The organism is Bacillus sp. DC4300-2b2, assembly GCF_049895685.1.
Lineage (GTDB): Bacteria > Bacillota > Bacilli > Bacillales > Bacillaceae > Bacillus > Bacillus safensis.
This window is the reverse complement of record NZ_JAFCSW010000005.1, coordinates 1-115,343: the sequence shown is the minus strand read 5'-3', so window position 1 is coordinate 115,343 and position 115,343 is coordinate 1. Positions and strand designations below refer to the sequence as shown.

Annotated in this window: 117 protein-coding genes, 2 pseudogenes and 2 other annotated features (1 of these 121 running past the window's edge); of the genes and pseudogenes, 80 read left to right on the top strand and 39 right to left on the bottom strand. The window is 41.9% G+C overall.

The window, feature by feature from the left end; translation table 11 throughout:
* The 8 genes from ACP69X_RS16130 to ACP69X_RS16095 all read left to right on the top strand — a co-directional run.
* Positions 1–955 carry the 3' portion of a WD40 repeat domain-containing protein gene (locus tag ACP69X_RS16130; protein WP_041087198.1) on the top strand. The gene continues 803 nt to the left of window position 1, outside the view, so 955 of the gene's 1,758 nt are visible here — the last part of the coding sequence; its start codon lies beyond the left edge, outside the window; the stop codon is at positions 953–955.
* A gap of 283 nt (positions 956–1,238) precedes the next feature.
* Entirely contained in the window at positions 1,239–2,321 is a 1,083-nt protein-coding gene (gene ribD / locus ACP69X_RS16125) for a bifunctional diaminohydroxyphosphoribosylaminopyrimidine deaminase/5-amino-6-(5-phosphoribosylamino)uracil reductase RibD (RefSeq protein WP_041087200.1), read from the top strand.
* Between the two features lie 110 nt (positions 2,322–2,431).
* Positions 2,432–5,416, top strand: a complete 2,985-nt coding sequence (locus tag ACP69X_RS16120) for an exosporium glycoprotein BclB-related protein (RefSeq protein ID WP_426052860.1) — start codon at positions 2,432–2,434, stop codon at positions 5,414–5,416.
* Between the two features lie 141 nt (positions 5,417–5,557).
* Positions 5,558–7,153 carry an ATP-binding protein gene (locus tag ACP69X_RS16115; RefSeq protein ID WP_426052859.1) on the top strand — a complete coding sequence of 532 codons (1,596 nt, stop codon included), beginning with the start codon at positions 5,558–5,560 and terminating at the stop codon, positions 7,151–7,153.
* Between the two features lie 3 nt (positions 7,154–7,156).
* On the top strand, positions 7,157–7,852 hold the full coding sequence (locus ACP69X_RS16110) for a response regulator (RefSeq protein ID WP_411243217.1): 696 nt from the start codon (positions 7,157–7,159) through the stop codon (positions 7,850–7,852).
* Between the two features lie 3 nt (positions 7,853–7,855).
* Positions 7,856–8,833 (top strand): tripartite tricarboxylate transporter substrate-binding protein, encoded by a 978-nt coding sequence (locus tag ACP69X_RS16105; protein WP_305960707.1) that lies wholly within the window; start codon positions 7,856–7,858, stop codon positions 8,831–8,833.
* A gap of 190 nt (positions 8,834–9,023) precedes the next feature.
* On the top strand, positions 9,024–10,322 hold the full coding sequence (locus ACP69X_RS16100; protein WP_041087208.1) for a citrate:proton symporter: 1,299 nt from the start codon (positions 9,024–9,026) through the stop codon (positions 10,320–10,322).
* 176 nt (positions 10,323–10,498) lie between these two features.
* Positions 10,499–12,130, top strand: coding sequence for a M14 family metallopeptidase (locus ACP69X_RS16095; protein WP_426052858.1), 1,632 nt, complete (start codon positions 10,499–10,501; stop codon positions 12,128–12,130).
* 53 nt (positions 12,131–12,183) lie between these two features.
* Here the strand turns inward: ACP69X_RS16095 and ACP69X_RS16090 are convergent, their stop codons facing one another.
* A complete protein-coding gene (locus ACP69X_RS16090) occupies positions 12,184–12,669 on the bottom strand; it encodes a phenolic acid decarboxylase (RefSeq protein WP_426052857.1) in 486 nt (161 codons plus the stop codon).
* Between the two features lie 112 nt (positions 12,670–12,781).
* Between ACP69X_RS16090 and ACP69X_RS16085 the strand changes: the two genes are divergently transcribed.
* Positions 12,782–13,339 (top strand): PadR family transcriptional regulator, encoded by a 558-nt coding sequence (locus tag ACP69X_RS16085; protein WP_073978600.1) that lies wholly within the window; start codon positions 12,782–12,784, stop codon positions 13,337–13,339.
* 104 nt (positions 13,340–13,443) lie between these two features.
* The gene (locus ACP69X_RS16080; RefSeq protein ID WP_426052856.1) at positions 13,444–14,559 is read left to right on the top strand and encodes a nitric oxide synthase oxygenase; all 1,116 of its coding nucleotides are present in this window, start codon (positions 13,444–13,446) and stop codon (positions 14,557–14,559) included.
* A 7-nt stretch (positions 14,560–14,566) separates the two neighbouring features.
* Here ACP69X_RS16080 and ACP69X_RS16075 read toward each other — a convergent pair whose 3' ends face one another.
* A complete protein-coding gene (locus ACP69X_RS16075) occupies positions 14,567–14,839 on the bottom strand; it encodes an acylphosphatase (protein ID WP_041087217.1) in 273 nt (90 codons plus the stop codon).
* Between the two features lie 122 nt (positions 14,840–14,961).
* Between ACP69X_RS16075 and ACP69X_RS16070 the strand changes: the two genes are divergently transcribed.
* The gene (locus ACP69X_RS16070) at positions 14,962–15,612 is read left to right on the top strand and encodes an MOSC domain-containing protein (RefSeq protein ID WP_075611024.1); all 651 of its coding nucleotides are present in this window, start codon (positions 14,962–14,964) and stop codon (positions 15,610–15,612) included.
* 42 nt (positions 15,613–15,654) lie between these two features.
* On the opposite strand, the gene ACP69X_RS16065 is transcribed toward ACP69X_RS16070, so the two are convergent.
* The 3 genes from ACP69X_RS16065 to map all read right to left on the bottom strand — a co-directional run bounded on the left by ACP69X_RS16065 (position 15,655) and on the right by map (position 16,960).
* Positions 15,655–15,792, bottom strand: coding sequence for a YflJ family protein (locus ACP69X_RS16065; protein ID WP_064497716.1), 138 nt, complete (start codon positions 15,790–15,792; stop codon positions 15,655–15,657).
* A gap of 134 nt (positions 15,793–15,926) precedes the next feature.
* Positions 15,927–16,088 (bottom strand): hypothetical protein, encoded by a 162-nt coding sequence (locus tag ACP69X_RS16060; RefSeq protein ID WP_087978305.1) that lies wholly within the window; start codon positions 16,086–16,088, stop codon positions 15,927–15,929.
* 122 nt (positions 16,089–16,210) lie between these two features.
* The gene (gene map / locus ACP69X_RS16055; protein WP_024424611.1) at positions 16,211–16,960 is read right to left on the bottom strand and encodes a type I methionyl aminopeptidase; all 750 of its coding nucleotides are present in this window, start codon (positions 16,958–16,960) and stop codon (positions 16,211–16,213) included.
* 187 nt (positions 16,961–17,147) lie between these two features.
* Between map and nagE the strand changes: the two genes are divergently transcribed.
* On the top strand, positions 17,148–18,515 hold the full coding sequence (gene nagE / locus ACP69X_RS16050) for an N-acetylglucosamine-specific PTS transporter subunit IIBC (protein WP_426052855.1): 1,368 nt from the start codon (positions 17,148–17,150) through the stop codon (positions 18,513–18,515).
* An 18-nt stretch (positions 18,516–18,533) separates the two neighbouring features.
* On the opposite strand, the gene ACP69X_RS16045 is transcribed toward nagE, so the two are convergent.
* The gene (locus ACP69X_RS16045; RefSeq protein ID WP_041087224.1) at positions 18,534–19,292 is read right to left on the bottom strand and encodes a DUF817 domain-containing protein; all 759 of its coding nucleotides are present in this window, start codon (positions 19,290–19,292) and stop codon (positions 18,534–18,536) included.
* A gap of 195 nt (positions 19,293–19,487) precedes the next feature.
* Between ACP69X_RS16045 and ACP69X_RS16040 the strand changes: the two genes are divergently transcribed.
* Entirely contained in the window at positions 19,488–19,991 is a 504-nt protein-coding gene (locus ACP69X_RS16040) for a DoxX family protein (protein ID WP_041087226.1), read from the top strand.
* A 43-nt stretch (positions 19,992–20,034) separates the two neighbouring features.
* On the opposite strand, the gene ACP69X_RS16035 is transcribed toward ACP69X_RS16040, so the two are convergent.
* Positions 20,035–20,622: a YjgB family protein gene (locus ACP69X_RS16035; RefSeq protein ID WP_041087228.1), complete on the bottom strand. Its 588-nt coding sequence runs from the start codon at positions 20,620–20,622 to the stop codon at positions 20,035–20,037.
* 92 nt (positions 20,623–20,714) lie between these two features.
* Entirely contained in the window at positions 20,715–22,700 is a 1,986-nt protein-coding gene (locus tag ACP69X_RS16030) for an LTA synthase family protein (protein WP_041087229.1), read from the bottom strand.
* A 579-nt stretch (positions 22,701–23,279) separates the two neighbouring features.
* Between ACP69X_RS16030 and ACP69X_RS16025 the strand changes: the two genes are divergently transcribed.
* The 7 genes from ACP69X_RS16025 to ACP69X_RS15995 all read left to right on the top strand — a co-directional run bounded on the left by ACP69X_RS16025 (position 23,280) and on the right by ACP69X_RS15995 (position 31,816).
* A complete protein-coding gene (locus tag ACP69X_RS16025) occupies positions 23,280–24,938 on the top strand; it encodes a pyridoxal phosphate-dependent decarboxylase family protein (protein ID WP_338527711.1) in 1,659 nt (552 codons plus the stop codon).
* 31 nt (positions 24,939–24,969) lie between these two features.
* Complete coding sequence (locus tag ACP69X_RS16020; RefSeq protein ID WP_041087233.1) at positions 24,970–26,694, top strand: methyl-accepting chemotaxis protein; 1,725 nt, start codon at positions 24,970–24,972, stop codon at positions 26,692–26,694.
* Positions 26,695–26,853: 159 nt separating this feature from the next.
* Positions 26,854–27,240 carry a DUF1992 domain-containing protein gene (locus ACP69X_RS16015; RefSeq protein ID WP_024425857.1) on the top strand — a complete coding sequence of 129 codons (387 nt, stop codon included), beginning with the start codon at positions 26,854–26,856 and terminating at the stop codon, positions 27,238–27,240.
* A gap of 168 nt (positions 27,241–27,408) precedes the next feature.
* On the top strand, positions 27,409–28,845 hold the full coding sequence (treP, locus tag ACP69X_RS16010; protein WP_426052854.1) for a PTS system trehalose-specific EIIBC component: 1,437 nt from the start codon (positions 27,409–27,411) through the stop codon (positions 28,843–28,845).
* Between the two features lie 15 nt (positions 28,846–28,860).
* Positions 28,861–30,561 (top strand): alpha,alpha-phosphotrehalase, encoded by a 1,701-nt coding sequence (treC, locus tag ACP69X_RS16005; protein ID WP_426052853.1) that lies wholly within the window; start codon positions 28,861–28,863, stop codon positions 30,559–30,561.
* A 19-nt stretch (positions 30,562–30,580) separates the two neighbouring features.
* The gene (treR, locus tag ACP69X_RS16000; RefSeq protein WP_041087239.1) at positions 30,581–31,309 is read left to right on the top strand and encodes a trehalose operon repressor; all 729 of its coding nucleotides are present in this window, start codon (positions 30,581–30,583) and stop codon (positions 31,307–31,309) included.
* A gap of 72 nt (positions 31,310–31,381) precedes the next feature.
* A complete protein-coding gene (locus tag ACP69X_RS15995) occupies positions 31,382–31,816 on the top strand; it encodes a hypothetical protein (RefSeq protein WP_041087241.1) in 435 nt (144 codons plus the stop codon).
* 39 nt (positions 31,817–31,855) lie between these two features.
* Here ACP69X_RS15995 and ACP69X_RS15990 read toward each other — a convergent pair whose 3' ends face one another.
* Positions 31,856–36,142 carry a multifunctional 2',3'-cyclic-nucleotide 2'-phosphodiesterase/3'-nucleotidase/5'-nucleotidase gene (locus tag ACP69X_RS15990; protein WP_426052852.1) on the bottom strand — a complete coding sequence of 1,429 codons (4,287 nt, stop codon included), beginning with the start codon at positions 36,140–36,142 and terminating at the stop codon, positions 31,856–31,858.
* 253 nt (positions 36,143–36,395) lie between these two features.
* On the opposite strand from ACP69X_RS15990, the gene ACP69X_RS15985 reads away from it, so the two are divergent.
* Complete coding sequence (locus ACP69X_RS15985; protein WP_024425275.1) at positions 36,396–36,914, top strand: type 1 glutamine amidotransferase domain-containing protein; 519 nt, start codon at positions 36,396–36,398, stop codon at positions 36,912–36,914.
* A 107-nt stretch (positions 36,915–37,021) separates the two neighbouring features.
* Here ACP69X_RS15985 and ACP69X_RS15980 read toward each other — a convergent pair whose 3' ends face one another.
* The gene (locus tag ACP69X_RS15980) at positions 37,022–37,237 is read right to left on the bottom strand and encodes a DUF1128 domain-containing protein (protein ID WP_003214000.1); all 216 of its coding nucleotides are present in this window, start codon (positions 37,235–37,237) and stop codon (positions 37,022–37,024) included.
* Between the two features lie 77 nt (positions 37,238–37,314).
* The gene (locus ACP69X_RS15975) at positions 37,315–38,670 is read right to left on the bottom strand and encodes an alanine/glycine:cation symporter family protein (protein ID WP_073978585.1); all 1,356 of its coding nucleotides are present in this window, start codon (positions 38,668–38,670) and stop codon (positions 37,315–37,317) included.
* A gap of 174 nt (positions 38,671–38,844) precedes the next feature.
* Between ACP69X_RS15975 and ACP69X_RS15970 the strand changes: the two genes are divergently transcribed.
* The 3 genes from ACP69X_RS15970 to ACP69X_RS15960 are packed head-to-tail and all read left to right on the top strand — an operon-like array spanning position 38,845 to position 40,505.
* A complete protein-coding gene (locus tag ACP69X_RS15970) occupies positions 38,845–39,315 on the top strand; it encodes a low molecular weight protein-tyrosine-phosphatase (RefSeq protein WP_426052851.1) in 471 nt (156 codons plus the stop codon).
* Positions 39,316–39,335: 20 nt separating this feature from the next.
* Positions 39,336–39,659: a YtxH domain-containing protein gene (locus ACP69X_RS15965; protein ID WP_073978579.1), complete on the top strand. Its 324-nt coding sequence runs from the start codon at positions 39,336–39,338 to the stop codon at positions 39,657–39,659.
* Between the two features lie 27 nt (positions 39,660–39,686).
* Positions 39,687–40,505, top strand: coding sequence for a YihY/virulence factor BrkB family protein (locus ACP69X_RS15960; protein WP_039177150.1), 819 nt, complete (start codon positions 39,687–39,689; stop codon positions 40,503–40,505).
* Positions 40,506–40,710: 205 nt separating this feature from the next.
* Here the strand turns inward: ACP69X_RS15960 and ACP69X_RS15955 are convergent, their stop codons facing one another.
* On the bottom strand, positions 40,711–41,217 hold the full coding sequence (locus ACP69X_RS15955; RefSeq protein WP_426052850.1) for a GNAT family N-acetyltransferase: 507 nt from the start codon (positions 41,215–41,217) through the stop codon (positions 40,711–40,713).
* A 16-nt stretch (positions 41,218–41,233) separates the two neighbouring features.
* Positions 41,234–42,397 (bottom strand): MFS transporter, encoded by a 1,164-nt coding sequence (locus ACP69X_RS15950; protein ID WP_073978574.1) that lies wholly within the window; start codon positions 42,395–42,397, stop codon positions 41,234–41,236.
* 75 nt (positions 42,398–42,472) lie between these two features.
* Here ACP69X_RS15950 and ACP69X_RS15945 point away from each other — a divergent pair, with 75 nt between their 5' ends.
* From ACP69X_RS15945 to ACP69X_RS15935, 3 genes are all read left to right on the top strand, one after another.
* Positions 42,473–42,850 (top strand): OsmC family protein, encoded by a 378-nt coding sequence (locus tag ACP69X_RS15945; RefSeq protein ID WP_426052849.1) that lies wholly within the window; start codon positions 42,473–42,475, stop codon positions 42,848–42,850.
* Positions 42,851–42,914: 64 nt separating this feature from the next.
* Complete coding sequence (gene cax / locus ACP69X_RS15940) at positions 42,915–43,982, top strand: calcium/proton exchanger (RefSeq protein ID WP_041087257.1); 1,068 nt, start codon at positions 42,915–42,917, stop codon at positions 43,980–43,982.
* Positions 43,983–44,049: 67 nt separating this feature from the next.
* A complete protein-coding gene (locus tag ACP69X_RS15935) occupies positions 44,050–44,832 on the top strand; it encodes a YfkD famly protein (protein ID WP_073978571.1) in 783 nt (260 codons plus the stop codon).
* 355 nt (positions 44,833–45,187) lie between these two features.
* Here the strand turns inward: ACP69X_RS15935 and ACP69X_RS15930 are convergent, their stop codons facing one another.
* From ACP69X_RS15930 to yfkAB, 4 genes are all read right to left on the bottom strand, one after another.
* Positions 45,188–45,907, bottom strand: coding sequence for a YebC/PmpR family DNA-binding transcriptional regulator (locus tag ACP69X_RS15930; RefSeq protein ID WP_003218036.1), 720 nt, complete (start codon positions 45,905–45,907; stop codon positions 45,188–45,190).
* Between the two features lie 131 nt (positions 45,908–46,038).
* Positions 46,039–46,440, bottom strand: a complete 402-nt coding sequence (locus tag ACP69X_RS15925) for a nuclear transport factor 2 family protein (RefSeq protein WP_426052848.1) — start codon at positions 46,438–46,440, stop codon at positions 46,039–46,041.
* 99 nt (positions 46,441–46,539) lie between these two features.
* Positions 46,540–47,376, bottom strand: a complete 837-nt coding sequence (locus tag ACP69X_RS15920; RefSeq protein WP_039177163.1) for a mechanosensitive ion channel family protein — start codon at positions 47,374–47,376, stop codon at positions 46,540–46,542.
* A 7-nt stretch (positions 47,377–47,383) separates the two neighbouring features.
* Positions 47,384–48,505 (bottom strand): radical SAM/CxCxxxxC motif protein YfkAB, encoded by a 1,122-nt coding sequence (gene yfkAB / locus ACP69X_RS15915; RefSeq protein ID WP_073978566.1) that lies wholly within the window; start codon positions 48,503–48,505, stop codon positions 47,384–47,386.
* A 146-nt stretch (positions 48,506–48,651) separates the two neighbouring features.
* Here yfkAB and ACP69X_RS15910 point away from each other — a divergent pair, with 146 nt between their 5' ends.
* Both ACP69X_RS15910 and pdaA read left to right on the top strand, forming a co-directional pair.
* Positions 48,652–48,843, top strand: coding sequence for an SE1561 family protein (locus ACP69X_RS15910; RefSeq protein ID WP_012009274.1), 192 nt, complete (start codon positions 48,652–48,654; stop codon positions 48,841–48,843).
* 100 nt (positions 48,844–48,943) lie between these two features.
* Positions 48,944–49,735 (top strand): delta-lactam-biosynthetic de-N-acetylase, encoded by a 792-nt coding sequence (gene pdaA, locus ACP69X_RS15905; protein WP_073978563.1) that lies wholly within the window; start codon positions 48,944–48,946, stop codon positions 49,733–49,735.
* A 34-nt stretch (positions 49,736–49,769) separates the two neighbouring features.
* On the opposite strand, the gene ACP69X_RS15900 is transcribed toward pdaA, so the two are convergent.
* From ACP69X_RS15900 to ACP69X_RS15890, 3 genes are all read right to left on the bottom strand, one after another.
* Complete coding sequence (locus tag ACP69X_RS15900; RefSeq protein WP_305960716.1) at positions 49,770–50,264, bottom strand: DUF2716 domain-containing protein; 495 nt, start codon at positions 50,262–50,264, stop codon at positions 49,770–49,772.
* A 33-nt stretch (positions 50,265–50,297) separates the two neighbouring features.
* Entirely contained in the window at positions 50,298–51,257 is a 960-nt protein-coding gene (gene corA / locus ACP69X_RS15895) for a magnesium/cobalt transporter CorA (RefSeq protein WP_041087269.1), read from the bottom strand.
* A 132-nt stretch (positions 51,258–51,389) separates the two neighbouring features.
* A complete protein-coding gene (locus ACP69X_RS15890) occupies positions 51,390–51,905 on the bottom strand; it encodes a hypothetical protein (RefSeq protein WP_039177173.1) in 516 nt (171 codons plus the stop codon).
* Between the two features lie 434 nt (positions 51,906–52,339).
* Between ACP69X_RS15890 and ACP69X_RS15885 the strand changes: the two genes are divergently transcribed.
* From ACP69X_RS15885 to ACP69X_RS15825, 13 genes are all read left to right on the top strand, one after another.
* Entirely contained in the window at positions 52,340–53,209 is an 870-nt protein-coding gene (locus ACP69X_RS15885) for a DNA-3-methyladenine glycosylase family protein (protein ID WP_305960717.1), read from the top strand.
* Positions 53,210–53,311: 102 nt separating this feature from the next.
* Positions 53,312–54,697: a 23S rRNA (uracil(1939)-C(5))-methyltransferase RlmD gene (rlmD, locus tag ACP69X_RS15880; RefSeq protein ID WP_197202907.1), complete on the top strand. Its 1,386-nt coding sequence runs from the start codon at positions 53,312–53,314 to the stop codon at positions 54,695–54,697.
* A gap of 441 nt (positions 54,698–55,138) precedes the next feature.
* Positions 55,139–55,900: a methyltransferase domain-containing protein gene (locus ACP69X_RS15875; protein WP_426052847.1), complete on the top strand. Its 762-nt coding sequence runs from the start codon at positions 55,139–55,141 to the stop codon at positions 55,898–55,900.
* A 147-nt stretch (positions 55,901–56,047) separates the two neighbouring features.
* Positions 56,048–56,458: a DUF6508 domain-containing protein gene (locus tag ACP69X_RS15870; RefSeq protein WP_426052846.1), complete on the top strand. Its 411-nt coding sequence runs from the start codon at positions 56,048–56,050 to the stop codon at positions 56,456–56,458.
* Between the two features lie 32 nt (positions 56,459–56,490).
* Positions 56,491–57,003 carry a hypothetical protein gene (locus ACP69X_RS15865; protein ID WP_426052845.1) on the top strand — a complete coding sequence of 171 codons (513 nt, stop codon included), beginning with the start codon at positions 56,491–56,493 and terminating at the stop codon, positions 57,001–57,003.
* 282 nt (positions 57,004–57,285) lie between these two features.
* Positions 57,286–58,107, top strand: coding sequence for a MerR family transcriptional regulator (locus ACP69X_RS15860; RefSeq protein WP_411243204.1), 822 nt, complete (start codon positions 57,286–57,288; stop codon positions 58,105–58,107).
* A gap of 26 nt (positions 58,108–58,133) precedes the next feature.
* Positions 58,134–59,321 carry an MFS transporter gene (locus ACP69X_RS15855; protein WP_426052844.1) on the top strand — a complete coding sequence of 396 codons (1,188 nt, stop codon included), beginning with the start codon at positions 58,134–58,136 and terminating at the stop codon, positions 59,319–59,321.
* A gap of 186 nt (positions 59,322–59,507) precedes the next feature.
* Positions 59,508–60,338, top strand: coding sequence for a DNA alkylation repair protein (locus ACP69X_RS15850; protein WP_426052843.1), 831 nt, complete (start codon positions 59,508–59,510; stop codon positions 60,336–60,338).
* A 274-nt stretch (positions 60,339–60,612) separates the two neighbouring features.
* Positions 60,613–61,797: a DUF1835 domain-containing protein gene (locus ACP69X_RS15845; protein WP_041087291.1), complete on the top strand. Its 1,185-nt coding sequence runs from the start codon at positions 60,613–60,615 to the stop codon at positions 61,795–61,797.
* 74 nt (positions 61,798–61,871) lie between these two features.
* Positions 61,872–62,095: a binding site (T-box leader), on the top strand.
* 37 nt (positions 62,096–62,132) lie between these two features.
* Positions 62,133–62,357, top strand: a binding site (T-box leader).
* Between the two features lie 53 nt (positions 62,358–62,410).
* The gene (thrS, locus tag ACP69X_RS15840; RefSeq protein ID WP_426052842.1) at positions 62,411–64,333 is read left to right on the top strand and encodes a threonine--tRNA ligase; all 1,923 of its coding nucleotides are present in this window, start codon (positions 62,411–62,413) and stop codon (positions 64,331–64,333) included.
* Positions 64,334–64,494: 161 nt separating this feature from the next.
* Complete coding sequence (locus tag ACP69X_RS15835) at positions 64,495–65,064, top strand: hypothetical protein (RefSeq protein WP_269104067.1); 570 nt, start codon at positions 64,495–64,497, stop codon at positions 65,062–65,064.
* A 23-nt stretch (positions 65,065–65,087) separates the two neighbouring features.
* Positions 65,088–66,371, top strand: a complete 1,284-nt coding sequence (locus ACP69X_RS15830; protein WP_426052841.1) for a hypothetical protein — start codon at positions 65,088–65,090, stop codon at positions 66,369–66,371.
* Between the two features lie 342 nt (positions 66,372–66,713).
* Positions 66,714–66,995 (top strand): hypothetical protein, encoded by a 282-nt coding sequence (locus ACP69X_RS15825; RefSeq protein ID WP_041087297.1) that lies wholly within the window; start codon positions 66,714–66,716, stop codon positions 66,993–66,995.
* Positions 66,996–67,080: 85 nt separating this feature from the next.
* On the opposite strand, the gene ACP69X_RS15820 is transcribed toward ACP69X_RS15825, so the two are convergent.
* The 3 genes from ACP69X_RS15820 to ACP69X_RS15810 all read right to left on the bottom strand — a co-directional run bounded on the left by ACP69X_RS15820 (position 67,081) and on the right by ACP69X_RS15810 (position 68,400).
* On the bottom strand, positions 67,081–67,395 hold the full coding sequence (locus tag ACP69X_RS15820) for a DMT family transporter (protein ID WP_073978546.1): 315 nt from the start codon (positions 67,393–67,395) through the stop codon (positions 67,081–67,083).
* 1 nt (position 67,396) lies between these two features.
* Positions 67,397–67,741, bottom strand: a complete 345-nt coding sequence (locus tag ACP69X_RS15815) for a DMT family transporter (protein ID WP_024425239.1) — start codon at positions 67,739–67,741, stop codon at positions 67,397–67,399.
* A gap of 80 nt (positions 67,742–67,821) precedes the next feature.
* Positions 67,822–68,400, bottom strand: coding sequence for a TetR family transcriptional regulator (locus ACP69X_RS15810; RefSeq protein WP_039183028.1), 579 nt, complete (start codon positions 68,398–68,400; stop codon positions 67,822–67,824).
* A gap of 176 nt (positions 68,401–68,576) precedes the next feature.
* Between ACP69X_RS15810 and ACP69X_RS15805 the strand changes: the two genes are divergently transcribed.
* The 7 genes from ACP69X_RS15805 to ACP69X_RS15775 all read left to right on the top strand — a co-directional run bounded on the left by ACP69X_RS15805 (position 68,577) and on the right by ACP69X_RS15775 (position 76,007).
* Positions 68,577–69,122: a VanZ family protein gene (locus ACP69X_RS15805; protein ID WP_073978543.1), complete on the top strand. Its 546-nt coding sequence runs from the start codon at positions 68,577–68,579 to the stop codon at positions 69,120–69,122.
* A complete protein-coding gene (locus ACP69X_RS15800; protein ID WP_039177212.1) occupies positions 69,123–69,587 on the top strand; it encodes a DUF6884 domain-containing protein in 465 nt (154 codons plus the stop codon).
* A 158-nt stretch (positions 69,588–69,745) separates the two neighbouring features.
* A complete protein-coding gene (locus ACP69X_RS15795) occupies positions 69,746–70,375 on the top strand; it encodes a rhamnogalacturonan acetylesterase (RefSeq protein WP_041087393.1) in 630 nt (209 codons plus the stop codon).
* 152 nt (positions 70,376–70,527) lie between these two features.
* On the top strand, positions 70,528–71,568 hold the full coding sequence (locus ACP69X_RS15790; RefSeq protein ID WP_024425818.1) for an NAD(P)/FAD-dependent oxidoreductase: 1,041 nt from the start codon (positions 70,528–70,530) through the stop codon (positions 71,566–71,568).
* Positions 71,569–71,637: 69 nt separating this feature from the next.
* Positions 71,638–73,242, top strand: coding sequence for a helix-turn-helix domain-containing protein (locus tag ACP69X_RS15785; RefSeq protein WP_426052840.1), 1,605 nt, complete (start codon positions 71,638–71,640; stop codon positions 73,240–73,242).
* A gap of 110 nt (positions 73,243–73,352) precedes the next feature.
* Positions 73,353–74,279 (top strand): ABC transporter substrate-binding protein, encoded by a 927-nt coding sequence (locus ACP69X_RS15780; protein WP_426052839.1) that lies wholly within the window; start codon positions 73,353–73,355, stop codon positions 74,277–74,279.
* Positions 74,280–74,291: 12 nt separating this feature from the next.
* Positions 74,292–76,007, top strand: coding sequence for an ABC transporter ATP-binding protein (locus ACP69X_RS15775; protein ID WP_426052838.1), 1,716 nt, complete (start codon positions 74,292–74,294; stop codon positions 76,005–76,007).
* 69 nt (positions 76,008–76,076) lie between these two features.
* Here ACP69X_RS15775 and ACP69X_RS15770 read toward each other — a convergent pair.
* Positions 76,077–76,172 (bottom strand): annotated as a pseudogene (locus tag ACP69X_RS15770) (YnfA family protein); the annotation flags it as partial.
* 347 nt (positions 76,173–76,519) lie between these two features.
* On the opposite strand from ACP69X_RS15770, the gene ACP69X_RS15765 reads away from it, so the two are divergent.
* The 6 genes from ACP69X_RS15765 (at position 76,520) to ACP69X_RS15740 (ending at position 80,371) form a co-directional block, all read left to right on the top strand.
* Entirely contained in the window at positions 76,520–77,086 is a 567-nt protein-coding gene (locus ACP69X_RS15765; protein WP_041087311.1) for an RNA polymerase sigma factor, read from the top strand.
* A complete protein-coding gene (locus tag ACP69X_RS15760) occupies positions 77,083–77,829 on the top strand; it encodes an anti-sigma factor (RefSeq protein WP_073978538.1) in 747 nt (248 codons plus the stop codon). Before ACP69X_RS15765 ends, ACP69X_RS15760 begins: the two co-directional genes overlap by 4 nt.
* Before the next feature lie 98 nt (positions 77,830–77,927).
* Positions 77,928–78,431, top strand: a complete 504-nt coding sequence (locus ACP69X_RS15755) for a hypothetical protein (protein ID WP_073978535.1) — start codon at positions 77,928–77,930, stop codon at positions 78,429–78,431.
* A gap of 90 nt (positions 78,432–78,521) precedes the next feature.
* Positions 78,522–79,547: a zinc-binding alcohol dehydrogenase family protein gene (locus tag ACP69X_RS15750; RefSeq protein WP_073978532.1), complete on the top strand. Its 1,026-nt coding sequence runs from the start codon at positions 78,522–78,524 to the stop codon at positions 79,545–79,547.
* Positions 79,544–80,071, top strand: a complete 528-nt coding sequence (locus tag ACP69X_RS15745) for a YfiT family bacillithiol transferase (RefSeq protein ID WP_041087317.1) — start codon at positions 79,544–79,546, stop codon at positions 80,069–80,071. The genes ACP69X_RS15750 and ACP69X_RS15745 overlap by 4 nt, the downstream gene beginning before the upstream one ends.
* A 12-nt stretch (positions 80,072–80,083) precedes the next feature.
* A complete protein-coding gene (locus tag ACP69X_RS15740) occupies positions 80,084–80,371 on the top strand; it encodes a hypothetical protein (RefSeq protein ID WP_041087319.1) in 288 nt (95 codons plus the stop codon).
* 22 nt (positions 80,372–80,393) lie between these two features.
* Here the strand turns inward: ACP69X_RS15740 and ACP69X_RS15735 are convergent, their stop codons facing one another.
* Positions 80,394–80,873: a MarR family transcriptional regulator gene (locus tag ACP69X_RS15735; protein ID WP_024425228.1), complete on the bottom strand. Its 480-nt coding sequence runs from the start codon at positions 80,871–80,873 to the stop codon at positions 80,394–80,396.
* 169 nt (positions 80,874–81,042) lie between these two features.
* Between ACP69X_RS15735 and mprF the strand changes: the two genes are divergently transcribed.
* From mprF to ACP69X_RS15720, 3 genes are all read left to right on the top strand, one after another.
* Positions 81,043–83,613: a bifunctional lysylphosphatidylglycerol flippase/synthetase MprF gene (gene mprF / locus ACP69X_RS15730; RefSeq protein ID WP_041087321.1), complete on the top strand. Its 2,571-nt coding sequence runs from the start codon at positions 81,043–81,045 to the stop codon at positions 83,611–83,613.
* A 92-nt stretch (positions 83,614–83,705) separates the two neighbouring features.
* Entirely contained in the window at positions 83,706–84,254 is a 549-nt protein-coding gene (locus ACP69X_RS15725; protein WP_039177253.1) for a thioredoxin family protein, read from the top strand.
* Between the two features lie 332 nt (positions 84,255–84,586).
* Complete coding sequence (locus ACP69X_RS15720) at positions 84,587–85,054, top strand: thiol-disulfide oxidoreductase DCC family protein (protein ID WP_041087324.1); 468 nt, start codon at positions 84,587–84,589, stop codon at positions 85,052–85,054.
* A gap of 36 nt (positions 85,055–85,090) precedes the next feature.
* Here the strand turns inward: ACP69X_RS15720 and ACP69X_RS15715 are convergent, their stop codons facing one another.
* Positions 85,091–86,347, bottom strand: coding sequence for a helix-turn-helix domain-containing protein (locus ACP69X_RS15715; RefSeq protein ID WP_426052837.1), 1,257 nt, complete (start codon positions 86,345–86,347; stop codon positions 85,091–85,093).
* A 274-nt stretch (positions 86,348–86,621) separates the two neighbouring features.
* Between ACP69X_RS15715 and ACP69X_RS15710 the strand changes: the two genes are divergently transcribed.
* Positions 86,622–87,209, top strand: coding sequence for a nitroreductase family protein (locus tag ACP69X_RS15710; RefSeq protein ID WP_058837447.1), 588 nt, complete (start codon positions 86,622–86,624; stop codon positions 87,207–87,209).
* A 38-nt stretch (positions 87,210–87,247) separates the two neighbouring features.
* On the opposite strand, the gene ACP69X_RS15705 is transcribed toward ACP69X_RS15710, so the two are convergent.
* From ACP69X_RS15705 to ACP69X_RS15695, 3 genes are all read right to left on the bottom strand, one after another.
* A complete protein-coding gene (locus tag ACP69X_RS15705) occupies positions 87,248–87,403 on the bottom strand; it encodes a YfhD family protein (RefSeq protein WP_041087330.1) in 156 nt (51 codons plus the stop codon).
* A 61-nt stretch (positions 87,404–87,464) separates the two neighbouring features.
* Complete coding sequence (locus ACP69X_RS15700) at positions 87,465–87,575, bottom strand: YfhE family protein (RefSeq protein WP_017358836.1); 111 nt, start codon at positions 87,573–87,575, stop codon at positions 87,465–87,467.
* A 52-nt stretch (positions 87,576–87,627) separates the two neighbouring features.
* Entirely contained in the window at positions 87,628–88,524 is an 897-nt protein-coding gene (locus ACP69X_RS15695; protein WP_426052836.1) for a TIGR01777 family oxidoreductase, read from the bottom strand.
* A gap of 94 nt (positions 88,525–88,618) precedes the next feature.
* Between ACP69X_RS15695 and recX the strand changes: the two genes are divergently transcribed.
* Together recX and ACP69X_RS15685 are read left to right on the top strand one after the other, a co-directional pair.
* A complete protein-coding gene (gene recX / locus ACP69X_RS15690; RefSeq protein WP_024425808.1) occupies positions 88,619–89,410 on the top strand; it encodes a recombination regulator RecX in 792 nt (263 codons plus the stop codon).
* A gap of 3 nt (positions 89,411–89,413) precedes the next feature.
* Positions 89,414–89,728, top strand: coding sequence for a YfhH family protein (locus ACP69X_RS15685; protein WP_041087336.1), 315 nt, complete (start codon positions 89,414–89,416; stop codon positions 89,726–89,728).
* A gap of 23 nt (positions 89,729–89,751) precedes the next feature.
* On the opposite strand, the gene ACP69X_RS15680 is transcribed toward ACP69X_RS15685, so the two are convergent.
* Together ACP69X_RS15680 and ACP69X_RS15675 are read right to left on the bottom strand one after the other, a co-directional pair.
* Positions 89,752–89,925 carry a YpzG family protein gene (locus tag ACP69X_RS15680; protein ID WP_008360604.1) on the bottom strand — a complete coding sequence of 58 codons (174 nt, stop codon included), beginning with the start codon at positions 89,923–89,925 and terminating at the stop codon, positions 89,752–89,754.
* 25 nt (positions 89,926–89,950) lie between these two features.
* Positions 89,951–90,100, bottom strand: coding sequence for a small, acid-soluble spore protein K (locus ACP69X_RS15675; protein WP_003217849.1), 150 nt, complete (start codon positions 90,098–90,100; stop codon positions 89,951–89,953).
* Between the two features lie 116 nt (positions 90,101–90,216).
* Between ACP69X_RS15675 and ACP69X_RS15670 the strand changes: the two genes are divergently transcribed.
* The 3 genes from ACP69X_RS15670 to ACP69X_RS15660 all read left to right on the top strand — a co-directional run bounded on the left by ACP69X_RS15670 (position 90,217) and on the right by ACP69X_RS15660 (position 94,454).
* Entirely contained in the window at positions 90,217–90,489 is a 273-nt protein-coding gene (locus ACP69X_RS15670) for a YfhJ family protein (protein ID WP_024425219.1), read from the top strand.
* A gap of 299 nt (positions 90,490–90,788) precedes the next feature.
* Positions 90,789–91,772 carry a glycosyltransferase family 2 protein gene (locus tag ACP69X_RS15665; RefSeq protein WP_041087338.1) on the top strand — a complete coding sequence of 328 codons (984 nt, stop codon included), beginning with the start codon at positions 90,789–90,791 and terminating at the stop codon, positions 91,770–91,772.
* An 87-nt stretch (positions 91,773–91,859) separates the two neighbouring features.
* On the top strand, positions 91,860–94,454 hold the full coding sequence (locus ACP69X_RS15660) for a YfhO family protein (RefSeq protein ID WP_426052835.1): 2,595 nt from the start codon (positions 91,860–91,862) through the stop codon (positions 94,452–94,454).
* A 55-nt stretch (positions 94,455–94,509) separates the two neighbouring features.
* Here the strand turns inward: ACP69X_RS15660 and ACP69X_RS15655 are convergent, their stop codons facing one another.
* The 3 genes from ACP69X_RS15655 to ACP69X_RS15645 form a co-directional block, all read right to left on the bottom strand.
* On the bottom strand, positions 94,510–94,929 hold the full coding sequence (locus ACP69X_RS15655) for a regulatory YrvL family protein (protein WP_305960730.1): 420 nt from the start codon (positions 94,927–94,929) through the stop codon (positions 94,510–94,512).
* Positions 94,930–94,998: 69 nt separating this feature from the next.
* The gene (locus ACP69X_RS15650) at positions 94,999–96,162 is read right to left on the bottom strand and encodes an oxalate decarboxylase family bicupin (protein WP_426052834.1); all 1,164 of its coding nucleotides are present in this window, start codon (positions 96,160–96,162) and stop codon (positions 94,999–95,001) included.
* 94 nt (positions 96,163–96,256) lie between these two features.
* Positions 96,257–96,421, bottom strand: a complete 165-nt coding sequence (locus ACP69X_RS15645) for a YvrJ family protein (RefSeq protein ID WP_073204399.1) — start codon at positions 96,419–96,421, stop codon at positions 96,257–96,259.
* Positions 96,422–96,587: 166 nt separating this feature from the next.
* Here ACP69X_RS15645 and ACP69X_RS15640 point away from each other — a divergent pair, with 166 nt between their 5' ends.
* Positions 96,588–97,190: a sigma-70 family RNA polymerase sigma factor gene (locus ACP69X_RS15640; protein WP_149125850.1), complete on the top strand. Its 603-nt coding sequence runs from the start codon at positions 96,588–96,590 to the stop codon at positions 97,188–97,190.
* Positions 97,138–97,359 (top strand): sigma-O factor regulator RsoA, encoded by a 222-nt coding sequence (rsoA, locus tag ACP69X_RS15635; RefSeq protein WP_029707333.1) that lies wholly within the window; start codon positions 97,138–97,140, stop codon positions 97,357–97,359. Before ACP69X_RS15640 ends, rsoA begins: the two co-directional genes overlap by 53 nt.
* Positions 97,360–97,384: 25 nt before the next feature.
* On the opposite strand, the gene ACP69X_RS15630 is transcribed toward rsoA, so the two are convergent.
* Complete coding sequence (locus tag ACP69X_RS15630) at positions 97,385–98,365, bottom strand: metal-dependent hydrolase (RefSeq protein ID WP_034623275.1); 981 nt, start codon at positions 98,363–98,365, stop codon at positions 97,385–97,387.
* A gap of 191 nt (positions 98,366–98,556) precedes the next feature.
* On the opposite strand from ACP69X_RS15630, the gene mutY reads away from it, so the two are divergent.
* Positions 98,557–99,657 carry an A/G-specific adenine glycosylase gene (gene mutY, locus ACP69X_RS15625; protein ID WP_041087351.1) on the top strand — a complete coding sequence of 367 codons (1,101 nt, stop codon included), beginning with the start codon at positions 98,557–98,559 and terminating at the stop codon, positions 99,655–99,657.
* Here the strand turns inward: mutY and ACP69X_RS15620 are convergent.
* Complete coding sequence (locus ACP69X_RS15620; protein ID WP_003217808.1) at positions 99,644–99,868, bottom strand: hypothetical protein; 225 nt, start codon at positions 99,866–99,868, stop codon at positions 99,644–99,646. The genes mutY and ACP69X_RS15620 overlap by 14 nt on opposite strands.
* A gap of 81 nt (positions 99,869–99,949) precedes the next feature.
* Between ACP69X_RS15620 and fabL the strand changes: the two genes are divergently transcribed.
* The 10 genes and pseudogenes from fabL to ACP69X_RS15570 all read left to right on the top strand — a co-directional run bounded on the left by fabL (position 99,950) and on the right by ACP69X_RS15570 (position 109,496).
* A complete protein-coding gene (gene fabL, locus ACP69X_RS15615; protein WP_024425211.1) occupies positions 99,950–100,702 on the top strand; it encodes an enoyl-[acyl-carrier-protein] reductase FabL in 753 nt (250 codons plus the stop codon).
* A 75-nt stretch (positions 100,703–100,777) separates the two neighbouring features.
* Positions 100,778–100,927, top strand: a pseudogene (locus ACP69X_RS15610) (gamma-type small acid-soluble spore protein); the annotation flags it as partial.
* 174 nt (positions 100,928–101,101) lie between these two features.
* Entirely contained in the window at positions 101,102–101,362 is a 261-nt protein-coding gene (locus ACP69X_RS15605; RefSeq protein ID WP_041087355.1) for a YgaB family protein, read from the top strand.
* Between the two features lie 147 nt (positions 101,363–101,509).
* Positions 101,510–102,040, top strand: coding sequence for a nucleoside tri-diphosphate phosphatase (gene ntdP, locus ACP69X_RS15600; protein WP_024425209.1), 531 nt, complete (start codon positions 101,510–101,512; stop codon positions 102,038–102,040).
* A 95-nt stretch (positions 102,041–102,135) separates the two neighbouring features.
* Positions 102,136–103,878: an ABC transporter ATP-binding protein gene (locus tag ACP69X_RS15595; RefSeq protein ID WP_338527684.1), complete on the top strand. Its 1,743-nt coding sequence runs from the start codon at positions 102,136–102,138 to the stop codon at positions 103,876–103,878.
* 111 nt (positions 103,879–103,989) lie between these two features.
* Positions 103,990–105,012, top strand: a complete 1,023-nt coding sequence (locus ACP69X_RS15590) for an ABC transporter ATP-binding protein (protein ID WP_305960733.1) — start codon at positions 103,990–103,992, stop codon at positions 105,010–105,012.
* Positions 104,981–105,958 (top strand): ABC transporter ATP-binding protein, encoded by a 978-nt coding sequence (locus tag ACP69X_RS15585; protein WP_080772273.1) that lies wholly within the window; start codon positions 104,981–104,983, stop codon positions 105,956–105,958. The genes ACP69X_RS15590 and ACP69X_RS15585 overlap by 32 nt, the downstream gene beginning before the upstream one ends.
* Positions 105,933–107,519: an ABC transporter substrate-binding protein gene (locus ACP69X_RS15580; protein ID WP_426052833.1), complete on the top strand. Its 1,587-nt coding sequence runs from the start codon at positions 105,933–105,935 to the stop codon at positions 107,517–107,519. The genes ACP69X_RS15585 and ACP69X_RS15580 overlap by 26 nt, the downstream gene beginning before the upstream one ends.
* A gap of 61 nt (positions 107,520–107,580) precedes the next feature.
* Positions 107,581–108,582: an ABC transporter permease gene (locus ACP69X_RS15575; RefSeq protein ID WP_073978608.1), complete on the top strand. Its 1,002-nt coding sequence runs from the start codon at positions 107,581–107,583 to the stop codon at positions 108,580–108,582.
* A gap of 17 nt (positions 108,583–108,599) precedes the next feature.
* Positions 108,600–109,496, top strand: a complete 897-nt coding sequence (locus ACP69X_RS15570; RefSeq protein ID WP_048240058.1) for an ABC transporter permease — start codon at positions 108,600–108,602, stop codon at positions 109,494–109,496.
* Positions 109,497–109,723: 227 nt separating this feature from the next.
* On the opposite strand, the gene ACP69X_RS15565 is transcribed toward ACP69X_RS15570, so the two are convergent.
* Together ACP69X_RS15565 and ACP69X_RS15560 are read right to left on the bottom strand one after the other, a co-directional pair.
* Positions 109,724–110,797, bottom strand: a complete 1,074-nt coding sequence (locus tag ACP69X_RS15565) for an FUSC family protein (RefSeq protein WP_024425203.1) — start codon at positions 110,795–110,797, stop codon at positions 109,724–109,726.
* A gap of 247 nt (positions 110,798–111,044) precedes the next feature.
* Positions 111,045–112,340, bottom strand: coding sequence for a glutamate-1-semialdehyde 2,1-aminomutase (locus tag ACP69X_RS15560; RefSeq protein WP_426052832.1), 1,296 nt, complete (start codon positions 112,338–112,340; stop codon positions 111,045–111,047).
* A 129-nt stretch (positions 112,341–112,469) separates the two neighbouring features.
* On the opposite strand from ACP69X_RS15560, the gene bcp reads away from it, so the two are divergent.
* Positions 112,470–112,937 (top strand): thioredoxin-dependent thiol peroxidase, encoded by a 468-nt coding sequence (gene bcp / locus ACP69X_RS15555; RefSeq protein ID WP_423359691.1) that lies wholly within the window; start codon positions 112,470–112,472, stop codon positions 112,935–112,937.
* Between the two features lie 157 nt (positions 112,938–113,094).
* The gene (gene perR, locus ACP69X_RS15550) at positions 113,095–113,532 is read left to right on the top strand and encodes a peroxide-responsive transcriptional repressor PerR (protein WP_012009347.1); all 438 of its coding nucleotides are present in this window, start codon (positions 113,095–113,097) and stop codon (positions 113,530–113,532) included.
* Positions 113,533–113,568: 36 nt separating this feature from the next.
* On the opposite strand, the gene ACP69X_RS15545 is transcribed toward perR, so the two are convergent.
* Complete coding sequence (locus ACP69X_RS15545; RefSeq protein WP_047203845.1) at positions 113,569–113,916, bottom strand: YgzB family protein; 348 nt, start codon at positions 113,914–113,916, stop codon at positions 113,569–113,571.
* Positions 113,917–114,105: 189 nt separating this feature from the next.
* Here ACP69X_RS15545 and ACP69X_RS15540 point away from each other — a divergent pair, with 189 nt between their 5' ends.
* Entirely contained in the window at positions 114,106–114,984 is an 879-nt protein-coding gene (locus ACP69X_RS15540; RefSeq protein WP_024425790.1) for a nucleotidyltransferase-like protein, read from the top strand.
* Positions 114,985–115,343 lie beyond the last annotated feature (359 nt).

Below are 115,343 nucleotides of genomic sequence, written 5' to 3'. Positions count from 1 at the left end.
ACTAGGAGCCAGCTTTGGAAAAACATATTGTGAATGGTCGATCGAAAAGGGCGAAGTCGTATCAGATGAGATTGAAATGGCAACGCCATCTATCAATGATATTGCGCTGACTGATGCGGGTGATATTATTACCGCATCTGATGATGGAAAATTCAGAAAAAACGGGATTGAAATTGCCAAATCGACGGGCGTTTTAACAAATGGAGTAGCTGTTGCACGGGATGGAAGCTATTATGCGTGGGGAGACCATGCAAGTCAGGTGCATATTGTTCATGAGTCATTACAGCAAATGGTTTCGTTTGATCTCAACACAGGTCCGGTCAACAGCGTGTATTTCCACGAGGAGGATCGTCAATTTTATATTGGAACTTACGGCGGTTATGTACATGTCATTTCGACAGAACACTTAAAGGAAATCGGTCGTTCCAAAGCACACGATTGTGCGGTCAAAGCATTAAAGGTAGAAGGAGATCTTATCATCACAGCAGCAGTTGAAGGAACCATCTGTCTTCTAGATAAAAAGAGTTTGTCCTTAAAAGCGGAATACATCGGTGCGACAGAGCTGTTAAATGATGTCTTTATTGATAGTAAACGAGACCGTATCGCCATTGTCAGCCGTGACAAGAATGTGAGATTGTTTGATTTGCATACAGGAAGAATTTTAGACCAGCATAACGAACACCAATATTCGATTAAATCGGTCACAGTTACAGACTCAGGCAATATTGTAAGCGGTGATTATTGGGGCTATATCGTTGTGTGGAATCCAGAGCTGGATGTAAACACCGGCCCAATTAGAATTGCCCAAAATGGGATTAGTGCCATCAGACAATTAGGCAATGATGTATATGCAAGCTCATATGACGGCGGGATTTATCACGTTCGAGAAGATGGGACGCATACCGAAGTACTACGCTTATTCGAACAATTTCCGAAAGAAGTAATCTCTCATTAAGAAAAAGAATGTAAGCGGGGGATTCTCATGATAAGTGTTTGCAAGGAACATATGAAAAAAGGTCTGTCTGTACTCAATTGTCCGCATGTGCTCCTCATTAATAAATATGAATGTCGCAAATGCTGTTTTTGTAAACAACGAGCATCTTATAAACTTTTTTATTCCTTGCCTTACTATGATCGATCTGAAAAGAAACGGATGGAAAAAATATAGCACATGAGAATAGAACTCCTTCATTCCCTGAAGGAGTTCTTTCCCTTGAAAGAGAGGAAAGGAGACTTACATGAAAGACGATGTTTTTTATATGAAGCTAGCGATTGCCAACGCAAAGGCCATGAAAGGACAAACCTCACCAAATCCGCTTGTCGGGGCAGTGGTAGTCAAAAAAGGTGAGATTGTTGGAATTGGTGCTCACATGAAGGCGGGCGAACCGCATGCTGAAATTCATGCGCTGCAAATGGCAGGTGATAAGGCGAAGGGAGCTCATATGTATGTGACGCTCGAACCTTGTTCGCATCATGGGAAAACAGGGCCTTGCTCAGAGGCCATAATAAAGAGCGGGGTGAAACGTGTGGTCATTGCCACTGGGGACCCAAATCCGCTTGTAGCAGGTAAAGGGGTCACGATGTTGAAACAAGCAGGGATAGAAGTAGAAGAAGGGATATGTAAACGGGAAGCGGACAGCTTAAATCTTCCTTTTTTTCATTCCATACAATCAGATCTTCCTTATGTCATATTAAAAACAGCCATTTCATTAGACGGGAAAATTGCAACAGCTCACCAAGAAAGCAAATGGATTACGGGAACAGAAGCAAGAAAAGAAGTGCAGCAATTACGTCAAGAAGCAGATGCTGTGATAACAGGCGTCGAAACCATTATTCAAGATGATGCAGGTCTTATTGTGAAAGATTCAATCGTGACACAGCCCATTCGGGTCATTTTAGATTCCACATTAAGGATCCCGCTTCATGCGAAATGTTTAAATGATCATATGGCAGAAACCATTATTTGTACCTCAAACAAGTACGATCAAAAAAAATACCATCAACTGGTGCAAAAAGGACATCAAGTATTTGTCACAAGCGGAGAAAGTCGGACAGACCTTCATGCGGTGTTACGTATGTTGAAAAAGCGTTCTGTGATGTCGGTACTTGTGGAGGCGGGAGGAAGTGTGAGTGCATCCTTTTTGGAAGCATCACTCGTGAACGAAGTCATTATTTATATGGCACCATTATTAATTGGAGGGAAAGGTGCACCCACTTTCTTTGAAGGAGAAGGTACGAAAACATTAAAAGAAGCCATCCGGCCGGTAGATATGGATTATAGTATGGTAGGAAAAGATTTGAAAATGACGATGAGACTTTAATGAAAGAAAGACCTTGTACATGAAGTGCAAGGTCTTTTGATTAATAAAAAAATAAAAGTGTACATACACCTTTCTAAGTCATGATGAATACGATGGATGGGGGTGATTCTATGAGAAGATGTAGACAATGTGGAAAGACATATCCAACTCATTCGACAGACCACTACCAAAAAGGAAGCTGGTATGATGCGTATAAGGATGATGGCTGGGAATGTGATAGTTGTAAGAAAGGAAGATCAGGGAAGCCAGGAAAACCAGTGAAAAATCCTTGCTGCGGAAAAGATCCTTGTGTTTGTGTGATTCCAGGTCCGCCAGGCGGGAGAGGAAGAAGAGGCCCAGCAGGTCCAGCGGGTGCAGTGGGTCCAGCGGGTCCGGCAGGTCCGGCAGGTCCAGCAGGTCCAATCGGTCCAACAGGCGTAGGTTTAACAGGCATCCTGGCATTTGATCCAGCAGTAGCATCAGCCTACCCAGTAGGGCAAGTGGTGACATACGATGGCAGTACGTATGTGGTCAATTCAGCACCGCCATTAGGGACGCCTGATACATCACCGGACTATACGCTTTTAGCTGCTGCAGGAGCAACAGGTACAGGACCAACAGGTGTTACGGGAGATCCAGGTCCGACTGGGGCAACCGGCGCTACCGGTGTAGGTCTAACTGGAGTTGTTCCGTTTGATGCGGCAGCGGCACCAGGGTATCCAGTAGGTCAAGTGGTGACATATGAAGGCGAGACGTATCTTGTAAACACAGCATCGCCAACGGGTACACCCGATACTTCCCCAGATTATACGCTTTTAGCTGCTGCAGGAGCGACAGGAGTTACGGGCGCCACCGGCACAGGAGCAACTGGTGCAACAGGTGAAACGGGAGCGACCGGCGTCACAGGAGCAACGGGGGAAATTGGTCCAACCGGCGCCACCGGCACAGGAGCAACCGGTGCAACAGGTGAAACGGGAGCGACCGGTGTCACAGGAGCAACGGGGGAAATTGGTCCAACCGGCGCCACCGGCACAGGAGCCACCGGTGCAACAGGTGAAACGGGAGCGACTGGCGTCACAGGAGCAACGGGGGAAATTGGTCCAACCGGCGCCACTGGCACAGGAGCAACCGGTGAAACAGGAGCAACCGGCGTCACAGGACCAACAGGTGCAACTGGGGTAACTGGTGAAACAGGGGCAACAGGAGTGACCGGAGCGACTGGAGTCGGTTTATCCGGAGTCGCAGCGTTTGATCCAGCAGTAGCGCCAACTTATCCAGTAGGTCAAGTGGTGACATATGAAGGAGGAACCTACCTTGTTAACACGGCGCCACCAACAGGCACACCAGATACGTCACCAGATTATACGTTATTGGCCGCTGCAGGAGCGACTGGCGTTACAGGAGCAACCGGTACAGGAGTCACGGGTTCCACCGGCGCAACAGGAGTGACAGGACCAACGGGAGAGGTTGGTCCAACCGGAGTCACTGGCGTCACAGGAGCAACAGGAGAAATTGGTCCAACCGGTGCCACTGGTGTAACGGGAGCGACGGGGGAAATTGGTCCAACGGGAGCTACTGGTACGGGAGCCACCGGTGAAACAGGTGCAACAGGGGTCACAGGAGCGACAGGAGAAACTGGTGCAACCGGCGTCACAGGACCAACAGGTGCAACTGGGGTAACTGGTGAAACCGGGGCAACAGGAGTGACTGGAGTCGGTTTATCCGGAGTCGCAGCGTTTGATCCAGCAGTAGCGCCAACCTATCCAGTAGGTCAAGTGGTGACATATGAAGGCGGAACATATCTGGTCAATACAGCACCGCCAACAGGCACACCGGATACTTCTCCAGACTATACGCTATTAGCAGCCGCAGGTGTGACAGGAGCCACCGGAGCCACTGGAGTAACGGGTGAAACCGGAGCAACCGGCGTCACGGGAGTAACTGGAGCAACCGGGGTAACAGGAGATACGGGGGCAACCGGAGTAACCGGAGCTACCGGAGCCACCGGAGCCACTGGGGTAACAGGTGATACAGGAGTAACCGGTTCTACCGGAGCCACTGGGGTAACGGGTGATACAGGAGCAACCGGAGCTACCGGAGCAACTGGAGATACGGGAGCAACAGGAGTAACCGGTGTAGGCTTAACTGGCATTCTGACATTTGACCCGGCAACAGCGCCAACTTATCCAGTAGGTCAAGTGGTGACATTTGAAGGTGGAACCTATGTTGTGAATACAGCACCACCAACAGGTACACCAGATACGTCACCAGATTATACCTTATTGGCATCCGCAGGTGTGACCGGAGTCACTGGAGTCACCGGAGCTACTGGGGTAACAGGTGATACAGGAGCAACGGGAGTCACCGGAGCCACCGGCGCAACCGGAGATACAGGGGCTACTGGAGTCACCGGAGCAACTGGTGCAACCGGAGCCACTGGTGTAACGGGTGATACAGGAGCAACAGGAGCAACAGGAGCAACAGGAGTAACCGGAGCAACAGGTGCAACTGGGGTAACAGGAGCCACCGGAGCAACAGGTGCAACTGGGGTAACAGGAGCCACCGGAGCTACCGGAGCTACAGGTCCAACAGGTGTGACAGGATCGAGTGCGATCATTCCGTTTGCTTCAGGTACACCTGCCGTCCTGACAACAATTGCAGGCGGACTTGTTGGAACATCCAGTTTGATCGGATTTGGTAACTCAGCGACAGGTGTCAGTATTTTAGGCGGAGTGATTGATTTAACAGGCGCTGCAGGTACATTACTCAACATGGCGTTTTCTGTTCCAAGAGCCGGAACAATCACGTCATTTGCTGGCTATTTTAGTACGACAGCAGCTCTTTCATTGGTCGGCACGAGTATTACGGTCACAGCTAGTCTATTTGCTTCACCGACACCAAATAACAGTTTCACCCAAGTAGCGAGTGTCACTTTAGCTCCAGCTTTAACCGGTGTTTTAACGCTGGGTGCTATAGCAAATGGTATTGCGACTGGTCTAAATGTACCAGTCACACCGGAAACACGATTGCTTGTTGTATTCTCCGCATCAGCTACAGGTCTATCCTTAGTGAATACCGTAGCAGGCTATGCGAGTGCTGGTTTATCGATCACGTAATAGGCATACAGGGATGACTCGATTCGGAGTCGTCCTTTTTTGTTTGAAAGAATTTTCTCTTAACTTAGGAAGAAAAAATGATATCATTTTCTTAGAGTCTATTCGGGTGAATCTACTGAATTAGGGGTTGTGGCGGTGAGGATGGGCAAAAGGAAAGTTACTTTACAAACGAAAATTTTGGGGTTAATTATCGGGCTTTTGCTTGTTGTCATTGCGTTATTAACCATTTGTTTTGGTTTTCTGCAGACATCAGAAAGGCAGGGACAAGCTGAACAGCTGGCGGTGCAGACCGCTAGAACAATATCATATATGCCGCCCATTAAAGCATCGGTGGCCGTATCAGCGTCCCAAAATGAAGAACAGGCAGTGCTTGAGCAAATGAAGGAGCAAGTAAGAGCACATGCCATCTTCATTACCAACCGAAAAGGAAAGGTTCTTATTCATACGAATCATGAGGACGTAGGAAAAACCATCAGTGTATCGGAAGGAAGAAGTACCCTCTTATTTGGAGGAACCTCCATATCCACTGATGACTCTAATGGTGAAACCGTTGTCAGAGGCAGTGCGCCCATTATGAAAGAAACAGAAGGTCATGAAGAAATTATTGGGACAGTCACCGTCGAATTTTTAAAAAAGGAAATCGATCAAGCGACAGCTCATCAGCTATTGAAGCTTAGCTATATTGCCCTTCTTGTGCTCTTGCCTGGAATATTCGGTGCGATTTTTTTAACAAAGAGTATTCGCAAAGATACATTAGGGCTTGAGCCGCATGAAATTGCTTCGCTGTATCGAGAAAGAGAAGCGATGCTTTTCGCTATAAAAGAAGGGATCATTGCGTTTGACCAGAAAGGCGCGATTACGATGATGAATACATCAGCTGAACATATGCTGCGCGTCTCAATAGAACTGCCCCTTCATATTGATCAAGTCTTGCCAAATGCCAAACTTCTTCTCTATTTAAAGGCAGAGACGATTGAACCTAACATCGAAACCGTCGTCAATGATAAAACCTATGTTTTAAATGTGAAAAAAGTAATGCAGGACAATCGAGTATTCGGAGGGATTGTGAGCTTCAGGGAGAAAACCGAACTGACGAAGCTGCTGGATACATTAACAGAGGTCAGCCAATATTCAGAAGACCTAAGGGCACAGACGCACGAATTCTCAAATAAGCTGTATGCCATCTTAGGCCTGCTTGAGCTGAATCAAGTCGATGAAGCCATCGACTTAATTAAAGAAGAATATCATCTGCAAAACCGACAGCACGATTTACTCATGAAGCAGATTCGGTCTCCTAAAATACAAGCCATCTTACTTGGCAAGCTAGGGAAAGCATCTGAGAAGAAAGTCCAATTTCACATTGATGAAAATAGCTCACTAGAGCCGCTCCCAGCTCATTTAAGTCTATCTCACTTTATCACCATCATTGGCAATCTCGTAGACAATGCTTTTGAAGCTGTATTAAATAAGGAGAAGCGCGAGGTAGACCTATTCATTACAGATATTGGGTTTGATATTATCATAGAAGTGTCAGATTCAGGTGATGGAGTGAATGAAGAGGAACTGTCACAGATTTTCACAAGAGGCCATTCGTCAAAGGGAGAAGGACGAGGCTACGGGCTTGCGAATGTGAAAGAAGTATTAGACGAGCTTGGGGGCTGGATTGAAGTTGCGAACCAAAAAGAAGGCGGTGCCATCTTCACTGTATACATACCGAAAGGCACAAAGGGGGAATAGATGGTGATTAAGGTACTCATTGCGGAGGATGATTTTCGAATCGCTGCCATTCATGAATCTTATATACAAAAGATAGAAGGATTTAGGGTCGCCGGAAAGGCAAAGAGTGCAAAGGATATGTGGGAGGCGCTCCAAAGGGAGCAAGTTGATCTCATCTTACTTGATGTCTATATGCCTGATGAGCTCGGCACCAACCTGCTGCCGCTTTTAAGAGAACGCTGTCCTGAAGTAGATGTGATCATTATCACGGCTGCAACGGAAACGACGCTTTTAAGAGATGCACTTCATTACGGAGTGGTTCATTATTTAATCAAACCGGTGACCGCACAAAAGTTTGCACAAGTTTTAACCGAATATAAAGAAAAGAAAGACATCATCAATTCAAAGGATGAAGTCAATCAAACGATGATCGATCTGTTTTTTGGGCAGATGCAGGAAGAGCCAAAACAAAGGGATGACAGAGGTCTCCCTACAGGCATCAATTCACTGACCTTGGATAAAGTGAAAACATTGATGGCATCAGAAAATAGCGGAATTACAGCAGAAGAACTCGGGGAAAAGATGGGCGCATCACGTACAACTGCGAGACGGTACGTAGAGTATCTCGTGACAACAGGGGAATGCCGGGCAGAGCTTGCATACGGAATCATTGGTAGACCTGAACGGAAATATTATCCTGCCAAACAAGCGGAGTCATAAAAGATGAAAAAAGCAATATTTTTTGTTATCGTGCTCTGCCTTTGTATGACGCTCACCTTTAATGAAAAAAAGGCTGGAGATTCTTTCCTGAAGCAAAGCTCCTTATATATTGTGGTGTCGGGTGTACCAGAGGGGGGATTTGACCAAACGGCTCAGGTGATGAAATCAGTGCTTGAACAAGAGAAGCTGGTGAAACGGCCTGTGAACATTCTTTATCAAAGAGGCGGAACAGTGGATAAAGGATGGACATACATGATGGAGCGAGAAGCCAACTATATCAGTTTAAATTCAAGCTTATTGTTAAGCCGTAATTTGCTTGGCAGCAGTAACGTGACGATGAATGATGTAACACCGCTGGCAATCCTTGCAGAAGAGTGGCAGGTCGTCGCAGTCCCAGTGGATTCTCCTTTTTCAAATGGGAAGGAGCTGTTACACGCACTCAAGAAAAAAACAGATTCCTTAAAAATTGGGTTTGCGCCTGACTTTGGAAATGATGATCAAATCTCATTCGCCCGGGCAGCAGAAATGGCAGGGATTGATCCATATCGCATTCAATTTCTGAAATTTGACAGTGCAGATGATTTATTTCAGGCGCTTATCGATCATGAGGTAGATGCAGCAACGACTACTATTACAGAGGTTCGTCATGATTATGAAAAAAAGAGGCTGAAGCTTGTAGCGACAACAACCAGCCAGCGCTTAGATGGATTTGAAGATGTGCCGACATGGAAAGAACAGGGCATACCGCTCATCTTTTCCCATTGGCGCGGTGTGATGGGCCCAAAACAAATGAGTCAGCATGACATTCGTGAATGGGATCAGCTTCTTCAAAAAATGACGAAAACGAAGTCCTGGAAAAAGCGATTAAAGCAAAAGGGCTGGACAAGTCGTTATATGAACAGCAAAGAGGCAAAGATCTTTATGGAAGATCAATTAAGGCAATATGAGCAATTGATACAAGGAGAACAAGCGGTCGAATAAGACCGCTTGTTTTCATGTAATCAAAAAAACTATGTTTGAACAAAATGAACAAAAAGCATTTATCGACCTAAAAAGAATTAAAATTCATAATATTTACTTCAATTCCCACCTCAGATATGATGACAAAAAGGGTTGGAAATGGGATACCAACACATTAATGAAAGCGTATACAACATAAGGGGTGAACAATATGTTAGCAATCTTAGGATTTCTTATGATGATTGTATTTATGGTTTTGATTATGACGAAACGTATGTCTGTTTTAACGGCATTGGTGTTAACACCGATTGCATTTGCTCTTATCGCAGGTTTTCATTTTACTGAAATTTCAGACATGATTGTCAAAGGCGTGCAGCAAGTCGCACCGACAGCGGTCATGATCATGTTTGCGATTTTGTACTTTGGCATTATGATTGATGCGGGTTTATTTGACCCAATGGTGGCGAAAATTTTAAAAATCGTTAAAGGCGATCCATTAAAAATCGTGGTCGGAACAGCTGTCCTGACGATGCTTGTTGCACTTGATGGTGACGGAACAACGACATATATGATTACAACAACAGCGATGCTTCCACTATTTACACTGCTTGGCATCCGACCAATTATTTTAGCCGGAATTGCCGGAGTTGGCATGGGAATTATGAATACAATTCCGTGGGGAGGAGCCACACCTAGAGCGGCGAGTGCACTTGGGGTCGATCCTTCACTTTTATTTGGCCCGATGATTCCTGTCATTGGTGCAGGGGTTCTCAGTATGATTATTGTTGCTTATTTTCTTGGAAAAGCCGAAAGAAAACGTCTTGGTGTCATTGAACTTGACCAGCCGATTCATGCAAATGAAATGGCAGCGGCACTGCAAGATGACATCAAACGACCGAAGCTTTGGTGGTTTAACCTGGCGCTGACTTTGTTATTGGTTCTGCTGCTTGTATCAGGTAAAGTCAGTTTAACTGTTCTATTTGTTCTTGCTTTCTGTGTGGCGATTATTGTGAACTATCCGAACTTGGAGCAGCAGCGTGAGCGAATTGCGGCTCACTCCACAAACGTTTTAGCCATTGCTTCGATGATTTTTGCGGCAGGTGTTTTTACAGGTATTCTAACTGGAACGAAAATGGTTGATGAAATGGCGATTTCGATTGTATCTGCAATTCCAGAGCAGCTTGGCGGCTTTATTCCAGTCATTGTCGCATTAACAAGCGGGATCTTTACTTTCTTTATGCCGAATGATGCATACTTTTATGGCGTACTGCCGATCCTATCAGAAACAGCGGCAGCTTACGGTGTCGATAAAATTGAGATTGCCAGAGCCTCTATTATTGGTCAGCCGATTCATATGTTAAGTCCACTTGTTCCATCGACTCATTTACTTGTTGGACTTGTTGGCGTATCACTGGATCAGCATCAGAAATTTGGGATGAAATGGGCTGTGCTGGCAGTCGTCGCTATGACTGTCATGGCAGTTCTCATTGGGGCTATTTCCATCTGGTAAATAAAAAGTGTCTGCTGTGAGCAGGCACTTTTTTTAGGTCATATTGCTGGGGAGGCTCCATTCATTTGCCCTAGACAAAGAGATGCCTGTTCCTCCAAAAGATTTATTTTTGAAAAATAATGACACTTTTTCTGTTTTTTTCTTTATAATGCAAATCAACGAAGGGAGAGGATAGCATGTCCAAACGAAAAGGCACGATTCTTTTTGCTGCTGTATGCCTCATGGCAGGCAGTTTGTCGATGGTGAGCCCAGCTTCAGCTCAGGCAGAAACCCCTTATTATGGAAAGAGTTATGAACAGCCGGCTTCAGTGAAAAAGCTATACCCTGAGCCTGACGAAACGTTTGATACCCCTGCCTTTCAGAAAGAAGGAGAAGCATTTACGACACAAGAAGAGCTTCAAGCTTTCTTAAAAGACATTGTCCGCAAAAGCCCTAACGCCACGCAGAAACAGATTGGAACATCCATTGAAGGCAGGTCCATCCCGGCCCTGTACTTTACAAAGGATCACTCGATTACTCCACTTTCAAAAAAGCCAACAATCTGGCTCCAAGCACAAATACACGGAAATGAACCAGCCTCTGGTGAATCTGCTCTCGTCATTGCAAAACGATTAGCAGGTGAAGAAGGAGAGCGTATACTCAATCATGTCAATATCATCATTGTCCCAAGAATCAATCCTGATGGTTCTTATGCGTTTGACCGCAGACTGGCAAACGGATTAGATGGAAACCGTGATCATATGACATTAGAATCCCCAGAACTGACAGCCCTGCATCAAGAATTTAATCGGTATGCGCCAGAAGTGGTCATTGATGCCCATGAATACGATGTGGGTCAAAAGCAGTTTGAAGATATCGGTTCATCAGGCGCTCTCAAATATCATGATTTGCTTATTTTATCAGGGAAGAATCTAAACATTCCTGAAAGCATCCGGCTGACATCAAATGAGTTATATGTTAACGGAGTTCGTGAAACGCTGACGAATAAAGGGTTTTCTAACGATTTGTATTATACAAACACAAGAGGAAAGGATGGCAAGATTGACATTTATGAAGGTGGAACGGATGCGCGAATTGGCCGTAATGCTCTTGCACTTTCGCCAGCCCTGTCATTTCTTGTAGAAAGCAGAGGGATTGGGATTGGGAGAGAGGATTTTGTCCGCCGCGTCGCTGCGCAAGTAGCCACCCATGAAAAAATCATTGAGACCACGGTGAAACATGCCAAGCAGGTGAAGCAGCAAATGGTGACGGAGCGGCTGAAGCTTGTGAAAAAAGGGCTTCATCCAAAAGATGATGATCAGGTGGTCATTCAAGATGATTTCAAAGCACCTGTTGATGACACGCTGGAAATGGTTGATATTGAGAAAGGACAGACCACCAATGTTCCTGTACGTTTTCATAGTGCGAGCGATGCTGTTCCTGTCTTAACAAGAGAACGGCCGACAGCTTACCTCATTCTTCCGGGGCATGAGGGAGTAGAAAGGAAACTCAGAACATTAGGGTTAAAAAGTGTCACATTGCCGGTTGGCATGAAGGTGCCGGTACAAGCCTACAAGGTGACAAAACGAGAGAAAAAGAGCAAAACAGATATTCAGCTTGAAACAAAACTCGTTGACAAGAAACGTCAGCTGCCAAAAGGAACAAAGGTATTTGTCACGGCACAGCCGCAAACCAATTTGCTGTCACTTGTCCTTGAACCAGAATCAAAGGACAGCTATATGTCATCAGGGTTTATTGCTTCAAAAACAGGTGATGAACTGCCAGTCTATCGTTTCGTGCTTCCTCAAAAGACGTTAGGCATTCAATAAAAAGGGGCTAAGATTTTATCAAATGTAAAAGCGGCACTAGGCGTGCCGCTTTTTTATTTTCGTCCAGCTCTTATTTCATCTGTCATGTCTTCATATGGTGCTTCTGCGATAATGGTTTCGTCATTCACACCTGCATGATGGATATACGTAATGTCCGCAAATTCTGGGACAACATATTTCGGATAGGTTTCGTATTTTTCACGCGATTCTTTCATGAGATCGATGTAATCATTTTGATAGCAGACGGTGATGTCTGGACGTTCATGCACCCATTTTGGGAAGAAGATGACGCCATGCATGCGTTTTTCTTCAGGCATAAAGTTCAGAGAGACGTCTGTCCCAGTTGGTTCTGTCCAAGAGACTTTGTATACGCCTTTTGTTAGCTTCACAATATTTACTTCTTGATCACGGACCCAGCGTCCTCCAACCATTCCGCTATGAATGCGGTAATCAATGGTGTGATCGTTTTTAATGTAAATCTCATATTCCCAGCCATTTTCATACGTATAAATCATATGAAGTCCAACGAATTGATCCATGTTTATTCCTTCTTTCATTAAAATGATGTTTTTTCAAACATGTTGTGATTTACATGTTTATTTTAAAGTCTATGGTATACTATTGTCAAAGAATAAGCGTTGGAGGCACATCATGAGAGTACTAAAATATGCCATTCTTGGCTTGCTGGATCAGCGTGAGCTGACGGGATACGATATCACGAAACATTTTAAGGACTCCCTTGGACAGTTTTGGAGTGCGAAGCACAGTCAGATTTACCCTGAGCTGAAGCGGCTCACAGAGGAAGGGTTTATTGAATTTGATATTCACATACAAGGAAAAAAGCTGGAGAAGAAGGTCTATCAAATCACAGCGGCAGGAAAAGAAGAATTGCGTCAGTGGTTAAGAACAAAAGATCCGATTCCGGAAACAACAAAGGATGAATTCATGCTCAAAACATTTTTCATCTCCTCCATGGACAAAAAAGAAGCGGCTGATCTGTTTGCCTATCAACTTTTAGAGCGCACCAAGAAAGTAGATATGCTGGAACAAAAGCTGCACGCTTTGACAGAGGAAGACCCTTCTGCTGAATCACTGCATTCAGCGCAATTTGGTCATTACTTAGTGCTGACAAGGGCAATCGAAAGAGAAAAAGGCTATGTCCGCTGGCTCCAAAAGACCCTTAAACGTATTGATTCATCTATGCTCTAAGGACAATGGTCGGATGATTTGATAAAAAATGGTTTGAAACGAGTGAATTTATCAATAGAAACCGCTACAATGGATATATTCGTATTAAAGTGAGGCGAGTATGTTTGAGTAATCAAGAAGCGTTGTGGAATGAAGCAGAAGCTTTTATTTCTGTATGCTATGAAGAATTAAACAAGTCAAATGAAGAGAAAGCAGCACGTCTGCGTGAAATAAAAAAAGAAATTGAGTCTGAAGGTAGTTATACGCATACACTAGAGGAATTAGCTCACGGGGCGAAAATGGCATGGCGCAACAGTAACCGCTGCATTGGCCGTTTGTTTTGGTCGACCCTGCAAGTGCATGACTGCCGGCATGTAAAGACAGAGGATGAGGTGAAAGAGGCGCTCTTTCATCATATTGAGTATGCGACAAATGGCGGGAAAATCAAACCGTCCATCACGATCTTTCCTCCAGAGAGTAACAACCAGAAGGAAGTCGTCATTTATAATCATCAGCTCGTTCGTTATGCAGGCTATGAGACGGAATATGGCATCATCGGCGACGAGGCATCCCTTGAATTAACAAAATTATGTGAAGCCCATGGCTGGAAAGGGGAGGGCACACATTTTGATATTCTGCCTCTCATGTTTCAGTTAAAAGGTCAGCCGCCTGTTCTGTATGAGCTTCCGAAAGAAATCGTCCAAGAGGTAGAGATCACCCATCCTGAATATGATGGATTCCGTGATTTGGGACTAAAATGGTATGCGGTTCCGATTATTGCTGATATGAAATTAGAGATTGGCGGTATTCATTACAACGCTGCACCGTTCAACGGCTGGTATATGGGCACAGAAATTGGCGCACGCAACCTAGCGGATGAAAACCGCTATAATATGCTGAAAAAAGTTGCTTCTCTCTTAGGACTGGACACAACCAAGAATTCGTCCCTTTGGAAGGATAAAGCCATTGTCGAATTGAATGTGGCGGTTCTCCATTCTTATCGCGAAGCAGGGGTGACCATTGTTGATCACCATACAGCAGCACATCAATTCAAGCAGTTTGAAAAGCAAGAAGAAAAGGCTGACCGCAAGCTGACAGGGGACTGGACATGGCTGATTCCGCCAGTATCACCAGCTGCTACCCACATATTCCACAAGCATTACGACAATACCATTGTAAAACCAAACTATTTTTATCAGGACAAGCCCTATCACGGACAGAAAAAGCCTAGCGAGAGCTAGGCTTTTTTTATGACCGTATTCGAAAATCTTGATAATGAGCAAGCTCCGTGAGCGGCTCCATGTGCATGTCGGTGACTTTTGAAAAAGGACTTCCTTTCCGAACAGTTTCTAAGAAATCAATCACTTTCTGCTGCTCACCCTCTACCTTTAACTCGACATGACCTTCATCTGTGTTGCGTACCCAGCCTTTCATTCCACGATTGACGGCTTCTCCCTGAACAAAATAACGAAAACCGACTCCTTGCACACGTCCTTTTACAATGGCGTGATAATGAACCATGGTCATCTCTCCTTTTTTCACATCGTACCATAGCCTGCATCTGCTCTTCACGCCTCGACTATGATTTGTTTGTCAAACGATGTAAAATAAAAGCCAGTAGACAACCAAAGGAGATGGCCATCGTGGGACAGAAGAGATATGACATAGAAGGAATCCAGGTGGGACAACCTATCATCACCTATGCGAACGGAAAAGAAATCAAAACAGCCATCAACAAAAAGCGCATTCATGAGTCTGTGTATTTAAGTCAGATCAATTTTGAGGGAGATGGCCAAGGTGATTTGGTTCATCATGGGGGATATGATAAAGCTGTCTGCGTCTTTCCGTATGATCATTATGCTTACTTTGAGCAATTTTTAGGGGTTCCTTTACAGGAAGCTGCCTTTGGCGAGAATGTAACAGTACGCAAGCTAGTCGAGACGAATGTGCATATTGGCGATGTGTTTCAACTTGGAGATGCATTTGTTGAGGTGAGCCAGCCAAGACAGCCTTGTGTGAAATTATCTGTTAAGCATGGCAACATGAAAATTGTAAAGGAAGTGCAGAAAACAGGGTATACAGGCTTTTATTTACGTGTACTGAAAGAAGGCATGGTGCCGCCTGATGCATCGCTTGAACTCGTAGAAAAAGCGTCCCATCAAATTACGGTTCATGAGGTCAATGAAGTCAAATATCGTCAAACAAGTCCAGAGAGACTAAAAGCCGTTCTTGAAGTAGAAGCTTTAGCAGATGTGGTAAGGAAGTCTTTAGAAAAACGAATTCAGCACATTTAAAAAAAGCCGTACATCAGCTTAAGATGTACGGCTTTTCAGCGCTTATGAGCTGCGTTTCTTTTGCTCAAGAAGATTTGCAAGGAAATATGTTTTTAAGCTTTGAAGCTTTCTTCCTTCATGCTTAGTCACACCAAGCTTCTTTAATTCTTCGACATACCAGCCTTTGCTACCATAATGCATGATAGAAAACTCCTTTCAATTGAAACTGCCTGCATTGTAACATCTCAAAAAAGGACGTGAAAAGCGTGCAGGTGTCATGAAATGAAAACTGATTCTATCTGCCTATGATCCATGTATATGCTGGAAATATTGATTTATGAATTTGGCGGGTTGAGGGTAACGAGGATCATGCCGACCGTCATAATCATGATGACAACACCAAGATAGGTCATCATGGATTGTTTTTTCTTAATCCCTACAACCGTTAAGATAATACTTTCGATGAAAAAGATAACACCTATGATGATGAACCACATATCAAATAAGACCCCTTTCGCATATCTTTGCCTATTTTACCACAGGCATTTTTGTTTAGTCGTGACAGATTCGTGAAACGGGCATGAAAAAATCCCCTCCAATGAAGGAGGGGATAGCTGGCTTACAGCTTTGTTAAAATAATCGGTTCGTCTTTAGTGATCACAATCGTATGTTCAATCTGTGCGACTAGACTTTTATCTGGTGTTTTAAATGTCCAGCCATCATCAGCCTGATAAATCGATTCAGCATTTGTTGAAATGAAAGGTTCAAAGGCAATGACTGTGCCATTTTTAAACAAAGCATTATCGAATGGATCATAGTAGTTCAAGATATGGTTAGGTGCTTCATGCAGATTCTTCCCAATGCCGTGTCCTGTCAGGTTTTTAATAACGGTAAATCCTTGTTCTTTCGCTGTATTGTAGACTGCACGGCCAATTTGGTTTTGTCTTTTACCGGCTTTTGCATGCTTTAATCCTTCTAGGAACGCATCCTCCGCACACTTACATAATGCTTCAAGACGAGCATCACCTGTACCTAAAACAAATGAAATGCCTGTATCGGAATAATAGCCGTCAAGCTCTGCTGAGATATCAATGTTTACGAGGTCACCCTCTTGTAAAATGGTTTTTTCACTAGGGATACCGTGTGCCACTTCATCGTTCACGCTGATACAAGTGGTACCCGGGAAGTCGTATTCCTTTTCAGGTGCAGAATTGGCCCCGTGCTCTTCTAATATTTTTTTCCCAATCAAATCTAATTCTTTTGTAGACATGCCTGGTTTCGCTTGGCTTTTCATTTCTTCTCTTGCCAAAGCAACAATTCGGCCGACTTTTTTTAAGGCTTCTAACTCATGATCATGTTTGACAATCACTGTTCATTCCCGCTTTCTATATCTTCATTCTATTCAATAGCTTACCACATTTTACGCTAAAAGAGTAAAGAGCGGAATTCAAATGAATGTGGACAAATTGGTATAGATAACTAGACGTGCATATGATATATTTTTTATGAACATCATGAATGATTTGGTCATGATGATGACAAAGGGGGGAAATCAGATGGTGTTTCAGTTTTTTCAAAAGCTAGGAAAATCATTTATGCTTCCAATCGCTGTGCTTCCAGCAGCAGGGATTATTTTGGCCATTGGCCGGGAGGATGTATTCAATATCCCGTTTATTCATGCGGCAGGGAATGCAATTTTTGCGAACTTGGCTTTAATTTTTGCAATGGGTGTAGCGATTGGTATTTCAAAGGATGGGAACGGGGCAGCGGCATTATCAGGTGCAATCTCTTATTTTATTTTGTCAGCCGGTACCACGTCGATCAACTCAACCAACAATATGGGGGTATTGGGCGGTATTTTGTGCGGGCTTTTGGCAGGTTATGTTTACAATAAATTTAAGGATACGAAGCTGCCGGAATACTTAGGTTTCTTTAGCGGAAGGCGGCTTGTGCCTATTATGACCGCACTTTTCACCATTCTATTAGCAGCCGTTTTCGGATATGTATGGCCGCCGATTCAAAGTGTGATCAATGATTTAGGGGAATGGATTTTAAGTCTTGGTGCAACAGGGGCAGGGCTGTTTGGTTTCTTTAACCGATTGCTCATTCCATTAGGACTTCACCATGTTTTGAATAACTTATTTTGGTTTCAATTCGGGGAATTCAGCGGGGCAACAGGGGATTTAGCGCGATTCTTTAAAGGAGATCCAAGCGCGGGTGTCTTTATGACAGGATTCTTCCCAGTGATGATGTTTGGTCTGCCAGCGGCATGTCTAGCCATGGTTGTGACTGCAAAACCTGAGAAGCGAAAAGCAACAGCTGGTCTGATGATTGGAATGGCGCTTACATCATTTATTACAGGGATCACTGAACCAATTGAATTTTCTTTCATGTTTTTATCTCCACTTTTATATGGTGTCCATGCTATTTTAACAGGGCTTTCGCTTTTTATTGTGAACACTCTTGGGATTCATAGCGGCTTTGCCTTTTCAGCAGGTGCGATTGATTACGTCTTAAGTTTCGGTATTGCGCAAAAACCGATCTTGCTTCTTGTAGTAGGAATCATTTATGGCGTCGTGTACTTTGTCGTTTTCTATTTCCTCATTAAACTATTAAAGCTGAAAACACCAGGCAGGGAAGATGATGACATGGAGGATATCGCAGCGGATGATGCGGTGACAACAGGAGGAGCAAGTATGCTTGTAGAGGGACTAGGCGGCAAAGCCAACATCACCACCATTGATCATTGTGCCACACGTCTTCGCTTAACAGTAGAGGATACAAATTTATTAAATGAAGGTAAATTGAAAAAAGCAGGTGCCAAAGGGGTGCTGACTTCTGGAAAAACATCCGTACAAATAATCATTGGAACGAATGTAGAATTTGTCGCAGATGATCTCCGCAAGGAAGTCGATCGAGATTAAAAAAAGCGTTCAGCCAGCTCAAACGGGCTGAACGTTTTTTTGTTTGCGCTGTTCGATCACTAGCACAATACTGATCACAACGAGTAAGAACCATGAACTAATTTTCCCTAGATGAACAATGGACCAAGCATGCTGCTGATTTGGATATTGCCATGCGCCTAAAAAGGTGGTGACATTTTCGGCAATCCAAATGAAAAAGCCAATCAGAAGAAATGAAACAACAAGCGGCATTCGAAAGGAAGACGGGCCAACCTGAAACGAAACCGACGTTTTCCGAAACACAACAACAAGCAGACATGTCAGCCACCATCTGACATCATAGAGCCAGTGATGCGTAAAAAAATTGAGATAAATGCACAAACTGATTCCTATTGAAAGAAATGGATGAGGCCAGTCGGTCACTTTTACATGAAGTCGTGAAAATGCCTGATAAATATAACTAGCCACACTTGCATACATAAAGCCGCTATAAAGTGGAACCCCGAATATTTTTGTATAAGCTTCTTCTGGGTAGGACCAAGAGCCCATATGTACTTTATACACTTCCAAACAGATTCCTATGAGATGAAATAGACAAATGACCTTTAGCTCCGTCCAAGTCTCCAGCCGCAGCGTGAGCATCAGGATCTGAGCTGCGAGGCAAAGCATTAGAATGAAATCATACCGGTGAAGAAAAGGAATAGACACCGTCTTTGATAGGGCAAGCGCCGCAAAGATCATGACGGGAAATAGACATGAGATGGCCTGTAAATAAGCAAAATGAAATAGTGTTTTCATCCAAAATTAAACCCCTTTTTACTGTTTGAAATGACTTAGACGGTTTTCGTAAGGGAAAAGTTTACCTCAAATAGATATTCATGAACAATTTGTGAATATATATGTGAAAAAGATCACAAATAAGATATAGCATAGTATAATAAGATCATAAAGAAAATGTGAAATATTTCACATAATTTAAAAGGAGGCATCATCATGTTTACAAAATTCTTACAAACGAATGTATGGGCAGCCGTTATCCTTTTGGCAGCAAGACTTTATATCGGATGGACTTGGCTGACATCTGGTATTGGAAAACTAACAGGTGGATTTGATGCATCAGGCTATTTGCAATTTGCGATATCTGAACCTGTCGTCAAAGATGGTCATCTTGTGTATCCATTCTATGTATGGTTTTTAGAAAATGTCGCTTTGCCAAATGCCGGGCTATTCAGTGCCATGGTTATGTGGGGAGAAATCTTAGTAGGCCTAGGATTAATCGTTGGATTGTTTACAACAACGGCAGCCTTTTTTGGAAGCGTGATGAATGTCTCTTTCTTATTAGCTGGAACCGTCTCTGTGAATCCGCTTCTTCTTCTGATCGCGGTCTTCATCATGGCAGCGAAAGGAAATGCCGGAAAAGTTGGTCTTGATTATGTAGCAGGTCCAGTCCTCAAACGAAAACTGAAAAGAAAGCCGCAATTAGAAGTGGCATCATAATAAAGAAAAGCATCCAGAGCATGTGCTCAGGATGCTTTTTTATTTAAGAATTGGCTTTTATCAAGTTGATATGCAGCACGGTGAGTTCATGCTGGCTAATATCAGGATCATGTCCAACGATAAATTCGAGCTCATAATCACCGGTTCGATACACATATTTTTTCTCTTTTGTTTGCGGGATGGTGCTCACTGAATCCGCTGATCCGAGCTGTTTCTTTAGTAGTGCAGGGGTCATTCCGCCAATATTCGTTTCTTTTTCTACATTCGTTCCGAAATAACGGATTTCATCAATCTTGCCTTTTGCATCATAGTGAAAAGCAAATCCAGGATTCCCCATTTCAGCGTGATAGAGATCAAAGCTGCTTTGACCTGTTTCTGGATATGGATTTCCGAGCTTATGATGAACGTCTTTTTTGGTTTGAACGCCTATTTTGAGCCCTTTTGCATAGTAAGGCATCTGCCCTTTATGTGCCAGCTCATAAATGCTGTTAAGCGTGGCTTTTGGACCTTGATGAACGGATTGCTCTGCTGCCGGTTTGGTCATGGCGTGTGCTGAGACCGCAGGGCTGAAACCGAATAAAGCGGACGAAGCAAGCGAGGCAGTCACGACAAAAGCTGCTGTTTTCTTCATGATAAATCCCTCCTTCTTCTCCTATACCCGGTGCAATCATGATCAAACGTGAAAAGAACCAGCTGATCAAGGATCGGCTGGTTCTTAAAAAGTTATTTTGAGGAAGAGCTGGATTCATCTTTGGCGGAAGAGGAATCCTTTTCATCCTGTACTTTTTTTGTATAGTCATAATCGCTGCGGTCAATCGGTGTAAAGCCTTTAGGCTTGTAGAAACGGAGTAAATCTTCGGTGACAATCTTATCAGATGTCTCCAGCATCTTTTTCACCGTTTCATTTTCTTGTGATGCCTTGTCAGTTGGCTCGATTTTCTCGCCTGTTTTGTTGCTGTAATAGTTATTGCCTACTTTCGTGTAGTCCTTAGACACGAAGTCACCGTTTCTAAATGGCACAAGCTCTTTAAAGTTCTTCGATAAGATATCAGAACCAGACATTAAATAGTTCTTCGTATCATCGCCAAGCAGGTGCAGAAGGGTTGGTGCGACGTCGACTTCACCAGAGTATTTATGAATCTGACCGCCTTTTACGCCAGGTACATGGATAAAGAGCGGCACACGCATGAGCTGTGCATTTTCATAATCTCCAATTTTTTGTCCAGTCACTTTTTCCATCGCTTCATTATGGTTTTCAGAAATGCCGTAATGATCTCCGTACATAATGACGACTGTGTTGTCATAGAGACCTGACTTTTTCAAATCGTTGAAGAACTGTTCAATCGCTTCATCTAAATAATGAGCCGATTGGAAGTAGTTATCGACGACAGAGTCACCGAAGTCACCAGGTTCGAAATCAGTGTCACCTTCGTCCATTCCAAATGGGAAATGGTTCGATAAGGTAATGAATTTCGAATAAAACGGCTGCTTCAGGTTTTTAAGCATTGGCATCGATTCTTTGAAGAACGGTTTGTCTTTCAGTCCGTAGTTCTTCGTATCCTGCTCGTTCATATCGTAGTATTCAGAATCGTAAAATCTGTCATACCCAAAGGATTTAAACATTTCATTACGGTTCCAGAAGGTTTTCGTATTGCCATGGAATTCGGCTGACGTATATTGATCCTTCTTCAAAATACCAGGAAGTGCTTGATACGTGTTTTGCGCTTTGTTAATAAAAACAGAGCCCTGTGATAATGGGAATAATCCAGTATCCATCATAAATTCAGCATCAGACGTTTTTCCCTGTCCTGTTTGATGGAAGAAGTTATCAAAGTAAAACGTTTTGTTGTCGTGTGCCAATGAGTTAAGGAACGGCGTTACTTCTTTTCCATTCACTTTATAATCAATGACAAAGTTTTGCAGAGATTCAAGAGAAATTGTAATGACGTTCATGCCTTTCGCTTTCCCGTAATAAGCCGGGTTAGGATCAGCGCTGTTCGCTTTTAAATAATTCTCTACATCTGTCACGTCATTTGAATTTGCGAGAGCACGCTGGCTGTTTGATTTCACATTTTGAATGGCATCAAACACAGTAAAGTTATAAGCACCTAAATATTTAACTAAATAATTGCGGTCGAACGATCTTGATAAAAGCTCTGGACGATCGATCTCTGCAGCAACTAAGTTCAAAACAAAGATCACAACAGAGGACACAAGGACGAGTCTAAACGATTTTGGCTTTTGAACAGGTACAGTCGTGGCTGTACTTGTTTGCTGCTGCCTTTTCATGCGGACTGCAAGTACGATCAAAATGATTGTATCAATAAAGTAAAACACATCAGTCCAACGCATGAGTGAAAATGCACTATCACCTAATTGTCCGCCATTCGTTCCTGCCTGCATCACTGTAGGCAGCGTGATAAAGTCATTGAAGAATCGATAGTACACGATGTTTGCGTATAGTAAAAAAGACATGAAAAAGTGAATCACAATGATAGCGGCAGGCTGCCATTTTTTCTTGAACAATAAAGCAAAGCCAAGAAAGAACAAGCTGGAGCTAATAGGATTCACGAAAAGCAAAATATGCTGAAGCACATTTGATATACCGAGTTTAAATTCGATTAAATACGCTGAATACGTTTTGAGCCAAAGTAAGATGGCTGCAATCAGAAAGAAGCCGAGACCTCTTTTTTGAATAAATGTTTTCATATAAACACTCCTTTTCTCCGATACACGGAAGAGGCGGAACGAAAGAAAACGAACCATTAGAATATACCATGAAATGCACAAATAGAAAAGTCATAACCGGAGAAGAGCCTTTTCAAGCCTGTCCGAGCAATAAAAGGTGAGAAAATGAAAATATTCGCCCGTCGAAAAACTTTTTAAGAAAATCGACCTATTATTGACAGAAAATTCAGTAATTTTCCAGTTGTTATATCAATAAAACAGGTAAAAAGGCGTAAGCCTAAAGGATTAATTTAATCTCTACAATGGTTATTTAGAGAGTATTTCCATTGTTTATTAATGTTTATGCAGGTTAAGCAAAAAAAATGAGCAATGGAATGGAATAATATGATGGATAAAAATTCCTCTTGTAAGATATATCGATATATTTTTGTATTTCGCGAACATAATGGTTTTGATGTGTTTTTTAAGGGTTTCATTTATTTTAATAAGTGAACAAATTATCTAAATATACTTAAGTGAACATATCGAGACTATAAACTTCTGAATTGGGGTCGATATAGACAGTGACAGGAAATCTTCCATTGAAAGGATTGATAGTATATGACTGTACGAGCAGAGAACCTCGTTCAGAACTGGTTTCCGAGTGAGGACGGAAATGCAGGAGAGCGTAAAGAACTCGTCAAATTGATGGAGCAGATCATTTCAGGGGTCGATGACCTGAAGGATCCCAACCGTGCACACCTTAAAGGTGATAAGAATCGTGGGGAGGACTTTTACAAAAAGCTCACTGAAACAAGTCAAATTCCGATGAACGGCCAGCAAGCGGAACTTGTGAATGAAGAATTACTGAAGCTTCTACATAACCATCCATACCACACCAAGTATTTCTTCACGAACATTTTGCCAATGGCAAGTACACCAGGAATTTTAGGCATGCTGACAGCTATGCTGGTAAACGGAAACAACCTATGGGATGTTTATGGACCAGCAGGTGCGGAAGCTGAGGTCAGAGTGGTCTCAATGATGTCTAAGCTCATCGGATATGATCCAAATGTGAGCGGGGGATACACAACATGGGGAGGTCAAGGAGCGATTTTTTCAGGACTTCGTTTAGCGATCGCAAAAGCAGCGCCGGAGTCACTGCGAAAAGGAGTTCCGCAAAATCTTTATGCGTTTTGTTCTGATGCTGCACATTACAGCTTATTTAAGTCAATGGAAGCAACAGGACTTGGCACAAACAACTTAATCAGAATTAAGACAAATAAAGATCATTCAATGGATATGGAAGATTTGCGTTGTCAAATGGAACGTGTTGCACAGGGTGGCGGGATTCCCGTTTATATTGTGGCAACAACCGGAACAACAGATGCCATTGCAATTGATGATGTAAAAGGGGTACGTGAAACAGCAGAAGCGATTGCTGAAAAGTATGATCTGAAGGTGCCGCATATTCATGCAGATTCGGCGCTGGGTGGATTCTTTGCTTTCTTTAATGAGTATGATGTATCAGAAAACCCGCTGCAATTCTCAGACGGTGTTCTTCGTATGCTAAAAGAAATCAAAGCGAAATTCCAGCATCTTTCTCTTGCAGACTCGATGTGCTTTGATTTTCAAAAGCTCGGCCAAACACCTTACACATCCAGTTTATTCTTAGTGAAAAACGCTGCTGACCTAAAGCGTTTGGATCTGGAAGAACAAGAGACTCCATATGTTGGCCATAGAGGATACGGGGAATACCATACGGGTTATACACTAGAGTGCTCAAGAATGGGAAGCTCAATCAGCATGCTGAGTGTGCTGTTAACGTTTGGGATTGAAGGCTACCAGCGTTTGCTCGGTCAATTCTTAGAAGTAAACCTTGCCTTCAGAGAAGCACTTAGTAGGGAAATTCCGCAAGCAGAAGTCGTCAATGATGACAATGTTGGAATGGCTACATTATTTAGAATTTACCTAGGCGGCTCACCGCGTTTTCAAGAAGAGATTTCTGGCGTGGCGACTTCAATGGAAATTGAGCGGAACAATGAATTGAACAAAATGCTGTTTGAAAAACTTGGAGAGAAAAGAGACGAGATGTTCTTTGGCGATACAACGAAGTTTTTACTTGTAAACTCAAAAGAAGGTCAAGATTTCTATCTAAGTGTTAGTAAGTTTTTTGTCATCTCACCTTATACGTTACCAGAGCATATCCCTCATATCGTATCCTATTTAAAAGATGTGATTGTATCTGTTTGTGGACAATTTGAAAATGTACATGCTTAAATTAAATCTGAGAGTGGAGATGTAGGAAAAAATGGCGAAACAAAGGAAATTTGGAGGATACACGATATCCTCTAAAATCATGTCAGTCGTTACCGTAACATTACTCGCAACCGTTGCATTATTCGTTCTAACATTTTATCTAGTCAGCCAGGATTTATCATCCCAGTTATTAAAGCAATTTGATTATCGATTAACAACAGATATTGATACCGCCAAAAAAGAAATCGATAACATCGATGGAAACGTGCTCAGCATTAGCGGGAAGGATGATCCCATTTATGTCGATATCAAGAAGAAATTCACAGAGCTTCAAAAAGATCATACGCTTGAGAACTTATACGTGTTATCTAATAAAGGTGGTAAAGAAAGAATTATCGTATTAACTGGAGAAGACAATGATTTTGACCAGGATTATGCATTTTCAGATGAGATGAAGCAAGCTCTTTCTGAAGATAAAATGGTCAAAAGTGATATTTACCATGATTCATATGGAACACATAAATCAGTCTTTTTGCCAATCAAAGATTCAGGCGGTGAGCTGACAGGGATTTTAGGGATAGATTTAGATGCGTCAATTGTTCCAGCCACAACGAAGAAGCTGACAATCTACATTACGGTTGCATCTGCTATTGTGCTCATCGGTGGATTGCTCTTCTCCTTTATCATGGGAAGAAGAATTGCGAAACCAGCACGTTCATTGATGGAATCAGCGAACCGAATTGCTGACGGTGATTTAACTGGAATGGTAGAAGTTGAGAGTAAAGACGAGATCGGCCAGCTTGCCGCATCCTTCCAAAAGATGCAGGGACGGATCAAAGAGCTCATTTCGAAAATCTCGCACTCATCTAGTGAAGTATCAAAAATGTCTTCACAGCTTCGCACGGTGACGAACGAATCAAGTCAAAGTGCGCAGCAAGTGTCAGAAGCCATGACGAATATGAGTGAAGGAATCAATGATTCTGTCGCAAATATTACGGATTGTACGACATCTGTTGCAGAGATCGATACTCAAATCGAAGGCGTCACAAAAGAAGTCGATGAAATGAAATCTGTTTCATCTGACGTACAGGAGCAGTCAGAATCTGGTCAAAAACTTGTGAACCATGTGCTTGAGCATCTGAATTTGTTACATGACAAGATGACCAACTCAAAGCAGGCAGCAGAAGAATTACAATCCCATTCAACGGAGATTGAAAGTGTGATCTCGATTATTACGGACATTTCAGCACAAACGAATCTTCTTGCACTGAATGCTTCCATTGAAGCGGCACGTGTTGGGGAAGAAGGAAAAGGGTTTGCTGTTGTGGCAGATGAGGTACGTAAATTAGCAGAGCAATCAGCAGATGCAGCTAAAACTGTTTCAGACCTCGTTATCGGTACACAGGAAAACAGCCAGCGTGTTCTTGAAAGCGTAGAGGAAAGTAGTAAAGCAGTGGAAGAGGGACGTGAGCAAATGGAAGGCACGTCACAGAACTTCGCTGTGATTTACGACGGTGTATCTCAGTTTTCAAGAAGAACGAACAATTTGCTTGCTTCTATTAAGCAAGTTGAGCGAGCATATCAAACGATTTCTACATCGATTGAGCAAATTTCTGTTGTATCGGAAGAACATGCAGCCAGCTCACAAGAAGTGGCCGCAGCAACAGAACAGCAAAGTGCTGGTATGCAGCAAATTTCAAGTGCAATTGAACAGCTCTCTGACATGTCAGAGGACTTAGCACAAATGGTCTCAACTTTCAAAATCGACAAGAAATAACGAGAAAGGGCTAAAATATTTTAGCCCTTTTTCTCTTTTCAGCGAAAAAGGGACGAGCACCGAATGCGAGGGTTTGTCTAGACGCTGAAGCTGGTTCTTGTGAGAGAGTCAGCTTTTTTGCTATGCTTAATCCATACTTGCGGCGAAAGGAGATACGCCATGGATTTTGCGCAGAGATTATCAGAAGAACGGATCAAAAAAGCGATGGATAATGGGGCTTTTGAAGGATTATCTGGCTTTGGGAAGCCTCTGCCAAAAGATGACGCTGCTCATGTACCAGAAGAACTTAGAATGGGCTACCGCATCATGAAAAATGCCGGATTTGCTGGAGAAGAAACAGCGCTGAAAAAAGAACTTATGACTGTCAAAGAATTACTTCAATCGAGTATAGATGGAGAGGAAAGAAAGAAACTGTCTCTCATATGTGAAGAAAAACAAAAACGTCTGGATGAACTTACATCTAAGCGTCAAACTTTTGCCCGCCCAGCCTCCTCCTTTTACAAAAACAAGGTCTACGAGAAATTAACAGAGCATAAAAAAAGATGATGACACGCTGCCTCTCCCTGAACACATTGAGGGGGCTTTTTTTATGTAAGCGCTACATTTTATAGTTGACTACATGTATATACAAATATAAAATATGAAGTGAACATGTATATACAAGTTTTTTGGTTCTTTTTTCTTATATAAAAAAACGATCTCGGAGGGGATAGTATGGCTGATTATCAGGCAGCAGCAGATCAGATTGTGAAAGCCATCGGCGGCAAAGAAAATATTGATCAAGCGACACATTGTGTAACAAGGCTGCGCTTTGTGCTGAAAGATGAAGGCAAGGTGGATGAAAAAGCACTTGAACAAATTGATGAAGTGAAGGGATCTTTCTCAGCGAACGGTCAATACCAAGTTGTTATCGGTCAAGGGGTCGTCAATCGAGTATATGCCGAAATGGTCAAAAGGACGGGAATTGGGGAAGCCACAAAAGAGGACGTCAAGCGTGCCTCTGATCAAAAATTGAATCCATTGCAGCGTGCTGTGAAAACGCTTGCGGATATCTTTATACCGATTCTTCCTGCTATCGTCACAGCCGGTTTATTAATGGGGATTAATAATATTTTAACAGCTCCTGATATTTTCTTCGATCAAAAATCGATTGTGGATGTTTACCCGGCATGGGCTGATTTAGCGAATATGATCAACTTAATTGCTGGCACTGCCTTCACGTTCCTGCCAGCATTAATTGGCTGGTCAGCTGTGAAGCGGTTTGGGGGGAATCCGCTTTTAGGGATGGTCCTCGGTCTGATGCTCGTACATCCAGACTTGTTAAACGCATGGGGCTATGGAGCGGCTGAGAAGACAGGTGACATTCCTGTTTGGAACTTGTTTGGCCTTGAAGTGCAGAAGGTAGGCTATCAAGGACAGGTTCTTCCGATACTCGTTGCCTCCTATTTACTTGCAAAGCTCGAATTATTTATCACAAAACGGACACCTGAAAGTATTCAGCTGTTAGTTGTTGCACCGATTACGTTATTAGTCATTGGATTTTTATCATTTATCGTCATTGGACCTGTTACATTTGCAATCGGTAACGTTTTAACATCTGGACTTGTAGCGGTATTCCAGCAATTCGCAGCACTTGGCGGTCTATTATATGGCGGACTATATGCAGCATTAGTCATTACAGGAATGCACCATACGTTCCTTGCTGTTGATATTCAATTGATTAACTCAAAGCTGCACGGCACGTTCCTCTGGCCAATGCTTGCGCTGTCCAATATCGCACAAGGATCAGCTGCACTGGCAATGATGTTTGTCTTAAAAGATGAAAAGCAAAAAGGACTTTCGCTGACATCAAGTATTTCTGCTTATTTAGGAATTACTGAACCGGCCATGTTTGGGGTCAATCTGCGTTATCGATTCCCATTTATTTTTGCACTAATCAGCTCAGGATTAGCCGGTATGTTTATCGCATCTCAAGGGGTGCTGGCAAGCTCAGTTGGTGTTGGCGGCATTCCAGGAATCTTCTCCATTTTCCCGAAATATTGGGGTGCATTTGCAATCGGAATGGTCATTGTACTCATCCTCCCATTCATCGGCACTCTTTTATATGCAAAACTAAAAAAGAAGAAGGATTTTTCAGACGAACTTAACTAGTGGTGGTGAAGGAAAATGAATCAACAAACAAATGAACCGTGGTGGAAAAAAGCGGTGGTCTATCAAATTTATCCGAAAAGCTTTTTAGATACAACCGGCTCTGGGACAGGTGATATCAATGGCGTGACGAAAAAGCTTGATTATATCAAAGAGCTTGGGGCGGATTGTATTTGGCTCACGCCAATGTATGAGTCCCCGCAGCATGACAACGGCTATGATATTAGTGATTATACAAAAATCCATGACATGTACGGCACAATGACAGATTTTGAACGCATGCTGAAGGAAGCGTATGAGAGAGGAATACGAGTCATTATGGATCTAGCCGTTAACCATACATCCATTTTCCATGAGTGGTTTCAAGCCTCGCGTGAGTCAAAGGATAACCCTTATCGAGATTATTATATTTGGAAGGAGCCAAAAGCGGATGGATCTCCGCCGAATGATTGGCAGTCGAAATTTGGCGGTCCAGCCTGGGAACTGGACGAAGTAACAGGAGATTATTATCTTCATTTATATGATGTCACTCAGGCGGATCTCAATTGGGAGAAGGATGAGGTGCGCAGGAAAGTATATGACATCATGCACTTTTGGTTTGAAAAAGGAATTGATGGGTTCAGGCTGGATGTCATTAACAATATCTCAAAGGATCAGCGTTTCTTAGATGATGCCGGCCAATCTGTGCAAGGGGACGGCCGCATGTACTATACGGATGGTCCGAGAATTCATGAATTTTTGCATGAAATGAACCAGGAGGTTTTTTCGAAATACGATAGCATGACAGTGGGAGAAATGTCTTCAACGAATATCGCGGACTGCATTCGGTATACAAGACCTGATCGGCAGGAGCTGGATATGACGTTTAACTTCCATCATTTAAAGGTGGATTATCCAAACGGTGAAAAGTGGGCGATCGCACCATTTGATTTTCAAGAATTGAAGTCGATTCTGTCTGAATGGCAGACGAAAATGCATGAGGGCGGCGGCTGGAATGCGCTGTTCTGGTGCAATCATGATCAGCCGCGTATTGTCTCAAGGTATGGTGATGATGACACGTATCATCAGCAATCAGCGAAGATGCTGGCGACCACGATTCATCTCATGCAGGGGACTCCTTATATTTATCAAGGTGAGGAAATTGGCATGAAGAATCCTCGCTTTGAGGACATTTCGTCATACCGTGATATCGAATCACTCAATATGTACGAAGTCATGCTTGAAAAGGGGAAATCAAAGGAAGAAGCACTCGCCATTTTACAGGTCAAGTCAAGAGATAATGCGAGGACACCAATGCAGTGGACCTCAGAGAAGAATGCAGGTTTCTCAACAGGAACGCCTTGGATTGAGCCAGCCAATAACGACATTTCGGTCGAGGCTTCATTAAAAGACCAGACGTCCATTTTCTATCATTACCAAGCCCTTTGCAGACTGCGTAAAGAACTTGACGTGATCACATATGGCAGCTTCTCCTTACTCCTAGCTGAAGATCCAAAGATTTTTGCTTATGTTAGAGAAAGCAAGGATGAGAAGCTCCTCGTGATCAACCACTTTTATGCAGGGGAGGCGGACTTTACGCTTCCTGATGATCTTGTGCAGGCTGCTGATGAGATGGAGTGTCAAGTGCTGTTATCCAATTATGAGGATGTGCCGGCACATATCAAGGGATTTACGTTGCGCCCATATGAGTCAATCGTTTATCATTTAACCAAACGCTAGAAAATGGGGCGGAGGGAAAATGAAAGAGAATAAGTTTCGAGTGATTTATGATCAGCTAGCAAGACGAATTGAACAAGGTGAATGGCAGGATAAAGGCATCCTCCCATCAGAGCATGAGCTTTCGATTATGTACGACACGTCCCGGGAGACGGTGAGAAAGGCATTAAATATTCTTGTGCAAAATGGCTATATCCAAAAAATCCGCGGGAAAGGCTCTGTATTGCTGAATCGGGAGAAAATGCAGTTCCCTGTATCAGGTCTTGTCAGCTTTAAAGAGCTTTCCAAAACGCTTGGCCGAAAGACAGTCACAACGGTTCATGAATTTGGTTTAATCAAACCGGATCAGTATATTCAGTCTCAGCTAAAAATTGACGAACAGACGGACGTCTGGAAAGTCATTCGCTCTCGTAATATTAGCGGGGAAGAAGTGATTTTAGACAAGGACTACTTTTTGCAAAAGCATGTCGAAGTATTGTCTAAAGACATATGCGAAGGATCAATCTACGAGTATATTGAAGGAGAACTCGGTGTATCAATCAGCTATGCTCAAAAGGAATTTGTGGTAGAGCCATGTACAGAAGAGGATGCGAAGTACCTTGATTTGAAGGGATTTGACCATGTCGTCGTGGTAAAGAATTATGTGTTCTTAGAGGATACGAGTCTATTTCAATACACAGAAAGCCGTCACCGATTAGACCGCTTCAGATTCGTCGACTTTGCTAGAAGAGAAAAAATGGACAGAGCATAGGCTCTGTCCTTTTCAGGTTTTGGAGAAACGGGGATATACACAACGACAAAATTTTGATTTATAGGAGGAAAAATGATTAGACTGAATCGACCACTAAAATTACGGGATTTAGAAATTTTTAGCGTGATGAAAGATCATCGAATATTATGTTACGTCATCATTGAAGATACTCGAAAACCGTTTACGGAAGAAGATAGAAAACTAGATCCATTATGTTATATGGATGAAGAAGATATACAAGCGATTTTGAATGTGTTTCATATTTCAATTATTAATGATGAAAAGTTAAGTGAAGAGGATTTAACTCTTGTCCAATCGTATTTTGCTGAATTTGTAAATAATACGAATTTAACGAATTTTATTACGAGAGATTATGTTCAAGAGGATTTATATGCCATCGATGATGAAGATGACATCACGTTCTTCAATAGAATGCTGCGTCATATAGGATCAGATGATGTGAAACAATTTGATAAACGCAATTGGATTTATTTATCCCAAGATTGAGGTGAAAAAAGGACAGAGCATAGGCTCTGTCCTTTTCTTTTAGGATGATACATTTTTTCTTGTACGCTTACGCTGGTAGTAATAGAGGATACCGCCTGAGGCAAGCATGAGTACGCCAATCAATACAGCTGTATACATCATCGTTGCTGTATTCGGCAGTGTGCCGCCTGGGAGTCCGGTTCCATCTTGGTTTGGATCTGTACCTCCGCCTGGAGCTGAACTTCCGCCGTCTCCGCCAGTTTGATCTGGCGTTGTTCCAGCTGCCCCGCTTTGGTTGAGTACGGTGTATTCGCTGAAGTGCTCAGTTTGACCTGATACAACTCCATTTTCAAACGATCCGTTACTTGTTTTGGCATAACGGTTTTTCTTACGGTCTACATAATATACACCAGGTTTCTTCGCCTTTTGAGGCTCATCTAATGTAAAGGATAGTGTAACAGGATCTTTAAAGGTAGAAACCTTTTTCTGATCTTGTTTGATTTGGAAATCATACGTATCCGTTAATGCATTTTTCACCTTATCCGTCTTTGTCATCCATATATCTGCGTTTTTCTCGGACAAGTTAGAGAGCGGTAATGCGAGTCCCACTTTGTCATGATAGATGGAGACGTTTGGATCTTGCTCTCTTTTCTTCAGCTCGGCTACCTGTGCTTTTGATAGAGACAATTGAACGTTTTTCGCTTCGCTCGCTTTGTCTAAATAGAGCAATGCTTTGTTTGTATGCTGCACATACGTTTGGAATTTCTCATCATCTTGAATGTCATAGGCGCCTTTTCCTTTTGCACGTGGAAGGAACGCTTCTTTCACTCGATGATCGATGACAGGAGAAATATGCCCGCCGTCTGCCTGTTCAATTTGCTCCTTGAAGATTTCATAGTCAACATAGCCTAAGTCTTCGCCGTGAGAGGCTTCTGTAAAGACGCTGTAGCCATCGCCGCCTGTGCCGACAAATGCGTTTGTTGCCACGCGGTATGTTTTCTTATCATCAATGTCTGTTAGTTTGCCGTTTTTGTCTTTCAGTTTGACATCAATGAGTCTGCTGCCAGCTGGTTTACTCAGTGTAAACGTATATTCAATGCCGGCTACATGAGGGAATGCGCCGCCGCCTTCCTCAATGCCTGAAAGCCCTTGTTCGAGCGCTTTCTTAATTTGGCTGCCTTTTAAATCCGCGACATAAAGTGTGTTTCCGAATGGCATGACCGTTAAAATATCACCTAAAGTGATATCTCCTTTTTCAATGCTGCCTCGAATACCGCCGCCGTTTGTGATGGCAAGATCAGCACCAGCAGATTCCTGCGCTTTCTTCAGCATACCGTCAGCGATAAAGTTCCCAAGGTTCGTTTCCTTCGCCCGGACATGCTCTCGTTGTCCATCTAAGAGGACATCGGTAGAACCGACTTTTTCCGTTTTTAAATCTTGAATATCTGCCTTGTACTGATCGAGGATTGCTTTTGCATCGGCATCTTCTTTGACAGAGTCATCGATGGTGATGAGGTCAAAAGAAGAATTCTTTGGCTGTACGACTCCTTTTTGATCAAAGGCCACGTCTACTTTTCCTAAGAATTGTCCGTAGTCTTTTACCTGCGCGACAATCGTTGGTTCTTTCTTATCGACGACCTTTAATTTTTCAACAAGGGTGTGTGTGTGACCGCCAATGATTAAATCAATACCGTCTACTTTTTGAGCCAGCTCAAGATCACGGTTATAGCCAATGTGTGTTAAAGCAATGATTTTGTTGATTTTTTCTTCTGTTTGAATGGTGTTGACTGTTTCTTTCGCTTTCTTGTATGCATCCTTGAATTGAATGTTAGGGCCGCTGCTGGATGTAATGGCCGTGTCTTCAGTGGTTAAGCCGAATACCGCCACCTTTTCACCGTTTACATCAAGCAGGATGTATGGGTAAATCCCAGCTTCTTTTTTCTCACCAGCTTTAAATGTGACTGGCTTTTTCACTAAGCTGCTCAATTGTTTCTCCTTAGAGACATCAACGTTCGATGACACAATCGGGAATGCAGGCTTTTCAAATTGATGACGGTTTTTCGCATCTACATCTGATGCATCACCTGTCAGGAATTGACGAAGTACAGAAGGACCTTTGTCAAATTCATGATTACCAAACGTCATGGCATCATATTTCATTAAGTTCATCAGTTTGAGGTCGGCAAGTCCTTGCCATTTTGTGAAATATAGGTCACCAGAGAAGACATCTCCAGCATCTAATAAAATGTTGTTTTTGCTTTCGGCTCGAACTTCTTTAATTTTTGTTGCACGTCTTGCCGCATCATCAAGGTGGGCATGTGTATCGTTTGTATGCATCACCGTTAAATTCCAGTTGTCCGATGCAGGCGGTTCTGTGGTGCCATCCTCGTTAAAGGCTAGCTTGTACACGCCAAGACCATCTGTGCTGGCGTTACGAACAAAGTCTACGCTGTTTGATTTTTCAGCGAACGGCTTAGCTAAAAGAGAAGATTCGAATGTGACTGTTGCGCCTTTGATTGGTGCAATGGACCAGTTTTGATCCGCACTTGGGTTGATGGTTTTTTGTTCGATAATATAATCCATCAGCACTTGGCGGTTCTCATCAGCTGAGGCAAGCACCACTTTATCTTGCGTCAGATGAGGGAAGCCCCCGCCGCCAGAAGCTCGATAGTTGTTCGTTACGACTAAAAATTCTTGATTGTCAGAGACTGGTTTCCCGTTGTAGGACAGGTTTTTGATGCGGTTTGCATTCGCATTGACCAGAGTGCCTGTTGTGCTGTACTTAGCAGGCTGCGTCACATCGACTTGATAGGTGACACCATCGATCACATCAAAGTTATACGAGCGGTATTCTTCGTTTAAAATAGGCTGTTCATTTGAATCGTTTGGTTTGATTTGATTAAACTGTCCGGCCGACATCTCGAGCCAGTCTTTCACTTCACTGCCTTTCAGTTTGACAATTTGCACGGTGTTATCGTAAAGGTAGAGATCGCCGATATTTTTAATCGCTAAATCACCTTTTGCGATATTCGTATAATAATTTACACCGTTTCGGCCGCCGGCTTTAAACGGGGCGCCTGCAGATAAAATCGGTAAGTTTTTGTATGATGTATCCTTCATTTTTTCTTGTGCATACCATTTTTGTGCATCTGTCACAATTTGAATAGAAGGATCGTCCATCACTTGAGCAAAAAAGCTGTTAATGTCTGCTTCTGTTTTACCAACAGGTTTTCTTACATAATCAAGTGTGTTTTGATGCGTCGTTTGAATGGCATCTTTCACAGTGCTGTTTTGAGAGGTGACTCCTGCAACAGATTCAATCTTTCCTATTCCATCTGTGACTTTCCATTTGCTGCCGTCAGGCTCTAATGTTAAATCAATGACTCCGAGGTAGCTTCCCCAGTTTTTTGACATGACGACAGGAATGCCGTTGATGGTTCCTTTTGAGACATCGAATTTGTCGACGCCGCTATATTCAGTGCTTGGGAATGTGCCGTGCTGGTGGCCGGACACGATTGCATCGATGCCTTTTGTTTTCGTGGCAAGGTCAAAGATCATATTTTCTGATCCTTTAGGTGAAGCGGTTTTTTCAATTCCAGTATGGGCAAGAGCGACGATGATATCTGCGCCTTTTTCCTTCATTTCAGGAATGGTTTCATTCGCAGATTCGACGATATCCTGCACTTGAACTTGTCCATCTAAATGCTTCTTATCCCACGTCATAATTTGCGGTGGAACGAATCCTATGTAACCGACTTTCACTGTTTGTGAAGCTCCGTTTGCGTCTTTAAAGGTTTTATCTTGGATCACATAAGGCGTAAAACGGTGTTCTCCATTTAACTTTTTGACGTTCGCATTGACAATCGGGAAGTTAGCGCCGGCAATGGTACCATCAAGGAATGCTAATCCGTAGTTAAATTCATGATTGCCAAGTGTTCCTGCATCGTACTTTAGTTTGTTGAGTGTATGAATAATGGGGTGAACCTTTGTTTGATTAATGATGCGGTCTTTCTCATTTTTGTAAACGTATTCTCCAAGAGGGGTTCCTTGAATCAGGTCTCCGTTATCAACAAGGAGTGTATTTGGATTTTGTGAACGGTGCTTTTCAATCAGCTCGGCTGTTTTTGCCAAACCAAATTCATTTGTTTCTTTGTCGCTGTAATAATCGTAATTCATCATGTTCGCATGAACATCCGTTGTGGCTAAGATGCTGACTTTTACGGCATTGCCGTTTTCTATTGCTGCATGAGTAGGTACTGCTGGGAGAATGAGACTAATCATCATAATGGAAGTGAGCAGAATAGACAGGTTTTTCCTTCGTTTAGACCTATTTGTTTGCTTCTTCACCTGATCTCCGCCTTTCTAATTTTTTTGACCACAATACCTATTGTAGAAATGTTTCGTTAACTTTTGTAGTTATTTTTTGCAGATTATTGTAAAGATAACATAAATCATACGAATTACCTTGTTGAGGGAATATAAATAAGTCTAAATGCTTATTTTCATCATAAGGGGTTTTCTGATCGGGATAGGATGTTTGATTTCAATGTACCCGGGTATAGTGTGTAGTGTAAAGATAATCAAGCAGGAGGGTTTCTACATGGGTAAGAAAATTGCAGTTGTATTAACAGATTACTTTGAGGATGTTGAATTCACCGAGCCTGCAAAAGCCTTTAAAGATGCAGGACATGAGATCACAGTAATTGAAAACGAAAAAGGAAAAACAGTGAAAGGCAAGCAAGGAGAAGCAGAAGTGAGAGTGGATGCGTCCATTGATAACGTGAAGCCTGAAGACTTCGATGCACTGCTGATTCCTGGCGGGTTCTCACCAGACATTCTGCGTGCAGATGATCGCTATGTCCAATTCACAAGAGCATTTATGGACGAGAAAAAACCAGTATTTGCGATCTGTCACGGACCGCAGTTGCTCATTACAGCGAAGACGCTGGAGGGCAGAGGCGCGACTGGTTATACATCCATTCAAGTAGATATGGAAAACGCAGGCGCAAAATTCAAAGATGAAGAAGTTGTCGTTTGTCAGGATCAGCTTGTGACAAGCCGTACACCTGATGACATTCCAGCATTTAACCGTGAATCATTAAAACTGCTCGCAAAATAAGCAGTTTTGACAGAATAAACAAAGCCAGCACTTTGCGGGGTGCTGGCTTTTTCTGTGCATGGATGGAAGAAAGCGGCGTAAACCGCAATCTGGTTTCCTTTGCACGATTATTTTCTTAAGTTTTTTAGCTCGCTTGCGATGGCTTGCATTTCACTTGGGCTGAATGAAGATTTTTTCATCACCATTTGGTGTAGAAATTCAATATCTTCGTACTTGTCTGGACTGAAGTCCTCGGCTTTGATGACTCCAATGTTCAGCATATTTAACTTTTGCGAAATGTCTTCAATCAGCTGATTGACTTCAGCCGCTTTTTGCTCTGACAAGGGCGGCACGTCCTTTCCTGCATATGTGTTGAATAATATGTCTATTTTAACAGAAATGCAAAAGAATAAAAGGGCTATTAAGACGACACCGAGATGTTTTTCTCCTTTTTCTCCTGTTTAATTTTTTCAATGATTCGTTTTGATTCAAATACGACAACGCCCGATAAACCAATAAGGCCAATTAAGTTTGGAATGGCCATCAGACCATTCAGCATATCTGCTACCCCCCATACGAAGTCATTCTTAAACACGGCACCAAAAAAGACGGCCATAACAAAGACGATACGATAATACATGACGTACGAATCCTTCGCCAAATATGTAAAGCATTTCTCTCCATAATAGGACCAGCCAATGATGGTTGAATAGGCAAACAAAAGCAGTCCGATTGCCACAATGGTTGAGCCAGCAGGACCGAGGAAGTGAGCAAAGGATAACGAAGTCAGCGCATCGCTTTTCACTGTTAAATACATATCTGCCATGACAATGGTAATGCCAGTGATAGAACAAACAATGATGGTATCAATAAACACTTGAGTCATAGAGACGAGAGCCTGGCGGGCAGGCATATCCGTTTTCGCAGCTGCAGCAGCAATTGGTGCTGACCCAAGACCTGCTTCATTGGAAAAAACTCCTCGTGCGACACCCCAGCGAATGACAGTCCCAATTGCACCTCCTGCTACGGCTTGACCAGTAAAGGCATCTGAGAAAATTAGACTGACTGCGCCTGGAACAAGATCAGCATTCATAACAAGAATGATCAGACCGCAAATGACGTAAAATAAAGCCATGACTGGTACGAAAATAGATGTAACCCGGCCAATGCTTTTAATTCCGCCTAAAATCACAAGTGCTGTAAAAGCTGTAATGATGATACCTGTTACCCATGTTGGAATTTGAAAGGTAGAATTCATGACGCCTGAGATGGAATTAGACTGTACCAGGTTGCCGATCCCAAAGGCAGCACTGGCGCCGAAAACAGCAAATAGCACCCCTAGCCATTTCTGTTTTAATCCATGCTCTAAATAATACATAGGTCCGCCAGACATTTCTCCTTTTTCGTTTTTGACTCTGTATTTTACAGCAAGAACGGCTTCTGCAAACTTAGTGGCCATCCCGAAAAATGCAGCAAACCACATCCAGAATACTGCACCAGGGCCACCAGCTATAACAGCTGAAGCCACACCTACGATATTCCCTGTACCGACAGTTGCAGCAAGAGCCGTCATTAAGGCTTGGAAATGAGAAATGTCTCCTTCTGACATTTTGTCTTGCTTAGAAAAGGCGAGCTTTAAAGAATAAGGAAGTAATCTAACTTGAATGAAGAGAATGCGAAAGGTGAGGTAAATCCCGGTACCAACAATTAAAATCAACAGGGGAGGCCCCCACAAAAAATTGTTCATCGTTGTGACAAACTGCTCAATTATTCCCATCTAATATCCCCCTTTGTTTGTGTAATTCTCCTAAAGTTTCTCCTGTCTTTGTGTAATTTGTCAATGGTGATGAAAGCTTTTCTTGCAAAGTTTCCAAAAGAAAAAGGACTTGATATGATAAAGTCAAGGTTTTCAAAAGGGAGTCTTAGGGAAAAGATAGGAGGAGAATGAAGGATGATTCATGTATTATTCGTATGTCTTGGCAATATTTGCAGATCACCGATGGCAGAGGCCATGTTTAGAAAACGAGTAGAAGATGAAGGATTAAGCGAACACTTTGTCATTGATTCAGCAGGCATTGGCGGCTGGCATCAAGGCAGTCCTCCGCATGAAGGAACACGAAAGCTGCTTGATGAAAAAGGGATTAGCTATGAAGGGATGTCCGCAAGACAAATCATAGATGAGGACATCACAGCATACGACTATATCATTGCGATGGATGCTGAAAATGTAGGGGCACTTCGCAGTATAACCGGCTATGGGAAACATCACTTTATTGGCCGTCTTCTTGACTTTGTTGAAGACGATGATCGAGATGATGTGCCAGACCCTTATTACACTGGAAACTTTGAGGAAGTACATGATTTAATTGAAACAGGAATTGAGCGTTTTTTGACGTATGTAAAGAAAGAGAAACACCTTTAACTGAAAGGAGATCAGACGAGATGGAAGAGAAAAATCAAATCATGCTTCGAGGAGCTGTGATAGGAGCAGCTTGCGGCGCACTGCTGACATTATTTCATCGGCCAACGAGAATTGCGCTTAAAGACAAATGGGATGACTGTCAGGAAAAGCTAGCGGAATACCGTCAGGAGCCAGCCAGAATTTCTGCTTGCATGAAAGAAAAAATGGAAGAAACGAAGCAGCTGATGCGAACAGTCTCAGATGATTTGTCATTTTTAAATGAACAAGTCAATCAGTTAAAGGAAACAACCCCAAAAGTATTAGAGATTATTGAAGAAACAAAGGATCACTTTCGACCGAAATAGAAAGATTGATCATTGGAGATGAGGCGTATGGGTTTTATTAAAGCGTTAATTGAACGCTTTTTGCTGCATGAAGGACCGGCGAAATCTGCTGAGCTTGCTTACTTCTTTTTGCTTTCATTATTTCCGTTTCTCATCTTCGTGCTGACGCTCGTTGGATATTTGCCGCTGACGTCGAAGGATGTCCTGAGCGTCATCTCTGGTTATGCGCCAGAAGGAGCGCTTTCGATGATTGAATCCATTGCCGAAGAGACACTAAACAGCCGTAACGGCGGACTGCTGTCATTCGGGATTATTGCTGCCCTTTGGTCTGCTTCTAACGGGATTAATGCCGTCGTCAGAGCATTTAACCATGCTTATGAAGTTGAGGAAAATCGTTCCTTTATTCTCGTACGTTTAACATCAATCATCTTAACCATAGCGATGGTTCTTACGATTATTTTTGCCTTAATGCTGCCTGTCTTTGGAAAAGAACTTGGTTTATTTGTCGCTAAATTAGTCGGGCAGTCAGATGCCTTTCTCACCATATGGACGGCCATGAGGTGGATTATTAGCCCGCTGATTTTATTGATTGTGTTTACAGCCTTGTACTATTTCGCCCCAAACATCAGACTGAAATTGAAATTTGTTCTGCCAGGCGCCATTTTTGCATCGATTGGATGGATTTTGGTGAGCATGCTGTTCTCATTTTACGTAGGAGAGTTTGCTAATTACAGCGCGATGTACGGAAGTATTGGGGGAATCATTATTTTAATGATCTGGTTCTATTTAACCGGCATCATGATTATCCTTGGCGGCGAGCTCAATGCGCTTTTACATAAGCGTAAAATCGTACCAGGCAAGGTGTGAAGAAATCTGGGCATCCTAAAGAAGAACAAACATGTTCAATCTTGATGGATGGGGGAATCACATATGTCCAAACAATCGAAAAAAGGCGGAAGCAACACGAAACAAAACAAAGGCCATCAGCCGAAGCACAAAACAAGCGGCAGTGCGAACGGGCAAAATGGTTATCATTAAATGAAAAAAACTCCTCTGCGGTGCAGGGGAGTTTTTATTTCGACAATCGTATATACCGCTTAAGGATAAAAGCTGTATCAGGTTTTGACTCGTAATGAGGATCATGATGAAACCCTGCGTTTATCGCTACACGTTCACTTCTGACATGGCCAACAGGACAAAAAATTTCAAATCCATCGACTTTAGGAGCAAAGGTATCTGTCATATATTTCACGATGGTTGTCACAATGCCCTGTCCTTGCGCGTCTTCATCAATCCAATAACCGATATTGCCTACTTGTTGATCAAACGTCAGACGGAACACACCGATTAATTGCTCGTTCAGCTGAATGCCAGCTTCCAACCCTTTTTGATCATTGTAGGTGGTTTGAGTTGATTGAATAAACGTTTTGACCGCTTCTATGTTTTTGCAGTGATGAACCCAAGGCAGCCACTCCCCTAAATGGGCCTTATTTTTTTGAATAAGGCTAAATAGTGTGTCCGCATCATCTATTTGTAGAGATGCCAAAGTCAACTCATTTGTGATGTTATATATAAACAACGATTGACCCTCCATTTTAGGGACTTTCCAGCACTGCCGTCGTTCTCCCAAACCGAACGCAGCAAAAGACAAATAATATCACGATGCTGACAAGATAAAGTAAATTCATTCCTTCAAACGTTTGCACAAAGAATCCTCCGAGTACCGGCCCGAGAATACTGCCTGCACTAAACGCCATCCCGCACATTAAATTCCCGGCGGGAAGCAGATGCTTCGGCAATAAGTCGGTCATATAACTGATGCCAAGTGAGAAGGTAGAGCCTACAGCCATTCCGGCGATAAAGAAACAGATGGCGACAGCCAAAACGGATTGAATGAAGATCCCTGCTAAAAGGAAAAAGAATGATCCAGCGAGTGTCACGCATAAAATGATGCGGCGTCTGCCAAACCGGTCACTGAGCATCCCGAGGGGAAGCTGAAAGACAATGCTCCCAATGGCAAACGCAGGTAAAATAAATGCAACCGCATCTACTGTCACCCCGCTTCTTAGTGCATACACAGGGAAGTTACTATTAAGTGTCGTTTCTAAAAAGCCATAGCAAAATGGCATCATAAAGGCGACCCAGCCAAATTGAAAGGCTTTTTTGAAGCGCTTTAAACTGTTTGTCTGCTCTGACGTTTGCACTTCACCTGTATCTGGATATGTATTTTTTAAGACAAACACAAGCAGCCAAATACATAAACTAACGGCACCAGAAACAATAAAAGGCAAAGATGGATTGATCTCAATGAGCGGTGTTAAAAAAGGGCCGGCGGCAAAACCGAGTCCAAACGATAATCCATACAGTGAAATGTTTCTTCCGCGATTTCTTGATGATGAAGCATAGGTCACCCACGTCTGTGTAGAGAAATGCAGCATATGGTCACCAATCCCGATCATAAGCCGGAGGAAGAACCAGACGACATAAGATTCAAAAAACACAAAGCTAAACAAGCTTAAAAAGACAGCAGCGCCTCCAATGACGATTAACGGCTTAAATCCAAACCGGCGAAGCGGTGCTTCCATAAAAGGAGACGCAAGCAGCACACCGAGATATAAGCCTGTGGCATGCAGGCCGTTTAACGTAGGAGAAGTACCGGCATGTTCAAAGATAATGGAAATGACAGGAAGTAATGCTCCCTGTGAAAAACCAGATACGGATACAAGTAAAATTAAAATCATAAAGTGAATTCTCGACATAAGAAGCTCCTTACAAGTTCATGCTTTCATCGTACAATGGAACCATAGGGGTTTCAATAGAAAGGTGGAAAAGGAATGAAGCTGACATACGAAAAGGATCGTTGGATTGCACATATTGAGGACAGGCAGCTGACTATTTCAGGAACAGAAGAAATGGGGTACCGTCCAGCTCAATTGTTCACCTCAGCCATTGCAGGCTGCTTTGGAGAAATGCTCATTCATGTATGCGGTAAAAAGCGAATATCCTATGAAGGGCTGACGATCACATCTGAAACGACAAGGGCAGGAGCTGTAAACAAAATTTCCTGCATTCATTTACATATCTTATTTGAAGACATCAATACATCTGATGAACAAATCGATAAAGTGATCACCCTTGCATTGAAGCATTGCTCTATGGTGCAGTCCGTGAAAGGAAGTATTGATATCACCTTCTCACACGCGCAAATCTAAATGTATATGATGCCGGCACTCACGAAAGAATAACAGTCAGACATATGTAAAGGAGAATGGCTGTATGAATCGTTTATTTCTTGTGATTGTCGCAATCGGTGTTCCGCTATCGGTGATTGGCAGTTTTCTTCATTTCCCGCAGGTTGTCATGTTTGCCGTTTATTGTATCGCCATAATTGGTCTTGCTAGTTTTATGGGGAGAGCCACAGAAAGTCTTGCCATCATTGCGGGACCCAGAATTGGCGGACTTTTAAACGCTACATTTGGAAATGCGGTGGAGTTAATCATTTCGTTTTTTGCTTTAAAGCAAGGATTGACGGCCATCGTACTTGCATCATTAACAGGATCGGTCATCGGAAATTTACTGCTTGTGGCTGGCTTGTCTTTTTTCGTTGGCGGATTAAAATATAAGCGCCAAGTATTCAATGTCCATGATGCAAGGCACAATTCAGGCTTGCTCATGTTTGCCATTATTGTAGCGTTTGTCATTCCAGAAGTGTTTTCGATGGAGATGGAAGAGAATAAACAGTTTGTTTTAAGCATTGGGATCAGTATTGTGATGATTTTGCTTTATGTCGCGGCGCTCTATTTCAAACTGGTCAGCCACCGCGGGGTGTATGTTGCCAAGCAGGAGAGTATGGAAGGCGAAGCAGAGACGGAAGAAGAAACACCTGAATGGTCTGGAAAGTTTGCCACTGTCATTTTGCTGCTTTCGACAATCGCAGTTGCGTACATTTCAGAGCGCCTTGTTCATACATTTGATACGGTAGGAGAACAGTTTGGCTGGAGTGAGCTGTTTATCGGTGTCATTATTGTGGCCATCGTCGGCAACGCAGCAGAACATGCCTCAGCTGTCATCATGGCATATAAAAACAAAATGGATGTAGCAGTAGAAATTGCCTTTGGCTCCACGCTTCAGGTTGCCATGATGGTCGCGCCAATCCTTGTCATCAGCTCTCTATTTTTTGACAAGCAGATGCCGCTCATTTTCTCCTTGCCAGAGCTCATTGCGATGGCATCCTCTGTGCTGCTCACGGTCATTTTATCAAATGATGGTGATACAAACTGGTTTGAAGGCGCCACATTACTCGCTGCCTATTTTATTATGGCGATTGGATTTTTCCTTTTATAATCTTTTGTGGATAAGGGACGTCTTTCGGGAAAATACTATGGAAAAATGAATGAGAAAGAGTGATGATATGAAGAAGATGCCCCGCATCATGTTTGTTGTTCTCTTATCCTTAAGTTTTCTATACAGCTTTCCAGCGGAGGCGGCAAAGCCATTTAAAGTGCCGTCCTCTGTCGCCAGTATCTCCAAGGAGAATACGTATCCGAACGCGTCACAGGATCAGCCGCTGCTCCAGCCGAGCGAGCTGACGGCTGAATTGTTCAAAACAACAAGTGTCCCGATTGAGAATACTCATCTGATTAAAATGCTGAATGAATCCAGCATTTCAGGGACGCCATTAGCAGTTGGGTACCGAGCGACCATTTTCCTCGGGAGATGGGCGCTGAGCTATGATTCAAACGAAACCGTCGCCAATTGGGAATACAAAAGAGTGAACACAAATCACATTGATAATAGAGGCGGAAACAAAACAGCCATTGGCAAATACGTTCAAAAGCAGCAAGTGAAAGTAAGCGGCGGACTCACAGCAAAAGTGCCAAGCCCAGAAGATGTGAAAACATTGATGATGCAAAAAGCGATTCAAAAAACAAAGCTGCCCCTCGCGTTTGACACCGTAATTGGTGCAGGAACAAAACGAGATCAGTCTTACCATGTCTCTCCAAAAAAAGCAGCATCGCTTCATGCCTATGCACCAGCGATTAACGAAAAAGGAAAGGTTACTTACGGAGAAGTGTACCTTGTGCTCAAGGGAAATAAACGCAAACTCGTCGTGAAAAACGTGACCTCACAAGGAATCGGCGCTTGGATTCCAGTTCAGGATCACCTGACGTTTGGGTTTCAAGGGATGAATTAAAACAGTCATCTCCTCTTATCAACAGAGGAGATGACTGTTTTTTGCTAATAGGGTTTCTCTTTTTTTCTTTTTAGTTCATTTTTGTAAAAGTCAAAAGCGTTATATAAATACCAAATGATAAAAAGAAAGAAGATAACTTTAGTCAATATCGGTAAGTCGTTGAAAATAAGACATAGGCCAAGATAAGGGATGATCATAAATCCATAATATGAAAACCACCATGTTTTAAAAATGAAACTCATCTCCTTGAAAATTGTAGACATTAATATCTTATACATATATTACATTTTTTGAGAAAATAAAAAAGCCATAGTAGAAGTTGAATGAACTCAACGACTACTATGGCTTAAGTTTTTTATTCCCCTAAATCCACATTATGATAAACCTGCTGCACGTCTTCAAGCTCTTCTAAAACATCGATCAGCTTTTCAAATTGTGCCTTAGATTCATCATCTAATGTCACTTCGTTTTGCGGGAGCATTGTGATTTCAGCGACAGTGAATTCTTCAACACCGGCTTGTTTGAACGCTTCTTGGACTTGATGGAATTGATCTGGTTCAGCGTACACAATCACCGTTTCATCTTCTTCCATGATGTCACGTACATCAACATCTGCTTCCATTAAAAGCTCAAGTGTTTCTTCTTCGCTTTTCCCTTCGACACCGATGACAGCTGTTTGGTCAAACATGTAAGCAACAGAGCCGCTTACACCCATGTTTCCGCCGTTTTTCCCAAATGCTGCTCGAACATCTGACGCTGTGCGGTTGACGTTATTGGTGAGGGCATCAACGATCACCATTGATCCGTTTGGACCAAATCCTTCGTAGCGCAGCTCATCGAAGTTCTCTTCCGCACCACCTTTGGCTTTTTCAATGGCACGGTCCACAATATGTTTTGGGACACTATATGTTTTTGCACGTTCTAGGACAAAACGAAGTGCTTGGTTTGATTCTGGGTTTGGCTCACCTTGTTTGGCAGCCACATAGATTTCACGCCCGAATTTTGCGTAAATACGACTTGTACTGGCATCCTTTGATGCTTTCTTTTCTTTAATGTTGTTCCACTTACGACCCATCTTATTCACTCTCTTTCACTTAGAAAATACACAGTATGAGGGCCCCCATGCTGCATGAAATCATTCTGCTATCTATTATACATGAATCAGTCAAGAGGATAGAAGTAAGAGGGCTGAAATGAAGAGAATTGTTAGCTGATGTGCCCCAGCTGTTCAAGCATTTCATGTTTTTCGTGAGCCCGAGTCAGCTCGTCGCACCGAATGATCCTGCCATCTAATAAGGTGAAAAGAGCTGTGACATCTATTAAACCCCCGTCTCCGCTTGCGAGGTCAACATGTACCGTGTAACGAAAACACGCTTGCTGCGTTTCTTCATCAAATAACACATCATGAAAGGCGGGGATCGCAAGCTGTGTTGTCATTTCTTTTAATGTGGATAGATGCTTTTTAAATTCATCAAGCGTGGAAACCTTCCCATCGGTCACTTGCTGATAGTCAGGTGAAAAATATGTCTCCACCTTTTTTACATCGAACTTGGTTAATACCTTTTGATACATCTCCTTGATGAAAGAAATTGCTTCTGTTTTTGTCATTCCATACATCCTCTCTATTATTAACTGGTTAACTAAATAACATTATAATTAACTGGTTAACAAAATACAAATAAAAAAATAACCCCATATAGAATGAGGTTATTTTGCAGGCTGGGGATAAGCGAGATCCTCAAGCAATTTGACATCATGCTGATGAAGTTGCTTGATCATTTCTTTTCGCACAGCGAGAGCGGCTTCGAAGTATTTTTCGTCTTCGACCATTCCCTTAACTGTGATTTCAATCCCGCGATTCAGCTTATTCAAGCCCATAATTCCATGAACCTGAAAGGGTTCAATGGCATTTTGGAATTCATCTTTTTTAAGAAAATCATGATGCATTTGATTTAAATTGTCACATGCTGATTCAAGTGCTTGGAAGGCGATATCTGGGTTTTGATTCGCGCTAATTAACACAGATTCCGTAATTCGCATATATTGCATGTTATAGTTTTGGATTTGCCTGATATCCCCGTTAGAAATGGTTAACAGCTTGCCGCTCCATTCTCTAATTTGCAGAGAGCGGAGACCAATCTCTTCAATGGTTCCATTAAAGAGGTTATTTACCGTCACATAATCCCCTTTATGAATCTGGCGTTCATAGATGAGAAAAATGCCTGCTAAAATATCACGAATGAGCGTCTGCGCGCCAAAACCGATGACGATCCCAGCGACACCAGCACCCGCAAGAATTTTCCCAAAGTCATGAAAGAAAAGAGAAATGACATAGAGCACAAAGCAAATCGAAGCGGTGTATTTCGTGACCGATTTGACCAAGCTCTCAATTGTTTTCTTCTTTTTGTCCTCTATAAACTCAGTTCGTTTAAAGAAAATTTGCAGGGCTTTGTTGATCATAAAGACAGCAAGCCAAAGAACGAGCCCAACAAGGAGAATTTCAATGTATTTGTTTTTGACTACTGTCAGAAATGTATCGTCCATCTATCGGTTACCCCCTGGCTGTTCGAGAAGTAAAATCAACATCTTGATAATAGCTGTTTTTCACTAGAACATTCGGACCGAGGCACTGCACGCTTGGGCAATGACAATTCAGTTCTTTTGCTAATTTCGTGTCCATCCAGCGTGTATAGGCTGATTGCAATGTATCAGTTTCAATGTTTCCAAGCGGCGGTGTATCGCCAAAGTCTGTCACAATAATATTCCCATCAAAAATATTCACATTCAACCGTGAACGTCCGTCAGGGTCATTTCGTACTGTGACATTTTTCTCCTGGCGCAATCGATTGAGGAGACGCTGGTCTTCTGCATCTGTGCTGCATGAATAAAATGGCAGGGTGCCAAACAGCATCCATGTGTTTTGATCGCGAATATCAAGCAGCTGATGAATCGCATCCCGCATTTGCGGAAGCGTCAATGATTCAAGGGCGCTGGCGAAATCACTTGGGTACATCGGGTGAACTTCGTGGCGCTGGCATTTCATTTCCTCGACGATCTGCCGGTGGATGTGCTCAATATATGGAAGCGTGCGCTTATTCAGCATGGTCTCAGCGGATACGGTTACGCCTGCTTTGACAAGTGCCTGACTATTTTCAATCATGCGGTTAAATAATTTCTCGCGCTGCTCAAAGGTTGGTTTACGATCCATCATGGCAAAACCGACTGTTGCAAACTCTTCGACAGTGCCCCAGTTATGTGAAATGTGAAGGACGTCTAAGTATGGAATAATTTCTTCATAGCGCGCCAAATCAAGGGTTAAATTTGAATTGATTTGTGTACGCACGCCACGTTCATGGGCATACTTTAATAAAGGAACGACATATTCCCGTACAGATTTAAGAGAAAGCATAGGCTCTCCGCCTGTAATACTGAGTGAGCGCAGGAGCGGAACTTCATCTAAACGGCGAAGTAACAAATCTATCGGTAGCGCATTCGGGTCTTTAGGCTGTAAGGTATAGCCGACCGCACAATGCTCACATCTCATGTTACAGAGCGTTGTTGTCGTAAATTCAATATTAGTCAGCTTCATTTCTCCGTAATCCTGCACATCGAGATAGGCTTCCCAAGGGTCGTATGCAGGTGTGATCGGACGAAGTGCTGTTTTTTGGTTCATGGTATCTATCTCCTTTTCATTCGGGCAAACGTAGACCCGCCAACAGTTAATTTTAAGCCTCATCACGGTTATACGCAAGAGGGACACAATTGATTTACAAAGGAAAAAAAGATAAGCTATAAACAAATGCTAAAGGGAGTGTATCGATGGGCAAGGCAGCAGACAGCAAAGAGCAGCAGGTTGATTATTTAAAGAACCGATTAGATATGTTTATGAATGTGATTGATTCATTAGATCCTGAATCAACAGACGTTGAAGATATAGACAGACTGATCCAAATGATTGACGATCTGGAAGCAAAATATGAACGGTTTAAAAACGATTGGAAGGAAGAATAGCTCGCGCAGTGCGGGCTTTTTTCTTTAAATTGGCAGGTGAATCGGTGTATGAGTCTCGGTCTTATTCTGCACAATAGAAGAAAAACCGGGAAGTGACGTAATGAAAAAATTCATGCTGATCTGTTTATGTGCGCTTTTTGTTTCCATGCCTCTTTCAGAAGCAGGAGCCGTGTCTAATAAGCCCATCCACTGGGGATTTGCGAAAAGTAAAGAGCACAGGCCGCCGGATGCGGGCAAAGAATTGACGGCACTCTTAAAAAAGTATGATGCCTTCTATTTAGGTAACACGAAAAAGAAAGAGATTTATTTCACCTTCGACAACGGCTATGAAAATGGGTACACACCCAAGATCTTAGACGTGCTGAAAAAACATCAAGTACCAGGCACCTTTTTTGTGACAGGTCACTTTGTAAAGGACCAGCCGGAGCTTGTCAAACGTATGGCAGAAGAAGGTCATATCATTGGCAACCATTCCTATCATCATCCAGATTTAACAACAAAGAGCACGAAAGAAATCAAAGAAGAACTGGACCGTGTCAATGAAGCTGTGTACAAAATCACAGGAAAACAAGATAACCTCTATCTTCGTCCGCCGCGCGGTGTGTTCAGTGAAAGGGTACTAAAAGAAACAAAACAGCTCGGCTACCAAACTGTTTTCTGGTCAGTGGCGTTTGTAGACTGGCATATCCATCATCAAAAAGGAAAACAGTATGCTTATGATCAAATGATGAAGCAGGCGCACCCAGGTGCCATTTACTTACTTCATACCGTCTCAAGAGACAATGCCGAAGCGCTGGATGATGCCATCACCGCTCTGAAAAAACAAGGATATTCCTTTAAAAGCCTAGACGATCTCATGCTTGAAAAAGTATGGCAGCTGCCTCAGCTATAGAAAAAAGCCTGCAGAAGACCTGCAGGCTTTTTGATTATCCCCCTCTGATTTTACGCTGAAACAAAAGAGGGTGATGACGTGAAAAAGAGTCAATCAAACCCTCACCGAAAATTGTGATGCTTTGCTCCCAAGGATGTCCTAGCAGGCCCCAATTCATTTCTTTTGATAAAAAGAAATAGTAATCCCCATTAGGAAGAACAGGAACTTTCCATTCTCCAAATTCATCTTTTTCAAACGAGCCATATGGTGTGATCCAGTAGCATTCGTGCTGCCAATCAAGTGCCAGCATATATTCGTCTGTTCCGGTGATATTCTCCTGAAAAGAGAGCAGTGCCTTTTTTTCAAGATCTTCATCTGCATGTAGAAGAAAAGAGTCCTCAAAATACGCAGAGATGTCATATGTGATGTAAGGAGAGGGTGCTTGAAAAGCGGGAAAGCGAGAGATGCTTGGTTTAAATTTGAACTCTCGAGCAAATGTCTTCCAGGCGAATTTTAATTCTTTGTCTTTCAGTGGAATCCAGTTTTCCAAATTATCTTCCTCCCAAGCACTTCTCTCAAAACATTATTTAAAAATCCTAAACCACCCTTTATGTTTAAACCACAAAAGCATACCCGAGACGAGGAGACCCATGAAAATCAGCACGCCAAAATAGCCGTATTTCCAGTGTAATTCAGGCATGTTGTCAAAGTTCATTCCGTACACACCAACAATAAAGGTTAGTGGAATAAAAATGGTCGACACAATGGTCAATGTCATCATGATCGCATTCATCCGATTGGAATTTAGCGTCTGATAGCTGTCTCGTAAATCAGCTGTCATATCACGGTTTGACTCAACAATTTCGGTTAGTTTTAATAGATGATCATAAATATCATTAAAATACGCTTGGCGGTTTGTATCGCTTTTCATCGTATTTGTGTTCACAATACGATATAAAAGGTCCCTCATCGGGATAATCGTTCTTCGCAGTTTGAGCAAATCGGATCGGATTCCGAATACTTCGTTCATCAACGTGCCATACGTTTTATGACCTTCTTCATCCTCAATTTCATTCAGCCTGTCCTCTATTTGATAAATAATAGGGAAATAATCATCAACAAGCTGATCAATCAGCATGTAGGCAATATGCTCAGGTCCGCTGTTTCTTTCTTTATCAGACCCCTTGAGCTTTCGAATGACACGCTCAATGTATGGCGCTTCCTTTAAATGAAAGGTCACGATATAGTTTTCACCAACAAACAGATCAACTTCCTCAGAACGCAGCGTTTTTTGATTAAGGGCATGCAGCACGAAAAATAAATACCCCTCATAAAAATCAAGCTTCGGCCGCTGCAAATAATGGAAGCAATCCTCAATCGCAAGCGGATGGAACTGAAAATATTCCTTCAAAAGCGCTGCTTCCTTTTCCGTTGGTGCATGAAAATCAATCCAATACCAGGCGATATCGGGGCTTGAAAGCTGCTGCATTGTTGCATGTTCAATCAAGTCGCCGTTTTTTGTCACTGCAAGTTTTCTCAGCATGTGCACCCCTCCAGACTTGCATTATATCATGAAGCAGCGCCGGTGAACTTATACGTTTTCTCCATAAAAAAAGCCGATCTCAGAAAGAGATCGGTTAAATGTGCGTGTATGATTGATGGATAAAACCGAGAATTAAGGACGATGGAATGTAACGAATTTATCTTGACGGTCAAACCAGCCTCTAAACGCCCAGTTATCCCAGCCGCCATCGCCGTTGTTTTTAAATGTACCACTTTCGAATACCCAAATTCCGTAAACAACATTACCAAGATTAGCAGTAGCGAAAGTTTTGACGCCGTTAAAACGGTCTTCGTAGTTCTGGCTTAGGTTAAAGACCATGACATTATATCTGCCGCCAGCAGCGTAGAATGTGCTTTCCATGACGCTTTTCACGAATCCAGAACGGTTTGCATTTGCGTTTACTGCGTTTACAATGGCATTGGCAATCCCAAGAACATCAAAGTTTACGTTAACATTAGGGCTAGCCGTAGTGCCAGCTTTACCTTCAGCAGCAGCTTTGTTTAAGACAGTTTGCTGAAGTGTAGTAGAAACAGGTGCTGAAGTTTTTGGCTCAGCAGCGTCAGCGAATAATGGCAGTGTCGAAGAAACAGCAGTGGCAAGTGCAACAGAAAGAATGGTTTTTTTCATTGGTCGGATCTCCTTTGTTTTTTAATTTTGGGTCTTCTTTTTTGTAAAATGTGAAACTAGGTGAAGCCGGTTATCAATGAGGTAAATATGTTCCTGCAAGATAAAACAAATGATTGCCTAATCCGCTAATTCCTTTGTTCACCTCCTTGATATGTCATAATTATACAAATATATTCAGAGAGGAAGATATCACCCAGAGGTTCTATTTCTAATTTAAGGAAAATGATCCTAAAATGTTGAAGTTTGCTGACGAATGTTAGCTGAATTCGACTAAAAACTTTCGTCTATCCAAAAGGAGAATGACCACAAATAAGGAAGATATAACTGATAAATTCTTGTACTCTTTATGTTAAAAAGTATTCAATAAAGAGAATCATTCATACAAAATGAAACAATCACATCTGCGTATGTTTGCAGAAAGGAAGAGGACATGTATGTGGGAAAAACAGCTGGTGGTAGAGCCGCCGTATCATTTCGATCAAGTGCTTAGACGCTTATCAAGTGATCCATTAAAAGCAGTTGATTTGAGTCAAAGAGAAATCAAAGTGCCGATCAGATTGGAGCAAAAACCGTACGTGGTCATCGTTCAAGCTACTGGAACAAAAGATGCGCCTATGTTCCGGGTGCGATCAAACGGCCCGGAGGAACCCCTTCTTTCTGAGGTGAAACGGATATTTGGCATGGAGCATCAATTACACATGATTCAAGACCATTTTTCTCAAACCAATCTAGCACCCATTTTTGAGCAGCATATCGGAACGCCGCTCATGCTGGATTTTCATTTATATCATTGTTTAATGAAATGCATCATTCATCAACAGCTGAATCTTTCGTTTGCTTACGAGCTCACGAAACGATTTGTCCATACGTACGGCGAGCAAATAGAAGGTGTATGGTTTGATCCTTTACCAGAAACCATAGCCTCTCTTGAAACAGATGATTTGAGAAAGCTGCAATTTAGTCAGCGAAAAGCAGAATATGTTATCGATGTATCGAAACGAATTGTCAGCGGCTCACTTTGTTTAGAGGAATTACACGATTTATCTGATCTGGAGGTAGAAGAGCGATTGCTTCCGATTAGAGGGATTGGACCTTGGACGGTTCAAAATGTGCTCATGAATGGGCTTGGAAGACCAAATCTCTTTCCAATGGCAGATATAGGCATTCAAAATGCAATCAAACGGCACTTCGACCTGTCCGAAAAACCGACAAAAGAAGAGATGGCAGCGCTAAGCAAGGAATGGACTCCATATTTAAGCTACGCTTCTCTATATTTATGGAGAAGCATTGAGACAGATAAATAAATGAAAGGCATTTTCTCTCTTTGTCCAAGACGTGATATACTAAGGAGATGGAATAAAATGAAGACAACCTATCAATGGTTTAAATAGAACGGAGAGAATAAAGTGAAAGAAAAACAGCAAGGTGCCCTTTTGCAAAAGGGACAGCAGTTCCCGCTTACCATTAAACGCCTTGGCATTAATGGTGAAGGGGTCGGTTATTTTAAAAAGCAAGTGGTCTTTGTCCCAGGCGCGCTTCCGGGTGAGGAAGTGGTGGTTGAAGCAACGAATGTCCAAGCAAAATATGCAGAAGGTACAGTGAGGAAAGTGCGAAAGCGCTCCGAGCATCGAGTCAAACCGCCATGCCCAGTATACGAGCAGTGCGGCGGCTGTCAGCTTCAGCATTTGGCGTACGAGCAGCAGCTAAATGAAAAGCGTGATATTGTCATTCAATCAATGGAGCGCCATACAAAGCTATCGGTTGAAAAGCTTGATATTCGGCCAACGATCGGTATGGAAGACCCGTGGCATTACCGAAACAAAAGTCAGTTCCAAGTAGGACGTTCTCACAGCGGAGACATCATTGCAGGACTTTATGGACTGAATTCTCATAAGCTTGTACCGATCAAGGAATGTATCGTGCAGCATCCAAAAACGAACAAAACAACGGGCGTTGTCCGCAAAATTTTAGAGAAATTCGGTGTATCGGTCTACAATGAACGAACAAGAAAAGGCGACGTACGTTCGATTGTCGTGCGTGTCGGCTTTGAAACAGGGGAAGTACAGGTCGTTCTTGTCACATCAAAACCTGAATTTCCAAAGAAAAAAGAAATTGCCGAAGCCATTCAAAAACGTCTGCCTGAAGTGACGTCCATTATGCATAATATCAATGGCGAAAAAACATCAGTCATCTTCGGCCATAAAACATCTCACCTAGCTGGCAATATGGTCATCCAAGAATTTTTAGGAGACGTCTCTTTTGAACTAAGTGCACGTGCTTTCTTCCAATTGAATCCGAAGCAGACGCTAAAGCTTTACGATGAAGCGAAAAAAGCGGCCAAACTGACTGGTAAAGAAAAGGTCGTCGATGCGTATTGCGGCGTTGGAACCATTGGGATGTGGCTCTCAGATGGCGCAAAAGAAGTAAGAGGAATGGATGTCATCAAAGAATCAATTGATGATGCCAAGAAAAATGCCAAAAAACACGGCATGAAAAACGCGACCTATGTGACAGGAACAGCTGAACATTGGCTGCCAAAATGGGTCAAAGAAGGCTTCCGTCCTGACGTCATCGTCGTCGACCCGCCAAGAACAGGCTGCGAGCGCACCTTCTTAGACACCGTCAAACAAGTCAAACCAAAACGCTTTGTCTACGTCTCTTGCAACCCATCCACACTAGCAAAAGACCTTGAATACATGTCAAAAGACTACAAAATCGAATACATGCAGCCAGTTGATATGTTCCCGCATACGGCGCATGTGGAGTGTGTAGTGTCTTTATCTCTTAAATAAAAAGGGAATGACAGCTATGATCGACCAAAATGCATTCAAACGATTCCAACTATATATGGACCCACAGCAGACGAAATTGGTGGACCGAAAACAGCAATAGAAAAGGCAGTAACTAAATGAAAAAACCCTTCCAACAGGAGGGGTTTTACTTTAACTAACAATCTATTTTTTCCTAAGCTCTTTTTTCGTATTCTCTTCTATCATTGTACTTAGACCTCTATAATGAGACATCCATCATGAGCTCTCGATTCTCAAACAAAATCATGTCTTACTCAAATTTCAGTTGAATGAATTTTGAAATGAATGTCAAAAATCAAGATTTTTACAGGGAGTTATTGAATATGAGACTAAAAGAACATGAAATATAACAACTTTATATATTCGTAAGAGGCCCACCAATTATTTAATCATTAAAACTGCAAAATGATAATTGGAGGGATTATGATGAATGACAAACAGTTTTCTTCATTTATAAAACAAGCAGATGCACCTTTTGTTGGGTGGGATTTTTCATTCATATCTGAAACTGGAAGAATGAAAAGTGAGTTGCTTTCATGGTCATATGGTAGTATAGCTACTTCTCTTGTTCAAAGTGCAAAATCAATGCTGGACATGGGAACAGGTGGTGGAGAGTTTTTATCAAAATTAAGGCCTTTTCCAACGTCAGTTTATGCTACAGAAGGTTACTTGCCTAATGTACCTATCGCAAAAGAACGATTAACCCCTTTAGGAGTGAAGGTAGTTCAAATTTCTAATGATGGAAATCTTCCGTTTGAGACTGGAAAATTTGATCTTATCATCAATCAACATGAGTCATTTTCATCTCAAGAGGTGAGAAGAATTATCTCGAAAGAAGGTATTTTTCTAACTCAACAAGTCGGTGGACGCGATTGCATAGAGATTAATGAGAATCTAAGGGTACCAATAAATAAAGATTTTATTGATTGGAACTTAAAGAAAGCTTTAAACGAAATACAGGAGAATCATTTTGAGGTGTTGAAAAGTGCAGAAGAGTTCCCTGTTCAAAGATTTTATGATATCGGAGCATTGGTATATTATCTAAAAGCAATTCCTTGGCAAGTGCCAGGTTTTGAAATAAGTAATTTCAAGGATGAATTATACACCATTCATAAAATCATTGAACAAAAGGGTTATTTTGACGCAAAACAACACCGATTTATGATTTTAGCTAAAGCAATTTAGTTGGAAATGGAGCCTTTGATCTATTTGAAGGCTCCAGCTTAATTCTGAACTAATGTCACTCCTGTATGCACGATACATGGCCTGAAAATGTTTCCTTTTATTATTGTCGGGCTTGAAAGCATTCTAAAAAAATAGAGGAGGATAACGATGAGTCAATTTGAGATGCTCACAAAATACATACCGATGCTTCAGGAGGACCATATCGGAGAATGGGTGATCGATCAAGAAAATGATGGAACAGCTGAACGCCCAATCCAGATGCCTTTTGTGAATTATTCAGAAACGGTCCAACGCTTTATTGAAGATGTCTATGCCTTTGCAGAACAGCATCAAGAAATGGAACTTACCCACTATAGAGAAATCCTCAAAGAAAATGGCATTGAATGGGGAACGAACGATATGGAGCATGTGGACATTTCAAATTTAAATGCACAGTGTGTACTTGCTCTCATGATGGGGGCTTTGAGAGCTGAGCGATTTAGTGAGGGAGCCATTTTCAATTTCTTTAAAAGTGGAAACATGTTGGAGTGTCTTGAAAGATTGGATTGTTTGGAGTAAGAACGGTTTATTTCAATTATTGGAGTGATCAAATGAAAAATAAAACCGATGCAGCCGATACTTTTCCTCCTATGAAAATAGAAGAAATTGATCAAATTTTATTATATGAACTTGATGCAATAAAAATTGAAAAAGAAGATGAACGTATAAAATTCATTTTACAAGATCCCTATTGTCCTGATAAAAGTCATATCCACAGTGTGTATGTCATTTATAAGAAGTCTATACTCAATTTACTTGAAGGTAGGATTCGTTCTATTCATAGTCATGAATTCATGAGTGCTAAGAAAAAAGATCGAACGATTTCTAAAGAAGATATAGAATATGTATTAGAGATGGCTACAGTTGTGGTTCCTGCAAGTGAAAATAATGGAGTATTGACGAATTATTTTTATAGTGGAGATGGAGAAAGGTTAGATAGTATTTTTAATATATGCTTAGGTTATTCAACAGATTTACAAAAAAAAGAGCATAAAGTAAGTTTACAACGATTTATGAATGATATAAAGATTGTTGAACAGATGGGATTGTTAGAAAAACTTTAATCGATAATAGATGTAAATTTACAAAGTAACTCAAATTGTGTACATGTAATCAGAATCAAAAAATTAGCAAAACCTAGATTTTAAGAAATCTAGGTTTTTTTTCGTAACAGCAGTTATTTCATGGTGACTGAATGCTTAATAGATGATGAATGCGAAGTTGGAGTCTGCATTCTTCAACTTAATCTAATGATAATACGATTGAATATTAAATTCTTCTGTTGACTTTCCCCTTTACTGAAAGGTTTATACTTTGATCAGATCAACAAAACGGAGGAGATCAGGATGTTCAAGATTGGCGATTTTTCTATGTTAAGTAAAGTCCCTGTCAAAACCTTAAGGTATTATGACCAGATTGATTTATTAAAGCCTAAGCAGATCGATCAAGATTCGGGATACCGGTATTATTCAGCTGAGCAGCTGCTTGAGGTTAATCGAATTTTTCTGTACAAGGAATTAGGCTTTACGTTAAAGCAAATGAGTCAGCTTCTTCGTGAAGATATTTCTGTCGAGCAGATTCAGGGCATGTTTCTCTTGAAAGAGAGTGAGATTCAGCAATTGATCGAGAGAGAACAGCAGAAATTAGCGCGTATTAAGGAGCGGATGCACCTCATCAAACGAGAGGGGTGTGTTGAAAAAGAGCAGGAGATCATCATCAAATCGGTTGAAAGCAAACGCATCATGTCTTTTCAATCCAACGGAACTGTTGACGAAATCCCATCATTCTTTGAAACGTTTCATCATTTGTTACAAAAACATCCGCAAGAATTGAACTCTGAGCCACAAATCGTGCTGTGGAGGGAATCACTTGCTAAAGAAAGTGAGTTCGAATTTGAGGTTGGGTATTCCGCTAAAGCGTTAAGGGGTTCTCTGCCTCAGGGAATTACGATGCGCACGTTACCAGCTGAAGAAACCATGGCGACGCTCCTATTTCATTCAGATTCTCCATTTGCACAAACTGCTTGTGTTGACCTGGCGACATGGATCGAAAATAACGGATACCGCGTGAAAGAAGATCAGCCGGGCCGAGAGATTTATTACCCATTGTCTGAAAATGAAGAAGGAAGACTCATTGAAATACAAATTCCTATAAAAAATGAAGTGTAAACATTGCCCAAAGGAGAAACGTCACGATGAAAAATAAAGCCGTTGTTTATTTACTTGCTTTAGCAGCCTTTTTAATTGGAACGATTGAATATATCATTACAGGGATTATTCAAATGGTCGCAGATGATTTACATGTCACGACATCAGCTGCTGGTTTATTGGTTACATCCTTAGCGCTCTCAGCAGCAATCGGCGCACCGATTGTCATTGCACTAACCATCAATATCGATCGCAGAAAAATATTATCATGGATGCTGATCATTTTTACTTTAAGTAATCTCGTCACAAGTGTCAGCCATTCGTTTGAAATGGTGCTGATGACAAGGGTTTTACAAGGAATTAGTGGAGGGACGGCCATTGTGGTGGCAATGGCTGTGGCCACTCGGCTTGTAGAACGAGAAAAAAGAGGAACAGCGATTGGCATCATTTTAATGGGACTCAGCAGTTCCTTAGTTTTAGGTGTGCCAATCGGGACATTTCTAAGCAGCATGATGGGATGGAAAGCATTATTTGCAGCCATTGGATTGATCACGCTCATTCCGCTGATTGTTGTGTATCGGCGCATCCCTTCTATGAAAGAACAAGAAACGGTGACGCTAGGTATGCAATTATCGATATTAAAAGATAAGCGAATTTTGCTTGCGGTGGCAGTGACACTTTTTTATGTAGGCGGATATTCCACTTTATTTACCTATTTAACGCCATTCCTGCAAGAATCAGCAAACCTTAGCATCACAGAAATCAGCGGCATTTTATTGCTAGCGGGAATATGCAGCTTTTTGGGCTCCAGCCTTGGAGGGATTGCAGCAGATAAAAAAGGCCCAATATTCACGATTTTCTCCGGAATTATTCTACAAATCATCATGCTTATGCTGCTAGCATTTGTGACAGGGAACCTCGTGGTCATGGTGGCGGTGATCATGATATGGATGATTGCAACATGGAGCACATCGCCAGCTCAGCAGCTATATCTTGTCACACTTGTACCGAAATCTCCTGATATCGCATTAAGTGTCAATACATCATTTATTCAATTCGGATTTGCTTTAGGCTCGGGTTTAGGAGGTCTTGTACTAAGCAGGACATCTATATTGAACCTCAGCTGGATCAGCGCTGGAACGGTTCTTCTCGCTTTGCTCATGACCATTCTGATGGTGGCGTTTGATCGAATCTCTCAGCATAAGAGTTTGAAGGTGATGGAGCAAGGAAGGTAACATAGATTTACTAGTATTGAGGGAACTACTTATTTCGGTAGTTCCTTTTTGATTTGAAAAATGAACCATTTGAGGAAGTTTATTTTCTAAAATGGGAGTGAATATCCAAAGGTTTTTAAGCGTTAATAACAAATGACTCCAAAAAATAATGCCAAAAATGTACTGGTAGACAGGAGAGAATACATAATGCCAATAAGCGAGGACATCATCAATCGTAAAGGCGCTCGAAAGGGGAGTGACATTCCTTATGACGTCTTGATTCTTTTGAATCAGGGAGAGTTAGAGAGTGTCAATTTAACTGAATGGTTGGCTGTCAATCACGTGACTCTATTACAGCATGTTTTGCCGTCCATTGGTTTAGACAAACATTTAATCGATCTTTCAGCTGAAATCGGCAAACAAAAAGCGGAGTCAGGCATGAAAGCGATTCGTCTTATCGGTCATTTGTTAGATGAAATGCTGCGGAAAGAAAATGAGGAAAAAAGAGTGGAAGTCATACAGGCATGCAGTTGTCACATATCTGATAGCGTCCGCTGCTGGGCTGCTTATATGAACAAGCAGCATTCATCCTCTTTAGAAGAGAAACTAGCGTACATTCAGCCATTTGCAGCTGATCATCATTTTGGTGTACGCGAAATTGCTTGGATGTCAGTGAGAGAAAGTCTAAATCAGCAGCTCGATCAAAGTATAGAATATTTAACAGAATGGGCAAAAAGTGAGGATGAACATATTCGTCGATTCTCTGTAGAGGCAATCCGTCCAAGAGGTGTATGGACAAAGCATATTGAGTTATTAAAGCAGGAGCCAGAAAGAGCACTGCCAATTCTAAATCACCTCAAATCTGATCCATCAACATATGTTCAAGATTCTGTAGGAAACTGGCTGAATGACGCTAGTAAAACACAGCCTGATTGGGTGAGAAACCTGTGTGAACAATGGTCAAAGGATTCTGAGACAAAAGCAACCAGCAGGATTGTTAAAAAAGCCAAGAGAACGATTGTGAAGGGGAATTTGTGAATTAGAGCATGATCTACATTCCTTTTATGAGGAGATTTCTATCGATAAATCAATCGGAAAGAAAGTCTCAGAGAGTTGTACGCAAATGGCCCCATTTCGTGGGGCTTTTCGTTTTTCGTAAAAGTCTAGCTTCCACTGTTCTGCCATGATTACTTCTGTAAAGATCTAATCATCTCCTTGTCATACTTTTGAATGAAATTGACTCAATAGAATTGACGAAAGAACCATGAATAGGTGAAGATGAAATAAACTGTAAGATAAAGGGAGACGGATGATGATACATATCATATTTGGGGCGGCAGCTGCCGGTAGTTTAAAACAAGCAATACGTGAAATGAAGCAAAATCAAATAGATGATGTCATCGCTTTTGATGATATTTATTCGATTGGACCGCTTCTACATTTACACGAACATGAAGGACAAGCGAACCGTATAGAATGGCTGCGTAACGTGATGTCAAATGAATTTGGCTATTTTGACGACATGGTCAACGATCAGCATAGAATGCTTCAGCAAATAAAAGAAATAAAAGCTGGCAGTCGTATACTCATCTGGACAGGCAGTAATGCACATGAGCAAATTGGCTTGCGATATGCCGTCTATTTATTAAAAGAAAAAAGCATTGAATTGTCTGTAATCAATATAACGACAGCATTTGATCAGCTGTTCAATACGAATACAAGAAGAATGATCCTTCGACATTCCGGAGAAATCGCATCTGAAAAATTTAAAATTTTGTATGAGAGTAAAGAGCATATTCACCCAGTGACAAAAGAAGAGAGAGAAAGATTACAAAACGAATGGCTTTCACTTGCTAAAGAAAATCATACGCTGCGGATATGGCAAAAAGGACAAGTGATCAGCGTACCAGAAGATGAATTTGATGCTTATTTAGTGAAAATGGCTAAGCGGCTTCATCAGTCCGCGCCAGAAGAGGAGTATATCGTCACTCCACGCTTAATAGGAGAAGTCATTGGTCATTTAGATCAGTATATCGGTGATGATTTTATTGAATATCGATTGAAGACATTAATTGATCAAGGGATGTTTGACATGAAAGGAAAACGAACTTCCATGCGTTATTACTCGATTAAACTGACAGAGTTCGGTCAGAACTTCAAAAAATGGGTGTGCTGTCGAGAGTTTGAGGATCATCCTTTTGTGAAAATTGAAGGAGATTACGGTGGTGAACCTTTTCATTGCGGGCATTGTCAATGTCATTTAGAAAGAGATGATTTACCAATGAGTGATACCCTTTTCTCAAAGTTATGGAATTGGAATATACAGTATGGCCGCTGGTTTGACGAAGAAACCGATGATTTGCTGCCAAATGGTGTAGACATGGAAAAGAAATTCAATCAAGAAGGAGAGAGAATCACTGAAGAAGTGAAACGGGCCTTATCACCTGCGTTTCAAATTGAATATAGCCCAAGTGAATACACACAATATTACATTTAAAGAATGAATTTCAAAAGCTCTTCACAAAATAACCCTTTACATCATCCATTATCATCATGTAAGATATGGAGAAATTAAAAGCGAAGAAAAGGACATGAGCAATTTTTACTGGTTATCAGAGAGGGAAGTCACGCTGAAATCTTCCTAACACAGAAAAGTTGTCTTACCACCTTTGAGCTGTATTGGGGAAATTACAGTATCCAATATCGTTTACGCCACGTTACGGCACCAGAGCCATAAAGCGAATACGCATTATGGGAATTTGGGTGGAACCACGGATCTCACATTCGTCCCTTTATGAGGGATGGGTGTGTTTTTTTGTACGCTCATATAGGATCATTGCTTTGAAAAGGACATGAGCAGCTTTTATCGGTTACCAGAGAGGGAAGTCACGCTGAAATCTTCCTAACGCAGAAAAGCTGTCTTACCACCTTTGAGCTGTATTGGGGAAAATTGCAGTAACCAATACCGTCAATGTCACGTTACGGCGCCAGAGCCATAAAGCGAATACGCGTTATGGGAATTTGGGTGGAACCACGGATTACACATTCGTCCCTCTATGAGGGATGGGTGTGTTTTTTTATTTCAAAAAAATAGGAAAGGTGTGTCAGTTATGAGAGAAAACATGGTGAAGATTCAATTTCCGGATGGAAAGATAAAGGAGTTTCCCGCAGGTACGACTGTTGCAGATGTTGCCTCCCATATTAGTCCGAGCTTAAGAAAAAAAGCAGTGGCGGGAAAGGTCAATGATCAAATGGTTGATTTAAGTGAAAAGTTAAACAGCGATGTTCGGCTGTCTATTGTCACACTTGATTCAAAAGAAGGGCTTGAAGTGCTGCGCCATACATCTGCACACGTATTAGCCCAGGCTGTGAAAAGGTTATATGACAATGTCACACTGGGGATCGGACCGGTCATTGAAAATGGATTTTACTACGATATGAAGCTCGATCAAACATTAAGCGTTGAGGATTTAGCAGGAATTGAAAAAGAGATGAAAAATATCATAAATGAGAATCATCCTATCCAAAGAAAAGAGGTCTCTTACAAAGAAGCTGAAGCGCTGTTTGCACATGATCCATATAAGCTGGATATTTTAAAAGGTTTACCCTCTCAAGAAGCCATCACAGTTTATCAGCAAGGAGAATTTGTAGATTTATGCCGCGGACCGCATGTACCTTCTACAGGGTACTTAAAGTCATTTAAACTAACACGTGTTGCAGGGGCTTATTGGCGGGGAGATAGCAATCAGGATGTCTTGCAGCGAGTGTATGGTGTAGCGTTTCAGCATACAAATCATCTAGCTGATTATCTTCATTTCATGGAAGAAGCAAATAAACGTGATCACCGGAAATTAGGGAAGCAGTTATCCCTCTTTATGTTTTCAGAAGAAGCGCCAGGCATGCCGTTTTATTTACCAAAAGGTCAGATTGTCAGAAATGAATTAATGGCCTTTTCAAGAGAAGTGCGAGGAAAAGCGCAATACGAAGAAGTGAGTACACCGTTTATGATGAACCAAGAGCTTTGGGAAAAGTCAGGGCACTGGGATCATTATCATGAAAATATGTATTTCTCAGAAGTAGACCAAACAAGCTTTGCTTTAAAACCGATGAACTGTCCGGGGCATATGCTCATGTTCAAAAACAGATTATATTCATACAGAGACCTTCCAATCAGAATGGCTGAGTTTGGTCAGGTGCATCGTCATGAATTTAGCGGAGCGTTAAATGGATTGTTCAGGGTCAGGACATTTTGCCAAGATGATGCTCACATTTTTTTAAGAGAAGATCAAATCGAAGCTGAAATCAAAGGGATTTTCCAATTAGTTGATCATGTGTATCGGACATTTGGGTTTGAGTATTCAGTCGAGCTATCCACTCGTCCAGAAAAAGCCTTAGGGGATGATGCCATTTGGGAAATATCCGAAACGGCACTAAAAAATGTGCTTGATCGTCTAAAGGTCGACTACCAGCTAAATGAAGGAGATGGGGCATTTTATGGCCCGAAGATCGATTTTCATATTAAAGATGCCCTGCAGCGGAGCCATCAGTGCGCCACGATTCAGCTGGATTTTCAAATGCCTGAGAAATTTGATTTAACATATATCAATGAAAAAAATGAAAAGGTACGGCCAGTTGTGATTCACAGCGCCATTTTTGGTTCTCTAGATCGTTTCCTTGGCATTCTCATTGAGCATTTTGCGGGTGTCTTTCCATTATGGCTAGCACCAGTACAAGTACAAATCATCCCAGTCTCAACTGTTCACCTTGATCACTGCTTAGAGGTGCAGCAGCAATTAAGAAGTATCGGAATAAGAGCAACAATCGATGAGCGGGATGAAAAACTTGGCTATAAAATGAGAGAAGCACAAATGCAAAAAATCCCTTATATCGCTGTCATTGGCGATACAGAAATGCAAGACAACACACTAAATATTAGACAGCACGGAGAAAAGACTTCAAAGCAGCTGTCTGTTGAGGATTTTAAACGTTTGGCAGCTGAGCAAATAAAAGACAGATCGGCTGCTCAGATATAATGTTACGAAGGATGAGACGACCATGAAATGATGGGCGTCTTTTCATTTGCAGAAAAACTGAATCTGCAATGGAAAGGGAAAATATTGAAACATTTTTTCGGTAAAATCGTAATAAAGATAGAGCGTTTAACAGAAACCTTTAAAACGGAGAGGAGTATTACATGGAACAAGCTGCACTGAAAAAGATGAGGACAAAACAAGTAGTTATCTCTAATTTACTATTCGGCGTGATGATCTTGATTTTTTTTATTTTGATTCAAAAAGTTGAGATTCAATTTACATATTTCTTTCTTTGTTTAGGAATCTTCATGCTCCTTCAAGGCATTTACGGCTTGATCAAAAAAGGATCAACAAAGTCTTTCATTCCCATTTTTGAGCAGGTAGCCATTTATGAAAAAGAGAAATTGGGGAAAGAGTGGGAGAAGGAACAGAGAATGGAGAACATTTGGAAATTGATATTGAGCGCGCTTATGTTCTTCCAATCATTTAGTTTTCAAACGTTACAAGATCCATTCTTTCATATAGAACCTAAGTTTCTCATTTTCTTATTTGTTATGGCTCTAGCCCTTATCAATATAAGCATGCTTTTTCGCTTTAGAAAAATCGACCGATCGACGGAAGCGCATGGATTAAAAGGCTTTACAAAGGAATCAAATATGCTGGCAATGGCTTTAGGAATATTATCAGCGATCGTCATATTCGGCTTTATCGTCATCTTTCTTCTTCCATAAAACTGAATTTTGAGGTGAAACAAATGAATGCAAACATACAACAACTGATCGATCAGACAAAGGCGAAATTTGGCTTAGATTTTTACTATCTAAAAAGACACAGTTTTCATCGCTACGTCAATATGTTCAATGAAACGGTTTATACATTGAATATGGAATGGTTTCCCTCTCATGAAGCTGAACCCGAGGACGATGATCTAAACCCGGACGGCACAGCTGTGATTGACGTGAATTTGAATACAGGCCAGATTGAAACGGTCATTTTTGTCATGGATAAAACCTTCGCGAAGAATGGTGTCACATTTAAGAGGCCTTATCCAGCTCATGCCATTCAATGGATTGAACAAGAAACAGGGTTGATTGATGGTGAGCATTTTCACTTGCATCAAAAGGAGAAAGGGGAACTTTTTTTCGAAGAAGCAATTGATGGTGTGAAAGTGATGCCTTCAGGTAGAATCGAGGTGAAATGGGATGAACATGGGCAGCTCATTCACTTTACACATCGAGGGCCATTTATGGCAAAAAAACGACTAAGAGCTGAAGAATATGTGCTTTCCATTGATAGGATCGAGGATTTAGCTCAGCAGCAAGTGCAGCGGTTTGATTGGCCGGCCTTCGAGCAGAATCGAATCCGCCCTATATATGCGTTAGAAGAAATTTATGTCAAGAACGATGGAACGGGAACGATACCATTTGAAATTGGGCGTGAAGAAACACATTGTATACACATGAATCAGGTCATGGAGTGGAATGAACCGTTAAACAAATCCTTTGAAAAAAAGGAAATCAATATAAACGAGGACATTACTGCTGAACAAGCCTTCTCACTAGAGCCTTCACCAGATACATTCCCGATCTCAAAAGAAGAGCAAGCTGAGTGTATCAAAGCGGTTCGCACCTTTTTGGCGCAAAAATATTCAAAGGATACAGGGAAGTGGGTGCTAAAAACACTCCACCGTGACCATGGCTACATCGAAGCGATATTAAAAACGAATGAGCAAGAAGGCTGTGGATTTATGGATAAGATCAAGGTCTTCATTGATGCCAGCACTTTTGAAGCCATTAATTACATAGATAAAAAAGAGATGTTTCAAGTATGCGGGATACTTAATCCATCTCAAACAGCTAGTGAAATCACCATATCTCAGAAAGAAGCCTTTGAAACATTGAGAGAACGCCTCGAACTTACACCCATCTACGTCTATGACGATGTGCAAAAACAATATATTTTATGCGGCAAGCTTGACTGTCATGATGGCGTTGATGCAGTGAGCGGCGAAGTTTTCTCTTTGACAGACCGTTCATAACTTCTAAAAGAACAGTGAGTAGCTGTTCTTTTTTGTCCTATTTTCCTCTTTTTAGAATAAAAATGGAATTTTGTAGAAGGAAGTTGTCGTTTCATCACGAAAGAAACAGATAAGAATATGATCATAGGTCCATCGGTTGGAATTCGTATTTCATATAGTAAACGTCATACATATTGAAAACCCATTGCAGTAAAGTTGATCTACAAATCTTTTAGTAGAAAAAATGAAATCATGTCTCTAGTAGTAAGCGAAACTACGCGGACTGAGATCATAGGATGAGTTGAACATGTTTGTTTTAGGTAAGCTTAAAGCTATAAATAGAAGAAAGTGAGGATATCTAACTTGAGTACATTGGAAGTGTTTCGTCAGTTTTTGGTTGACCATTATCCTGCGTTACAAGATGAGCTTTGGTTGCAAGATGTTGATACCCTTCGAATCTCTCCTATTCTTCATCCTTTTCTGAAAAGCAAGCTGCCAGAAGGAATCGAAAAATTCACTTGTGTCCTATTCACGCAGCAGACAGATCAAACCGCTGCACCGCTCAAAGTCTACCTTCTATTAGATGAATATGAGCAATCGCTTTACGCCATTGATTTGATGAATGAACAAATAGCGTTTCATTAATACAGAAGCAAAAAGCTGCTTGAGAGCTCCTCAGCAGCTTTTTTGATGAATATTAAATGGAAAATCAATTCCATTGCTTTTTCTATTATGCAAACAACTTCAGCCCAACCACACCAATCACAATCAGCAGCAGGCTGAGTATACGAATCAAGTTTTTCGGCTCTTTAAATAAAATCATATTAAACAAGACAGAGCCCGCCGTTCCAAGCCCGATCCAGACCGTATAAGCGACGGATACTTGAACGGAAGAAAACGAGGCGTATAAAAACAAAAAGGATAACGCAAACCCGCCGACAAATAAAATGCCTGTCGTGATTTGTTTTTTCTTACTAAACATATTGAGGCCAATGGTCCCGCCGATTTCGCAGGCAGAGGCTAACAGTACAAAAAACCAGCCCATGTTATACCGCTTCTCCTTTCTGCTCATGTGCATCTCCATCAGACACTTTCAGTCCAATAATTCCGAGAATTAAAATACCCATAAATAAGAGCTTTTCTAATGAAAATGAACCGCCAAACAGCGCATAATCCATCAAAGATGTCCCAATCGTTCCAACACCGGCAAACACGGCGTACACGGTTCCTGTCGGCAGCTTTTCACAGGCCTTCATTAAAAAATAAAAATCAACCGGGATCAGGCAGATAATGATGGCCCACTCCCACAATGCATCTGCTCTATTTAAACCAAACACCCAAAGTAATTCGAATAAACAAGTGAGTGCAACATACATCCAGCTTTTTTTCATTGTATTTCCTCCTAAAACTCAAAACTGACGATTCGTCATTTTAAAGCCAAAAAAGAGCGTACAGCAAGTGCTGTACTAAGTTAAGGTGTCTCTATGCCAAGTGCGTAAAGAAGAAATTGCTTCACCTCTCGCTTTTGAATCAGAACCTCTTCTGTATCTGTTTCCGTAAATAAGTACATTTGTTCAGCAGACGATTCGAGTAAACCAATAATGAATTTCGCCGCGTAATGACAGTTCAAATTCGCACGGACTCGTTTGTCCTGCTTTGCCTTTTCTAGAAAAGCAGCGACCCATTTGTAAATCGGCTCATAAATATCTTCCCATTCCTTTAAATGCTCGGTGGCGGCTAAGCCTGAGTAGGTCAGGGCAAGGACATCACGGTATTGCCTTGTAAAAGCGAAAATGAATTCAACAAGCGCATCTGCTTGATCGAGGACATCTGCATGCTGAGTGAATTCCTTTTCGATCGCAGGCACCATTTGAGCGATCAGATGTTCAGCGATGGCAGGCATGACGGAAAGCTTTGAAGGAAAATATAAATAAAACGTTCCTTGCGCTACTCCTGCTGCTTTCACAATATCCGAAATGGTCGTCTTTTCAATGCCTTTTTCTTTAAACGCATCAATCGCAGCAAGCATAATCTTTTCTCGTTTCGACATATCATCACCGACCTTAAATGACTGAATGTCATTCAGTTTAGCGAGAAAATGACGATTTGTCAATATGGTTTTCTCTTCATTGAATGTGAGAATAAGTGATGAATAGATGCGGGCAAGCCTGAATAAGCTGTAAATATGGTCAAGCATCATCATGTGAGAAAGGGGCAGCTCTCTGTATGACATCCAGTGCTATGTTTTCCATTGCTTATTTTCTCCTGCTCGTCCCGCTCTATTTACATATGAGATACAGACAGGCAAAAAAGCAACAGCGTTTTATCTATTTACGAACAGAATTGATCCTTGCCTGTCTGTTTATTTATACGAATGTTTTATTATATTTGACGGTCTTTCCAAATCGTTTTTCCGCCCCAAGGGATCAGGTGAGTGTGAATCTCATGCCTTTGCAGTCCATTTATCAAAATCTTCACGCTTACCATCACGGCTATCCCAATCTCGTCTTTTTAAATTTAGCAGGGAACATATTGTTATTTGTCCCACTCGGTTTTTTTCTTTATCAAGCCTTTCGAACCATGCGCTGGCAAAAGGCGGTTCTTGGCGGCTTTCTCCTGTCAACAATGATCGAAGTGCTCCAATGGATGTTCTCGCAATCTGGTATCATTACAAGAAGCAGCGATATTGATGATATTCTTTTAAATACACTTGGCACAGCGCTAGGCTGTATCATGTATCAGATCTATCGAAAAAGGAAGGAGAAAACCTGAGTGAAGCGAGTTTGTATCATTCCATGTGGCGCGAAGAAAATTTGGGACGTCGATCCAGAGGCAGGAAGCCAGCCAGCGAACCTTGTTTATTTAAGTCCCCTGCATCAGCGTACGAAAAGCTATGCTCAAACGTTCTTTTCAGACTGGATGATCTTATCAGCGAAGCACGGATTCTTAAAGGCAGATGATATCATACATGAAAATTATGATGTGGCTTTTGGTATACCGCATGCTAAACAGATCACACGAGAAGAACTGAGCCGGCAATTTCATCAAAAAAATCTTTTCGCATATGATGAACTGGTGGTACTAGGTGGGAAGAAATATCGAAAAGTGATCGACCCTTTATTACATCCTCATCAAAAAGCGAATTACCCGCTGGCTCCATATAAAGGAATTGGCTATATGCTTCAGGCGTTACATCAAGCAGTAGAATCAAAAATAGAACTTCCGCCGCATATTTAACACATTCACATCTACCGGTAAGCAGGGTTTTGATCATTAAAAAGAGAATAATTGAAATAGCGATGCTGATTGTTTCATATCTTTTCAGCAGCCACTAGGATGCCCGTATCGCTCGGGTGAAGTGGCTCAATGAAAAAGGGAGGCGTATGAACATGACAATGACAACCATCTATTTAGCTGGTGATTCGACCGTTTCATCTTATCCAGATCGTCCTGTTCAAGGAGGATGGGGAGAGTTTTTACACCGCTATACAGCGCACGGCGTTCACGTCGAGAATCGTGCCATTGGTGGAAGAAGCTCAAAAACATTCATTGAAGAAGGACGCCTTGATGACATATTGGCTGACATTCAGCCAGGAGACTGGCTTTTCACACAAATGGGGCACAATGATGCTTCAAAGGAGAAGCCTGAGCGCCATACAGATCCTTTCACAACGTATAAAAGCTACCTGTCTCAATATATTCATGGAGCAAGAGCAAAAGGGGCAACACCACTTTTACTCACCCCAGTCGGCCGTTTTCATGAAAAAGACGGAGAATATATCAATGATTTTCCTGATTACTGTGCCGCTATGAAAGAATTAGCCGATGAAGAAGAAGTTCTTCTCGTCGATTTAAATACCGCAAGTCTTCAGTTTTATCAAATTTCCGGCATAGAGAAAACGACCTCTTACTTTATGCTGTCAACAGGAATTGAGGATCGCACGCACTTTACAAAAGAAGGCGCAGATGCGATTGCAAGACTTGTTTCTCTTGAATTAAAAGACCTTGGTTTAACCATCGTGTGATAAATGACAGGACGAGTGAGTGCTCGTCCTGTTCTTTTTTGCAGAAAGCTATTGATTCCCTTCAATAGAGTAGACTACAATAGATACATATGATAATGAGAATCAATATCACTGGTAAATAGATCATTCGATGGGAAACTGGAGGGACTCAAATGACAGATCAGCTTGAATTGTTTGACGTCACCATTATTGGCGGCGGGCCAGCAGGTATGTACACCGCCTTTTATAGTGGGATGCGGGACTTAAAGACGAAGGTACTTGAGTACAACGAAAGCCTTGGCGGGAAAATCCTTCTGTATCCTGAAAAGGTCATTTGGGATGTCGGCGGTTTGCCGCCAACAAGAGGAGAACAGCTGATACAGCAGCTGGAAACACAGGCGAAAACATTTGAACCAGAGATTGCACTGAATCAAAAAATCACGTCATTCGAGCGAGATGAACATAATCATATCCTGCTGACGGCTGAAAATGGTGATCGTCATTTGACAAAGACCCTCATATTAGCGATGGGTCACGGCATTCCAGTTCAGCGGAAACTTGAAATTGAGCATGCAGACCGCTATGAAGTGACAAACCTTTATTACACTGTCCAGGAGCTCAAGACATTTGCAGGGAAGCGGGTTGTGATTTCTGGAGGCGGCGATTCAGCGGTTGACTGGGCCAATGCCCTTGCTCCGATTGCTGAAAGTGTCACCGTTGTGCATCGCCGTGACATGTTTGGCGGACATGAGAAAAACGTCGCCAATATGAAGGCAACTTGCAAACGAATTTTAACCCCGCATGAACTAACAGAGCTGCATGGTCAAGGTGACAAAATTGATGCCGTCACCATTCAAAACATAGAGACAGGTGAAAAAGAACGAATCGAAACAGATGCTGTGATCGTTAATCACGGGATGAAAGGCGATTTAAGCGTGCTATCAGAATGGGGTCTCAAGCAAGGTGAATGGGGACTGATCGAGGTTAATGAAAAAATGGAAACCAATTTACCGGGCGTCTATGCGGTAGGCGACTTGTGTACACATAAAAGCAAGGTCCGCTTAATTGCTGGTACATTTGTTGATGGAGTCAATGCGCTGAATAGCGCAAAGCTTTACATCGAACCAGAAGCCGAAAAAGTGGCATACGTTTCCTCTCATAATGAACGCTTTAAGGAGAAAAACAAAGAATTACAAACAGCTGGAGCTCGCTGATGAATATCCAGTCAAACATTGAAGTGCTAAAATTTTAGCACTTTTTTTATATGGAAGGAGAAAGAGAAAATGACAACCCGTACTCATACCATTCTGCGCATGAAAGAAAGTAAAGAGCGATCTCTTTCTGTCAAACAAACAGTCTCCTGGCATACATCTTTCCCTATGTTCTTGACATGCGACGGATCTGTGAGAATTGAAATGGAAGGATTGCAATATCAGCTAAACGCAAAAGACAGTATGTTGATCCGCTCAGGTATAAACGTAATGCTCCAATCGTTATCCAACGAACAGGTGGCGATTTATACGATCACATTTGATCAGTTTACCCTGGCAAATGATGCGCAAAATGAATTGGTTTTTAAGATGAGTTATGATGATCTGCCGGATAATGGAGCAATGGTCAAAGGCTCTGCCGTGCTGTTTTCTTACATCAAACAAATGAAGGTGAGTCATTGCATCCGAGAACAGGAGAAAAGGCTGGAGGACATCATGCACATTTTTCACCGTCAATCCAAGCCATACGCTGAGAAGGTGCATTATTCAATTGAAATGATTTTGCAGTATATGGCGCAGCATTATGAAAAAAAGCTTACGAGAAAAGACTTAGCCCATAAGATGGGTTTTCATGAGAGTTATTTTTCGACCTTTTTCAAACAAAGTATGGGACTGAGTGTGAGTGACTATATTGCACAAATTCGAATAGATGAAGCAAAAAAACGGCTTCTGCAAACAGATGATCAAATTCAAATGATTGCGCGGCAAGTGGGCTATACAGACAGTTTATATTTCAGCAGGAAATTCAGGCAGAAGACAGGAAGGTCCCCTAGTCAGTTCCGAAACAATCGAAGACCAGAGCGAATTGCTGCTTTTCAATTTGTCGGGTTATTGGGCGCGCTAGGCATTCGCCCTGTCTGCATTGACCAAGATACCTTTCTCCATTCAGATATACTCAAAGATCAGCTGGCCGGTACGCTGGTCATAGATGAACATACGCCTGATGACGTATTCAAATCACTTCAACTAGATTTAATCATTATTCCTAACTATTTTTATTCGAAGCCTGCGTTGATCAAGCGGTTGGAGCGAATTGCCCCTGTCCTTGTTCTGCCATATGCCGGTGGTCATGTTGTACAAGAGGTCTTAACTACAGGGCGCCTGTTAGGAAGAGAGAAAGAGGCAGTTGATTGGGTGAAACGCTTCGAACATCTGAGTCAAAAGGCAAGAAATGATCTATCTTCCTTTAGGGAAAAAGGAGAGACAGTGGCGATTTATGAAATGAGAGGACATGACAAAGTGTACATGTGGTCCTATGATGCTAGAGGTGCCTTCTACCTTTACGAAACGCTTGACTTAAAGCCTCCGAAGACGATTCTAGAAGAAGTTCTTCTCCCCAATCAACATACAGTCATTCCTTTAGAAAGGTTAAGAGAATACGAGGCGGATCACATGTTTTTTATTGTAGGTGTTGAACATGGGTGGTATGAACAAATGGATCAGCGGATGGAGGAAAGCGATGTTCTTCGTCAATTGTCCGCTGTGAAAAATGGAACCTTCTACCCATTAAAGCTAGAGGATTTGCGATTTGATGAAGGGGAGCGGGCTCTTCATTTGATTGACCGTTTTGTCTCCCGATTGACTGTGGCAGCCAATCCAACAATTGTCCATATGTAAGTTGCGAGAATCCTCCATAGACCACTTCGTATGAGGTTGGTAGAATACATGAGACTAGTAATTGATAACTATTCTCATTTGTATCTGGGAAATGAAGGAGGAATACTCATATGAAAAAGACATATTGGATATGTGCTGTCATCTTCATGCTGGTATTGTCAGCCTGTGGCAAAAAAGAAGAAGCCAAAACGGCAGAAACAGAGCAGCAAACGAAAACCATTGAGACTGTTAAAGGAAAAATCGACATTCCAGCAAACCCAAAACGCATTCTCATAGATGGATATTTAGGCAGTGCAATTGCATTGGATGTTCACCCTGTAGGTGCAACGACTCAAGATTTAAAGAATGTACACTTGAAGGACAAGATCAAAGGTATAGAGGACATTAGTGACGAGCGTTCAGCTGAAAAAGCACTCAGCTTAAAGCCTGATCTAATTATCACCGCAGTACAGGATGAAAAAGTCTATGATGTGTATAAAAAAATAGCACCAACACTCGTATATCCTTACAATTCATTCAAAGACGCACATGAAGAAATCACAACTTTGGCCAAGGTGTTAAACAAAGAAGAGGAAGGAAAGGCGTTTCTCGCCTCCTTTGACCAACGAATCGAAGCAGCTCGAAAAAAAGTAAAATCTGTATTAAAAGAGAATGAAACAGTTTCCATCATGGGCGCATTTAAAAATGATGTGTTTGTGTATGGCAACGGAATTTACCGAGGTGGACAAGCACTATATCAACAATTGAAAGTGAATCCGCCAAAAGAGGTCAAAGATACAATTCTAAACAGTAAAACAGGCTATGAGGTACTCTCCTATGAAACCCTTCCGAAATATGCAGGGGATTATATATTCATTGATGAATCCAATGGCGGGACATTTGATAAAAATAATTCCATCTGGAAGAGTTTAAAAGCTGTCAAAAAGGAACAGACCTATCAACTGGATGCAGATTTCTTTTGGCCTTATGATCCCATTGCAGTCATGAATCAAGCTGAAAAATTTGCTGATTTATTGACAGATTTATCTCATCATTAGGAGGTCTGTCAATTGTTTAAACGTTTTTTTTCATACTACAAACCCTATATGGGGCTGTTTATATTAGATTTTTCCTGTGCGGTACTGGCGGCCTTACTCGAACTATCCTTTCCGTTAGCCATTAGTAAAGTGATGGACGATTTACTGCCAAATGGTGATTGGGAAGCCATTTGGTTCTGGGGCAGTTTGCTGCTCATTTTATATGTCATCAGTTCCACCATGCATTACGTTGTGACTTATTTTGGCCATAAGCTGGGGATCAATATTGAGACCGATATGAGGAATCAACTATTCTCTCATGTACAAAGAATGTCCTTCCGTTTCTTTGACCAAAAGAAAACAGGCAAGCTCGTTTCCCGTATGACCAATGATTTAATGGATATTGGAGAGATGGCACATCACGGCCCAGAGGATTTATTTATCGCCATCATGACATTAACAGGCGCGTTTGGCCTCATGCTATCGATTAACTGGCAGCTTGCGGTTCTCACATTTATTGTCGTTCCATTCCTGATCGGATTATCTGTCTACTTTACGAAAAAAATGTCTGCTGCTTTTGATAAAATGTTTTCAAGCATTGGACAATTCCATTCCCGTGTGGAAAACAATATTAGCGGCATTCGTGTGGTGAAAGCATTCGGGAATGAGTCACATGAAATGGATCGGTTTATCGAGCATAACGAGCAGTTTAGAAAAACAAAACTGACCACATATCAAATGATGGCACTGCATACAGCAGTGAGTCATTTGCTCATTAAAAGTGTCACCGTATTTGGCCTCGTGTGCGGTGCATGGTTTGTGCTGCAAAAAAATATGACATATGGTGAATTTGTTTCGTTCGTGCTATTAACAGGTATTTTCTTAGGACCCATTCAGCAAATCAATGCAGTCATTGAAATGTATCCAAAAGGTGCAGCTGGCTTTAAACGATTCGCATCACTGATCGATCAAACACCTGATGAAAAGGATGATGAGGATGCAATCGAAGTCCATCAGTTAAAAGGGAATATCACTTTTGAGCATGTATCATTTCAATATGAACCAAACAAACCTGTGCTGCATGACATCAATCTTGAGGTCAAACAAGGAGAGAAAATTGCCATCGTCGGTCCATCTGGTGCCGGGAAATCGACCCTTTGCAATCTGCTTCCCCGTTTTTATGAATGGCAGGAGGGGAGCATTACAATTGATGGCATAGAAACGCGAAAGATGACACTTGCATCGCTGCGCGCACAAATTGGTGTCGTGCAGCAGGAGATTTATTTATTCCATGGGACGATACGTGAAAACATTCTATACGGCAAACTGAATGCATCTGAAGAAGAAATTTGGCAGGCAGTAGAGAAGGCTCAGCTGACGGACTTAGTCAATAGTTTGCCAAAAGGACTTGATACGATGATCGGTGAGCGCGGGATGATGTTATCTGGAGGACAAAAACAGCGTATCTCCATAGCACGTATTTTCTTGAAAAATCCGCCTATTTTCATTTTAGATGAGGCGACCTCTTCGCTTGATACTGAGACAGAGTCTTTTATCCAAGCATCATTAGAAGAGCTGGCTGAAGGACGAACGACCTTTATCATTGCCCATCGTTTAGCGACAATTCAGCATGCCGACCGCATTATTGTTCTCACAAAAGAAGGCGTAAAAGAGCAAGGAAAACATGAAGAGTTACTCAAAATAGATGGTCTGTACCGTCGTTTATACGAAACACAATTTAGAATGTAAGGTTCGAAAAGAAGACAAAGGGCTAAAATAAACATCATTTTAGCCCTTTTTGATGTTAGAAATTAACTGCGAGGGCTTTGCTTCACGGAGCCAAAGCCACACCAAATAGCCGCCGACAATTTCTGCTAAACCTGCTAATAAAAAAAGAACTATCGTCACCATCATATATAGACACTCCAATTTACACCCTATTATGACATGCGGAAACAATGCGTTCTACCTTAATTGAATGGAGAGGGAGACGAGATTTTTGCTAAATCAGCTGATTAGAGAGTGGTCACACATGGATGCTTGACTTTTTTACGATGAGTGATCCAAACGTTCTGTTATGTCGTAAAGTAAGTACATTCTCATGAGGAGCACACTTCCTTTTTCAGCGCTCTTTTTTTCTCCTTGAAAAAAGAGTAAAGTACAAGGTAGGCTTATTTCAGTAAATCGAGTGATAAGCAATACGTGAAGGATTTCATGATGGATGCGCATGCTCTTTCTCATGAAAAAGGAAGGAGATGACCATGGACACACTGAAAGATTTTGAGCTGTATCACAAGATCAAATATGATCGTCACAAGCCCTCGCTTGAAGTGCTGTACGATCGCTATGAACGTGTATTATATTCGTTTATTTATAAAATGACTGGAAACCGTGAGCTCGCGGAGGAAGTGCTTCAAGAGGTCTTTATCAAGCTCTGGCGCGGCATAGGAGAATATCATACGGATAAAGGGAAATTCTCCTCGTGGTTATTCATGATGTCACGCAACACGGCCATTGATCTCTTAAGAAAGCACCGGAATGAAACGGCTTTGGAAGATGAACATATTGAATATTTAGCCGATCATCAAGAAGATGTATCAAAAGAAGTGGAATGGAACGAGGAAAAACAAATCATACGTGAAGCAGTATCTACATTGTCAAAAGAACAGCAAACCATCATAGAAGATGTCTATTTTAAAGGGATGACACAAAAGAGCATCGCGGAAAAGCTGGGCATCCCTATTGGTACGGTAAAGGGAAGGGTTCGGTTGTCATTGAAGCATTTGCGATCAAAACTGTCTCGCGGAGGAAAGGAGGAAGAGGCATGACTCAGTGTAAACATCAAGTGATTGATTATTTCAACGGGCATTTACAAGGAGAAGAAAAAACGCAATTTGAAGAGCACATCAAGCACTGCCCAGCTTGCAAAGAAGAGCTTGAAGAATTGACAGCGCTCATGTCTGACATTCCACTTCTAGCCGAAGACCAAACACCTCCGGCAGGGATGAAAGACCGTATTTTATCCCAGGTGTTTGAAGAAGAGACAGTTGAAGAAAACAATAGCGATAGAATAGAGCTCAAGGCTGCACCTGAGCCAAACGAAATCAAACCGCTGCAAAAGAAACGAAACCAGTGGCTCTTACCGCTCGTTGCCGCACTGCTTCTCATTTCAGCAGCTGGAAATGTGTATTTCTTATCGAATGGAAAACAGCAGGCGGAAGAGCCTGTTAGGGTTGTTGCCACAAAATCACTGGCTTCTGCCGCATCACCAAAAACGACAGGTGCTTTTTCAGTGATAGAGCATAACGGCAAAAAAGAACTTGTTGTGAGTGCAGACGGCTTAAAGGGTCAGCTTGATTCATCTGCTGTTTATCAAGTGTGGCTCATTAAAGGAGATCAGCCGGTGCCAGCTGGTGCTTTTAAAACAGATAACAAAGGGGAAGGAACCGTCACCTATGCGTTATCTGAAAAAGAAGCAAGCGAATCATGGGATACCGTGGCTGTTACCCTGGAACCAAAAAAGGATAACAAGCTTCCGCAAGGTCCAGTCGTACTAAGCGCTGCTTTTTAAGTTTGATTCATCAAGGATGCCTTTTTAGGGGTATCCTTTTTTATAGGTTTGGGAAACTTTTCGGCAAATGAAACGTAGTACATATGGAGGTGAAACAGATGAAAACATCTATAGAAAAAGTCCTATTTCTCTTATCAGTCAGACACGCATTGATTGCCAGTTATTTTTTAGTGCTTCCGTTCGTTGCACAAGTCCTTTATACACCATCACCTTTATTGATCGTCCTCATCGCTCTTTTTATGATTCATAATCTAACAGAAAGTATCATTTGGTTTTACAAATCGAGAAAGATTAGAAAGCACCAGTCTGGTGATTTATCAAAACGCGGGCATGTCTTTAGCCAGCTCGTGCAAAGACTTGAACAGCTCCTCATCGTCGGTTTTGTGATTCTTTTGATCAATGAATGGATACAGGGAAGAGTAGATATAACTACTCTCTCATTCACTCTTTTTCTATTAATCATCGTTTTTCTGCAGCACATTCAGTTTTACTACGTTCAGTTATTTTTTAAATCCAACAGCTGGTTCACTTATGTTCCTTCTTTGCAAAAGGCACGTCCTTCATACATGTCAAGAGAACGAAAGGCCCTGAAAAGGTCATAAATGTGCCATCACTCGTTTGATCCAGCCATAAACATCAGAAAATTATGATAAAATGTGGAAAGAAAGAATGGAGAAAGGGAGTGCGAGCGAGTGAAAGCAGTTGGACTATTGGAGTATTTGCCGATTGAGCATGAGCAAAGCCTGATGGATGAAGAGGTTGAAAAGCCTAAAGCGTCTGGCAGGGATGTACTGGTGAAGATAGAGGCTGTGTCCGTGAATCCAGTTGATACAAAGGTGAGATCACCGAAGGATCAGAAGGAAGAAAAACTGAAAATCCTTGGCTATGATGCAAGCGGTACGGTTGTTGAAGTGGGCGAAGCGTGTACATTATTTCAGCCAGGCGATCACGTATACTATGCTGGAGATATTACGCGTCAAGGCTCGAATAGTGAATACCAGCTTGTGGATGAGCGTATTGTGGCGAAAAAGCCTGCTAATCTATCCTTTGCAGAAGCAGCAGCGATGCCCCTTACAACAATTACGGCTTATGAGGCTTTATTTGACCGGATGCATATGAAGCGGAATGCAGAAGGCTCAACCTTGCTGATCATTGGGGGTGCAGGCGGGGTTGGTTCTATTGCCATTCAACTAGCCAAATTAGCGAAGGCAACTGTGATCGCAACCGCATCAAGACCAGAAACAAAAGAGTGGTGTCTGTCATTAGGTGCCGATCATATCATTGATCATCATCAGCCGCTTCTCGCGCAGCTCGAGGAAAAAGGAATCGGCGAAGTGGATTTTATTTTATGCTTAAATGATACAGATGGACATTTCAAAGGCATGGCAGAAGCCATCAAACCGCAAGGCACGATCTGTACCATTGTCGAGAACAAGCACAACCTAGACATTCAGTTACTCAAAAATAAAAGTGCGGCATTTGTATGGGAATTCATGTTCACACGTCCTATGTATGAAACAGCGGACATGATCAAACAGCATGAGCTTTTGACAGAGGCGAGTGAGTTATTTGAGCAAGGAAAGATAACGCATACCTTAACAAAGGTTCTCAGTCCGATCAATGCTGCTAACTTGAAGCAGGCACATCAAACACTTGAGCAAGGAAAGATGATTGGAAAATTTGTGCTTGAAGGATTTGAGAGAGGAGAGAACGTATGACGTCATTACAATATCCGATTGGCTTATATGAACCAGTAGAAACAAAAACGAAAGCACAGCTGGAAGCATGGATTGATGAGCTGGCTGCAATCCCTGAAGAGTATGAAGCAGTGACTGCACCGTTGACAGATGCTCAGCTTGATACACCTTATCGGCCGGGAGGATGGACTGTTCGTCAGCTCATTCACCACGTAGCAGACAGCCATCTGAATGCATACTTACGATTCAAACTTGCTCTCACAGAAGATACACCGGACATACGTCCATATGATCAGGAGGGATTTGCCTCACTTCCTGATAGCAAGGCGCCCATCAGTTTATCCCTGCCTTTGATCAGCAGTCTGCATCGAAGGTGGGTCACTTTACTGCGGGGAATGTCAGAGGAAGACTTCAACGCTTCTTATTATCACCCTGCCGATCAACAAACAGTGTCCTTATATGATGCAACGGGAATGTACGTCTGGCATTCAAAGCATCACCTTGCCCATATTACGGAATTAATCAAAAGAAATCAGTGGAAGTAAAGGAGTAAACGCATGTCTGGTAGAAGAATTGTCGGCGCCATGTTTATCTGTATGGCGGCATTGTTTTATATAGCGAAATATGTTCTTTTTGAGATTCATTTTTTTAGAACGAGCTTTGATGATGAGGTCAGTAAATTTCAGCTTCTTGAAGAAGTGCTTCCTGGCGGTACGTGGATCAGTATCTTTTTTCTCATCATCGGCTTAGCCTATCTTTTATGGGATGATAGGGAAGTCATTCGTAAAAATCTTGTCACCCCAGATCGACAAGTAGAAGAAACAAAAAAGACGGACCTCAAGTGACCGTCTTTTTCCCTTTTCATGTTTAGCCGCGTTCAGGACGCAGTGCTTTTTCTAAGATAGCAAGGCCTTCATTGACTTTTTCTTTTTCCTCGTCATTGAGCCGCTGCAGGGAATTTTTGATTTTTTCGTGTCCTTTTTGATAAATACTTCTGAAAATATTTTTCGCTTCCTCTGTCAGCTCTACGACAATGATTCTCCGGTCACGCTCAGAGTGCTTTCGCACGACAAAGTTAGACTGTTCTAACCGGTCAAGCAGACCTGTCATATTGGACAAAGAAGCGCCCATTTTTTCAGCGATTTCGGATACTTTGAGAGAGCCATGGTTATTGAGCAGCATGAGCACCTTCATTTGAGGCATACTCATATCAAGCTTCATCCATTCAGAAACATCTCCAAGACCTGCAGCTGTGAGCACTTTCATATAAAGAACCCATGTCTTTTTTTCCTCTGGAGATAGAATCTCTTCTTTTAATACGGTGGTGTCATGAATATTATATTCCACGCTTGTTCACTTCCTTTAAGCGGCTCTTTTTCTTTATATTACTGATTTTTACTTCTAATTGAAAGGTTCGTCAAGCTTTTGAATGTTAAACTGCATGAATCAAGTGGTATTTGTTGTATAATAATGTTCAGTTGAAATAATTGAAGCAACCTAGAAAGTTGGGAAAAACATGTGGAACAAAAAAACGGGTATGACGATCTTAAAAATGCTTTTTCCGATCGTGATTATCCTTGTCTTGATCTTTGTCGCGAAGCAGGAGCTAAGCGGACTTTCCATTAAAAAGACGTTTTATATTATTGACAGCTTGAACCGAATGGACTTGTTTATTCTTGTCTTTCTTGGACTAGTCGCGGTTTTATCGATGTCCTTATATGATTTTATTTTACGAAAAAGCCTGAATATGCCGATCAGCGGCTGGAAAACGATACGCATTTCCTGGATTGCAAACTCCTTTAACAGTGTTCTTGGATTTGGCGGTCTATCAGGAGCAGGGCTTAGAACGCTTCTCTATAAGGAGTACATAACAGATACGAAAAAACTGCTGAAAGGCATTGCCCTTTTGACTTCCTCTGTCCTTTTGGGCTTATCTATTTTCAGTGATCTGATCTTGGTCAGGGTGCTTCCTGTTGAAAGTATTATCAGCCAGGAGCCGTGGCTATGGGCATTTGTCATTATCTTTGCCTGTATTGTACCAATATATATCGTCATGGCATCCATTCGAAAAAGCTCGATTGAGAGCGGTGAAAATGGACTGAAGCATCCAATTTACGCTTATATCGGTGCATCGTTTTTAGAATGGCTGGCAGCTGGACTTGTTATGTACATGGCTGTCGTCTCTATGGGGATGAATGTCGATGTCCGAATTGTATTAGGTGTATTTGCGATTGCATCAATTGGTGGTTTAATCAGTATGGTTCCGGGCGGATTTGGTTCGTTTGACCTCATCTTTTTACTGAGCATGCAGTACATTGGTTTTGATAAAGAGATGGTGCTGACGGCGCTCGTCTTGTACCGCTTCGTGTACTCAATCTTCCCGTTTATCCTAGGGCTTTGTCTAGCTGCTTACGATTTAACGGGCACGACGCTTAGACGTCTTGAAGGCAATCCGAAAATGGCACCTGCCATTGAAACAACGAACGTTTTAATTGTTTTACACCGTGCTTTATTAATCCGTTTATTGTACGGATCATTATCGATTTTAACCTTTGGGAGCGGCTTGCTTATCATGGCGTCTGTTGTGCTTCCGGTCGATCGATTAGGTGTGATTACCAGCATTCCACGCTTTCTGTTATCGGGATTTAATGGTCTTTCTTTAATGTTCGGAATCATTCTGATGATTTTGTCCATTGAAGTGTATAAAAGAACGAAAAGATCGTACGTGCTGACAATGATCTCCTTAGCAGGCGGTTTTGTGTTTACTTTGTTAAAGGGATTTAACCTCAGTCTGATCTTTATTTTGCCAGTCATCATGGCTGTGTTTTTCTCTCTTCGAAATCAATTTGTGAAGCAGCAGGCACCTTATTCTTTGAACCAGTTTGTGGCGGCTGCCGCTGGATATTTACTCGTGCTCTTTAACTATAATGTCATTGGCAACTTTATTTGGACAAAAATCGGGCATTTCTTGAGTAAGGATTACTTGGTGCATAATGAACGGCATATCACGATGACAAGCATGATTGCTCTCATCGGTGTCCCGCTTTTCTTCTTCATTAGTAAATTGATTTTTAATAAGAAAGCATTTCCGATTGGAGAAAAAGCAGATGAGGAAAAATTAAAAACATTTTTAGAAGAAAAGGGCGGAAATGCCCTCAGTCATCTTGGTTTTTTAGGCGACAAAAAACTATTTTTCTCAAGTGATGGAGAAGCGATGCTTCAGTTTGGACGAATTGGCCGCTGCGTCATTGTGCTCGGAGATCCATCTGGACGTGAGGCGTCTTATCCGCTTGTACTTGAAGAGTTTTTACAGGAGACAGAAAAAGCCGGCTACCGCGTCGCTTTTTATCAAGTAGAACGAGAAGGAATGGCTCTTTATCATGACTTAGGCTTTCACTTCTTTAAGCTTGGGGAAGAAGCCATGGTCGATTTAGAAACGTTTACTCTGTCAGGTAAGAAAAAATCAAATTTACGAGCTGTGGCGAATAAATTTGAACGAGAAGGCTACACCTTTGAAATGCTGGAACCTCCTTTTTCAGATGAGTTGATCTCAACCTTAAAACAAATCTCTGACAGCTGGCTCGGAAAGAAGAAAGAAAAAGGGTTTTCGCTCGGTTATTTTCAAGAAGACTATCTTCAAAAAGCGCCGATTGCAATTCTAAAGGATGAACAAGGACAGATCATTTCCTTTGTATCATTGATGCCGATGTATCAAGAAGGGGAGATTTCCATCGATTTAATGCGTCATATGCATGATGCACCGAACGGGATGATGGATGCGCTGTTTATCCACCTGTTTCAATGGGCGAAAGAAAAAGGCTACAAATCGTTTAACATGGGAATGGCACCTTTATCGAATGTGGGGACGTTCCATCAGTCCTTTCTCACGGAGCGTTTGGCGAGTGTTATTTTCAACAATGTCAGATATATGTACAGCTTCAGCGGTTTACGGTCGTTTAAACAGAAATATAAGCCTGAATGGCGTGGGAAATATTTAGCGTATAAAAAAAATACGTCACTGCCTGTCACAATGGTGCTTGTCACCAAGCTGATTGGGACGGACCCAAATCGAAATCGGCGTCGATAAACCAAAAGACCTTTACCTTTCACTAGGTGAAGGTTTTTTTAGACAAAAGAATAGCAAAAGTGGTAAAGTTGAAGGGTAAGGGGGATGTTCATATGACATTAAATGAATGGTTTACAAAGGGATTAGCTGAACGTACATATGTACACAACATGGAGAAAAACCGGGAAAATCTACTCACGGTGTACAACCAGTACGCAATTCATCAAAAAGAAAAAGAGCTGCTTCAAAAGCTGCAAAAGAAAAAGCTCAGAGCGCTTGTTATCACAGCGGATTGGTGCGGGGATGCAATGGTCAATGTTCCGATTTTCATGCGTATTGCAAATGAAGCACTCATAGATGCGCGCTATTTCATTCGGGATGAGAATCTAGACCTGATGGATCAGTATTTAACGAACGGGACCGCAAGATCGATTCCGATTATCGTCATCATTGATCAGGACGGGAATGAAGTGGGGAAATGGGGACCTCGCTCAGCAGAAGCACAGCGCTTTGTGGACGAGAAAAAACCGGACAAAGATGCACCTGATTATGAAGAAGCTTTTCAAGTATTTGCGAAAGAAGCCGCACATCACTATACGACAGACCGTTACTTATGGAAAGATATTGAGAAAGAAATAGTAGAAGTTTTGGCAAAAATATAAACCAAAAGACTACTTCGCCGCAATGGGAAGTAGTCTTTTTTTATCTTGTTTTTGCGTTTTACCTACAAAACACCGCATAAAGATGTAGAAAACCGCAGAATTCTATCAAATACCGCAGAAAACCGCAAAGGACCACGATTTTCCCAACCACTTTTAGTTGAAAAACCTCATATATGCCATGAAATCAATGATTTTGCCCTTATCCAAAGGCTCATATAACGCACGACGGTTGGCTTTTTCCCAATACAAGAGGCCCAGCAACTATAGTAATCTAGTTGTAATCTCCTTTGAACGAACTAAAAAAATGACAGAAAAGGACAGGCGATCAATTTATGAAAAAAATCATTTATCTCGATCAAGAAAAAAAGAAGCTCGCTGAATCGAAAAAAAGAGAACAGCGTTCCATCAAATCACTGAGGCTGCTTGTGTTTTATGATGGACAAAGTCCTTCATGTGCAAAAATGATTGATTTGTTAAAATCACTCGATTGGAAAAATCGGATTCACTTTGAATCCTTTAGACACTCGCAGCTGCTCAGGCTGAATAAAATCAGTGAAGAGAAGGCGGAAAAACGAATTGTGTCTATTTCCCTAGCCAAAAATCAAAAAAATTCAGGGATTTATACTTGGCTGCGTATGGCCTGCCATATCCCTGCTTTATGGGGAACGGTCCCATTTATCGTGCTTAGTATTTGGCTTGGCTTTGGACAGCATGCGTACGATTTCTTTGCAAAAAGACGGTATATTCATTCTGTCAAACGGGTGAACCATCATGACACAGATCAACAAGAGACCATTTAATAAATAGAAAAAGCATGACCTTCGATCGGCAGAAGGTCATGCTTTTTTGTAATAGGGAAGATATCCTGTTAAATGATCGAGCAGTTTCTTTGTGTAGGACTTATATGCCTGCTCATCAAGCACAGCACCTGCATAGGTAAGCAAGGTTCTAAGAGCAAACAAATATTCACTGTGCAGCTCATTGTGTTCAAAGTAAGGAAGGGCTGCTTCGACCAAATAAGTTTTCAAATCAAGAGGATTTTCCTCAATCATCAATTTATAGATTTTGATCATATATAAACAGTTTGGCTGAATACGAGGCTGTTTTAACAGCTCGTGTATGTAGGGAAGTGCTTTTTTACGGTCATATTCAGCATATAGTGTCGCAATTTCATATAGCGTTTCACAGTAACGATCTTCTATCTGTTCTTGATTAAAGTAATTGAGTGAATCTAGTAAATAAGGCACAGCTGAAGAGAAATCGCCTTCACGTTTTAAGAGCACCCCGTAATAAAAATAAGCGGACATTTTAATATAGGCATCAGGATGAAGGGACGTGTGCAAAATCACTTCCTTTATATATTTCTTCGCAGTTTGATAGGCTTTTAGTTCAAGTGAGATCACGCCGTGAATAAGTGTACAGTGAATAATCCGCTTGAAATTGTTCTTTTGTCTATATAAATCCATCGCTTGATGTGTCGCTTCAAGTGCATCACCCAGCTGACCCATGTTTCCGAGTGCTTTTGCATAGTGATAATACAAATCACTTTGTTCAACTGAGGCATAGGAAAAGCAGCTTTCAAGCTTTTTTAGCCCATCTTCAAGCTGACCAATTTTAATTTGATGAATACCGTCTAGATATTCAAAAATTTCTTTTTCCGTTTCAATAAAGGTTTTTTCGAATTTTTTGAGCACGCGGTGTGTTTTTAAGGCAAGCGGCTGTTTTTCCGTTAATAAATAAAATTGAAATAAAGACAAATGATACTGAATGCCTAAATCCAGTGAAAAGAACTGCTCCTCGTGCTGAATGATCATTTCTGCATTTTGTTCAGCCTGATCGAGAGCATAGAAGTACATATTCATTTGAAACTCATCCAAAAGTGACAGCAGATGACGCGCCTTTTGTGACAGCTTTTCTTGGCTGATGCCAAGCCGTTCAAGCAGCAGATTGATCGTATCTTGATTGGCCTCCTTTGAGCCATTTTCAATTTTACTTAAATGAGAGACAGAACAAATTCCTTCTGCCAATTCAGATTGGGTCATATTTTGCTTATAACGGTAGAGTTTAATGATTTGTCCAATATTGATTTTCATTCCATCCAGAAGCCTCCCTTCCAATCATGGTTGAAAGCCTTTTGACAAAAAAACTGAATCAGACAAAATGGGAATACTTGAAAAACATTTCATCATCTTGGCTTTTTTCTCAAAATTTGTTTAAAACGTAATATGATTGTAACATTACTTGAAAAAGTCAAACAACTATTTAGCAGCGGGGAGGAGAGATACTTGATTTGCAACTGCACGCGATGATGTTTATAATGTGAATGAGAATCAATTTCAATTAAGGTTGATTGAGAGGATGACATATATGCCAGAAACAAAACAACAAACAGACGCGTTAACGGTTCGAGACGCTGTCAGATATAGACGATCGATTCGCAAATTCAAAGACACACCGGTGACGATTGAACAGCTTCAGCCGCTATTAGAAGATGCAGTCTATGCACCTAATCATAAAATCACGGAGCCGTGGCGCTTTTTATATGCGGTGACGGATGAAGCCAAAGCCACTTTTGTAGAGCGCTTCATTGCTTTCTTTCAGCGCAACAACCCAGATGCAAAAGAAGAAAAGATCAATCAATACAGAGATTACTTTTCTAAGGTCCCAGCGCTTTTACTTGTCGTACTAAAAGAAGACGAGAACCCTGTGGTGAGAAATGATGATTTTGCCGCCGTGAGCGCACTCATTCAAAATCTCCAGCTGCTTGCATGGGATCAAGGAATCGGTATGGTATGGAAGAGCGGACGTATTTTATACGATAAAGGCTTTCAACAAGACATGGGATTAAAGGAAAACGAACGGTTCGCTGCGATCCTTCATATAGGTTATCCAGAAGAGGTGCCAGAGGAAAAATCACGCCAGAAAGCATCAAGTCTTCTTACTGAAATCAAATAAAAGAAAAGCAGACCGCTGAATAAGGTCTGCTTTTTTACTTATTGTTTTTTGGCGCGCTGATCGGCTGCTTTCATACGTGCCATTGCTTTTAAATCATTCGGATCTGCAAGTTCTTTGGAAAATTCAACATATTCGCCATCCGTCTCTTGTGCTGCGAGCTCGTGGTTGGATTTTTTGTGTTGGTCTTTTTTCAAAGCTTTTCCCTCCTTTACAAGATCACTTTAGTTATGTGCTTGTTGGAGGGGAATATCCGTCTTATTTGTTTCTTTTTTCTGCTGCTCTTTCCGCTTTTTTGAATTCCTGCTGATACAGGACTTCCTGAGTTTTTTTCAGCTTTGAAGTTGGCTGGTGTTCTTTTTTCTTCATCAAAATCGCCCCCTCATATCATTTCTAATAGGATGGGTGTTTTTGACAACATTTATTCCTTAGAATGCAAAATCGCTTCTTTTAGTTCAGGGTGCAAAAACTCATAAGAAGAGAGCAGTGCTTTTTTTGGCAGAGCACGCTGGCCTTCTAAAACAAGTAATGACATTTCACCGAGTGCCGTTTTGATCACAAACGATGGCACCTTCAGCCAATGGGGACGGTGAAGGGCAGAAGCAATGGTTTGTCCAAGCTGTTTCATTTGAACAGGATTCGGTGATGTCACATTGAGCGGGCCTGACAGGTCGTCATTATGAATCGCATAGGCAATGAGATGTGCTACATCCTCAACATGCACCCATGAAACCCATTGCGAGCCAGCGCCAATTGTCCCGCCGGCAAACAGCTTGTAAGGAAGTGTCATCAGCGGCAGTGTGCCTTTTTCTCCTAACACGACGCCAAAGCGTGTGTAGACCGTACGAATGCCGAGGGCTTCAATCTTTTGCCCCTCAGCCTCCCAAAGTTTTGATGTATGACTTAAGAAATCAGTATCTGCAGGAGGTGACTCCTCCGTAAAATCTCCTGTTTGAGATGTGCCATAAATCCCGACAGCACTTGCTTGAATCAGCACAGATGGCTTTGATTCCTGCGCTTCTATAATGCGTCTTACCTCTTGTGTTGATTTGAGACGGCTGGAGAGGATGCCTTCTTTTGCCTTGTCTGTCCAGCGTGTGAAAATGGATTTTCCAGCAAGGTTAATCCATACATCGATGGCAGGCAATTCATGCTCAGGCGCAGCACCTTCAGTCAGCCACTGCACATAATGTAAATGATTTTGTTCGGATTCCTTTGGATTTCTTGTTAAAATATATAGATGATGTCCCTCAGCAGCGAGCACTTTTGTAACATGCTGGCCAATAAAACCGGTTCCTCCGGTAATGGCGATATTCAATTGACATCTCTCCTCTCATATACATACCTATATCTTTCACGATTTTGAATCAGAAGAAACATCCTGACTGTTTTGGAAAAGGAGTGATCACAGGATGCCCTATATTACAAAAATTTCTGCTCAGAAAAACAATACCGAGCGGGTCAACATCTTTCTTGATGAAAAGTACGCCTTTAGCGTTGATTTAGATGTGCTCGTCCAGCACGATTTGAAAAAAGGCAAAGAGCTGGACGAAGCAGATATCATTGAGATTCAATTCGGTGATTCGGTGAAAAAAGGATTTCAGCAGGCCGTTGATTATTTATCCTACCGCATGAGATCAGTGAAAGAAGTCACCGATTATTTAACGAAAAAAGAAATCCCGGCACCTGCTATTAGTGAAATTATACACAAATTGAAGCATTATAAGTATGTAAATGATCTTGAATTTGCAGAAGCCTATGTCAGCACTCACAGGAAAACGAACAGCAAAGGACCATCCGTCCTAAAAAAAGAATTGAAGCTCAAGGGGATAGACGATGACACGATTGAACAGGCTCTATCGCAATACCCTGATGACTTACAGCTGGAGGAAGCTGTAAAGCAGGTTCTTAAGCTTGTCAAAAAAGAAAAAAATCGTTCTGCAAAAGAGATCGAGCAGCGCATCAAGCTGCAGCTGCAGCGAAAGGGATTTTCGTTTGAGATCATTGATAAAGCCCTTCAAGAAGCCTATGATGGACAAGAAGAGGAAAAGGAAGAAGAAGCTCTCCTTTATATGCTGGAGAAGGCAAAACGCAAGGTAGGATATGACGGATCATTTGAAAAGAAGATGAAAGTGAAGCAATTTTTATTCAGAAAAGGCTTTGATCTCGATACAATTGATCACGTTTTAGACAAAGGGGAATGACAGATGGAAAAACGCTATAGTGAGATGACAGAATACGAATTGAAGCAGGAAATTGCCGCCCTTTCTGAAAAAGCACGAAAGGCTGAGCAGCTTGGCATTGTGAATGAATACGCAGTTTTAGAACGGAAAATCGATATGGCGAAAGCCTATTTATTAGATCCAGCTTCGATTCAAACGAAAACAACTTATCAAATTAAAGACACAGAAGAAGAGTTTTATGTAGAATATCTAAATGGCGTTTTTGCGTGGGGATACAGAGTATCGGCTCCAAATAAGGAAGATGCCCTGCCGATTTCAATGCTGACGCAAAAGGACTGATCCTAAAAGATCAGTCCTTTTCTTTACTTCGAACGCTGTTTACGGACGTTGTTCTGAAGTACGATGTCGTGCTGCGTTTGCTGCGTTTCTCCGTTGACCTGAGAGGCAGAATGCTTTGCATTTGCCCATGGTTGAGGGTAAGCGGTTGTCCTTAATTGAACAAAGTCTGCCATATACGATTTCCCATTTGAACTCATATCTCAAGCACTCCCTTTGGAAAAATTAGCGTTTCCCTGATGCCCTCATACGTTCCTGTGGACGTGTATTCGTTTCACCATTCGGCCGTTTAGACGCATAAGCATCTGTAGCGCCTGGTTCGCCTTCAAACTTGTGATTTACCTGATTTGGAAAGCCTTTTGCTTTATTACGCATATCGATTCCCTCCAAACAATACAAATCATTTGCGTCTTTTGAAGACGTAAGGGTAGTATATGAAAAAAGAAGTTTTTTTAAAAAGGCACTTTCTGCTAGATGAAGGAGGAACAGGCATGGAACAATACTTTGAGCGACTAACAGAACAACTCATGGAAAAAAACAATATGCTGACATATGACGAAGCACGTACATGGGTAGAGCTGCTTTGGAGTGATTTTGAAACGACTTATGCAAAGGCTGGCCGCAAGTATAAAGGACAGGAAACAACAGAACGAATTGTCCAAGAGTGGATCGAGAGCTACGGCGCGCAGCTTCATTTATTTCAAAATAAACAATCAAAGGCAAATGAGCATCTGCAACAAAACAATCGAGGGCTGCTTCACTAAAAGGTTGCCCTTTCACTTCTATTCATCTTTTCCAATAATTAGGAAAATATACAAATGAACAAATAATTTTATGAAACAATACCCAGTCTGTGATCGAAATTACAGGCTTTTTACAATGGTTAAACTTAAAATTACATTAAATTCATCCTGCTGAAAATCACTGGAAATAAAACTCTGATATAATGAAACGATTAAAGAGACATGTAATTTATGGATAATAAAAAAGGGTTTCGTTTTCTGAAAAAAAAGGAATAATGAACATATCAGACTATGTGAAAAAAGTGAAGAGAAGGTGCGATATGGAACGGGAACTGCTCTCTGTTATAATTCCTTCTTACAATGAAGGTGAAAACATCAGACGAATCTTTGAGGCACTCGAGGAAGAGTTTCGCGATTTTCATTATGACTTTGAAATCATCTTTGTGAATGATGGAAGCAAAGACAACACGCTTCAATACATGAGAGAGCTCTCTCGCAAAAGTGCAAAGGTCAAATATATATCCTTTTCACGTAACTTTGGAAAGGAAGCCGCTATTTTGGCAGGTCTTGAACATGCAAAAGGAGCAGCTGCGATTATTATGGACGCCGATCTGCAGCACCCGACGTATTTAATTCAGGACTTTGTCAGAGGGTATGAAGAAGGCTATCATCAAGTCATTGCCAAACGAAATCGTAAAGGTGACAGCAAGCTGCGCTCTTACCTGTCATCTATGTACTATAAGGTGATGAACAAGGTGGTAGAAGTGGACTTGCGTGATGGCGTCGGGGATTTCCGTTTAATTTCACGCCAAGCCATCGATGCACTGCTTCAGCTGAAAGAGGGAAATCGTTTTTCGAAAGGGCTTTTTTGCTGGATTGGGTTTGAAGAAAAGGTCATCTATTATGAAAATGTAGAAAGACAGCATGGTGATACAAAATGGTCACTGAAGAAATTATTTAACTATGGCATAGATGGCGTTATTTCTTTTAACAACCGCCCGCTGCGCATTTGTTTTTATACTGGCATACTGATCTTATTTCTCTCATTGATTTACATCGTGGCCACCTTTATTCAAATCGTCAGAACGGGCATTATGGTGCCGGGTTATTTTACTTTAATTTCGGCTGTGCTGTTCCTCGGAGGTGTCCAGCTTTTGAGTCTAGGTGTGATTGGAGAATATATTGGCCGTATCTATTATGAAACGAAAAAGAGGCCGCATTATTTAATCCAGGAATCAAATGTGATGGAACAAGAGACAAGCTCAAAGAAACAAGACCGAGTGTTAACGCAGTTATTTAAATAACGTGGAGTCAAATAACCGGCAAGCACGAATCGCTTGCTGGGTTGTTTTGTTTCAAAGAACAGTGGATCTTTTGTGGAAAGGATTTAGATGATGAAACGTAGATGGATAATGATAGGAATGTGCCTCATTCTCGCTTTACTAGGACATTCCTTTTTCTTATATGAATATACGCAAGGCCGGTATATGACAGGAGATGGAGACGGGATATCACAAATGCTCCCATTTAAAAAGCTGCTTTACGATGAATACGTCAAAGGGAACTTCTTTTATTCCTATCAATTCGGTCTAGGCGGCGGTACATATACGCAATTAGGTTATTATTTCACAACGTCGACTGTCTTTATGGTCACAGTCGCTGTCGTCTGGCTGATGAATGCGCTTCATCTTATTCAGTCAACGGACATCCATTTCTGGGCAAATGCCGTCATTTGGCTGAGTGTGATGAAGCTGACGCTTATTCTTTTCATCGCTTACCGTGTGCTTCTTTCAATGGTTCAGCATAGGCTGAGCGCATTAACAGGAGCCGCAATCTACGGATTGTCTATTGTGTATTTTCGGCATCAAACATTTTGGGAGTTTTTCACCGACAGTATGATGTGGCTCCCGCTGCTTGTACTTGGGATTGAACGGATTTTCAAAACGGGTAAGCCGGCTTGGTTTATTGCGGCGTGCAGCTTGATGCTTATTAACAATTTTTACTTTGCTTATATTCATTTTATCTTTTTAGCGATCTATCTTGTCTTCAGATATATCATCAAGCTTCGAAGTGAGGAGAACGGGTGGAAGGTGTTCTGGACGCTGGCGGTCTCTACGCTGTTATCCTTTGGTATCAGTGCTGCCTTTTTTGTCCCGTCTGTCTATGGATTTCTTAATAATATAAGACCGCCATATGATCAATCTATACCTTGGTTTGATCTGCATGATCATCTTTTGTTTAATAGCAGGGTGTATTTATTACCTGTGATCTTTCTCATTTGTATGTTCCTTGCTCCGCTTTACCGGAACAGGTGGTTTTTCATGTTTACATCGATCAGCGTTTTGCTCATTGTTTTTCACTACAGTCCAAAGATGGCGAGCGTGTTTAATGGTTTTTCAGCACCGCAGTACAGATTTGAATACATTCTTGCCTTTACAGTTGGAGCGGTCGTAGCCATCACCATCAAGCATTTCTCGCAAATTGAGTGGAAGTGGAAAAAGCGTGCGGTCTTAGGCGCTTGGATCGTGTTTCTTCTCGCAGTCATCTTATCAGAACGAGCAAAGGGAAATATGGATGTTGTTGTATTTACAGGCATAGGACTGCTTGTGATCAGTTTGTTTTTCCTGTTGATTCATGCGGAAAAACGTCAGCACCTTCGTCTCTTTTCAGCTGTGCTCATCGTTGTCAGCTTACTGACAGCAGGCGTGTATCAGCAGGGCTACTTATCTGAAAGAAGCAATATTAAGAGCGTATCAGATACGTATCTGAATAGTGAGGCATATGCTGGACATGAGCAAATGAAGCTCATTCAGCAGATTCAAAGCCGCTCTTCAAAAGATCCGCTTGCCCGGATTGATTGGATGAATGGCGTGCGCAACAATACCCCGTTATTTGAAGGCTTTCAAGGCATGAGCGCGTATTCAAGTATATTGAATCAGCATTTGCTCAATTTCTACTGGAATGACCTGCAAATCGATATGGGGCGTGAAAGTGTCAGCCGTTATGCAACAATGGGGGACAGGGCGAATTTATATAGCCTGACCTACGGAAAGTATTATATGAGAGACAATACGATGCCTTACTCACCGCCAGCTTATTTTAAGCCAATATTGGAAAGCGAGCATTATAAAGTGTATGAAAATACACGGCCGCTGCCATTTGCAAGAACAACAAGCACGATTTATTCAGAAGAATCCTTAAAGGATGCCTCAGCACTTGATAGGGAGCATGCGATGCTGCAGGGTGTGATTTTAGACAAAAAAGGAAACGCTGAAATTGAGCACGCGCCAGATCGAGTCAAGGATACAAAGATTCATACGGAACAAGCCGTATACGAACATGGCGTGCTTGATGTATACGGAGAAACAGGCGGCCTGAATATCACGCTGCCAGATGATATGGCCCGCGCTGGAGATGTGTATGTGAGCTTTTATGTGAAGCGGACAGACCGTAACGAAGGATTTCAGTTATCTGTTGACAACTACGTCACCTCACGAAAAAGCAATACATCCATCTACAAAACAGGCGTCAATGAAGTGACGATTCGAGTCCCTGCAGAAAAAATCCTTTCCATTCGAGTACCAAAAGGGACGTATGAACTCGATCAACTAAAGCTGTATCAAGAGCCTTACCGCATCCTAGAAAAGGCATATGAAAAAGAAAAACAGGATAATGGCAGCCAGCAAGTAAAGCTTGAAAACAACCGCTTTACGATTTCATATGATAACAAGCGCGGCGATGATTATATGATCTTGCCAGTACCATATGAAAAAGGCTGGGAGCTCACAGTACACGGACAGCAGACAGATATTGAACAAGCCAATTACGCCTTTATCGGTTTTCCAATAGAAAAAGGCAAAAACGAGATTGTGCTAACCTACTATCCGCCTTATATCAGAATTCTCGCGTTGATTTCACTCGTCAGTTTGATCGGTGCGATCCTATATGCACGAAGAAAACACAAGAAACACCACTTTTCATCATAAGTGGTGTTTTTTTTATCTTCCAAGGGCTGATTGAACCCTCATATGAAGCAAATCACTAAGCTTCTTTCTCAAACGAAAACGTCGCATAATCAAACAAAAAATGAAACAACCAAAGACTCAGGGCAAAGAGAATTTCCTCAGAAGTAGAAAGTAAAATGCCCCCCACCAATTCATCTGATAAATAGACAGCCCCCCAAATAAACAAGAGATGAATGGAAATGGCATAGAAAACGATGGAGCGTTTTTTGGAACGGCACTTTCTAACAACCCTCATGAGCATATGCTCCACATGCTCAAAGGATATCCCAAGTACCACATAGATGCCCATAAATAAAAGCATCGATAAAATCGATTGATAAAAAGCACCTGTTAAATGAAAGAACAGTACACAAAACAACAAAAATATGTAACAGACAGCTGACGCCGCCATGAGCCATTTCAGCCCTTGCCATAAAGCGTGAACAGATTGCTGCATAGGTGAACAAACACTCCCTTACATGAAGATACCTGCAAAAAGGACAGCCTTTTTGCAGGAAGTCATATGTTAATCCTCTTTTTTAGGCGCAGCGATCACAGGATGTTTTTCAGTATCAAGCAGTTTTAAGAAATCTTCACCTTGATCTAAATGATCAAGAACAAGCTGTTTCGGTGTGACCGCAAGCCACTGATTGAGTGAGATATCTGCATAATGATCGCTCTTAAAGATTTCTAAGAAATAAAGCGGTTCGTCGCCTGTATTTTCTACATAATGCCCCATCGCAAATGGGACATAACCAACGTCTCCCGCCTGATAGTTGAAGGTTCTCGCATGTCCATCAGAAGCAAATACCGTCATTCGTGCTTTTCCAGAAATAAAATATTGCCATTCATCCGTATTTGGATGCCAGTGCAGCTCGCGAATGGCACCTGGATCAACTTTCACAAGAGCGGATGCAATCGTTTTAGACGCTTTGAAATTGGTAGAGTCCGCAATCCACACTTGTCCGCCGCTTGACGTAATCGGCTCTTGTTTTAACAGCTCATATTTAAAGGAATTCGGGACATCTCCTTGCTCTGTTTTCACCTTGTCACATTCAAGGGAACCAGGAATTCCTTTTTGGAAAATATACTTTTCTTTCTCTGGCAGCTTGTCAAACTGATCCTTTGTCATACCGAAGTTCTTAAGCACGACTTCCTCTGGCGTGTGGGCAAGCCAATCGGTTACTTGGAACGTACTATTTTCTGAGAATGACCCATCATCAAACACAAGCAAGAATTCAGCTCCCGGCTCAAGTGCTTGGATAGAGTGCGGCAGGCCAGAAGGGAAGTACCACAAATCACCCTCAGTCACATCCTCTGTAAAATTGCGCCCCTCTGCATCAACCGATGTAATCCGGGCTTCTCCATAAATCATGTACGCCCATTCCGCTTCCTTATGCCAGTGCAGCTCACGAATCGCACCAGGCTTTAGCCGCATATTAACAGATGCAAGACTTTTAGAGATCGGCAGTTCGCGGACCGTTACCTCGCGGGCGTAGCCGCCTTTTTCTAAACGATTGTGTGTATCAGAAAAAGAATATTTCAGATTGGAGACCGTTCCATGATCGGTTTCTGGCGGCGTGAGCATATCTGGATTTTGTCTGTCCCGCTCGAGATTACGTGGAATTTTGACCGTTGCTCCTTTTTCTCCTCGAATCGGCTGTGGTATTCCATTTGGCTTTTCACTCATGATAAAATCCCCTTTCAACATCGTATTGTGTGAGGTGACAAAAGGCCTTTCATTTCGCCCTCGTTTTCATAAGGTGAAACGAATCAAGCAGATGTCAATCTGATTCATCATTTTTTTGAGCAGCGACTAATCGTTGGATGAGCTTGCTTAATTCATCAAACTTTCGTTCAAAGCGTGTCAGCAAGTAAACCGTCAAAATGGCAGGAAAGCCAGCCTGACCGAGCTGCTTCAGCCATTCCTCTGAAAAAAAGGTCTCCATTTGTCTCACCTCCCAGCGGATACTCGTCTTCTATATAAGTGGTATGAAAGAAGAAAAAGGAAAGCAGAGGGGGAGAAAATGAATCATTAGACCCGTTTCACGAAGTTTACTTTTTTTAACTTTTGTCCACTTAATGCTAGTAGAGGGAACAAAGGGGAGGATGCACATGGATTATCGGCTGTTATTGAAAGCAAAATGGAAGGAAATTATTGATCACCCGCTCATTCAGCAGTTTTTAAGCAACCCGAAAAACGAGCAGCTGCTCCGGCAAGTCATGGAAGAGCCAAACGAGGAAAATGCCAAAAAACTAGATTCCGAGTTCAAACAGTTCTATCAGAAAATCCGCATCATCAAGTATATCTCCACAATGATACGCATCTTTTCAGTCGACTTTGACAAACGAGTAAAAAAGAAACAGCAGCGTTTTCCGCTCATACTCGATCATCCTGATACACAAGAAGTGAAAGACCCTGTTCAAACAGATACGTATGAAGCCGTGCTCTTCAACCAGCAAGACCTAGGGGAGCATCTGCAAGATCAAACATTGTACAAGGCCTACCAGCAGCTCACAGACAAACAAAAAATGGTCTTAACTCAAATTTATGTCGAAGGCCAAACGATGAAAGAAATAGCCGATCAGTTCGGCGAAACAAGACAAAACATCTCAAACATTCACAAAAAAGCACTCAACAAACTAAAAGAAGAAACAGGGGGAGATGTCCGTGCACGAAGACAAAATGACCAATGGAGAAATGGAAGAACTCATTGAAACCTTCACACCCATGATCAAAAAGAAACTACAAAACACGGCATATCAAGAAAGAGAAGACCTCGAACAAGAACTCTACATCAAACTCATCGAAAAAATAGACCGGCTGATTTACCAAGAAGGACCTGGATTTTGGGAGTTTATTGTGGAATATATGACGAAGTTGTAAGAGTGAAGCACAAAAAAAGACTCGCTCACACAGAGCCGAGTCTTAATTTTTTTTGCAGTTTTTCTTCACTGAAAATCCAGCCGGTATAGGAATTTTTGATTTGGTGGTCCATGTCGATATGGCAGATTGCGACAAAAGGATAATGACCTTTGCTTCGGTAGCGCAAATCAATGAACCGCACCTCGTAATGATCCTTGTATTTATCCACTTCCCACCGATAGACAGGGGAGAAGGAGAGAAAGGCTGAAATGTTTTCATCTTGTTTGGCAATTTTCATAATCTCTGTGTCAGGGACCGGCACACGGTTAAAGGTGTCTAAAATGACAACCTCTCCGTTCATACTGCGCCCAACATGGAAAGAGGATTTACATTTCACGGCAATGCGCCATTGTCTGAACTTCATTGTAGGCGAAATAATAATCTCTTCAATTTCGTCGAATCGAGCACGCAGCTGACGTTTAATCTGAAGCTGCATGATGACCCTGACGATATAGTAACAGAAAATCACTGCATACAGCGTAATAAACGTATAGCCGGGATGTCCGCCAATCGCCCAAACGACTATGGCGACAAGGTGTGTAAAAAAGATAAACGGATCAAACGTATTAATGATTCCAAGCGCTACCCATTTCTTCGAAAATGGACGAATGGCCTGCGTACCGTATGCATTGAAAATATCGACAAACACATGAAGCACAACGGCTAATAGTGTCCATAACCAAAGGTGAAGTAAATTCGCCCCCGGCACAAATGGGAAAATCACAGCTGGAATCAGCAATGACCAAAACAGTACAGCCGGAATGGAATGTGTAAATCCTCGGTGATTTCTTATATAAACCGCATTATTTTTTAGTTTTAGCACAGTATCAATGTCTGGTGCTTGGGAGCCGGCGATGGTCGCGATCATCACGGCGTGTGCCATGTGTGGATCTGCGCTGACGGCTGGATCTAAAAGTGCAAGTCCCCCAAGAGAAATGCCCATTACTACATGAGTGCCAGTGTCCAATTGATTACCTCCTAGTTGTCATGCTTAGGAACAATCATACAAAGTATACGTCTCCAATCAAGACTATGTGCAAAATCACTTTTGCTTTATCCCGATTTAATGTAACATGTTAACGTATCTACAAACAGTATACAACAAATAAGGTTCTATTCAGAACGTTAGCCCTCGGTCCAATGAGAAGGAGTATAGATATGAAAGACATTCAAGAAAAGCTGGACCGCAAAGATATTGCGGGCTTTCAGCATGATTTAATTGATTGGTATGAAAAAGAACAACGAACATTGCCATGGCGTGAAAATCAAGATCCATACCGTGTCTGGGTATCAGAAGTGATGCTTCAGCAAACGAGAGTAGATACGGTCATTCCGTACTTCAACCGGTTTATGGAGCAATTCCCGACGGTGAAGGATCTCGCTTTAGCTGATGAAGAAAAGGTCATGAAAGCATGGGAAGGTCTTGGCTACTACTCAAGAGTACGTAATTTGCAGGCAGCAGTGAAAGAAGTATATGAATCCTACGATGGCATTGTCCCTAATACGAAAGAGCAATTTTCAAAGCTCAAAGGTGTAGGCCCATATACGAGCGGCGCAGTGCTGAGTATTGCCTATAACAAGCCGTATCCTGCGGTAGACGGCAACGTGATGAGGGTCATTTCTCGTATTTTGTCCATATGGGATGATATTGCAAAACCAAAAACGAGAAATATTTTCGAATTTGCGGTCGATCAGCTCATTTCCCGGGAAAAGCCGTCAGAATTTAATCAAGGGCTGATGGAGCTAGGTGCGCTCATTTGCACCCCAACATCCCCTGCCTGCCTCATTTGCCCTGTGAACATGCATTGCTCGGCATTCGAGGAAGGCGTTCAGCATGAGCTCCCAGTGAAAAGCAAAAAGAAAAAGCCGACTGCGAAATCAATGGCAGCAGCGGTGTTATTTGATGACGCAGGCAACCTATATATTCATAAGCGGCCAAGTACAGGCCTCCTTGCGAATTTATGGGAATTCCCTAACATGGAAACAACAAAGGGAAGAAAAACGGAAAAAGAGCAGCTCATTGATTTCTTAAAAGAGGAGGCGGGTGTACAAGCGGAGCTTGGTGATCTAGAAGGCACCATCCAGCATGTATTTACCCACCTCATATGGAATATTTCTGTTTTCTTTGGACGAGTTACCTCTATATCTGATGACACGATGCTGAAAAAAGTCACAACAGAAGAATTTGAGGCGTATGCTTTGCCAGTCTCACACCAAAAAATTTGGAAGCTGGCACTTGAACAGCCTAGTCGTATTTAACCGTTGTACCGTGGGTATAATCAGCTTCATTCCGGTGCAGACCCCCACGGTCTTCGATTTCTGATATGATTTCTCGATACTTAGATTGCCCTTCTTCATTCAAATAAGGTAAAATTTGTTGGAAAGCATGATGAAAATAAGCAAGCTCAGTATCTTTCCATTGATCCTTGGACATCATGCCAAGCTGGCTTAAATCGCGTCCGACATACATGAATGTAACCTCCTAATAGGAACTTTCCTATTAGTGTGAAGCGAATGAACGAAAACTATTCAAATCAGGAGATGAACCATAATGAGTCAACGTAAATGTGCATTAATCACAGGAAGCAGCAGAGGAGTAGGGAAAGAAGTGGCCCTTCGCCTCGCGGAAAAAGGATATGACATTGTCATTAACTATGCGAGAAGCAAAAAAGCTGCACTTGAAACAGCGGAAGAAATTGAAGCGATGGGTGTTAAAACATTGGTTGTTAAAGCCAATGTAGGCCAGCCTGAGAAAATCAAAGACATGTTTCAGCAAATTGATGAAACCTTTGGCCGTTTAGATGTATTTGTAAACAATGCGGCATCAGGTGTTCAGCGTCCAATCATGGACCTTGAAGAAAATCATTGGGACTGGACGATGAATATCAATGCGAAAGCCTTGTTATTCTGCGGACAAGAAGCGGCGAAACTAATGGAGAAAAACGGCGGCGGACATATCGTCAGCATTAGCTCTCTTGGCTCCATCCGTTACCTTGAAAATTACACAGTAGTCGGCGTATCAAAAGCAGCACTAGAAGCTTTGACACGTTACCTTTCAGTGGAGCTTTCACAAAAAAATATCGTCGTCAACGCTGTATCAGGCGGCGCGATCGATACCGATGCTCTCAAGCACTTCCCGAACCGAGAAGAGCTTTTAGAAGATGCGAAGAAAAATACACCTGCCGGCCGAATGGTGGAAATTAAAGACATGGTCGACAGCGTGGAATTCCTTGTATCAGGCAAAGCAGACATGATTAGAGGCCAGACGATTATTGTCGATGGCGGACGTTCTTTGCTTGTTTAAAAAAATCATGAATAGGATGTACACCTTCTGCACAAATTAATGTGCGTGGAGGTGATAATGATGGATCAACAACAAAACAAAACAAACGCACAACAAGTGAAGAAACAAAACCAAGCTTCTGCACAAGGCGGTCAATACGGCACTGAATTTGCTAGTGAGACTGACGTACAGCAAGTAAAAAAATACAACCAAAAAGCTGAGCAAAACAAACAACAAAACAGCTAATCACTGAAACAAAGGAAAGCACTTCATATACGAATGAAGTGCTTTTCTTTTTGCCTCTCACCACCATCCGACAAAACCTGTAAAACCTCTACATAAACAGTCAAAGGATTTCCTCCTTCTTTCAAGAAATGGTATACAGACAAAAAGTGGATTCGATGAAAAGGGAGGAGTTAGATGTCTGATTTCGATCAGCTTGTAAAAGAACAAATGCAGCTCATGGATCAGCTGCTCGACGTGCAGGGAGAGCTCGATCTATGTTTAGAAACAGAAAAAAAATTGCTGCAGGATGAAAAAAAAGAAGAGTGGCACAGGCTTTGTGTTCAGATCAAACAGAAACGTGAGGAACTGCAAAAAGTGCAAACCTTATTTACAAAACAGACAGAAGAGGTTATCAATTCATATAAACAGATGGAAAAGAGTTCTAGCGTGATGTAAGTCAGTGTGCCGTTCAATTGGGTTGAATGGCTTTTTCATTTCATTTTTTAATGATGTAACGGTATAATATAATAGAGACATGTTTAGTTGGGAAATTAGGTCTTTGGACTGTTAGGTTTGTTTGTTATAGAAAGTAGGGGAGAAAATATGGGCTATCCCAAGGAAGGAGAAACCATCCAAATTCAAAGCTATAAACACAATGGCTTGATCCACAGGATTTGGAATGAAACCACCATTCTGAAAGCAACGGAATTGTGTATCATTGGTGCAAACGACCGTACAATGGTGACTGAATCCGACGGCCGTACTTGGATGACGAGAGAACCGGCTATTTGCTATTTCCATGCAAAACAATGGTTTAATGTAATTGGGATGCTTAGAGATGATGGGGTATATTATTACTGTAACATCAGCTCTCCTTTTGCGACAGATGATGAGGCAATTAAGTATATTGATTACGATTTAGACGTCAAAGTCTTTCCAGACATGACGTACAATATTTTGGATGAGGACGAATATGCAGATCATAAGAGGCAGATGAATTATCCAAAAGAAATCGATAGTATCTTAAGAGAGCATCTGAATACATTACTGCATTGGATTCACCAGCGGAAAGGTCCGTTTGCTCCTGAATTTGTGGATATGTGGTATGAACGTTTTTTACATTATACAAAATAAGCAAGAGCATCAAAAAACCTGTTTGGCTTTTTAGGCTAACAGGTTTTTGACTGCGTACGGATAAGAGGCACTGATAGATTGGGAAGGAGATTTACATGGGGGTCATTAAACGCTACATGGCTTTTGTAACACCGTATAAAAAACAGATTGCATTAACAATGGTCATCGGGATGATTAAATTCTCGATTCCGTTAACATTGCCTCTGCTTTTAAAGTATGTCATTGATGATGTCATTCAAGGCTCGGGGTCGCCTGAAGAAAAGACATCAACTCTACTGATCATAATGGGAATCATGCTCGTATTATTTTTAGTGATGAGGCCGCCTGTTGAATACTATAGACAATACTACGCACAGTGGACAGGCAGTAAGGTATTATTTGATATTCGGGAAAAGCTGTTCTCGCATATTCAAAAGCTAAGTCTTCGTTATTATGCCAACACGAGAACAGGAGAAATTATTTCAAGAGTGATCAACGATGTGGAGCAGACAAAGGAATTTGTTATCACAGGTCTTATGAACATTTGGCTGGATATGATGACTGTACTGATCGTGATCGCTATTATGTGTACACTGGATCTGAAGCTCACCATCGTGTCTGTCATTATTTTTCCGCTATACGCGTTTGCAGTAAAGTATTTTTACGGACGACTTCGCAAGCTCACAAAAGAGCGGTCACAGGCGCTGGCTGAAGTGCAAGGGCATTTGCACGAGCGTGTTCAAGGAATGCCGGTCATTCGCAGCTTTGCGATTGAAGAATATGAACAAGAGAATTTTCATGATGAAAATAAAAATTTCTTAAACAAAGCAATCAACCATACGAATTGGAACGCCAAAACATTTGCTGTCGTCAATACCATCACCGACATTGCGCCGCTGTTAATCATTGCATTTGCGGGTTACACCGTGATTAACGGGTCACTTTCAATTGGGACGATGATCGCCTTTGTCGGCTATATTGACCGGATGTACAATCCGATTCGCCGTCTCATTAACTCATCCACGACGCTAACCCAGTCCGTTGCATCAATGGATCGGATCTTTGAGTTTATTGATGAGCCATATGAGGTCACAGACCGGCCGCATGCAAAAGAAGCCAATCATTTAAAAGGAGAGGTAGAGTTTAAACATGTGTCGTTTCGTTATGAACACACGCAGGAAGAGATTCTGCACAATATCTCCTTGAAAGTAGAAAAAGGACAAACGGTTGCGCTTGTAGGAATGAGTGGTGGAGGAAAATCGACACTCGTCAGCTTAATTCCAAGGTTTTATGATGTCACAAACGGGTCACTTGAAATTGACGGCATTGATATAAAAGAGTACAAAGCAAGAAGTCTTCGAAATCAAGTCGGAATGGTGCTGCAGGATACATTCCTATTCAGTGACACGATTAAAGAAAATATTGCGGTTGGTGACCCTGAAGCACCTTTTGAAAAAATCGTGTCGGCTGCAAAAGCGGCAAATGCACATGATTTTATTATGTCTCTTCCTGAAGGATATGACACGAAAGTAGGAGAACGGGGCGTAAAGCTGTCAGGCGGACAAAAACAGCGGATTTCCATTGCAAGGGTATTTCTAAAAAATCCACCGCTGTTGATTTTAGACGAAGCGACGTCTGCACTTGATTTAGAAAGTGAGCATTACATTCAAGAAGCGATGCAAAAGCTGGCGAAGGACCGCACAACCTTTATTGTCGCACACCGCTTATCAACCATTACACATGCTGACCAAATTGTGGTCATGGAACAAGGCGAAATTGTGGAAAAAGGAACACACGAAGAATTAATGAACCGAGACAGCCACTATCGTCATTTATTTACCATTCAAACATTAAATTAGTAGAAGCCTATCCGATTCTAGCGGATAGGCTTTTTTATGTTGTCAAAAACATGACATATTTCCCAGCTTGTCTCAATACAATTTTAAAAAGTATGACGGGGTGGTGAATATGTGAAAGAACAAGACGTGCTGCTAGATGTCAAACAGCTGTCCATTGCGTTTCAGCAGAAAAAGCAAAAAGTGCCCATCGTCCATCACATATCGTTCTCAATTCAAAAAGGAGAAACGTTAGGGATTGTGGGCGAATCTGGCTGCGGGAAAAGTATCACAAGCATGTCATTAATGGGACTGAATCAGCAAACAGATACAACGGGCGAGATTCATTTCGAAGGGCAAAATCTGCTGTCACTTTCAGAGAAAGAGTGGCGAGAGATAAGAGGAAATGACATTTCGATGATTTTCCAAGAGCCCATGACCTCTCTGAACCCATTAATGACCATCGGCAAACAAATGACGGAAGCCCTTTTCACACATCAAGCAATCGGTCAAAAAGAAGCAAAAGCGAAGGCGGTTGATCTGCTTCAAACTGTCGGATTGAAGCAAGCAAAATCACTGCTGAAAAAATATCCACACGAATTATCAGGCGGCATGCGCCAGCGTGTCATGATTGCGATGGCAATGCTTTGTCACCCAAAGCTCATGATCGCTGATGAACCGACAACTGCACTTGATGTCACCATCCAAGCGCAAATCCTTCGTCTGCTCAAAAAGCTGAACGAAGAGATGGACACTGCTATTTTATTTATTACTCACGATCTAGGCGTGGTGCGGCAAATATGCCAGCGAGTCATGATTATGTATGCCGGTCGAATTGTAGAAGAAGGAACCGTTGACCGTATTTTTCAAAAACCTCTGCATCCCTACACGAAAGGTCTTTTCGCCTCAGTCCCATCGTTTAAAGAGAAAAAAGAAAAACTCATCTCTATTGCAGGTCATGTGCCTAAGCCAGGGGCCATCCGGTCCGGCTGTCAATTTGCACCACGCTGCCCATATCAAATGGCGCAATGTCTTGAAACAGATCCAGCCTTACAATCCATTGAACACGATCACCGCGTGGCATGTTTTCTAATGGAAGGAGGAGAAGACACTGAGTCACCCACTCTTGCAAGTGAATCAGCTGACAAAACGCTATGACACAGCCGCTTTTTTTTCTAAACATAAACAATCGACTTTGGCTTTAAATCAAGTGTCCTTTCACGTGAAGGAAGGAGAAACGCTTGGCATTGTTGGTGAATCAGGCTGCGGGAAATCAACACTTGGCAAAAGCCTAATGAGATTGACTGAACCGACGTCAGGCTCTATTCAATTAAAAGGGCAGGAGATCACCCTTCTGAAAGAACGAGACATGCGTTCCTTAAGAAAAGATATTCAAATGATCTTTCAAGATCCTTATGCTTCTTTAAATCCGAGAATGAAAATCAAAGATATTTTAGAGGAACCGCTGATTGTTCATCATCATGGGACGAAAGCAGAAAGACGGAAACGGGTTAAAGAGATGCTGCACATTGTTGGATTTGATCCTTCCTACGGGGAACGTTATGCGCACCAATTCAGCGGCGGACAAAGGCAGCGTATTGGCATTGCTAGAGCGCTCATTACGCACCCAAGTCTTGTCATTGCCGATGAACCAGTTTCGGCTTTAGATGTATCCGTTCAAGCGCAAATTTTGAATTTGATGCTTGAATTACAAAAGACGCTTTCTCTGACGTATCTATTTATTTCTCACGACCTTGGGGTTGTCAGATATATGAGCGACCGGATCGCCGTCATGTATGCTGGGCGCATTGTCGAGATGGGGCCTGCCGAAGAGGTGTTTCACAGCCCGCTTCATCCCTATACGTCGCTGCTTCTGAAATCCATTCCACATATGGATCACGTACTAGAGTCGCAAGATGTGGCAGCAGAAGAGACCACAATGGCGGAACGCGGCGGCTGTCCTTTCTACAAAAGGTGTCCAAAAAGATGGGAGAAATGCCTGAAAGCAGTTCCTGCTTTGTATGAGAAGGAATCGGGACATGCGGCTGCATGTTATTTATATCAAAAGGAGGAACACAATGAAGAAGACATGGTTATTCAGTAGTTTCATTTTTGTGCTGGCACTGGCGCTCTTTTTAGGGGGATGCTCATCATCACCGACATCGGAAGAAAAAGCAACAAAAGACACCCTCGTATTTGGCAGAGGGGGAGATTCCACTTCACTAGATCCAATCACAACGACAGAAGGTGAAACCTTCAAGGTCACAGAGAATATATTTGAAAAGCTTTTGAATTACGGTGAGAAAGACACGACCATCCATCCTGGCCTCGCAACAGAATGGGATGTTGCAAAGGACGGAAAATCATACACGTTCTACTTAAGAGAAGGTGTGAAATTTCACGATGGCACAGATTTTAACGCAGAAGCAGTGAAATTCAACTTTGACCGCTGGATGAATGGAGACGCAGAAAAGTTCCCTTACTATGGCATGTTTGGCGGCTATAAAAAAGATAAAGGGCATGTCATTAAAGACATCATCGTCAAAGGCGAGCATGAAATTGAATTTCAGCTAAAGCGCCCGCAGGCAACATTCCTTAAAAACATCGCTATGTCACCATTTGGCATTGCCAGTCCAGCGGCTATTGAAAAAAGCGGTGATTCATTTAGAGAAAATCCGGTGGGGACAGGACCATTCAAGTTTAAAGAGTGGAAGCAAAACGACCGTATCGTGTTAGAAAAGAATGACGATTATTGGGAGAAGGATAAACCAAAGCTGAATCAAATCATCTTCCGCTCCATTCCAGAAAACTCTGCTCGTTTAAATGCCCTTAAAACAGGCGAGATCGACTTAATGGATGGCGTGAATCCGTCAGATTTAGATGGCATTAAAACCGACAAAGCACTCCAGCTCATTGAAAGACCATCGATGAACGTAGGCTATATCGGTCTGACCGTCACAAGAAAGCCGCTTGATAACAAGCTGGTTCGTCAGGCACTCAATTATGCGGTCGATAAAGAATCGATTATTGAGTCATTTTATGGCGGACTTGCTGAGCCCGCAAAAAATCCATTGCCGCCAGCTTTAGAAGGCTACAATGATGACATTGAGCCATATCCGTATGATCCAGAAAAAGCGAAAGAACTATTAAAAGAAGCGGGCTTCCCTGATGGCTTTCGCATCAAACTTTGGGCGATGCCTGTACCACGTCCATACATGCCAGATGGGATGAAGGTAGCAGAAGTCATTCAGTCAAATTTTGAAAAAGTCGGTGTCAAAGCAGAAATTGTCACATATGACTGGGCGACCTATTTAGATAAAGCAAGTAAAGGGGAAGCAGATGTGTTCTTATTAGGCTGGACAGGCGACAATGGCGATCCTGATAATTTCATTTACACACTGCTGGACAAAGACAGCATTGGCGGAAACAACTATACATTCTTCGAAAACGATAAAATGCATGACATCCTCATTGAAGCGCAAACAGACACAGATCAAAAGAAACGAAATGAGCTGTATAAAAAAGCGCAGGAAATCATTCATGACGAAGCGCCTTGGATTCCATTGGTGCATTCAATTCCAATGCTTACCGCATCTAATGATTTAAAAGGCTACCAGCCGCATCCAACTGGCTCAGAGGCTTTAACTGACGTGTATTTCGAATAAGCAAATAAGGGAGATCTTGTATCTCCCTTATTCAAACAAAGATGAAGGCGGTGAAAGCTGTTTGTTTGCTTATTGTATGAAGCGGGCAGGAATGCTCATCCCAGTACTGATCGGAATGACATTGGTCGTGTTTTCAATTATTCGTTTTATACCTGGAAATCCAGCGCAGGTCATCTTAGGACAGCGGGCAACGAAAGAGGCAGTAGAACAATTAACGATCCAGCTCGGTTTAGATCAGCCATGGTATGTTCAATACGGTCATTATATGCTTGGCCTTTTAAAAGGGGATTTAGGGACTTCTATTCGAACAGGAGCGGCTATTGCCCAGGAAATGAAGCCTTACTTATTTGCGACGTTAGAATTGACCTTTTTTGCCATGGTGCTGGCGATTGTTGTGGGAGTGAATGCCGGAATCATTAGTGCTTGGTTTAAGCATTCTTTCTTTGATTATGCCGCGATGTTTATTGCACTTATCGGAGTGTCCATGCCGATTTTCTGGTTAGGCTTAATGGGGCAGTGGCTGTTCTCGATCGAATTAGGTATTTTGCCGACAACGGGCCGAGAAGACGTAAGGAATCCAGTGGAGTCGATCACGTATATTCATACACTGGACACGCTTTTGCAAGGCCGGTTTGATCAATTCGCTGACAGTATCAAGCATTTGATCTTACCAAGTACAGCACTCGCCACAATCCCTGCTGCGATTATTGCGAGAATTACAAGGGCAAGTATGCTGGAAGTGCTTCATTCAGACTTTATTCGAACAGCAAAAGCAAAAGGGGTACGTTCATTGTTCATCATTTATCAGCATGGTCTGAAAAATGCGCTCATTCCGATCTTGACGATTATTGGTCTTCAGACAGGCCTCTTGCTTGGTGGAGCGATTTTAACAGAAACCATTTTTGCTTGGCCGGGGATTGGCCGGTATATATATGACGCCATCAGTTATCGTGATTACCCAGTCATTCAAACAGGCATTCTCGTCGTTGCGTTTATATTTGTCCTGATCAATTTCATTGTGGACATCTTGTATGCGGTCATTGATCCAAGGATTAAATATTAAGGAGGGAGAGTGACAATATGGAAGCACAAAAAGAGCTTGACCCACCTCAGCCAAAAGATGAACGCCCTCAATCATTGATTCTTGAATCGATGAAACAGTTCTTTCAGCACAAGCTGGCGGTTATCGGCAGTGTAATAGTCTTTTTATTTCTCATCCTAGCAATCTTTGCCCCGCTCATTGCTCCTTATGGAATCAATGAACAATCACTCGGTGAGCGATTTAGTGCTCCTTCAGCTGCACACTGGTTTGGTACGGATGATTTTGGCAGAGATATCTTTTCAAGAGTTGTGCATGGTGCACGGATTTCCTTATGGGTCGGCTTCTTCTCGGTCCTCGGGTCTGTCATTTTAGGCACACTGCTTGGATTGATAGCTGGCTATGGAGGAAGAGTGCTAGATGCTGTGATCTCCAGATTGTTTGATATTTTACTTGCTTTTCCTAGCATTCTATTAGCGATTGCTATTGTCTCCATTCTAGGCCCCTCCTTACAAAATGCCCTTATTGCCATTGCGATTATCAATGTCCCAACCTTTGGACGGCTCGTTCGTTCAAAAGTGCTGAGTATTAAACAAGAAGAATACGTGCTGGCAGCAAAGGCGGTGGGAATGTCACACCGCCGCATCGTACTGCGTCACATTCTGCCAAATAGTATGGTCCCAGTCATTGTACAGGCAACGCTAGCAATCGGAACGGCAATTATTGAGGCAGCCGCTTTAGGCTTTTTAGGGTTAGGTGCACAGGCGCCAAGTCCAGAATGGGGGAAAATGCTCGCCGATGCGAGACCTTATCTCGTTCAAGCCCCTTGGACATTATTCTTCCCAGGGATAGCAATCATGCTGACGGTTCTAGGCTTTAACCTGATGGGGGATGGATTAAGAGACACACTGGATCCTAAAATGAAGAAAATAAAATAAGACCGATTCTCAGAATCGGTCTCAGCGCGCGGGCAAACCCTCGCATTCGGTGTCAGTCCTGCGTGCCGGTGCTCACGAATACTCAATTCGCTCCGCTCCGGTACTCGTTCTTCCTAGACTGCAAAGGTTTTCAGGTCACGCTGAAAAGAAGACAAAGAGCTAAATCAAGATCATTTTAGCTCTTTGTCAACAATTTAAGACCGATTCTAGGAATCGGTCTTTTCTATTTATGCTTCTTTTTCTTCTGTCTCAATCTCACTATCTTTTGGGTGATACGTCTGGAAGCTTGTAATCAATGTATCTAAATGTTCTAATTCATCACGGTATTCGATGATGCTGGACATGACATTCAGCATGTTGTAATCGAGTAAGTCGTTTTCTTGGTTTTGCTGATGCTGAATAAATGATTTCGTTAACGTCTCAAGGCGAAGAGAGCATTCATTTTGAAATTCATCGTCCTGCGGCTTCATTTTTCCGACGAATTTCATCAAGGTGCGCTCATGCCAATACAGTAAATAATCAATTTCATCCGTTAAGCTTTCCCTGAAATGCTCTGGCATCAAATGAATTTCATTTTCTAATTTATGAAGCTTTTTCAGCAAATACAGCGCGCGATTTGATGTCATAATGGCCTGCCTGAACAAAACAAGCTTTCTTGATTTGACATAGGTGGTTTTCTTTAAATAGCTTCGTTCCTCTTTGTATAACAAGTAAATGTGATCTAATTTGATCATGCGTTCTTTTATTTGATCGATGTCATCCTTTAAAGTGGAATGATCAGTAGACTGTCTGGAGGTCAGACGGATCCATTTTAAAATCTCCTCCGTATTTTCCATAATGTGATGAACAAGCTTTGTTTCATACTTTGGCGGCAAGAAGATTAAATTCACTAAAAATGAAGAAAGAACTCCTAACACCACAGTAGCTGTTCGGATTAAGGCAAAGGAAAGGAAATGATCCCCTGCACTTTCTAAAATCGCGATGACGGTTACAAGTGCAATCGGAATGGTGTGTTCAATCTTCAGCTTTAAATTAATGGCGATGACCATGACGGCGGTTAAACCGATAATGACTGGTCCTGTGCCAAAAAGCAGACCGAACGTAATGGCAAGCGCTGCTCCAATAATATTGGCTTGCACTTGATCAACAATGGTTAAAAAAGATCGATAAATAGATGGCTGGATAGCAAATACAGCTGCAATTCCCGCGAAGACGGGCGTTGGCAACCCAAGCCATGTTGCCAGGTAAAGCGCGAGTACAATGGCAATACCAGTTTTTAAAATACGGGCTCCAAGTTTCATTGGTTTTGTCCCTGCATTCCTTTCTTTTCGATAATAGATGATCACTCGTCATTTATCATTCATATTTTGATGAAACAACTAAGTAATATACAGCGGTCTTCCGAAATATTCAAGTGATTTTTGAAAGTTCATGAAAACATCTAAAGAAGGTATTGAGAAGAAATGTAACAGATTCGCACGCTTTTGACAAACAAGAGTTGGTCAATAAAAAAACAGGCGCATGTTTTTACGCCTGTTTTGGACATCATTATGATTGTTTCAGCTGTGCAAATGCATGATCTACTGCTTGCAGCGTCTCAGAAATATCTTTTTCAGTATGTGCGATCGTTAAGAACCAAGCTTCATATTTAGAAGGAGCGAGGTTAATGCCTTGCGTGAGCATTAATTTGAAGAAGCGGGCAAACATTTCGCCATCCGTATTTTCAGCCTGTTCGTAGTTCACAATCGTTTCTGTTGTGAAATAAATTGTGAGAGCACCTTTTAAGCGATTCACAGTAATATTTACTTGATGCTTTTTGGCATGGGCTAAAATGCCTTCTTCTAACATAGCGCCAAGCTGATCAAGACGTTCGTAAACGCCGTCTTCTTTTAACACTTCCAAGCAGGCAATACCTGAAAGAATGGATGCAGGATTTCCTGCCATTGTGCCAGCTTGATAGGCTGGTCCAAGCGGAGCAACTTGTTCCATAATTTCTTTTTTACCGCCGTAAGCTCCGATAGGAAGTCCGCCGCCAATAATTTTTCCTAATGCAGTAAGGTCAGGTTTTACTTGAAGCAAGTCCTGTGCACCGCCATACATAAAGCGGAAAGCGGTAATGACTTCATCATAAATGACCAGTGCGCCTTTTTCATGTGTGAGGTCATTGACCTGCTGCAGGAAACCGTCCTTAGGTTCCACGATGCCGAAGTTCCCGACAATTGGCTCGACAAGGACAGCTGCTACTTCATCTCCCCAGCGATCTAATGCTTCTTTATAGCTGTCAATATCATTAAATGGAACGGTAATGACTTCATTGGCGATACTCTTTGGTACACCCGCGGAATCAGGTGTTCCTAAAGTGGAAGGGCCAGAGCCAGCTGCCACTAGTACAAGATCAGAGTGGCCGTGATAACACCCGGCAAACTTAATGATTTTTGTTCTGCCTGTATATGCGCGAGCCACTCGAATCGTTGTCATCACCGCTTCTGTACCTGAATTGACAAAACGAACTTTGTCCAAAGCAGGCATGGCTTCCTTCAGCATTTTAGCAAAAGTGACTTCATGCTTCGTTGGTGTTCCGTAAAGGACACCTGCTTCAGCCGCTTTCGTGATGGCTTTTGTAATATGCGGGTGGGCGTGTCCTGTAATAATTGGACCGTATGCTGCTAGATAATCGATATAACGGTTTCCGTCAACATCCCAAAAATAAGCGCCTTCTCCTCTTTCCATCGCAACGGGTGAACCGCCGCCTACTGCTTTATATGAACGAGACGGGCTGTTGACACCTCCAACAATGTGCTCCAGCGCCTCTTGATGTAATTTTTCTGATTCTGTGAATTTCATAAATAGCCTCCTATCTCAACGTATCACGTCGTCTATCATTATTTTAACATGCCGATGCAAGCGTCCTTAGTTGAATATCCTCTCAAAATTGGATAGGCTAATTAAAAAATAGGTTGGAGGGATTGTGTCATGACAATCGAAGTAGGGCAGCAAGTACCTGACATTGAATTAACCGGTGACAATGGGGAGAAAGTAAAGCTTTCTGATTTTAAAGGAAAACATATTGTCCTTTATTTCTATCCAAAAGATATGACACCAGGCTGTACAACAGAAGCATGTGATTTCCGCGACCGCCATCAAAGCTTTGCAGAGCTAGATGCTGTCGTTATCGGCGTAAGCCCAGACAGTCAGGACAAGCACCAAAAGTTTAAAGAAAAACATGATTTGCCGTTCCTGCTCCTTGTAGATGATGAACAGAAATTGTCTGAAGCCTTTGGCGTATGGAAGCTGAAAAAGAACTTTGGCAAAGAATATATGGGAATCGAGCGTTCAACGTTTCTTATTAATAAAGAGGGCACGCTTGTGAAAGAATGGCGAAAAGTAAAGGTAAAAGACCACGTAGAGGAAGCGCTTGAGGAATTGAAAGCTCACGCTTAATATCCTAACAGGATGAGATCGGCAGTCATGCCGGTCTTTTTTGTAAGGAAGAATAGGTAAAAAAGAGGATTGTAATTGACAAAGTTTCGGCTCTGGGGGTACACTATTTATAAAGATTACAATATAAGAATATTTTTGAAGAGAGGTGCATGATGAAATGGCTGCTCACGAACTAAAAGACGCTTTAGATGCTCTAAAAGAAACCGGTGTTCGAATTACTCCGCAGCGCCATGCCATCTTGGAGTTTCTCGTAAATTCTATGACTCACCCAACCGCAGACGATATATATAAAGCACTTGAAGGAAAATTTCCAAATATGAGTGTCGCAACGGTTTACAACAATTTACGAGTCTTCCGGGAATCTGGATTAGTAAAGGAATTAACGTATGGTGATTCCTCAAGCCGATTTGATTTTGCGACATCTGACCATTACCATGCGATTTGTGAAAACTGCGGAAAAATCGTGGACTTTCACTATCCTGGCCTTGATGAAGTTGAACAGCTTGCATCCCATGTGACGGGCTTTAAAGTTAGTCATCATCGCTTGGAGATCTATGGAACTTGTCAAGAATGTGCGAAAAAAGAAAATCATTAATGAAAAAAGCTGACCGGTTAAATGGTCAGCTTATTTTTATGACTTTTTTCGATTGTAGGATTCATCAAACTCTTTACCTTCTAATGTTGGATCAAGTGTAAGCGGCTCCCTGCAATGCATGCACATGTCCACCCGCCCAAGCACTTTTGTTTCCTTCTCACAGCCTGGACAAACGACACGTACTGCCTTCGTAGAAAGCATACCAATCCAAAAGTAAACGGCTGTACTTAATCCAATCGATAAGACGCCGAGCAGCATAAAGAAAGTCGACAGCCAGATCGATTCCTTGAAGAACACACCGATATACATGATCAGAAAGCCAACAAAAACCAAACTAAGTGCAAATGTTCTGATTTTATTAATCTTACTGGAGTATTTCGCCATCCCTAGTCCCCCTTGTCTCCAATATAGCACATTTTACCTTTCCGTTTGAATTAGTTATAGAGTTTTGTGAATAAATTGCTTATAATGATTCAATGATCTTTTTTCATGTATTGAAGGAATTTTGATTCTATGAGGAGAAATACATAGCATTAGAGAAGAACTTTACACCCGAGTATTGGAGGAATCACTATGGAAAATCTTCTCCGTCCTATTTATCAAGAGAGAGCAAGCCATCCAGATACATTAGCTGTGATTATAGTAGAAAGAAGACATAAAGTATCTTCTGAGACGGATAACTTTGATGCAGCACTTTTAGTCATCGTAAAAGAAGCGGAAGAGCCGTTATTTATCAAGCACTATGAATCCGATCACCAAACAGCTTCTTTAAACGTTGTCACAGATGATCAACTGAAGGAATGGATTACCCTCGGTACTAACCGACGAATCATCGATTGGATTTTAAATGGAAAAGTTCTGTTTGATCGAAATGAATATATCTTCAACTTAATTGATGAATTAAGTACATTCCCGTTTTCAAACCGCAAGCTCAAAATCGGTTTAGAATATGGCAAGCTCATTCGCAGATATATAGAAGGAAAAGCATTTTTTGAGTCAAATCAATTCCTTGATGCATATAATTCCATTGTGCATGCCCTGCATCACTTAGCACGTATTGAAGTAATTGATAAAGGCTTCCACCCAGAGGTGACCGTTTGGAACCAAGTGCGTCATATGGAGCCGGAAGTATACAAACTTTATTCAGAACTGATTGAAAGCCATGAGAGTCTGCATAAGCGTTTGGAACTTTTATTTTTAGCAAATGATTTTTTGATCCACTCAAAAGCAGAAATTGGCGCCGCTCATTTGCGTCATGTCATGGAACAGAAGGATATATGGCTTTTTGGTGAGCTTCTTGCACACCCTGATCTAAAGTATTTCACGCCTGACCTTAGCGTGATGATTGATTTCTTTGTGGAAAAAGGAATTGTTCAAGTGGAGCCAATTGAGACAAAGGGACAAAAAATCTATCATCGAGGATATTTTGTGAAAAAAGATATTGACGCATGAATGTTATGATGGTATATTATTAAACGTCGCTAACGAGCAACTGAGTTGCTTTGAAAGAAAAGCTGACAAAAAGAAATTCTAAAAAACACTTGACGCATACGGTGCTCAAATGTTATATTAAGAAAGTCGCCTCTGAGCGATAATGAACATGATCTTTGAAAACTAAACAAGACAAAACGTACCTGTTAATTCGAGTTTTTATAAAAAAATCCTATGATACTTCATAGGTAGTCAGTCAAACTGGCGAGGCAGGAAATGATCACATGCTAAGTTCGCTACATCGTGTAGCAACGCATGTGTGATATGCATCCTGCATACCTCGGAGAGTTTGATCCTGGCTCAGGACGAACGCTGGCGGC

Coding starts and splice junctions, on each gene's coding strand:
- ribD (WP_041087200.1), top strand. CDS start 1,239: ATGAAAGACGATGTTTTTTATATGAAGCTAGCGATTGCCAACGCAAAG.
- ACP69X_RS16120 (WP_426052860.1), top strand. CDS start 2,432: ATGAGAAGATGTAGACAATGTGGAAAGACATATCCAACTCATTCGACA.
- ACP69X_RS16115 (WP_426052859.1), top strand. CDS start 5,558: ATGGGCAAAAGGAAAGTTACTTTACAAACGAAAATTTTGGGGTTAATT.
- ACP69X_RS16105 (WP_305960707.1), top strand. CDS start 7,856: ATGAAAAAAGCAATATTTTTTGTTATCGTGCTCTGCCTTTGTATGACG.
- ACP69X_RS16100 (WP_041087208.1), top strand. CDS start 9,024: ATGTTAGCAATCTTAGGATTTCTTATGATGATTGTATTTATGGTTTTG.
- ACP69X_RS16095 (WP_426052858.1), top strand. CDS start 10,499: ATGTCCAAACGAAAAGGCACGATTCTTTTTGCTGCTGTATGCCTCATG.
- ACP69X_RS16090 (WP_426052857.1), bottom strand. CDS start 12,669: ATGGATCAATTCGTTGGACTTCATATGATTTATACGTATGAAAATGGC.
- ACP69X_RS16085 (WP_073978600.1), top strand. CDS start 12,782: ATGAGAGTACTAAAATATGCCATTCTTGGCTTGCTGGATCAGCGTGAG.
- ACP69X_RS16075 (WP_041087217.1), bottom strand. CDS start 14,839: ATGGTTCATTATCACGCCATTGTAAAAGGACGTGTGCAAGGAGTCGGT.
- ACP69X_RS16065 (WP_064497716.1), bottom strand. CDS start 15,792: ATGCATTATGGTAGCAAAGGCTGGTATGTCGAAGAATTAAAGAAGCTT.
- ACP69X_RS16060 (WP_087978305.1), bottom strand. CDS start 16,088: ATGTGGTTCATCATCATAGGTGTTATCTTTTTCATCGAAAGTATTATC.
- nagE (WP_426052855.1), top strand. CDS start 17,148: ATGGTGTTTCAGTTTTTTCAAAAGCTAGGAAAATCATTTATGCTTCCA.
- ACP69X_RS16045 (WP_041087224.1), bottom strand. CDS start 19,292: ATGAAAACACTATTTCATTTTGCTTATTTACAGGCCATCTCATGTCTA.
- ACP69X_RS16040 (WP_041087226.1), top strand. CDS start 19,488: ATGTTTACAAAATTCTTACAAACGAATGTATGGGCAGCCGTTATCCTT.
- ACP69X_RS16035 (WP_041087228.1), bottom strand. CDS start 20,622: ATGAAGAAAACAGCAGCTTTTGTCGTGACTGCCTCGCTTGCTTCGTCC.
- ACP69X_RS16030 (WP_041087229.1), bottom strand. CDS start 22,700: ATGAAAACATTTATTCAAAAAAGAGGTCTCGGCTTCTTTCTGATTGCA.
- ACP69X_RS16025 (WP_338527711.1), top strand. CDS start 23,280: ATGACTGTACGAGCAGAGAACCTCGTTCAGAACTGGTTTCCGAGTGAG.
- ACP69X_RS16020 (WP_041087233.1), top strand. CDS start 24,970: ATGGCGAAACAAAGGAAATTTGGAGGATACACGATATCCTCTAAAATC.
- ACP69X_RS16015 (WP_024425857.1), top strand. CDS start 26,854: ATGGATTTTGCGCAGAGATTATCAGAAGAACGGATCAAAAAAGCGATG.
- treP (WP_426052854.1), top strand. CDS start 27,409: ATGGCTGATTATCAGGCAGCAGCAGATCAGATTGTGAAAGCCATCGGC.
- treC (WP_426052853.1), top strand. CDS start 28,861: ATGAATCAACAAACAAATGAACCGTGGTGGAAAAAAGCGGTGGTCTAT.
- treR (WP_041087239.1), top strand. CDS start 30,581: ATGAAAGAGAATAAGTTTCGAGTGATTTATGATCAGCTAGCAAGACGA.
- ACP69X_RS15995 (WP_041087241.1), top strand. CDS start 31,382: ATGATTAGACTGAATCGACCACTAAAATTACGGGATTTAGAAATTTTT.
- ACP69X_RS15985 (WP_024425275.1), top strand. CDS start 36,396: ATGGGTAAGAAAATTGCAGTTGTATTAACAGATTACTTTGAGGATGTT.
- ACP69X_RS15975 (WP_073978585.1), bottom strand. CDS start 38,670: ATGGGAATAATTGAGCAGTTTGTCACAACGATGAACAATTTTTTGTGG.
- ACP69X_RS15970 (WP_426052851.1), top strand. CDS start 38,845: ATGATTCATGTATTATTCGTATGTCTTGGCAATATTTGCAGATCACCG.
- ACP69X_RS15965 (WP_073978579.1), top strand. CDS start 39,336: ATGGAAGAGAAAAATCAAATCATGCTTCGAGGAGCTGTGATAGGAGCA.
- ACP69X_RS15960 (WP_039177150.1), top strand. CDS start 39,687: ATGGGTTTTATTAAAGCGTTAATTGAACGCTTTTTGCTGCATGAAGGA.
- ACP69X_RS15950 (WP_073978574.1), bottom strand. CDS start 42,397: ATGTCGAGAATTCACTTTATGATTTTAATTTTACTTGTATCCGTATCT.
- ACP69X_RS15945 (WP_426052849.1), top strand. CDS start 42,473: ATGAAGCTGACATACGAAAAGGATCGTTGGATTGCACATATTGAGGAC.
- cax (WP_041087257.1), top strand. CDS start 42,915: ATGAATCGTTTATTTCTTGTGATTGTCGCAATCGGTGTTCCGCTATCG.
- ACP69X_RS15935 (WP_073978571.1), top strand. CDS start 44,050: ATGAAGAAGATGCCCCGCATCATGTTTGTTGTTCTCTTATCCTTAAGT.
- ACP69X_RS15930 (WP_003218036.1), bottom strand. CDS start 45,907: ATGGGTCGTAAGTGGAACAACATTAAAGAAAAGAAAGCATCAAAGGAT.
- ACP69X_RS15925 (WP_426052848.1), bottom strand. CDS start 46,440: ATGACAAAAACAGAAGCAATTTCTTTCATCAAGGAGATGTATCAAAAG.
- ACP69X_RS15920 (WP_039177163.1), bottom strand. CDS start 47,376: ATGGACGATACATTTCTGACAGTAGTCAAAAACAAATACATTGAAATT.
- yfkAB (WP_073978566.1), bottom strand. CDS start 48,505: ATGAACCAAAAAACAGCACTTCGTCCGATCACACCTGCATACGACCCT.
- ACP69X_RS15910 (WP_012009274.1), top strand. CDS start 48,652: ATGGGCAAGGCAGCAGACAGCAAAGAGCAGCAGGTTGATTATTTAAAG.
- pdaA (WP_073978563.1), top strand. CDS start 48,944: ATGAAAAAATTCATGCTGATCTGTTTATGTGCGCTTTTTGTTTCCATG.
- corA (WP_041087269.1), bottom strand. CDS start 51,257: ATGCTGAGAAAACTTGCAGTGACAAAAAACGGCGACTTGATTGAACAT.
- ACP69X_RS15890 (WP_039177173.1), bottom strand. CDS start 51,905: ATGAAAAAAACCATTCTTTCTGTTGCACTTGCCACTGCTGTTTCTTCG.
- ACP69X_RS15885 (WP_305960717.1), top strand. CDS start 52,340: ATGTGGGAAAAACAGCTGGTGGTAGAGCCGCCGTATCATTTCGATCAA.
- ACP69X_RS15875 (WP_426052847.1), top strand. CDS start 55,139: ATGATGAATGACAAACAGTTTTCTTCATTTATAAAACAAGCAGATGCA.
- ACP69X_RS15870 (WP_426052846.1), top strand. CDS start 56,048: ATGAGTCAATTTGAGATGCTCACAAAATACATACCGATGCTTCAGGAG.
- ACP69X_RS15865 (WP_426052845.1), top strand. CDS start 56,491: ATGAAAAATAAAACCGATGCAGCCGATACTTTTCCTCCTATGAAAATA.
- ACP69X_RS15860 (WP_411243204.1), top strand. CDS start 57,286: ATGTTCAAGATTGGCGATTTTTCTATGTTAAGTAAAGTCCCTGTCAAA.
- ACP69X_RS15855 (WP_426052844.1), top strand. CDS start 58,134: ATGAAAAATAAAGCCGTTGTTTATTTACTTGCTTTAGCAGCCTTTTTA.
- ACP69X_RS15850 (WP_426052843.1), top strand. CDS start 59,508: ATGCCAATAAGCGAGGACATCATCAATCGTAAAGGCGCTCGAAAGGGG.
- ACP69X_RS15845 (WP_041087291.1), top strand. CDS start 60,613: ATGATACATATCATATTTGGGGCGGCAGCTGCCGGTAGTTTAAAACAA.
- thrS (WP_426052842.1), top strand. CDS start 62,411: ATGAGAGAAAACATGGTGAAGATTCAATTTCCGGATGGAAAGATAAAG.
- ACP69X_RS15835 (WP_269104067.1), top strand. CDS start 64,495: ATGGAACAAGCTGCACTGAAAAAGATGAGGACAAAACAAGTAGTTATC.
- ACP69X_RS15830 (WP_426052841.1), top strand. CDS start 65,088: ATGAATGCAAACATACAACAACTGATCGATCAGACAAAGGCGAAATTT.
- ACP69X_RS15820 (WP_073978546.1), bottom strand. CDS start 67,395: ATGGGCTGGTTTTTTGTACTGTTAGCCTCTGCCTGCGAAATCGGCGGG.
- ACP69X_RS15815 (WP_024425239.1), bottom strand. CDS start 67,741: ATGAAAAAAAGCTGGATGTATGTTGCACTCACTTGTTTATTCGAATTA.
- ACP69X_RS15810 (WP_039183028.1), bottom strand. CDS start 68,400: ATGTCGAAACGAGAAAAGATTATGCTTGCTGCGATTGATGCGTTTAAA.
- ACP69X_RS15805 (WP_073978543.1), top strand. CDS start 68,577: ATGACATCCAGTGCTATGTTTTCCATTGCTTATTTTCTCCTGCTCGTC.
- ACP69X_RS15795 (WP_041087393.1), top strand. CDS start 69,746: ATGACAACCATCTATTTAGCTGGTGATTCGACCGTTTCATCTTATCCA.
- ACP69X_RS15790 (WP_024425818.1), top strand. CDS start 70,528: ATGACAGATCAGCTTGAATTGTTTGACGTCACCATTATTGGCGGCGGG.
- ACP69X_RS15785 (WP_426052840.1), top strand. CDS start 71,638: ATGACAACCCGTACTCATACCATTCTGCGCATGAAAGAAAGTAAAGAG.
- ACP69X_RS15780 (WP_426052839.1), top strand. CDS start 73,353: ATGAAAAAGACATATTGGATATGTGCTGTCATCTTCATGCTGGTATTG.
- ACP69X_RS15765 (WP_041087311.1), top strand. CDS start 76,520: ATGGACACACTGAAAGATTTTGAGCTGTATCACAAGATCAAATATGAT.
- ACP69X_RS15760 (WP_073978538.1), top strand. CDS start 77,083: ATGACTCAGTGTAAACATCAAGTGATTGATTATTTCAACGGGCATTTA.
- ACP69X_RS15755 (WP_073978535.1), top strand. CDS start 77,928: ATGAAAACATCTATAGAAAAAGTCCTATTTCTCTTATCAGTCAGACAC.
- ACP69X_RS15745 (WP_041087317.1), top strand. CDS start 79,544: ATGACGTCATTACAATATCCGATTGGCTTATATGAACCAGTAGAAACA.
- ACP69X_RS15740 (WP_041087319.1), top strand. CDS start 80,084: ATGTCTGGTAGAAGAATTGTCGGCGCCATGTTTATCTGTATGGCGGCA.
- mprF (WP_041087321.1), top strand. CDS start 81,043: ATGTGGAACAAAAAAACGGGTATGACGATCTTAAAAATGCTTTTTCCG.
- ACP69X_RS15725 (WP_039177253.1), top strand. CDS start 83,706: ATGACATTAAATGAATGGTTTACAAAGGGATTAGCTGAACGTACATAT.
- ACP69X_RS15720 (WP_041087324.1), top strand. CDS start 84,587: ATGAAAAAAATCATTTATCTCGATCAAGAAAAAAAGAAGCTCGCTGAA.
- ACP69X_RS15715 (WP_426052837.1), bottom strand. CDS start 86,347: ATGAAAATCAATATTGGACAAATCATTAAACTCTACCGTTATAAGCAA.
- ACP69X_RS15710 (WP_058837447.1), top strand. CDS start 86,622: ATGCCAGAAACAAAACAACAAACAGACGCGTTAACGGTTCGAGACGCT.
- ACP69X_RS15700 (WP_017358836.1), bottom strand. CDS start 87,575: ATGAAGAAAAAAGAACACCAGCCAACTTCAAAGCTGAAAAAAACTCAG.
- recX (WP_024425808.1), top strand. CDS start 88,619: ATGCCCTATATTACAAAAATTTCTGCTCAGAAAAACAATACCGAGCGG.
- ACP69X_RS15685 (WP_041087336.1), top strand. CDS start 89,414: ATGGAAAAACGCTATAGTGAGATGACAGAATACGAATTGAAGCAGGAA.
- ACP69X_RS15680 (WP_008360604.1), bottom strand. CDS start 89,925: ATGAGTTCAAATGGGAAATCGTATATGGCAGACTTTGTTCAATTAAGG.
- ACP69X_RS15675 (WP_003217849.1), bottom strand. CDS start 90,100: ATGCGTAATAAAGCAAAAGGCTTTCCAAATCAGGTAAATCACAAGTTT.
- ACP69X_RS15670 (WP_024425219.1), top strand. CDS start 90,217: ATGGAACAATACTTTGAGCGACTAACAGAACAACTCATGGAAAAAAAC.
- ACP69X_RS15665 (WP_041087338.1), top strand. CDS start 90,789: ATGGAACGGGAACTGCTCTCTGTTATAATTCCTTCTTACAATGAAGGT.
- ACP69X_RS15660 (WP_426052835.1), top strand. CDS start 91,860: ATGATGAAACGTAGATGGATAATGATAGGAATGTGCCTCATTCTCGCT.
- ACP69X_RS15655 (WP_305960730.1), bottom strand. CDS start 94,929: ATGCAGCAATCTGTTCACGCTTTATGGCAAGGGCTGAAATGGCTCATG.
- ACP69X_RS15650 (WP_426052834.1), bottom strand. CDS start 96,162: ATGAGTGAAAAGCCAAATGGAATACCACAGCCGATTCGAGGAGAAAAA.
- ACP69X_RS15645 (WP_073204399.1), bottom strand. CDS start 96,421: ATGGAGACCTTTTTTTCAGAGGAATGGCTGAAGCAGCTCGGTCAGGCT.
- ACP69X_RS15640 (WP_149125850.1), top strand. CDS start 96,588: ATGGATTATCGGCTGTTATTGAAAGCAAAATGGAAGGAAATTATTGAT.
- rsoA (WP_029707333.1), top strand. CDS start 97,138: ATGTCCGTGCACGAAGACAAAATGACCAATGGAGAAATGGAAGAACTC.
- mutY (WP_041087351.1), top strand. CDS start 98,557: ATGAAAGACATTCAAGAAAAGCTGGACCGCAAAGATATTGCGGGCTTT.
- ACP69X_RS15620 (WP_003217808.1), bottom strand. CDS start 99,868: ATGTATGTCGGACGCGATTTAAGCCAGCTTGGCATGATGTCCAAGGAT.
- fabL (WP_024425211.1), top strand. CDS start 99,950: ATGAGTCAACGTAAATGTGCATTAATCACAGGAAGCAGCAGAGGAGTA.
- ACP69X_RS15605 (WP_041087355.1), top strand. CDS start 101,102: ATGTCTGATTTCGATCAGCTTGTAAAAGAACAAATGCAGCTCATGGAT.
- ntdP (WP_024425209.1), top strand. CDS start 101,510: ATGGGCTATCCCAAGGAAGGAGAAACCATCCAAATTCAAAGCTATAAA.
- ACP69X_RS15595 (WP_338527684.1), top strand. CDS start 102,136: ATGGGGGTCATTAAACGCTACATGGCTTTTGTAACACCGTATAAAAAA.
- ACP69X_RS15580 (WP_426052833.1), top strand. CDS start 105,933: ATGAAGAAGACATGGTTATTCAGTAGTTTCATTTTTGTGCTGGCACTG.
- ACP69X_RS15570 (WP_048240058.1), top strand. CDS start 108,600: ATGGAAGCACAAAAAGAGCTTGACCCACCTCAGCCAAAAGATGAACGC.
- ACP69X_RS15565 (WP_024425203.1), bottom strand. CDS start 110,797: ATGAAACTTGGAGCCCGTATTTTAAAAACTGGTATTGCCATTGTACTC.
- ACP69X_RS15560 (WP_426052832.1), bottom strand. CDS start 112,340: ATGAAATTCACAGAATCAGAAAAATTACATCAAGAGGCGCTGGAGCAC.
- bcp (WP_423359691.1), top strand. CDS start 112,470: ATGACAATCGAAGTAGGGCAGCAAGTACCTGACATTGAATTAACCGGT.
- perR (WP_012009347.1), top strand. CDS start 113,095: ATGGCTGCTCACGAACTAAAAGACGCTTTAGATGCTCTAAAAGAAACC.
- ACP69X_RS15545 (WP_047203845.1), bottom strand. CDS start 113,916: ATGGCGAAATACTCCAGTAAGATTAATAAAATCAGAACATTTGCACTT.
- ACP69X_RS15540 (WP_024425790.1), top strand. CDS start 114,106: ATGGAAAATCTTCTCCGTCCTATTTATCAAGAGAGAGCAAGCCATCCA.